Source organism: Geomicrobium sp. JSM 1781026, from assembly GCF_041949955.1.
GTDB lineage: Bacteria > Bacillota > Bacilli > Bacillales > Marinococcaceae > Geomicrobium_A.
The window spans coordinates 286767-387530 of sequence record NZ_JBHFQF010000005.1 but is presented as its reverse complement, the minus strand read 5'-3'; the positions used below and the strand labels follow the sequence as shown (position 1 = coordinate 387530).

The window sequence follows — 100764 nt, the reverse complement described above, 5'->3', positions numbered from 1 at the left end:
TCTCCATTGAAAGTGTTCCTTTTTTCGTCAGCACGGGGGTGCCAACGAGGCTCGTGCTTCTTTAATAGAAGCGCTAGCTTTTATTGCTTTAATTCGCTTATCTTTCATTCAGTTTTCAAAGGGCAATTGCTGCTCTGTCGCTGTTTTGGCGACTTTTCTATCTTATCACTTTTGCCGCCCGGCGTCAACTACTTTGTTCATTTCTTTTTTTGTTGTTTTTCACCGTTTCTTGGGGCGTTATCTAATTTATCATGTGTTCCGCTACACCGTCAACTACTTTTTAGAAGTGAAGTTTTGAGTGTTTTTTGTGTGCGCTGTTTTAGCGACGATTAATAATTTACCATGAGCTTCTACAATGAGTCAATGCTTTTTTAAAATTAATTTTCAAACGTTCATATTCCTTTCACTCCGTCGCCACACTCTTATATGATATAATCAAATGGACAAATTGTGAATACAAGCCAGGAGGTATTATTGGTGGCGAAGATTAATCGAATTCGTACATTTGCAATGGCGCTTATATTTATTGGGATCTTCATTATGTACATTGCGATTTTTGTGTTTAGAGAAAATCCAATCTTAATGTCGATCGCGATGATTATCGGCTTCTTATCTGTGATGTCGAGTGCTCTTGTTTACTTATGGATTGGCATGCAGTCGATGAAAACCATTCATGTCACATGCCCAAGCTGTGAAAAAGATACAAAAATACTCGGACGGGTAGATGCCTGTATGCATTGCAATGAACCTCTCACCGTTGACAAGTCTCTTGAAGGCAAAGAGCTCGATCCAAGATATAACCGCAAATCATTTCAACCCAAATAAAAAAGAAGGAACCCGAATCGGGCTCCTTCTTTTTTATTTGCATCTAATTATGAACAACATTTTGCTCACTTCTACATTGCGGGCATTTCCCATATATCTCCATGCGATGAGATTTCACTTCAAAATTCGTCACATGCTCTGCTAGTGTTTCTACTTCATCTAACGCAGGGTAATGGAAGTCTACAATCTTCCCACAATCATTACAGATAATGTGGTAATGATTGTTCGTAATTGAATCAAATCGGCTTGAAGAATCTCCATATGTGAGTTCCTTTACGATCCCCGCTTCTTTAAACACTCGCAAATTGTTATATACTGTGGCTACACTCATGTTCGGGAACTTGCCCTCAAGCGCCTTGTAGATCTCATCAGCTGTAGGATGCGTCATTGTCTCAAATAAGAATTCTAAAATAGCATGACGCTGCGGTGTCATACGAACTTTTGTCTTCTTTAATGACTCAACCGCGTGCTGAAGGCGTTCGTTTGTCATCGCCTGCACCCACTTTCATAGACCAGTTATTACATTGTAATTCTTATAATTTAGTGTAACGGACACTAAAAAACTTGTCAACACAAGGGTTTTATGCATTACTAAAGCGGGAAGCCCACTCTTCACTTTGAGAAGCATTCATGATAAACGACGTGTAGCGATACTTGCTATTCACATCTATTTTCTTTTTCTTCTCTAACTCTTCACATGCTTTTTGCATCGTTTTGTTCAGCTCCTGTAAGTCTTGATCTTTAAAACCAATCAGGAACGTTGTATTGCCCTTTCGAAGAAAGCCACCACTGCTGGCAAGTTCGGTCACTCGATAACCCGCTTTTTGCAATACTTTTTCTAAGTGGTCTCTATAAACATCATTAATGATGCAAACGAGCAATTTCATAACACAACCTCCATTCTACTGTCCGTACAATCGTTCTTTCTTCTATTATATCAAAAACGATCATTAATAACCTTCATTAATATTCACTTGATTCTGCCATGATCCTTCTCCGGTTTCAAAGACATGAAGGTTGTGAATGAAAATCGGCAACAGTCTTTCAACATAATGTTCAGATATGCCAGCTAAGTGCGGGGTAATACGCACTCGTTCATGTTGCCAGAAAGGGTGCTCTTTTGGTAATGGTTCTTCATGAAACACATCCAAATATGCATGCGCAATTGACTGATTGTTAACTGCACTTACCAAATCTTCCTCCACGACTGTCTTTCCCCTACCAAGATTAATAAAGACTGCTGAAGATTTCATCTGAGCAAAAAAGTCTTGATCAATTAAATACGTTGTGTTTTCCGTGAGCGGCAGCAGATTAATCACAAAGTCTGCTTTGCTTACGAGACGACCCACTTTATTAAACATCGCAACGTCTTGAAACTCAGTAACTTGTTTACCGCTCGTATTCACACCACTACATGTCATACCAAAAGCGGTTGCACGATGAACAATTGCTTTTGCAATTGCTCCCGTCCCGAGAAAAAGAACGTGTTTTCCGTAAAGTTCCATCATGTCAGGTTTTTGCCATAAACCTTCTGTTTGATATTGTACGGTTTTCTTTGCACTTCGTGCATAATCTAACATGGCATGCATCGCATATTCACCCATCTGAACCTCATGAACTCCCTTGGCATTAGTTACCTTCACTCCACGCTTTTGGAGTGCACCGAGGGGAAGTTGGTCAACGCCTGCTGAAATCGTCATTAACCACTTTAGATTGTCTGCATCTTTAATGACGTCCTCAGACGGCCCCTTGCCTAAGGCAAACAAAACGTCAGCACTCTTCAATTCATTGTCCGCATCTTCTTGACTTTCAAACATAAGAAAAGAAACTTCGGGAAACTTGTTTGTAAATCATCGTACATCTGCTTCGGCAATGTCCCAGTAAGAACAACTTTTGTTTGGCCCCTCATTTTTGCACGGACTCTATAAACGCTTGTACGTCCGCTACATGATTCTTGACACGAACGTTACGCCATTCTTTAAGAATTTCTCCTTCAGGACTAATGACGAACGTGGAGCGCACGATGCCCATGTACTCTTTGCCAAAGTTCTTTTTCAATTGCCATACCCCGTATTTTTCTGCGGCCTGTTTTTCTGGGTCCGCTATTAATAAAAAGGGCAGGTCATGCTTTTGAACAAATTTCACATGCCGATCCACTGAATCAGGTGACACGCCAAGAACGACAACCCCTGTATCATTTAATGCTGGAAGTGCATCCCTAAATTCACACGCCTGGGTTGTACATCCTGGTGTCATATCTTTTGGGTAAAAATACAAAACAATGTATTTGCCTTTATAATCACTCAGAGATACACGTGTTCCATCATGCGCTTCAAGTGAAAATTCTGGTGCCGTTTGATTTGTTAAGTCCATGTTCAATCGCTCCATTCTCTACATATAGTAATCTCTACCTCATATTATGATCTCGTTTTTCGTGTTTGTCGAATCATTGAATGGTAAACTAACAGTAGAACACATGTGGAGGTAGATCACGATGAACATTGAAACATCCAAAAAGCATTATCTAGAAGCGAATGAACATATCGTCGGTGGCGTAAACAGTCCATCACGCTCATTTAAAGGGGTTGGTGGTGGTACACCCATTACGATGGAGCGAGGAGCCGGCGCTTATTTATATGATGTAGATGGAAATCGTTACATTGATTATATTGCCGCTTACGGTCCGCTCGTTACTGGACACGCACACCCTCATATAACAAAAGCGATTCAAACTGCAGCGGAAAATGGCGTGCTATATGGGACGCCGACCGCTCTTGAGAACACCTTTGCAAAAAAGCTAAAACAAGCCATCCCTTCTCTTGAGAAAGTACGGTTTGTTAATTCAGGAACAGAAGCTGTAATGACGACGATTCGTGTCTCAAGAGCCTATACAGGAAGAAATAAAATTATTAAATTCGCAGGCTGTTATCACGGCCATTCTGATCTAGTTCTTGTAGCAGCCGGCTCTGGTCCATCAACGTTGGGCTCACCAGACTCGGCCGGTGTAACAGAAAATATCGCTAAAGAAGTCATTACAGTCCCCTTTAATGACACCGAATCGCTAAAAAAAGCTCTAGACGCTTTCGGAGATGATATTGCAGCTGTTCTCGTCGAACCGATTGTAGGAAACTTTGGCATTGTAGAACCAAAAGAAGGTTTTCTAGAAGAAGTGAATCGTCTAGCGCATGATGCAGGTGCACTCGTCATTTATGATGAAGTTATTACGGCCTTTCGCTTTCATTACGGGGCCGCTCAAGACCTTTTAGGTGTAACACCTGACTTAACCGCTTTTGGCAAAATTATAGGCGGCGGTTTACCGATCGGAGCTTATGGAGGCCGCGTCGATATTATGGAACAGATTGCTCCGAATGGCCCTGCATACCAGGCCGGGACAATGGCTGGAAACCCTGCATCAATTAGCGCAGGCATTGCATGCCTTGAAGTATTAGAACAACCAGAGACCTATTCACATTTGGATCATTTGGGTAAACTATTAGAAGAAGGGATTCGAAACGCAGCAAATGATCATGGCGTTGATATCGTTATCAATCGACTCGTCGGGGCACTGACTGTATATTTCACTACCCAAACGAGCATTGAGAATTACGACGATGCTTCCAACACCGATTCCGAAAAATTCTCAGCCTTCTTCCACGCTTTGTTAAAACGCGGTGTGCATTTAGCTCCATCAAAATATGAAGCTTGGTTCTTAACAACCGCTCATACGGAGCAGGACATTCAGGATACAATTGCGATTGTCCATGAAGCAATGGGTGAATTAAAAACAAACTGAGAAGAGTGTGATGACAATGAACCCCGATGACCAACGCCTTGAATTTGACCAATCACTTCGGATGATGCGCGATCGGCTTGTGCCAAAATTGCCTGCCAACATTAAACGAAAAGTGCTTCCAGAGATCGAAAAGCTGGAAGACCTTCTCGTCGATACACGGCCTCCAAAGTTTGCAATCGTTGGCCGCAGAGGGGCAGGCAAGTCCACACTCATTAATGCAATTTTTCAAGATCAAGTTGCGGATGTAGGCAGTGTCACTGCTGAAACTGAACGTGCTTCGTGGCATACGTATACCGATAAGACGAACGAGACGATAATGGAAGTTTTAGATACGAGAGGCTTTGGCGAAGGAGCTTCTGACCGCTTTCAAATGAGTGAAGAACGAACGTGGGAAGAAGCGTTAGCAAACAAATATCCAGATGCAATTTTATTTTTAATTAAAGCAAAAGAAGTTGACAGTCGCATTCAAGAAGACATTGGGCAACTAAAAGCACTGCAACAGCAAATTAAAGAAAAGCATGATTACGTTCCACCGATCGTGGGAATTGTAACCCAAGTTGATGAACTAGATCCGATATACGATCATACTCCTCCATTTGGAGATTCCAAGCAACGAGCGATTCAACAAGCAACAGCCCATTTAGAGAAGTTATTAGCCAAGCAGTTTAACGACATCGCTGGCGTATTGCCTGTTTGTGCTTACCTAGCGTTTGAAAATGGAAGAATTGTGTATGACCGCAGATGGAACATTCACCGGCTTATTGATTTTTTGCTCGAACAGCTGCCCAATAACACGTGGATGGAGTGGGCACGTATTACGAAAGCAAAATCCATACAAGTGAAAATCGCTGAGACGATTGGGAAAAGCGCTTCCGCTATTTCCTTAGGCGTAGGAGCACAACCGATACCCCTTGCTGACTTACCCGTCATTACGAGTATCCAACTTTCTATGGTCGCTTCTATTGCCTATATATCTGGTCGTAAGTTAAACCGAAAAACGCTCGTTGAGTTTCTTGGAGCTGTCGGGGCCAATGTTGGTACAGCCTTTGCTTTTCGACAACTGTCTAGATCCTTGAGTAAACTTGTCTTTCCTGTTGCCGGACACGCAGTGTCAGGAACTTTAGCTGCCACTGCGACTTGGGGATTATGTAAAGCTGCCATCCTCTACTTCATTGAAAGGCAACCGGCCGAAGAAGCAAAGAAAATGTATGAAAAAAACGCTGAACATCCATTGGATTAGTTACGAAAGGAGCGCCGCTGCCCATGCGATTAGGCGCCCGGATCTTTAAAACAGGTTTAGCCATCATGCTCGCCTTGTATGCGGCGGAGTGGCTAGGGTTGGAACCTGCATTCTTTGCCGGTTTAACGGCAGCTTTTGCAATTCAACCTTCCATATATAAGACGTATCAGACCATCCTTGAACAATTGCAGGCAAATGTCATTGGTGCAATTCTTGCGATTGTATTTGGTTTAGCATTCGGTCACGAACCCTTTGTCATCGGTGTCGTCGTCATGCTTGCCATCGCCATAATTATGAAGATGAATTTGGAGTCCACAACCATTCCAGTAACGTTAGTCACAATCATTATCATTATGGGAAGTGCCCCTAACGATGAATATGTATTGTATTCCCTCTCCCGTTTTGGTCTCATTATGGTTGGTGTCTTTTCTGCATTTCTCATTAATTTGTTGTTTATACCGCCGAAATACGAAGAGAAGTTGTACAAAAAAGTGTCTTCAATGGCGGAAAATACGTCGAGGTGGATTCGATTAACGACACGACATGACACGAACATTCAATCCAGAAGAAAAGACCTTGAAGCTTCAAAAGAAGAACTCGTTGAGATGGACCAGATGTACTTGCTTTACAAGGAAGAAAGAAGCTATTTCCAAAAAAACAAGTTTAATAAAGCACGAAAGCTCGTCCTATTCCGGGAAATGATTAGTGTAAACAAAGAACAAATTGGCATTCTTTCCTATTTGGATGACCGAGAGAACGCTTATCACCATTTACCAGAACAAATGCAACGACTCATTCAGCAACAATTAGATCATTTGACGAATTACCACGAACGCATATTGATGAGATATGACGGGAAAGTAAATACGCAAATGACAGAGACGATGGCCGAGGAAGTCGATGAAGGTAACATATCACTGACAGACTCCTTTATGGACTCTTACGATTATAAAGAGGTTAGTCGTGATGAATGGTTAAGCCTGCTACCGATTGTGTCTCACATCGTTGAATATAATCAGCGTTTGGAACACTTAGATCGGCTCGTTGAAAGCTTCTTCAGTTATCATAATCCTGATGACAATTAACGATGCAAAAGAAATTGTTCGTACCATTGCTCAACGAATTGAGCCTGAAATGGTCCTTTACCTTGATATATCCATGATTTTAACTCCCCTACCCCTTCGGCAACTTTCTGTTCAATGTCGAAGGGGTATTTCATCAGTTTTCGATGTTCCTCGTACTCGTCCTCATCAAGCAGCTGCATGCTATTGTCTGGATATACTTTAATATCCAGATCGTAATCGATATATTTCAAAGCTTCTGAATCATAAGCACAAGGTGTGCCGATATTGCAATAGTAATGAATTCCGTCATTGCGAATCATCGCGATGATATTGAACCACTTTTGATGATGAAAATAGAAAATCGCCGGTTCTCTCGTCCGCCACGCATGGCCACTACCTTCTTGGACAATAATTTTGTCATTGCCACCGATAATTTCTTGTGATGTACTTTTTAAGACCGTCGATTGCTCCCAAACACGATGGAGACTTCCATTATGTTTATAACTTCTAATTTCTATTGTATCTCCTTCGATTGGCAACATTACATCTCCTCATTTCCAGTACTCTTATACTTCCCGATTATACACGGTCTGTCCCCTCTCATAAACATCAAAAAACGGGAGCCATCCGTAATGGACGCTCCCGTCTTCAACCTTATTGCTGTTGGTTGTTTTGTTGATTGTTTTGTTGATTTTTTTGCTTAGATTTTTGGTTTTGTTGCTGAACTTCTTGCGCATCTGTTTCATTCGCAAATTCTTGTTGATAGTTTTGATTTTGTTGTTGCTGGTCTTGTTGTTGTTGGTTTTGTTTCTTTGGCATAGCTATCACCTCCACACGGCTTAAGATGCCCGTGTAGTAGTGTAATATACACATCTTTTAAAATTACATTAAAAGAGAAATCCCACCGTCAACAATAATCGTTTGGCCGCGAATCATTTCTGCTTCATCAGAAAGAAGGAACATCATCGTGTCCGTCAAGTCTTTTGGCTCAACAATTCGACCTGCTGGCGTTTTTTCACCAGAACTAGAAAGTAATTCTTCGCGATTTGGAAAGTGCTTTAACGCGTCTGTATCAACGACCCCACCTGACACGGCATTCACACGAATATTCATGGATGCAAATTCAGCTGCTAAGTATCTTGTGAGTGACTCCACCGCTGATTTAGATACACCGACGGCAGTATAGTTTTCTAACACTCGAATGGACCCTAATGATGACACGCTAACAATTTTCCCTCCACCGGTTTTCTGCATAAGTGGTGCCGCTCTCTGCGCACAAAACAGCATCGCTTTCGCGTTAATATTCATCGTCCAGTCCCAGTGGCTTTCAGTAAGTTCCATAGCCGGCTTCAATACCCCTGACGCTGCATTGTTCACGAGCACATCTAACCTACCAAAGTACGCTTCAATTTGGTCAAATAAATCATTAATTTTTGTTGTATCGTTTAAATTCGCTTTCACCATCAAAACATCTTGCCCAATGGACTTTATTTCTTCAGCAGTTTGTTCAGCTTCTTTTTTACTTCTTGCGTAGTGAACGACCACATCGTATCCTGCTTTGGCTAGTTGGATGGCTGTATACTTCCCAATTCCTCGACTTGATCCTGTCACGAGTGCTACTTTTTGTTCCATGTCAATCATCCTCCTTAGATTGATTATATATTGATTTTTAGATTAATCACATTCAAATATGGGTATTAGTGAACGAAACAGCCTTTATTGAGATGGGGGTTTCAAGTATGGAACGAGAAAAATTCTACGTCACGTTAGACCAAAGCATGTTGACGCTTTCTGACATCAAAGTCGACGACAATTCAATTCAATATGAAGTCTTAGTCACTCCTGAAGAACGCCACAAACTTGAATCAACACTGATTGCCATTCAAAACCACGATCTTGAAGGCGGAGATGTACTCACCTTTTTTAATGAAAGAAAGGCAGATCGCGATAAAGAAGCGACGGAAAATGAAATTGGCTCGTTGTACGCATTGCTCCAACAGTACGGGACGAAGGAAACGAAAGACGTATTAGCTGAATTGAAAAAATAACCACTCTCGACGGCACATAACCTTCCCTTTTTGTGGCATAGTAACTGCTAATAAAAGGAGTGGTTAGTGTGGAGAAAACAACGTATTATGTGAACTTAAATCCGATTAGTATGGATGATTTAGCTGTAACTCACATTGAAGACAGTGGGCTTATACAATTTGAGATCGAAGCCAGCGACACAGAAGTTCAAGAGCTTCGCACACTATTGAAAGAAGTGCAAGCTCACGATATGGAATTGCAAGACTTGTTTACTTTTCGACACTTCAACGAAAAATACACCGTTGATGATGGTGCGGAAATGCAACATGGCTTAAACGAAGTGTACAAGAAGATTTATGCTCTTGGCACCCACGAAACAAGAGAACAAATGGAGAGCATGAAGCCAACCTTAATGAGTAATGACGAATAGGATTATACACCAACGAAATGCTTTTTGATTTTTTGGTGCACGACTGGAAAGCTATACCGATGTAGTTCGTCTTTGTGTACCCACATTGTCTCTTTGGAACTGTCGGCTATATCTCTTTCATCTATATAACCAGTAAAAGGAGTAACCGTCCAGATGAGGTGTGAGAACACGTGTCGAAACGTTTCTTCCTCTTTTTGCAGTTGTGGTTTTAATCCGTAACGCTCTTCTAAAAAAGCGGATAACGATTTTTCTTCCTCAACAGACGGGAACTGCCATAAATCGGCGAGCAACCCTGTAGACGGTCGTTTTTCAATTAACACTCGATCGTTCTCGTCAACAAGAATCGCACTATGAATACCGGATTGCCGTGGCTTCGCTTTTTTCGCTTTTACTGGAAGTTCATAAACCGTTCCTGTTTGAAGAGCTCGGCACTCGGTTGCTACTGGGCACACTGTACAATCAGGGTTTCTCGGTTTGCATACGAGTGCTCCTAATTCCATTAATGCTTGATTAAAGTCTGCAGGCGGCGCTGTTTCTAACATTTGCTGAACGATTTCTTCAAATTTCTTACGTGTTTTTTGTTTACTGATGTCCTCATGTATATCAAATACACGAGCGAGCACGCGCATCACATTTCCATCAACTGCAGCCACTTTTAAATCATAAGCGATACTCATGACAGCCCCTTTCGTATAAGGGCCTACGCCTTTGAGTTGCTCAAACTCATCAGGATCGTTTGGAACAACTCCGCCGTAGTTTGCATGGACTTCACGCACTGCTGACTGTAAATTTTTCACTCGAGAATAATAACCGAGCCCTTCCCAAGCTTTGAGTACATCTTCTTCATCAGCATTAGCAAGTTCCGTCACGGTTGGGAATTTAGAGATGAAGTTCTCGTAGTAAGGAATGACAGTATCGACGCGCGTCTGCTGCAACATGATTTCCGACACCCAAATATGATACGGGTCTCTTCCTTCACGCCACGGTAACGTGCGCTTCTCTCCTTCATACCATGATAGCAATGCGTCGTTAAATGCTCCAACATTAAATTCATTCATTCTAAAGCCTCATTTCATTAAAAGCCCAACAGTTTATCGTTTCTAATGGTTTGTGTATGTGGGCGGCAAGTTGACCAAATACAGGATGATCACGGTCTCTACGTTCGCTTTTTATCCTCTCATAAGTCGCTTTGTTCCCCACTTCTAACCACTCCACGTATAAACCTGGCTGGTCAACTGCTTGAAACCAACGATGATGACTCGCGTCATATGCCGTTAGTAGTTCTTTAGATATCTCTTGCATCAGTATTTCGTATTGCTCCGGGCGGTTCACGACTTTGTATTCAATAAATACACTTACATTTTGTTTCATCGTTTGAAAACACTCCTGAATGATAGTTTACGGTTTTCAGTTTTTTTGCTAGTGTAAAATATTATAATGGCTTTCAAAAGGAGGAAATGCCGAGTATGGACTCAGCTACGCACGTGGTCATGGGAGTCGGACTTTGCGGACTTGCCACGCTTGACCCAGTCGTTGCACAAGATCAAGTGACATTTGGAGCTGCCGTTGTCGGCATTATGCTCGGCTCTCAAGCACCTGATTTAGATACCGTCTTAAAGATGAAAAACAACGCAACCTATATAAAAAACCATCGTGGGGCTACCCACTCCTTGCCTGCAGTTTTATTGTGGTCGGTTTTGATCTCGGTTGTGATATTTACTTTTGTACCCGCTGCCAATCTGCTTCATCTTTGGACTTGGACGCTCATTGCTGTAGGTGTTCACGTTTTTGTTGACATCTTTAACGCTTATGGTACGAAAGCACTCGCTCCAATTAAGAATAAGTGGATTGCATTAGGTGCCATTAATATTTTCGATCCATTTTTATTCGGCGCCCATTTGCTAGGAATTATACTGTGGATGTTTGGCGCTCACCCAGGCATAACATTCTTAATCATTTATGCGGTACTTGTCATATATTACATGTGGAGAATTCATGTCCGAAACCGCATTGTACGAACAGCACGGAAACGTCACCCACATGCGAGCCACGTGTTTATCTCCCCGACCATTCGTTGGTCCGAGTATCACTTGGTCATTCGTACGAGAAATCATCTGCATGTTGCTACGTACAAAAACCGCAATATCCGTTATTTAGAAAGTTATCCTTTTGAACCGATCCCTCAAGATCGTGTTCTCGTTGCCGCATTGAAGGACAAAAACCTCATCGCTTTTCTAAGTTTCTCCCCAGCTTATCGCTGGAATGTGAAAGAAAAGCCTTACGGGTATGAAGTCGAATTCACAGACCTTCGCTATCGTTCAGGCGGGTATTATCCATTCGTCACGGTTGTAAGATTAAATGAACAACTAAAAATACTTGGCTCATTTACTGGATGGATTTACAACCAGAATAAACTTGAGAACAAGCTGCAACAATCAACGAGAAAGAATCAAAAGAAAGCAGAATTAATTAATGTAACGTGAGTGGCCAAGTGCCACTCACGTTTCGTTTCGTATTAACAAAGAGATGGGAATCGCTGTCATTTCTGTTTCTCCATCACGGTACCCCCACGCAAAAACCCCTTTTAAATACGAAATTAATAAACGACTCTCTTCTTCTCCTTCAATCCGGTAACGTTGTCCCGGTACATATTGCTTTTTATCTAACAAATAAGATTGTGCGATTAGTTTCTTTCTCGCATGGACGGCAAATTCACTAACCATTCCTTTTTGTTCTGCTTTTTGGGCGCGTTCATTTAAATCTGCCACTTCCCTTAATAATTCTTGACGGGTCATATCTCCATATCTTTGCTCCATGACTATTCCTCCATATCGGTTTGTTTATTTAGATACGCTTGAATCTCTTGATATTGAAATCCTCGCTGCATCATCTGTTGAGTAAATCTTTGCTCCAATTCTCGTCCTTCGTACTTACGTTGTAACTTTCTTAACTGTTTCTCGGCAATCTTCTCTAATGCCACTGTTTCGTCGCTTCTGTCCCAGTCAAATTGAGCGAGTGCTTCTTGAATAACATCAAATGTGAACCCTTGCCTCGATAGCCGATCGGTATGCTTCTTCTTACGCATTTGTATACTATCACGATCAACTCGGTCATTTTTATTTACGACTGCACGAGCTGTCTCAAGCTGTTGATCGTACGTATAAATTTCCAACGCACGTTGAATCCATTGGTCTTTCACGCCTTTATCTTGGAGATACATCTTAATCCGATTCGGTCCTTTATGGGTTGTACTCATCGTATAGTTCACATATGAACGGGCATATTCTTCATCGTTAATATACCCGCGTTCCTTCATATAGGCGATCGCTTCTCCAATCATTTGCATGGGTACTTCTTGATCAACCAAAACGTTTTCAACTTCTGTTTCCGTACGCATTTTTCGGCTTACGTAAGATAAAGCATACGACTTAGCTAATGCTAGTTGATCTTCTTCTTGAATTTCTTTCATCTGTCCATCTGTAAGTGTCGTCCCTTTTTGAAGCCGATGCTTAATAAGTACAGATTCGTGAACCCCAAAAACAAACTGCTCTTGTTGTCCGTTAAGAGAGCCGAAAACATTATAGCGTTCTTTATTGTTTTTTTGGATGGAAATCTTTGTTATTTTCATTTCTTCTCCTTTTTGAGATTAGAGTAGAAGCTATGAAGGGTAAAGGGACATATAACGATTCGTAACGTTTTAACATATGGGAGGTTGAGCATTTTGCACGTAGTCATAAGCGGAGGAACCGGGCTGGCCGGATCAATCCTCACGAGAAAACTAACCGAAAAAGGACATACTGTAACCATTTTAACAAGAAACAGTAAAAACAAACAGAACGAACCATCCGTTCAATATGTGAACTGGTTAGACGGCTCTCACCCTGAAAAGTCGTTGGAGAACGTAGATGCGATTGTAAATCTTGCTGGGGCTTCAATTAGCAAAGCGTGGACAAGGGATCATAAAAAGGCTATTCTTAACAGCCGTATTGACGCTACTCGTGAGTGCGTACGAATTATGAAATCCTTGCCGAAAGCTCCTTCGGTGTTTTTTAGCACGTCAGCCATAGGTTATTATGGCATCTCGGAAACAAAGACTTTTGATGAATCAAGCAGACCCGCGGAACCTTATTTCCTCCAAGAAGTTTGTATGGAATGGGAGAAAGAAGCCCAAAAAGCAGATGACCTTACGAGGCTAGTTATTGGTCGAATGGGGCTTATCTTAGACAAATCTACCGGTGCACTGCCGAAGATGATGCTTCCTTATCGTTTAGGTTTTGGGGGGCCAATTGGGAATGGAAAGCAGTGGTATTCTTGGGTACACCATGAAGATGCTGCAGAAATGATTTTGTATGCACTTCTGAACGAACAGTGCCGGGGAGTCATGAACCTTACCGCCCCAGAGCCAATGCAAATGAAAGATTTCGGGAAAACAATGGGAACAGTGTTAAAACGCCCTCACTGGTTACCGGTTCCTGGATTTATGTTGCGATTAATGCTCGGAGAAATGAGTGACCTTGTCGTTAAAGGGCAACGTGTCGTACCGACACAAACAGAACAATTCGGCTACACATACCATTACCCAACGCTAGAGAGCGCATTAGGTGATATTTTCAAGTAGACCAAAAAGGTGCCTAAAGCTCGGACTTCTAGGCACCTTCTCATTTGATTCAGGGAAGGCACGCCCCCTAAATGAAAACGCTAATCTTAAAAGTTCATTATCGTTTTGCTTCACTATTAAGTCTTGGGTATCCGGATAGTGTACCAACATTCCATGCCGAATTCTTATGAATACAAACCGTTCCTAAACACTTGGCTTACACTACACCCTCCTTTACCTCAAACAACACTGATAAGCATTTCATAAATAGCTACATCGTAGATCGAGACTTAACAAGGATGAAATGCGGATATATACCTTCCCACACTCTTCAATCGCCTCCAAAACGGTGATCAGCACCACAACATCTGGCAAGATCCGCCTTTCACAGCAACTTGCTGATGCATTTTGTCATAATCTTATTATACATATGAGCATTCTGTTCGAATCGGTAGCAATACGTATTGAACCATGAAGCGAGAGCACGCGATTACGCTTAAACGGAATTAATCGCTTCTCAGCACATTTAAAGCCGTTTGATCTTTTATCAGAACATACTTATCATTATAACGTAGGCAATTTGATACGTATCTAACAGTACTTTTCCGTAATTCTTTTCTAAAAAGTGGTTTAAACGACGCAGATAACGGTTATGGAAGAGCAGGTAGGTAAATTAAATTAGAAGGTGATGATAGAATATGGCTGTAACTCCAATTACGGAGAAAGAAGCCCTGGTTTTTTCTAAACCAACAGTAGAAGATGGCGCACGCATGTGGGAATTGGCTAAGAAGTTAGGGTTGGATTTGAATTCTTCTTATAAGTATCTGATGATGGCTGAATACTTCTCTGAAACATGTGTGGTCGTTAAAGAAAATGATGAACTTGTAGGATTTGTTACAGGCTTTATATTGCCTGAACGTCAAGATACAGTATTTGTTTGGCAAGTCGGCGTTGATGGTTCTCAACGTGGTCGTGGCCTCGCATCTAGAATGCTTAATGAAATGCTTGAACGTACAGCATGCTCAGAAGTTCAATATCTTGAAGCAACTGTAACCCCATCGAACGACGCTTCGCAAAAGCTGTTCCGGCGATTAGCGAGAAAGAACGACACAGCTTGTCACGTGTCGGAATGCTTCTCCGAAGACTTGTTCCCGGGAGACCAACATGAAGCAGAGCTTTCCTTCAAAATTGGTCCGATTTTGCGCGATAAATAATATTTGTATAACTGAAAGGGGATCACACCTGTAATGACAACAAACACCATGAATGTATTTGAAGAACTAGAATCTGAGGTTAGAAGTTACAGCAGAAGTTTTCCAACTGTATTTCACAAAGCAAAAGGCTACAAACTATACAACGAAGATAACAAAGAATATATTGATTTCTTCTCAGGTGCAGGTGCATTGAACTACGGTCATAACGATGACTATATGAAAGAGAAATTGATTCAATATATTCAAGAAGATGGAATTAGTCATTCCCTCGATATGGCTTCTAAAGCAAAGCGTGAATTTTTACAGACTTTCCAATCTTCGATTCTAGCGCCTAGAGACCTCTCTTATAAAGTGATGTTTCCTGGACCTACGGGCACGAACGCCGTCGAGAGTGCCCTTAAGCTCGCAAGAAAGATTACGGGACGAACAAACGTCGTCAGTTTTACAAATGGCTTCCACGGCATGACACTCGGCTCTCTTGCCGTAACGTCAAATGACTTCAAGCGTAAAGGCGCAGGCGTTCCATTATCTAACGCAACCGTCATGCCATATGACCGTTATGTGGATGAGCCAGTTGAAACGCAAATAAAATACATTCGTCGTTTCCTCGATACGAATGGGAGTGGCGTAGACGCGCCAGCTGCACTTATCTTAGAGACCGTTCAAGGTGAAGGTGGACTTAATGCGGCCAGCATCGAATGGCTCCAAGAAATTGAGAAAGTCGCAAAAGACATCGGTGCGCTTCTCATTGTCGACGACATTCAAGCGGGTGTCGGTCGAGCGGGCTCATTCTTTAGCTTCGAGCCGGCAGGCATTAAACCTGACATTGTTTGTCTTTCCAAATCAATTGGAGGGTACGGTCTACCTCTAGCACTCACCCTCTTCCGCCCTGAACTAGACAAATGGGCACCAGGTGAGCACAACGGTACATTTAGAGGGAACAACTTAGCCTTCGTTACCGCAACAGCAGCGCTAGACTACTGGAAAGATCCAGCGTTTGAACAAGGAATAAAAGAGAAATCTGCGATGATTACAGACTTCTTAAGCACGATGATAGAGAAATACCCTGCACTTGAAGGTAAGCTAAAAGGTCGAGGGTTTATCCAAGGAATTCGAACGGACATTCCAGACCTCGCTTCCAAAGTTGCCGAAAAGGCTTTTGAAGAGGGCTTAATTATGGAGACGGCTGGACCTAATGATGAAGTATTTAAGCTGTTCCCACCGTTAACCATTGATAAAGAGGGGCTTCAAAAAGGGCTCGACAAACTAGATGTCGCCATTGAGAAAGCTTTGGCGTAACTCCATCTACTCAAGAAAGAGGAGATGACCTCCTCTTTCTTTTTCATTTCTTAAATCGTTATTTAACCAAGTCAAGGAGGACTCAACATGAAAGTTGTTAAGTTAGAAGATATTCTAGGTACAGATAAAGAAGTTGAAGGTGGGAACTGGGTAAGTCGTCGTCTCATCTCGAAAAAAGATGGCATGGGCTACTCTGTAAATGACACGATTATTCGCGCAGGTACAGAAACACACATTTGGTACCAAAACCATTTAGAAGCCGTTTATTGCATTGAAGGTCACGCAGAAGTTGTCACGTTAAGCGACAACAAAGTGCATACGATCAAAGCGGGCACACTTTATGCTTTGGACGAGCATGATGAGCATTTACTACGCGGTATTGAAGACGCAAGAATGGTATGTGTATTTAATCCCCCACTTAGTGGTCGTGAGATTCATGATGAAAATGGAGTCTACCCAGCTGATTTAGACGAATAAGTATTGCTATAAAAAAGGGGGTTGTCCCAAGGTCTTAGCACAGACCTTGAGACAGCCTTTTTTTATGAATGAATTTCGCAACTTTGATCAGTTACAGCTTTCTGGATAGCTAAAACCAGTGTGTTTTATTGATTTCCACTGCAGGTGGATGCTTGTACTCCAGAGCATAAGTGCAACATCGGTGGTCAAAAAACGCCCACCGTGTTTACTATGCACTCCAGAGCATAAGTGCGTCATCACCTCTCACAACCTCCACTTGTGCTCGCTGTGTCTATTTTACAGTCCAGACTACAAGGGCAACATCGGTGGCGAAGCATCTGCCACCGTGTTTTCTTTACACTCCATAGTACAAGTACGACATCTGAGGTAAAAAGGCGGCCAATCAACGGTTTTATGCTGGGGTTTTCCACATTCGCATCGCGCAAGTTGATTGAATCCCCGTGCGGAATGGGCCACCTAGTTCCAAAGATTATCGATTGGAATCAGATTCACTCATATGTGACCGTTTTGCTTCTTTCTGATTCCAATCGATCGGCATCTAGTTCCAAACATCCGTTAATGGAAGTAGATTCAGCACTTTAAAGAAAATGAACAGCAATCTATATAAGTTGAACAAAAGAATTTCTTTAAGAACCAATGGTAAGCTTGGTGAAATGGAAACTGTGCTCGAGTTGGGACCCAACTGTTCTCAAGTTGGGGCAGATCGCAGGAAAAGCGGTCTATTCTCATAAACTAGGGAACAGAATGCGCAAACTCGGTAACAGATCATAAGGTCATGTGTACATCCCCACGCCGAACCGAGTCCGATTTGGCTTCGGCCCCGGCGGGATCGACGTGTCGTTGGCACTCCAGCCTGGAATCTGCGCCCAAGTTGGAACAAACTGCGCGCAAGTTTAGCGAAATCGGTGCTAAAATCGCTCAAAAGCGCAAACTTGAGCGCAGATGGGAGAAACTTGCGCGCAGAACGGGTGTTCGTCGTGCCCGCATGTGCCGCCATCCCCTGCGGCAGCGGCTTCAGAGAACCATTTTTTGCATTTCCAAGCCAAAAACCTAACAAGACGTCGGCGCGAGCCGCGCTGAACCGAGTTCGGTTTCGTTTCGACCCCGGCGGGGCCGACGTGTCGTTGGCATTTAGCCTAGAATCTGCGCCCAAGTTGGAACAAACTGTGCAAAAGAGCACCACGCTCCCCCTCCAACCCAATACCAAACAGTGCTTGTCAAGAAAGTGTTTAGTTCATTCTATATAGTTCCAAAACGATACTCACATTCGTCCCCATAACACCATGAAGATTGAGTCGCACTACCTGCCCCGAACCTTGATTTGAAAACCTAAAATTGTGTCGGCGCGAGTCGCGCCGAATCGAGACCGATTTCGGTTCGGCCCCGCTGGGGCCGATCGGTCGTAAGGTGTTGAGTTTAGTCCAATCTGCGCGCAAGTTTTGCTAAATGAGCGCTAAAATTGCTAAAAAGAGCAAACTAGAGCGCACATTACTAACCATGCCCTGCCCCATCCAATGTAAACACCATTGGAGTGATTCCGCTTTTGTCATAACGATCCATTCGTATGAGATCACGATGGAATCTCTACATTCTTGCATACAATGAATTTCCTTTGTTCATTGGATATAGATTTTATGACTTGCGAGGTCTTATCCTGGCACTCCTCCTACAGAAGGCACTTCCTTTCGTTCCCATCAGTCGAAATGCCCTACAATGCCTTGTTCGTTAAAACGATATACCGAAAGAACATACATACAAAAATCGGAGTACAGATCATAAACGATCTGTACTCCGATTTTACTTTAGAGGCTTTTGAGACAGCCATGTTTTTCTATACTCTTAAACTAATCATTCGTTGAAGTCTCGCTCAGCTCTGGTTTCTCCCAGTAGTCAGATGCGATCTCTTCAACATCAAGGTCGCCGACATCTTCCCATTCTAGACTTTGTAAATGCTCATTAAAAACGGTCATCTTCACAATCGTATCAAAGTCTCCAGGCCCGAATTCTGGTTCATAATAAAAATCCCATTGTAAGTGAATGAGATCAACATCTTCAATTTGAGAAAGCCTTTGAAGTACTCGTGCGGATCGATTGAGTGTTGATGAGCGAATTAGATCTGTCGTTACATTATCTTCGGTCGTTAACGTTGCATATAATTGCGTGAAATCTTCTTCTGAGTTCGTTACATAATCAAGGTCTCGAATCACTTCATTGTTATCGACGGTCACTTGCCCCAGCTCAGAAACGATATGCCATGTTGCTTTTTCTTCAACGGTTGAAAGCGAATCCGGTGTAGCATAAATGGTTTCAGTTGGCATAAATTCAGAACTGTCGGATGTAAAGAAGAACAAAAAGAAAAAAGCGACTGCAGAAACGAAACTCGCAGAGAAGAACTTCACGTGTTTATAGCGATTTTCTTTACGCTTTGGCCAAGTAACAAACATTAAAAACGTCGTATATGCGGTAAACACCCCTGCAATAAAAAAAGCGGTCAACAAAACAGTTGCCATTGGAAAATCCCCCAATTACAAAATTCCTAAACCCTGTCTGTTCTCTAGTGTACACGATGTGCAGAGCGAACTATATGGAAATATATGAACGTTTTTTGAATATGAGTGTTTTTTTTGAACATCATTTCCTAAACTTACTAGCCAAGCACGCGTCCATCCTTTGATAGAATAGAGATCAGCATAATTATTGGAGGGATTCACTTGTCAATTGCTACAGACTTGGCAGCGATTAAAATTGTCGCTGATCTTGAAAAAACAAATGACCAACCTAAAATACTAAAAAACACGGTGGATACACTTGTAGAAAGTGTGCAATATATTCATTACGCTGCTCTTCATGTATCAAACCAGCAACCCGTAATTGCGTCTGATACGGATGGTGATGAATACATAGGGTCTTTAAGTTTCACACTTGGAAAAGAAGAAGACGACGGTAAGCTCGTCGTCAGGACAAAAGAAAATATTGCATTTGATGTCACGGATTTATCGACGCTACAAACGATTGCTGATCGTTTAAATACGCGCTTGTTCTCGCATTAATTAACGGGGATGATGAACGTTTGCCCGTTAGATCGTCTAAACTTTTAAAGGTATACCCTTGTGCTTTTAGATCATCAATGACTCGACCAAGTGCAAGGGCATTATCTTCTGATACAGAATGAAGCAATACGATCGCACCAGGGTGTATGCGGTCCATTATTTTATCGTACGCATATTGCTCCCCTTTTTGATCATCTGTATTCCAATCTACGTACGCAAACGACCAAAAAACGTGTGTGTACCCTAACTTTAAGGCAGCATCAAGTGTACGCTCATTAAATGTTCCTCTCGGTGGTCTTACATAGTGCATGGCATTTCCAGTAAGCTCCGTATACGCATCTTCGACACGCTCGAGCTCAACTTTAATTTGTTCATCCGACAAGTCGGGAAAATGAGGATGACTCCACGAATGATTAGCAACGATATGTCCTTCTTTAGCCATACGTTTAATAAGACCAGGTTCAGATTGTACATAATGACCGGTAACAAAAAACGCTGCTGGAACGTTGCGCTCTTTCAACACATCCAAAATGGGTGCAGTAAACCCGTTTTCATACCCATTATCAAACGTTAAATATAACTCTTTTTCGTCTGTATTGCCGATGTAGTAACCTTTATATTGATCCAGCCACTTTTCATACATTGGCTCAGTCGATGGTGGCTCATTGTTTTTTGCAGGGTTAAAATTCCAACCAAAAGATTCTTCTGCGTGAACAGAAGAAGCGAGCATCACAAACCCAAACGCACCTAGAATCACTTGTCTCCATTTATCCCGCATGACAAACACCCTCTCTACCGAAGTCACAATCCGCACAAATCTATGCTAAAATAGAACTGCTTTTTCTTTGTTTGAAGTTCAGATCGTATAAAGGAGTCTTTTATGGTATTACAGAAAAATATCGCCATTACCCCGGACAACGATCCGTGGGAAGCGTATCAAGACCGCATTGAATTTGGTAGGCCAACATTAACGAACATTGAGTTTACAACAACAACGTTATGCAATATGCGTTGTGAGCATTGCGCAGTTGGATATATGTTAAGCAAACGTGACCCTAAAGCATTGCCTCTTGACTTGTTGCTTCGTCGACTTGAAGAAGTACCCGATTTACGTGCATTAAGCATTACAGGCGGGGAACCGATGTTATCTAAGAAGTCGGTAGACGAGTACGTTGTTCCTCTGCTTCGTTACGCAAGTGAGCGTGGGGTGCGCACTCAAATCAATTCGAATTTAACGTTGCCGTTAGCCCAATATGAACCGATTCTCCCCTACTTAGATGTTTTACATATCTCCCATAACTACGGCAGTGTGGATGATTTCATTTCTATAGGTTTTCAAGAAATGGAGAAACCACCTAGCATCGCTACGCGTAAGCTGTTCTTCAACCGGATGGTGGAGAACGCAAAGGCATTGACAGACCGAGGCGTACTTGTATCCGCTGAAACAATGCTGAATGCTCGCACCCTGCCTCATTTAGAAGCCATTCACGATCAGATTGTAAGCATGGGTTGTCAGCGACACGAGGTTCATCCAATGTATCCGAGTGATTTTGCTTCAAAATTACCGATTGCTTCACTCTCTGAAATACGAAGTGGCATTCATCGCTTACTCGATCATCGTAACGAAAACACATGGATGCTTTTTGGTACATTGCCTTTTTATGCTTGCAATGATGATAAAGATGACGTTGCACTTATTGAGCGATTGAATAAGAGCCACAATGTATCCGTCCGAAATGACCCTGACGGTAGAAATCGTTTGAACGTGAATATCTTTGACGGCGATATTATCGTCACAGACTTTGGAGATGAACCGAAATTAGGGAATGTCCAACATACTAAGCTCGAAGATGCGTTTGCTGATTGGCAACAAACCGCCTTGTCTAATTCCGTGTCCTGCCATTGCCCTTCTGTCAAATGTCTCGGCCCAAATGTACTCGTTAAAAATGCGTACTATCCCGATGTTGACTTCACAAAACGCACCAGTCACCTTTAGTTTTATCCGTTATGGTACTTTAACGTCACATAGTCTTTCACTGGAATCCAGCCATCAACTTGTTGTTCTTGAATGTTTTTAATGACAATTGCCGGCTTTGATCCTTTAATGGTCACGTATACTTCTCCGTAAGTGACCGTGCCCTGATCATGAACTGCGGGAACATAACTTGTGACAACACCTTTTTGATCTGGTTGTACTTGATACATTGGTCCTGCCGTTGTTTGGTTCCCAATGTTAGCATGGAATGAAAGCGGTAGTGATGTTTTTTCAGTAGCCTTTATTCTCATCATATTTTGCACATCTTCTTGCTGTGGCACGGGACTAGACAGCTCCCCTTCCACGAGTTTATTTTCTGTCTGAGTATATGAAAGCTTGCCGACTGTATCTCCACCGCGATTATCCAACTCGTTCGTGTTGATTAAGTCATACTCCCAGTTCATTGTTGTTTCATCAGACTCGTAAGTGAGCGCCCATGGACCTAAATAGATTGAAGCATTCACACCAAACGCAAGTTTAGAGTCTTTAATCGACGATTCATTCAATAACGAAATCAGAGAAGGGTTATCGATGATCACATCACTCGTCTCTTGAAGCCGGGTCGTAAGCTCTGCCGGCTGCAAATATGGCAACTCTCTCGTCATATTTTCGTGAGTATTCTCTCTTGAAATACTGTATACGTACTCCGGTTTATCAAACGACTCGTCCTTTACATCTTCTGCAGCACTTGCAAGAGGTGTCATCACTAATGAACTTAAGATGACCCCAACTGCCGCACATAGAAAAGGTTTCATAATACCCCTCCAAAAAGCTATATTTCTCTATATTGTTTTCGAAGTGGTTTTGTTTTATCCATGAACATGTTTTATTTCTTTCCATGTTAAAAGCCCCCAGATGCGTATCGCAATCTGGGGGCAAAACTCACATTATTTACTTCTTTGTACCGTTATCGTTTCTTTTACCTCAATGGCTGGAGTAACGGATTGTACAATCGGACAATTTTTTGCGGCAACATGCATCAGCTTTTCTAACTGTTCCTCAGACGAATCATCGGTTATGACCGTGAAATGCAAGTGAACTTGTTGAACGTCATTCGGAGGCTCTTCATTCCTCGTTACGTCTGCTTCCACAATAAGATCAGCGAACTCAATTCTTCTTTTACGTAAGATCTTACGGTAAACACTAATGCTACAACCTGCAATTGCTGAGACGAGCAGCTGGTACGGACGATACCCATACTCATCGTCACCCGATATGACAAGAGGTCCGTAGGGAACGTCTGTTTCAAATGCTTCTTCGTTTTTAATTGTGAATTTCATTAGAAAATGCCTCCTCTTTCATCATGACTCTATTGTAACCAGTGAGTCCACCTTCGGACAACGAATTCACCTCTTCCTTTTCTAATTACAATCCGTTACGATAACGAAGTAACGTTCGTTCAAACCGAGGTGCAACTTATGGAAAATCATCAGAATAATCAACCTGCTTTTCGATTTACGATGCTTATTATTATGGTATTTGTTGCAGGCTTTATCCAAGGCATGCTCTTACCTCTTTTAGCCATTCTTTTAGAAGATGCAGGGTACTCTTCAGCGATGAATGGGTTAAATGCGATTGCACTATACATCGGTGTCCTGATTGCCTCACCATTCATTGAACATCCGGTTCGAAAGTTTGGGTATAAACCGGTCATATCGATTGGTTTGATCTGTGTGATCATCACCCTTTTACTCTTTCCCCTTTGGCAAAGCTTTTGGCTTTGGTTTATTCTACGGCTAATCATAGGCATTGCCGATAACATGGTGCATTTTTCAACCCAAGTATGGATTACATCGACGAGCAGTAAAGCGGTACGGGGACGAAATGTTGCGATCTATGGCTTGGCGTTTAGTGCAGGGTTTGCAGGTGGGCCTCTCATGACTCACGTTCTTGCCATTGATGAGCGTCTACCTTTTATTAGTGCTGCACTTTTTTGCGCGATCGTTTGGCTAATCATGTTAAAACTTAAAAACGAATGGCCGGATAATGTAATTGAAACTGCTCAACAATCTGGAACTTTGGGCCGGTATTGGCTCGTCATCAAGTGGGCATGGTTTGCGTTTTTAACACCGTTAACATTTGGATTTATGGAAGCTGCGATCCATGGAAGTTATCCTATCTATGCAATGCGGATGAACATCGATATTGAGTGGATATCACTCATGCTGCCCGCCTTCGTCATCGGTGGGGTTGTCACACAAATTCCACTTGGTTTGGTGAGTGATCGCCTCGGAAGGAAACGGGTATTACTTACACTCGCTTTTTTAGGCGCGGTGATATTCCTGTCCATACCTTTTTATGAGCAGCACTTAGGAGCAGTCACATTGGCTTTCCTAATTGCCGGTGGTTTGTTAGGTTCCTTTTATTCGCTAGGTCTCATGTATATGGCTGACCTTGTTCCTAAACAACTTCTGCCGACTGGAAATGTGCTAATAGCCATCTCATTTAGTCTAGGCAGTATGCTAGGTCCTGTTACTGGGGGTATACTGATTGACTACGCAGGTCGTGGCAGCATTTATTATGCAATTGGATTTCTTCTCCTAGTGGTCGTTATCGCTGGGTCATTATTCAAAGGCGTAAACGACGAATCTTCAGCTGACTAGAATTCGGTTTGCGATGTGGTTAAAACTTTCGGAAATCGTAGGAGAGAAAAATTCCTCTCCTACCCTCCTCTAGGTAAATTCGATAGCATTGTCACGCGCGTGGGCGGGCCGAAAATCTAACCATAGAAGCTAGAAATCTTACCATAGGATCACCAATGGTAAGATTCAGCCTAATCCGTATTTAAATTAGAGGAAATCTACCCATTGTAAGTAACCATCCAAATAAAATCTCTTTATGAATCGAGACGCTACTTTTCGGCGCGCCTCAAGAGCTAGCAACCATCGGCACCTCTTGTGCCGAAGATAAATTGAACGCACGTCGGCATGACTCATGCCGACGTGCGTTTTTCTTTGTGACAGAAAGGGGTTATAGAATTTCTTGCGCCGTTCTAAGAAAACGGAGATTTGATGCAGTTTCAACATCAAAAGCGAATGAATTTTTTTAGTTCACCATATAGTAGCCACGCATTTCTAAAAACTCCAATAGCTCGTTTTCTCTTGTTTTGGTATAATTGTGCGTAATACTTCGATTAACGAATTAAAGCATCGGAGGAGAAAACAATGAGTGAAAACAACGATAACCAACCACTCCAATCAAATCGTAATAAGTGGGGTGTATTAATTGCTGCTTTGTTTGCAGGATTTACTGTCGTCTTAAATAATAGCCTGATGAACGTAGCCCTCCCCCACTTTATGCAGCTTTACACATTAACTGCCGTAGAGGGTCAATGGATCATTACGGCTTTTGCACTAGGCATGACACTTGTGATGCCGCTAACAGGTTACTTATCAAAACGAGTCGGGTCCAAGAAAATATTCTTACTCGGCACACTCGTATTTCTCGTCGGGTCTATTGCTGGACCCTTTTCATGGGATTTCACAAGTATGATTGGCTTTCGACTCGTTCAAGGCATAGGTGGCGGAATGATTATGCCGATTGGAATGATGCTCATATTTAAGCATTTTTCCAAAAATGAACGTGGGTTTGCAATGGGGATTTGGGGAGTCGCCATTATGATTGCACCTACAATCGGTCCAACGGTAGGTGGAATTATCCTTGAGTACTCTTCTTGGGAAATGCTGTACATAATGAATGTTCCGACGAGCCTCTTGTCACTCGTTCTTGCTATCTATTTTCTTACGAAAGACGGGGATTCCGAACGTGTAAGCTTCGATTGGCTAGGGTTTCTGCTCGTGAGCGGCGGAATCATTGGACTGCTCGTCGGCGTAGACGCATTGCAAAGTACTCAAAATGGGTTTGTGTACTTTATGATTGGATTAGGTTTTGCACTCCTGATTGGGTTTGTGTTACATGAACTCCGTACCGATGAACCGCTTCTCGACATTCGTGTTTTAAAGAACTTTATTTTTACTGCCAGTTTATTGCTGCTCGCAAACAGTACGATCGCCATGTTTTCTGTACTTTTGCTCATTCCAATTCTTATTCAAGACATTTACGGTTTGTCTGCATTATACGCCGGGTTGCTTCTCTTTCCACAAGCGCTATCCATGGGCATCTCAATGACGATTGGTGGCAGAATTCTCGACAAAAAAGGGCCGTACCCTGTCATCATGACGGGAGTCGTTTTAATTTGTATTGCCACCTTCGGCATCGCTTACTCGTTGGCAGACTTGCAACCAGCTTTTCTCATTGCCTTACTGATTTTGCATGGCTTTGCGAATGGGTTCGTAAACACTCCCGTGACTACCGCAGGACTTAATGCTTTGCCGGCAAGTCATCTTCCTGCCGGAACCGCACTCAACAATGTAAGCCGTCAAATGATGAAAGTCATCAGTGTCGTGCTCTTATCCATGCTCTTTGAAGCTCGAAGGGCACATCATGTTGCCAACGGGAACGATCATCTCCCCTCTGGGTTACTTGCTGTTCAAGATGCCTACATCGTTGTAGGGGTATGTTTGTTATTGTCCATTCCGCTCGTCTATTTACTTAGAAACAAATGGGGTAAAGGTTCATAAGGGTTTGTCGTTGCCAGAATATGCCTAAACTACATATAATGAAAACACTTAAGGAGGCATGGCATGAATGGGAATTGTTAAAACGATGATCCGCACGACTTGGGAGCAACGGTTATTCGATGTTGCCGCGCAGATGGCGTACTATTTTCTTCTCGCCTTCTTTCCATTGTTGCTCGTCATCCTTAGTTTGATTAGTTTTTTTCCGGTGAGTACAGAAGATGTGTTTCAATTTATCGCTCCTTACATTCCTGAGAATCTGTATTCTTTTATCGCAGTTACTCTTAGTGATGTATTGGACCAACAGCGGACGAACACACTTTCTATTAGTACACTAGCAACAATCTGGTTGACGATGCTCGGCTCCTTCGCTGTAATACGGGCTGTGAATAAAGCGTATCAACTTCCCCACCCCTCTCTAAAAAGAATGGTTGCTGTTGGTATTATCGTCGTTCTATCCTTGCTCATTGCATTAATTGTCTCGTTGCTTTTCCCTATATTCGGTGAACCCATTGGGGAATTTATCTTTTCGACATTAGGATTTGAAAGTTGGATTGCACCTGTTTGGTCCTTTGCTCGTTGGTCAATTGGTATTCTCATTGTCGGTATTGTTCTCATCATTTTGTATACGATCGTGCCGAGCAGACGCATAAGTTGGCGAGACACTTGGCCAGGTGCGCTATTTGCAACGGTCGGCTGGCAAGCTGCTTCATTAGGATTTTCTTATTATAACCAGTGGAATGACTACAGCATTATTTACGGAAGCTTAGGTACCATTATTGGCCTTATGATTTGGTTTTATTTAACCGGTCTTATGATATTACTCGGTGCACAGTTAAACGCCATCCGTATGAATTTTCACGAAGGTGGGCCTGGAGGTGTGCAAGCTGAAAGAAAAACAACAGATTAGAGAAGACGTGTGGGAGGAGCTGACGCGCACGAAGTCTGGTCGGTTTCCTTTCCCCCTTCAAGGGAGAATCCCAAACTTTAAAGGGGCAGAAAGAGCGGCAGAGCAGCTATTTCAACTGGATATTTACAAAAAAGCCACCGTCGTGAAGGTGAACCCTGATTCGCCACAACTTCCGATTCGAGCGAGGGTCATCGCTGATCAAAAAACGCTACTCGTCCCCACACCTCGCCTAAAAGACGGCTTTATCATCGTCAGACCAGGCAGTGTTCCAGCGGGCGATGAGCGAAAAGCGGCTAGTTTGAAACATATTAATGCATATGGTGAAGTCATTCCTTTGCACCAACTGCCTGACATCGACCTTATGCTTATGGGTTCTGTTGCTGTTGATCATAACGGGCACCGTATTGGTAAAGGGGCTGGTTTTGCTGATCGAGAGTACGGAATCATTCGCGAGCTAGGCAACAAACCGGTGCCAGTTGTGACGACGATTCATCACTTACAACTCATTGATGACACTTTGCCGAGTGAAACGTTCGATGTGCCCGTTGATTGGATCATCACGGAAGAGAAAGCGTTGCATCTGCCCGAACAAGTCAAGCCGTCAGGCATTGAGTGGAGATCGATCTCAGATGATGACTATGTAAACATGCCCGTGCTACAGGAACTAAAACAATTACTCAAAAACAAAAACGAGCAGCCGGATCATACGTGACCCGACTGCTCGCTCTTTATTATCGTAAAGATTCTCCGTACACGGTGTTAAGAATTTCATGAGTCGGCTTCGACCCTAAGTTCTTCTGCACTTTGCCACGGATTTTGCTGTTATCGATATGCTGTGTAAGCTCATCTGTCATTTCCTTCGATCCAACAAAATAAGCATCTTCCAAATTTCTGGATTTTAGCTCCTTCGTTAAAATCGGGGCTAACTTCTTGTACCAGCGTTGCATATTCTCTTCAAAGCGACGATCAAATTCATCCGCTGCAGTATCCGCTCCGCCAGGCGCACTCGTATGCCCTGTATCGCGCTGTACCCAATCATCAGTCTCAAAGCTCCAATGAAACTTCAGTTCATCACGCACTTCTCCTAACGCAGTATCAATGAGTAACACGTCCCGCTTTTGCGTTACGATGACTCCAGTTTTTGGATACTGTTTGTAAAGTTCGTGCAGTTGGGTTAGCTCTGGCGTACGTTCCCAATGAAAGGCGCTCTCTACTGGAACTTGAAGCATGTGGGCAGACCAGAGAGACCCGTCCGCCGATGCGATGATGACTAAGCTTCGTTGCATTTCTGCTTGCTTATCTTGAATGTACGTCTCGACTTCATCTAATAGGCGCTTTAGTTGCTTTACTTGCTCTTTGTCCTCACTCTTCTCCGCATATTCTACCAACCTTTTGCTACCGTTTTTCAGGCGAATCTTCCACTCACCACGGTGTTGGTTTTGATTGGCAAAATCTGTATTTAGATAAATCGTTAGGACACCTTCATCATTCGTTACCTGTTGTAGGTGTTTCATCTCTTCTGCTAGTGCCAAAAGAAACTCCTCCTTAGCTGCAATTATAGTATGTATTACCGCAGCTAGAGGACATTAAACATTCTTTTTCTCACCGGTTTCTGTAGGCAGATCAAGTGGCGTTTCTTCTACTTGCTTTTGATGTTTTAATTCATTTGCAGCCGTTTTTGCTGTATCAATAAAGTCTGTCGCAGTCGTTTTTAAATGGGAGGTGTGCTTGGCTATTTCTTCTACGTCTCTGCTTGCAACGTTTACAAGTGCATTCACTTTATCGGTCGTTTCTCGAATAAGGGTACGAATTTCTTCTTGGTTATCTTTTACAAATCGACTCGTTTCGTCAACGAACTGCGCACCTTCCTTCACATAGGTGACGGTCTTTTCTCTCGTATTCTTATTCAACAGCACATAGCTCAATGCTGCTGAAATCCCTCCGATGATAACCCAAAATGTCCATTGCTTTTTGCTTTTTGTCAAGATGATCCCTCCGATTTAAAATGAATTACTTCTATTATACATTACAAACATTTGATTTAAACCGTTCAAGTCTGAAGATTATTTCGTCAAACTTCTGTCATCATATCGCATTTTCTTCAAATTGTAACAATTTATCAATGTTTAAAGTAGGGAGAATAGGGTAAAATAATCTTACAAGAAGGAAAAACCTTCTTCTTTGAATATACTAATTAAAAGGACGGAGAACCATGCGCAGACCATTCCGAACCTCATTTTCAGAGCTTGTAGACCAGAATAAACAAGACCTTGAGAGAGATAGAGATATGTTAAATGCAATTGAACAACGTGTTGAAGATCGTCAATTGCGCCGCTTAAAGAAAAGAAGCTTCTCAAAGAAAGAAGCTTAATTATGCAAGAAAAGAAGAGGCCCATTATTTGTGCCTCTTTTTATTTTTTATTTCTCGAACGATTAATGAATAAACCATCTGTTTAATCGCTTCTGTTTCATTAAGCAATTGATGCTCCCCACCGTCAATGAGGATGATCTTCTTATTGGCAAACCTTCGGTCATAGAACTTCAAGTTATACTCCCAGCTCACGGTCCCATCTTCTGTGCCTTGAAAAATGACAATTGGCGTTGACTCTTTCCGAGAGCTATCTTTTCGAAAAGATTTCTCCCAATCAACCATCGCTTTGACCCAATCGAGAGGAATTCGGTCTTCTTGTAAAGGGTCCGTCCGTTGCTTATCAACAAACCCTTCATCCCCTGAGTTTGCTCGAAACTTCCGCGGAACATCGTCGCTAAAAAGATCGATAAACACACTCCCCAACTTCGTTGTAAACCAACCCTTAGTTCTCGCAAGTGGCGCAACTAAAACTAACTTCTTAATACGAAAGAGTCTTTCATCATTCCATAAATAATTCGAAGCGATGCCTCCACCCGTACTATGGCCAATAACGAAAGGATCACCGTATCCTCTTTGAATGAGTTGTGCCAACCCTTCTTCTAACACTTCTTCATACCGATCAAAATCATCAATATGATATCGATCTCCTTCTGAAAGCCCGTGTCCTGGGAAGTCGATCGCGAGCACTCCTATATTTTCGTTAACTAAGCGACGAATAAATGGACCTTGAGGGCCGACATGGTCCATAAACCCGTGCAAAAATAAAACGAACTGCTCACACTTATCTGGGACGAAATATTGAAAAGCAATCTGTTTACCGTTAAGCAAAACCCGCTGAAGTTCATGATCTACATCAGCGGGCAACTCATAATACTCGCGATACGCATCGGGATGCTCCAAGAAGTATTCTCGCGATAGTAATCTGGAATGTTCATTCATTCTACTTATCTTTGATCCTGTTCTTATATTCTCCGTACCCAAACTCATCCAACTGATCATAAGGGATAAAGCGAATCGATGCTGAGTTGATGCAATAACGGAGTCCCTCTGGTCCCGGACCATCAGGGAATACATGACCTAGGTGTGAATCTGCATCGTGGCTTCTCACTTCTGTTCTTCTCATCCCGTGAGATGTATCTACCTTCTCAGCCACAACCTTTTCATCTACCGGCTTCGTAAAGCTCGGCCAGCCACAGCTCGACTCGAATTTCTCTTTAGACGTAAACAAAGGCTTGCCAGATATGATATCCACATACAACCCTTCTTCAAAATGATTCCAATACTCATTTTGAAACGGAGGTTCAGTTGCATCATTTTGAGTCACTTCATACTGCATTTTCGTAAGTTTTTCTTTAAGGTTTTGATCTTGACGTTCCGTCATCATTCATTCCCCCAATGCTTTTGGATAAATCCTTGCCTACCAGATCCTCTTTTGTACAATTGATAATGGAAAGGGTTTTTTAAGTGATAATCTTGATGCTCTTCTTCGGCATCATAAAACGGTGCTGCCGGACGAATCGGTGTGACAATCTCTCCTGTAAACGGACCGTTTTCTTGCAAATCTTTTCTTGATTGTTCCGCTAGTGTTTGCTGTTCCTCATTATGGTAGAAAACCGCTGTTTCATACGATTCACCACGATCGTTAAATTGTCCACCACCGTCTGTAGGATCAATGTTCTGCCAAAAAATAGTCAACAGACGCTTGTAACTGACCACGTCTTCATTAAATACAATTTCAATCGCTTCTACATGACCAGTTGTATCCGAACAAACTTCCTTGTACGTCGGATTTTTCGTATGGCCTCCAGTATAACCCGAGCGGACACTCATCACGCCATCTTCCGCTTGAAATGGACCTACCATACACCAAAAACACCCACCAGCAAAGGTCGCCGTTTGCTTTTTCATGCTGTTTAACCTCCTCGTTCAATGACTTATCATTATATTCCCTATCAAAACGTTTCCTCAAACATACGGCTATTTTCTGCCATAGTCCGCTTTAATTTCACCCCAGGCTTTTGTATCCCATTTGAGTAACGTAAACGATGGATTATGGTCACGCAACCATTGTTCCGCCTCCTGCACGTCGTCCCAAATCGCAACACTCTTCTCATTTCGAACGAGCGTTGCTTTCGCTTTCTTCGCTTTCACCCAACCCATCGCCGTTTGTGAATCCGTATAAACCGGAACATTCATTTTGTTGTTATGCAAAAATTTAAATGCATGCACAATCGCAAGAAATTCAGCCATATTGTTTGTGCCAAGCGGATACGCTTCTTTCTTAAACAGAAGCTTTCCATCTTTTGTGTATACGCCTTGGTATTCTACAGGCCCAGGATTCCCATGGGTGCCTGCGTCTACACTGACACTTTCTTCTATAGGTGATATGGTCGTCGTTGAGCGTTTGACCAGTCCACTAGAATTTGGACTTTGATACCCTTGTTTGTATTCTGCTTTTGCTTCTTGAAGTGACGGATACGATTTATACCTTGCCCCTTGATACCCTTTTACTTGCTTCTCACATTCCGCCCAGGTTTCATAGATGCCCGGTGAACGCCCTTTCCATACAACATACCATTTCTTTTTTTTCACGAGGTCATCCCCTTCCTATCCGGACATATCATATCATGCCGCCACTCTCTTTAAAAAGAGAAAGAGCTGACCTAAAATCGGTCAGCTCTTACAGATGATTACATATCGTCGTCATCTTCCATATCTTCATCCATATCTTCATCCATATCTTCATCTAAATCAAGATCGTCTTCTGTATCATCCATATCGTCCATATCATCGTCGCCCATGTCATCATCCATGCCGCCGTCCATATCGTCGTCGCCTGGTTCTTCAGGTGCGCCGCCGTCTCCGTTCATGTCATCGCCTGCTGGATCTTCTGCATCATCACCACATGCTGCTAGCATTCCGACTGCAAAAACACCTGATAGTGCACCGTATAATAACTTTTTATTCATGATTCATTTCCTCCTAAATAAAATACGTAGATTTTTTTTTACTTTGTTGTGCTCTAGTTATCATTTTTCCATTTTCAAACCGAACTAAACAAAAAAAACTGCTTTCACAAACTTTCACATCTTCCACCCATAGTCTATACAATTTGTGCGAACTTCTAATACATTTAGCTGATATCACACAAAAATGCCCCAGACTGTATATCCGGGACACTTGCCTATCCTATAACTTCTCGCGTACAGAAAGATCTTGTTGTTTTTGCACGTCTGATGCTTGTTCTTCATCTTTATAGTATTCGTCTTGGTCTACAAGCCCCTCAATTTCACTATCAGTAAAGTCAACTTGCTCTCCTTCTAAGAGATCCTTCACATGTTCATACACTTCATCTAACTGATCTTCTTTTAAACGATCGACGAGTTGGTGAATATCTTCTTTCGTAACTGCCATCTTTATCATTCCTTTCTTACAGTACACCCTTCCCTTTTTGAAGCACGTGTAACCTACCTTCTCTTAATAAGGTGAATTAGAGTCATGATGCTCATCACGACTACGAGAATCCAACACGTCATTGAAATGATTTCAAACCCTTCGGCGCGTTCAATCCCAATGCCGATATATGCCCATATAAAAACGAGCGGGTAAATTGCATCTTTGCATCTGTTCATGAATGTTACAGCGAGTACAACCCCGATAATTAATACGATGATGGTCCATACTTGGCCTGAAACAATGATCCCTTCAATCGGGTCTACGCCCATCGCTACAAGCACAATACCTACATTTAAGATTGTTGCAATTGATATCCAACCGATATAGACAGAAATTGGAAACAAGTCAAAAGGACCACGGTCTCTTGCGTTTGAAATTAACCAATGTAAGCGAATGAGTGAAAATAGCAGCAACAACATAAACAACATCGTCACGTAGAACCATTCATAATGAAAGCTAATTAGCCACCCAACATTTCCGAGTGCACTTCCTAAAAACGGGTACAACAGCGCCGGAGCAAATGACTTTCTTCGTCCATTTGACGTCATGAATTTAGCTAGCCAGATCAGTAGAAGCACATATATAAGTCCCCATATTGAAAATACATAACCTGGCGGAATGAACAGCAAGCCGATCTGGTCGGCAATTTCACCTGTCGTTTGTCCATTGATTGGCAATCCATTTGCCATCGCATTTACAACAACGACGACGACTAGCGCGAATAACATGATAAAAACTGCTGATTTAGATAACGTTCGATTCAATTTTCTCACACCCTTTAATGAGGTTGTTATTTAAATAATTTCCGTTCATCTCACAGAATACATTGCACATAACAAAATCCCAGCATAGACACCTATGAGGGATTTTGACAGATATAAAGTAAAAGTGCAAAAAAAGCCTGTCATTTACGCTTTCTTTAATGACAACAACTGATCAATGTACAAATAAATCATAAACATTACGAAAAATGAAAACGTTCCACCGATATAAAAGCGAATAATGCCATTTCGGCCCGAGTCAATAATCCCCGTTGTTAACCAACCGATGACAGCAGCTATAGCCAATAGGACCGCTGCGACAATGCATTCTACTTTACGCGCGGATACGTGCTGGACAATTTCCTGGACATTATCCATCGCAATTTGCTTAAGTACAGTCACGACTCATCACTCCTTATTTTCAAATTAGTATATCATAAATATACGCCGATACGTGCAAACATTCGCGAGCTTCTATACAATAGATGATAGATGAAGGAGGATGTTTTTATGATTTTTGTTGATAATGCAAACACGACAGACCCACGAATAAACTTAGCAATCGAAGAGTACATCCTTACACATTTTGACGAGCATGATGTGTATTTGCTTTTTTACATTAATGAACCTTCTATTATAATCGGTAAAAACCAGAATACGATTGAAGAAATAAATCGTGACTACGTAAACGACCATAACTTGCACGTCGTTCGCCGTTTATCTGGTGGTGGTGCTGTTTATCATGATCTTGGCAACTTAAACTTTAGTTTCATTACAAATGATGATGGGAATAGTTTTAGTAACTTTAAGAAATTCACCGAGCCCGTTGTGGAAGCACTCCAGCAAATGGGCGTACCTGCTGAGTTAAGCGGTCGGAATGATTTACATGCAGATGGGCGGAAGATTTCTGGTAATGCCCAGTTTGCGACAAAAGGGCGAATGTTTAGTCACGGCACATTGATGCTGGACTCTGAAATTGAAAATGTCGTGTCTGCTCTAAATGTAAGCGACGAGAAGATTCGTTCAAAAGGGATTAAATCCATACGTAGCCGCGTCGCGAACATTAACGAATTTATTGAAGCGCCTTTAAGTATGGAAGAATTTAAGGAACGTCTTCTCCAATCGATTTTTGCTGGGGACGCTAATTTCTCGCGTTACACGTTAACGGATGAAGACTGGGAAAAGATCAAGCAAATTTCCGAAGAACGGTATCAAAAATGGGAATGGAACTACGGGAAATCCCCTTCTTACGATATTAAGCGTTCGAAAAAGTTCCAAGCTGGGCTCGTGGATTTTCGTTTTAAAGTGAAAAAAGGGGTCATCTCGGAGATGAATATTTTTGGTGATTTCTTCGGCACTGGAGAAATAGAAGAAGCTGAGGCACATTTTGTTGGCACCCGCTACAAAGAAGAAGACATTCGAGTTGCTGTTGAGCAGTTAGACACCAAAAAATATTTTGGTGCCATTGACCGAGAAGATCTCATTACGTTAATTACTAGCTAATCATGTTGGGAGAGAGTATCGAATGAGTGCTTATGTATATGGGAATACGCCATGTTTTTTAGGAGCTAAATGGGCAATTGACAAAAATATCAAAGATACCGATGTCGTCGTATACGGCGTTCCTTGGGAAGGGGGAGTGACGTGGGGAGACTACACTGGGGTTGAGCTCGGTCCAAAATCAATGCGCCTTGCTTCTGCGAGGTATAGTGGATATTTACCTGAGCTTGACGATATTGATGTGTTTGAACACCTCAAGCTATCAGATATGGGTGATGTTGATGTCATTCCAGCTGAAGTGGAAAATACGATGCAACGGATTACGTCATTTTCTAAACATACTTGGGAGCAAGACGTCTTCCCAGTCGCTTTAGGCGGGGATCATAGCATTACCTATCCAATTCTAAAAGGCTGGGCTGAGACAAACCCCGGCAAAAAACTCGGTATCATTCATCTAGATGCTCACTATGACAACATGCCAGATTTCAATGGTGATTTGTATGCACGAAATACCCCATTTGCTCGACTATATGAGCTTGATGCGGTAGAGAATACTGCACTCGTTCACGCGGGAATTCACGGACCACGAAATAAGCCAGAAAGTGGAAAGTTCGCCAAGAAAGCTGGGGCAATTACTCGCACTGTGAATGAATTTAAAGAAACAAAGGATTTACGGCAACTAGCTAGAGATATGTATGAACAAGCTTCAAAAGGTACAGATGCTGTATATCTTTCCATATGTAGTGATGTGTTAGACCATGCGTACAATCCAGGTGGACCGGTTGATACTAACGGTCTTACCTCCTATGAGTTGCTCACTGTGATTCATGAGCTTGGTAAACAAGGGCTATGCGGAATGGACTTCGTGGAAGTTTATCCACAACAAGACCAAACAGACTTCTCTTCCCATCTCGCTTCCACCGTTGTATTGTATGTACTAGCTGGGCACGCACAATCGTAACAACTGATGAGAGGGGTTTGAACTTGGCATTCAAAACCCCTCTCATCTATTTGTCTCAATTGTAAGGATTAACCTAACGTCTGCTTACATATAATGAAAGATGTACAAGCCAGATGTTGCATCCGTTACCTTGATATGTAATGTTTTGATATACTAGGTGTCCATCCCTTGTTTAGAAAGGGCGAACAGACAATGACTAAAGAACAAGCATGGATTTCATTGCGAGCAGTAAGTGTAATTTTAATTGCCATTCTCATCATCTTAGTGAGTGCTTACCTTTTCACAATTACCTACCCTTTTGTAATTGCTGCACTGATCGCTTGGATGTTTGCACCGCTTTTACGACTATTGAAGATTAGGCTTAAGTTTCCATCAACGCTCGCATCACTAACGACTGTATTAATCGGTATCTCTGTACTTGGTGGTGTGATCACTGGAATTACGTTCCTTATCATTTATATTTTCCAGCAGATTTCACATGAGCTACCGGGGTGGATTGAACAAGGCGCAGCCCAGCTACAAGAAATGTTTAACAGTTTCGTACTACCGATTTGGACAGAAATGAATTGGTTCATTGATAACTTAAATGTTGAACAGCAACAAACCCTTCAACAAGGAATAACAGAACTAGGGAACCAACTAGGGAACATTATTGGTAACGTTGCACAATCGTTAGCAAACGGACTCACAAATGTTGTTTCCGGTATCCCTGCATTTTTATTTGCATTTATTTTCGTCATCCTTGCTGTTTACTTCATTGGTAAAGATGTAGGAACGATGAAAGCAAGTTTGCAAAGTAGAGTGCCTGTTGGCATCCAAACGAAATTTACGCTGTTCGTTCAAGAAGTTAAGACTCGTGTATGGGGATTTATCCGAGCTCAATTAATCTTAATGATCATAACGACAGTCGTCGTGCTCATCGGGCTATTAATCCTCGGCGTTGAGAATGCGATAACGATGGCTTTGATTACCGGTGTTGCAGAAATTCTCCCCTATTTAGGAACAGGAACGATTCTCATTCCTTGGGGAATCTATCTGGTAATTTCTGGAGAAATCTTCTTAGGCATTTCGATACTCGTCTTATACGTCGTCGTTGTCATCGTTCGACAATCATTAGAGCCTAAAGTCCTGTCCGTAAGTATGAATTTGAACACGCTAGCGGTTCTGTTCTCTCTCTTTGTTGGGTTTCAAATTCTCGGTGTGATCGGGTTATTCCTTGGCCCTGCGCTACTTGTTGTGCTTACGATCTTAAAAGATATTGGCGTCATTCAGGATATCGAACAGTTTATTAAACACGGGTTTATCGATGACGAACCTCCTCGAAACAACACGTCGTAATGAACGGTCGTTCGACTTCGCTCCCCTTCGTTCCTCAAAACCTTGTAAAAAGCGGGTATGTTACGCATATCCGCTTTTTTTGAAAGATAGATTTCCCTTATTACAAGGCCGTTTCAATCCGGTTAAAAAGTAGCAAACCCTCTTGTGTCCAGAAGTGAAAGCTTGCTAGGATGCTAGTTGTAGGTACACAAACCTAAAACTAACGAACGCAATGAGGAGGAGTTTGCTTCATGAAGAAAATGCAAACACCAAATGTGGTGAAACATTTTAGTATGACTGCCTTAGCCGCCGGATTTGTTTTCGCTTTCCTACCTATTACTGCAGACGCCAGTGAATTCGGAAGTGAAAAGTTAAGTGATGGGACTGAGCACGAAGAACATGTAGAACTTCTGCAAGAGTTACTCGTTGAAGAAGAGTACTTAGAAGATGGGTCCATAAATGGAGTTTTTGATGAGACGACAGAAGAAGCCGTTACAGTTTTCCAAGAAGACGCGAGTCTGCTCATTGACGGCATTGCTGGACCGCAAACACTAGGGGCCCTTTCAGTATTAGAAAAAGATGATGAAAATGTACTCGTTGAATATTTACAAGAAGACTTGCAATCATTTGGTTATTACGGCGGATCCATTGACGGAATTTTCGGACCACTAACAGAAGACGCTGTTAAAGGCTTCCAATCAGATGCTGGCATTCATATTGACGGTTTGGCAGGACCTGCCACGTATTCCGCGATGATGAACTTTACAGCACCACAACCAGAGCCAGCTGTTGAAAGCGAACCAGCAAATGAAGAAGCAACCGAAGAAGCAACTGAAACGACTGAAGAAGCGACGGCTTCTGCAGAAACGACAAGTGAATCAACAAGTTCAGCTCCAGAAGGCACCACAATTTCAATGGAAGCTACCGCGTATACTGCTTATTGCAACGGTTGCTCCGGTATTACTGCAACAGGCATTGACCTTAGAAATGACCCTCATGCCAATGTAGTTGCTGTTGATCCAAACATCATCCCTCTCGGTAGCCGCGTATATGTTGAAGGCTACGGTGAAGCAATTGCCGGCGATACTGGTGGCGCGATTAATGGTCATAAAATCGACCTGCATATGGCGACCAAAGACGAAGCATTAAATTTCGGAAGACAACAAGTGAACGTCACGATCCTTAACTAAATCCATCCACCCCGATCTTCTATGCTAGAAGATCGGGTTTTTTTATGTTTTTGCTTAATACTAGTCCCCTCACACAGGCATGAAAATCCGCTCAGTGAAGTGATTGTTACCAATTGAATCGACTCGTTTAACTCCCACCCTAACCCATGCGATCGCAGCACACTTCCGCCTATTTTTGTCAGAACAATTATTTTTTTCTAAAAAAACTGTTGCAACACAACAGTTGTTGTTATATATTAATTAACATAATATAAAAACTGTTATAATACAAAAAGGGAGAGGATTTTCATGAGTTTCGAAACTGAAGTGAAAACATTAAACGATCAATGGAAAGATGACAGCCGCTGGGACGGGATCAATCGCCCTTATTCTGCTGAGGAAGTCATCCGTTTGCGCGGTTCTTTGCAAATTGAACACACGCTAGCCAAAACGGGTGCCAACAAGTTGTGGGCTCAGCTTCATGATATGGATAAAGTTCATGCTCTTGGTGCATTGACCGGCAACCAAGCTGTCCAACAAGTAAAAGCCGGATTAAAAGCCATCTATTTAAGTGGATGGCAAGTAGCAGCCGATGCAAACCTGTCAGGTGAAATGTATCCTGACCAAAGCCTATATCCTGCGAACTCCGTCCCCCAAGTCGTAAAGCGGATTAATAATGCACTGCAACGAGCAGATCAAATTCAGCATATGGAAGGCAATGACGAGACCGATTATTTTGTCCCGATCGTCGCTGATGCAGAAGCAGGGTTCGGCGGTCAGCTTAACGTATTTGAATTGATAAAAGGAATGATTGAGGCAGGTGCGTCAGGCGTTCACCTTGAAGACCAGCTCGCCTCAGAGAAGAAATGTGGACATTTAGGGGGCAAAGTATTGTTACCAACTCAAAACGCGATCAAAAACTTAGTCGCGGCCCGTCTTGCCGCTGATGTTTCCGGTGTCCCTACCGTAATTATTGCTAGAACAGATGCCGATGCGGCCGACTTGATTACGAGTGACATTGACCCAGAAGATCATCAGTTTATCACAGGTGAACGCACTCCAGAAGGTTTCTACCGTACTCACGCAGGCCTTGATCAAGCAATTGCTAGAGGGCTAGCTTACGCCCCGTACGCTGATTTGATCTGGTGTGAGACCTCAAAGCCTAGCCTTGAGGAAGCTCAACAGTTTGCCGATGCCATTCATGAAAAATTCCCTGGCAAGATGCTTGCGTACAACTGCTCACCTTCCTTTAATTGGAAAGCGAATCTTGATGAGCAAACGATTGAACAATTTCAAGATCGGTTAGCAGAAATGGGCTACCGTTTCCAATTTGTTACTCTCGCTGGTTTTCATTCTTTGAACTACAGCATGTTTGATCTTGCTTCCAAGTACAGAGACCATGGGATGGCTGCCTATTCTACATTGCAACAAGATGAATTCGATGCGGAATCTCGTGGTTACACAGCGACAAAGCACCAACGAGAAGTAGGAACCGGATATTTTGATGAAGTTGCACAAACGATATCATCTGGTACTTCCTCCACAACTGCACTTGCAGGTTCAACAGAAACCGAACAGTTTTAAATGAACCACCGAGGATGAGAGCTCTTCTTCTCATCCTTGTTTTTTATGGACAAAAAAAGCCGCCAACATTGGCAGCTAAAGTCGTTTTATTCATGTTCAACATTTCTAAGACAGCGTTCACATTGGGTGAAAAATGAATCGTTTGCTGCAGGAAGTACCTCACCACAATCTTGACAACGCGTTGGCATTGCAGATAATTCAGTCATTTTCACAAATTCCATAAGAACCCTCCTCTTTGTATCGTATTCACATTGTACTATAACAAAAATAAAAAGTAAACAACTGTTATATAAAAAATAAACATTAATTGATACCGAACCGCTCTGCCCGTTATACGAGAAACACGTAATCTTATTGGAATGATTTGCTACGAGCTGCAGCCGTAGAAAAATCATCACGCCAAGCTGTGCAAATAAAGATTTCTCCATTAAAAGACTGGAGGTAGTCGTTCACATTTCGTCAACCTTTTATCGCTTGTTATCTCATTTACTCACGGTACGCGACTAGGGCTATTCGCTACAACACCTTCGTTCGTCGTTCGGAAATTCATGTACATACCGCACATAAAAAAAGACCGACACCGGGTCGTGTCGATCTACATTTCAATCGCTTTTTCAGATCGTTTCGCATCTACCATTAAAAGGGTTGCCGATATGGCGTGCATCATCATACCAATGACCGGGATAAATGCAACAAATGCCGTAACAATACCGAGGATGCTTCCGTGTTTCTTCTTCCCGTCATTCACACTCATTACAAGCGTTAAAATGTGTAAACCGAGCATGATGATCATTGGCGTCGGACCCATTGTCCAATAAATAAAAAAACCTAAAACTGGTATCGCAAGCACCGCTTCCAAACCACCGGATATCCACTTCAAAATTGATGATCCATTCATGACATCATCTCCTTGTACAATTCGACCAAATTCGTTAGTACTATCCTACACTATTTTTACGTATCATTGCATCAATGGTTTCATTTATTCTACAAATGATGGATCAAGACATTTTAGCGTACATAAACATTCGCAGTCCACGATCGTGCATTGCCCTGTGCGGACGAGCAACAAATCATTATTTCGAACAACTTGATTTAAAGGGACGTCAGCCATACCAGCTGGTATCTCCAATTCAGGAAAAGGCCTAAGCAACTCTAAAACCGCACAATTCCCATCTACTCTGTCTACCCTAAAAAATACAGTAATAAACGATTCACCCTCACGTGTATCACCTAATGCGTATAATAACCGATTCATATTTGTCGTTAAAATTAACGGAACGGTATCATAAACAGGCTCTGGGTTTAACAATTTTTCATAACAGCCGTTGCCACATGACTTCTGTACACGATCTTGTTCCTTGGCGATCCCTTTTAATGTTTCGCATACGCAACTACACGTATTTTTGCTACAAGACGAACATGAATGACAATGAAAACTTTTCATATTTCCCCTCCTCTCCATACTTATTTTATTCAGTAACACAACGCTTGTATGGTCAGTTCTCATAGAACATTCGTCAAAATTGATTGAAAAATCACCGGATTCCTTTATAATTAAAATTAAGAAAAGATTGAATACGATGCATAGAAAGGTTGATTTAGCATGAATCCAGGTGCACTAGTTGCCATTCTCTCAATTTCACTCGTTATGGTTGCGGTCAGTGCCGCAATGGCGCTCGTCTTTTTAATTCAATCCTCCAAGCGTGACGTATAAACATCAACAAAGTGCAGAGAGCTCTACTCGCTCTCTGCACTTTGTTATGTGCGAATCATATTGATTATTGAACTTGTCATCGTTCTGCTTCAGTAGCTATATACGAAAAGATTTTGCGAGCACTTGAGGTTTATTTGAATAAACACCGTTGACGTTCGATGAAGCACGGAACGTTTATCGATCGCGGTGGTGTTCTAAAGCGGTCTAGATCGCCAACCCCCTAAAATTTACCAAATGCGAGCAACCGCCGCCACCATCGATGTAGAAAACAGTGAAAAATGATCTAGATTATCAGGAAAATGATCTAGTTCGCCCAGTATCTGGAAAAATCTATCGTTTTAACGTGATTTAGATCGTTTCGGGGGTGATCTAGATCGCAGATCTCCTAATCATTCCCAAATATAATACAACTAGAAGTTTATGTGAGCAAAAATCTCCTCAACTTCTGCCGAGAATAATATCAAACTTCTTCGTATACTTGGATGCCGGGAGTTCCCGCTAGTATGACCCGCTCAGCTCAATGCCGAAGCGAACGTGACGGGTCGTGTAACCTTTTCACTTTAAAATGTTACGTTCAATACACATCATTACTTGCAATAACAAGAGTACAACCCTTGCGTGCACTACAATTTCAGTTTCTCGTATTTCTTTTACCTCGACTGTAGTTCACATTCACCGTTGCTTCGATCGTAGTGTTTGCCTAGTTGGTTCCTCTTTCACTCTTACATAGATTGATCCTACCGTACGTTAGCGTATAACGAGCTGTTTGATTCTCCCGACAATAGAACGTACTTCACTCGTGCGAAATTTCAGCGCCAACTAAACACGCATCCGACACTTCTGTATTATTACGACTACGTCTGTTTGCTTAGCTCGTCGAGGAAGTGGGCTTGAAAGGTCCCAATCCCAGCGTACTGACTCGTCTCATATGCCCGCTCGGCAGCTATTGTATAGTCTCGTACTGCTTCTGTAGTTAACACCGTAGCATCATCTTTTTTCACACTCACATAACTTGCAATAACGGCCCCGAGCAGGCAGCCAGTCCCGACTACTTTAGTTAGCCAAGCGTGACCTTGGGTCAGTACCGAAGTTGTTGCGCCATCACTGATGGCGTCTGTTTCTCCAGTTACGCAAACGATTGTTTGCAACTTACATGCCGTTTGCTCTGCTAGTGTTGCAGGGTCTAAATTGCTCATTCCCTCAACGCCTTTAATCTCTGAATGGGCACCAAGAAGCGAGGCGATTTCACCAGCGTTCCCGCGGACAACCGTCATGTCCACTTCCTTTAGTAGTCTTTCAACGCTCTCTGTGCGATACGTCGTTGCCCCAACAGCGACTGGGTCTAAGACGATTGGTACTCCATGTTTGTTCGCTGATTTTCCAGCGATAATCATCGCTTCTAATTGTGCATCTGTAAGCGTACCTGTATTGAGTAACAGGCCATTGGCTGCGGCTGCAAGTTGTCCTGATTCTTGCGCGTTTTTGCTCATGACCGGTGACGCCCCGATCGCTAATAAGCCATTTGCTGTAAAATTTGTTACGACATCGTTTGTCATACAATAAATTAACGGTTGAAGTTCGCGTAATTGCGTATTCATCATCATCCACTCCTAAAAACATCATAACGAAAAAAAAGACTTGGTGAAACACCAAATCTTTCTTCTCTTATTACGCGTGTGACGAATTAAATCTTCCTAAGAACGACTTCAACCGGTCACTCGTTGGATTCTCAATGACGTCATGAGGGGTTCCATGCTCTGCAATTAAGCCATTATCTAGGAACAATACACGATCAGCCACATCTCGAGCAAAGTCCATCTCGTGAGTGATGAGCATCATCGTCGTTTCTCCCTCTGCAGCAATATCTTTAATAACTTCCAATACCTCCCCAACTAGCTCAGGGTCAAGCGCTGCAGTTACCTCATCAAATAACAACACTTTCGGCTGCATAACTAGCGACCTGGCAATCGCTACTCGCTGCTGTTGGCCACCTGATAACTGCGAAGGATACATGTCGACCTTATCGCTAAGCCCTACCTTCTCAAGCATTTGTTTCGCTCGTTCGGTCGCTTCTTCTTTTGACAAGCCGAGCACATGAATCGGCGCTTCAGTGCAGTTGCGAATAATGCTCATGTGAGGAAATAAATTGTATTGTTGGAACACCATCCCGATCTTCCCTCGCACTTTTCGCAAGTGTTTTTCATCTGCTGGCTGTAATTTTCCGTTCACTTCTTTATGCCAAAGCATTTCTCCATCTACTTCAATCGTTCCCTCTGTCGGTTCTTCCAACGTCATGAGCATACGAATAATCGTCGTTTTTCCAGACCCTGAAGGGCCGATCAGTGCCACCTTCTCACCTTCGTGTACATTTAAGTTCAAATCATTCAAGACGACATTGTCCCCAAACGCTTTCTTTACATCTTTATAACTAACGATAACTTTACGATCGTTTTGTGCATGATCAACTTCAGTCATTATGCCTTCACTCCTTTTTCAGCGCTTCCAGGTAACTGTCCTGACTTTCTTTCCAAGTATCGTATGAACAGTGCACACGGGTAACTAAGTACAAGGAAAATAAAACCAACAATCGTAATCGGTTCTAGGAAGCGATAACTTTCTGCTCCAATGGAACGAGCAATCATCATCATTTCCATTACATAGATACCCATTAGAAGAGGCGTTTCTTTAAACAAGACAATCAAGTAGTTTCCAAGCATCGGAATGACCGGAGGGATCGCTTGAGGTAAAACAATCTTCTTCCATGTTTGTGCTCGTGAGAAATTCAATGCTTTACTTGCTTCCCATTGACTCTTCGGTACCGAATTAATCCCTGAGCGGTACACTTCGGATACATACGTACTATAGTGAACACCGAGCACAATCGCCCCTGTTAAAAAGGGCCCCATATCAAAAGCAAAATACACGAAAAATAGTTGCACGAGCGGCGGGGTGACACGGATAAATTCAATGATCCCCGCAACGAGTAGAGATAACGGCTTAAAACTCGAGCGTCTTAAAAGCGTCAGCACAAGCCCGAGCGTTAACGAAATCGCGTAGGCAGCAACGGTCGCACCAATCGTTATCCAAACACCTTCGAGGATTCGCGGAAAGATTTCAAATGCAAATGCCCAATCCCATGTCATGCTGTACTCACCCCTTTAGAAGCACGCTTTTCAAGCCACCTCGTTAAGAATACGAGCGGTAAGGCCAAGACGAAATACGTTAACAATAAGTACGTATAGATTTCAACTTGAGCAGAAAGTGATGTGTTAGAACTTCTTAAGATATTCGCATTGAACGTCATATCTGCAAGTGATATGAAATAGACGAGCGACGTTCCTTTCAACAGTTCAATCGCATTATTGCCAAGTCCAGGCAACATAAGCCGTACCGCTTGCGGCAAGATGACTCTTCTCATCGTTTGGAATTTCGACATGTTTAAGGAAATGGCCGCTTCCGTTTGCCCTTTTGGTACGGCGAGTACAGCCCCTCGAACGACTTCAGAGGCATACGCACCGTAATTCAGACCTAATGCTAGCCCCCCTGCAACAAATGCAGAGACGGTAAAAGGCATAAGCGAGGGAAAAGCGTACGCGAAAAAGAACATTTGCACGAGCAAAGACGTTCCTCTAAACAATTCCACAAATACCGTTGCAAAACCTCGAACAATGGCTAATCGACTCGTTCTCGCTAAACCCATGACGAGGGCAATGGAATACGCAAGCACTGCGCCAAATAAAAATGCTTGTACGGTCGTTGAGAGACCGCCTAAAATGTAAGGCAAAAACGTATCGATGTTCGTGAACATCTTCATTCTCCTCTACAACTGACATGTGTGCTACTAATGAAAAAAACACGGCGGCATTTAACGTCCACCGTGCTTTATCAAAACGTCATCGATGCTTTACTTACTCTTCATCGTCTTCTTCGTCTTCAGCGCCAGCACCACAACGTTCTTCCGTCGTCACACCTTCAACGACATTGTCTTCACTAAAGCCGAATTCTTCAAGAATGGCAACAAACTCATCGGTACCTTGTAATTCTGCAAGTGCTTCGTTATACGCCTCGCGTAGATCGTCATCATCATCTCTAAATAAAGCAGCACCGTAAGCAATTTGTTCTTCCCCACCAATAACAGGGTTTGTGAAATTCTCCGGTTGTTCAATCAAATCTGCGTTCGCTGTCTCCATCGCCGAGTTCATCGTTGCATCTGTCATAACCGTCACGTCGGCATCACCAGACTCAACGGCAGCAATGTTTCCAGGAATATCATTTGCGGGCAGAATATCGAGATCAGCATCCGGGTCTAGACCTTGTTCTTCAGCGATGTCTTCAAGAAATCCAACTTGGTTCGCACCAGACATGACTGAGATGGTTGCTCCCGCTTCCACTGCATCTTCATAACTGTGTAAGTCCATAGGATTTCCCGCTGCTACGGCCATGCCTTCACCGTAGCTGTATTCTAGCTCACCGAAAGAGGCGTTATCACAACGCTCAGGTTGCACATCCATCCCCGCTGTAACAACATCATAGTTTCCTGCATTCAAACTTGGAATTAAGTTGTCCCAGTCTGAAACTTCAGCATCTACAACTTCAACATCCATTCGTTCAAAGACCGCTCTTGCAATCTCAGCACTAGCTCCTGTAGCTTCATCCGTACTAGTATCTATGTATCCGTACGGCTCCTCATTCGCTACACCAAGCGTAACACCATTGTCTTGATAGTCTTCAAGAGAAGAGCCACCACATGCGGCAAGGATCAACGCTGAAAATGCAGTGACGCTCACAACTCCGAATTTTCTCATTCGTCAATTTCCCCCTAAGATTCTTATTATTTCTATTATACGTTATCACTACGCGGTCATTCGCCTGAATATGCAAATGACCGTAGCTTTTACTTATCTTATCACATATAAAAAATGGTTCAAACTTCCTTATTCTTTGATATTATCGCAACATTATTCGACATTAACGAAAAAAAGCCGTATTAAGAAATAATATCAGAGTATCTTACGATTGATCCTTATATCTCTTATATACGACCTTTTGTCAGAATTTATTACAAGCTACGTTCTTTCATCATCCGCTTATACCTGGAATGCACGTTAAAATTGACGATAATTAACGCGAGCGGATAAATGACAGGTAGCGCAAGAGCTTGTTCATCGACATTGATTACATCAAACTCTTCTAAAAGTCCGATGACAATAAGCGCAATTCCAACGAACCACAAACTTACCCGAAAGCTCACTCGGTAGTCATGGTAAGACTCGGGCGCGATCGTTTGTTCAAAGGCTAGCACTTGGCGGTACTTCGGGATAACCATCGCAATAATTGGCCGCTTGCTCGCCCCTTCAATGATTGCCCAACCAATAAAGATAACCCCTAATAGTGGGACAGCGACAGAAAATGCCATCACATCAAACGCGATTAAATACAAAAAATAAGCCACTGTGAATAGCACACTCACAATAGCGTGATCCCACTTCTTCCATTTTAAATAGTCATTTGTTTCCATCATACTAAAGCGTCCCCTTTAATTGTTCCTGCTGCTCAATCCACGATGATTTAAGAAGACTGTATTGATAAAGGTCATGGTAATGGTCATACAGCCATTCGCCGTCTCTTACAATCCCTTCTAGTTCAAACCCTAGGCGTTTTGGGATGCCTTGACTCTCATAATTCTCTACACCACAGTTAATTTGAATTCGATTTAATTGATATTCTGTAAACAAAATGTCGGTACATTTCGCCACTGTCTTCGTCATAATGCCATTGCCTATCGCATCTTTTTCTAGCCAGTAACCTAGGGTCGTCTTTTTGCTTCCCCAATCGATGTCATGCAAACCGACCATCCCGACAAACTTACCGTGATGACGAATAGCGGCATTAAACCCCCGACCTTCTGCGAACTGCTGGAGCCAGGCAGTTATAATGGGCTCATAATCATATGCACTCTTTACTTGATCAACCCACGGAAGCCAGCGTCTCAAGTGACCACGGGCGCGCTGTACACACGCATACAAATCATTGGCATGGTGCATCTCAATGAGATGCAGATGGAGGTTCTTCTCTACTTCAACTTGAAACAATCTCATTCACCGCTGCCTCTCCATTAGATAATATGTACATTCAACATAAAAGAAAAGAAGCAGCTACAATCTTGCAACCGCTTCCATCCAAGTTCGTATTCTATTGACGCACAACGTTAGCCGCTTGTGGGCCTCTGTCGCCTTCAACGATTTCAAATTCTACGGTTTCTCCGTCATCTAGTGTCTTAAAACCTTCCGTTTGAATGGCAGAAAAATGTACGAATACATCGTCTCCATCTTCACGTTCAATAAATCCAAATCCTTTTTCTGCGTTAAACCACTTTACTGTGCCTTTCATTTTAAAGGCCTCCTTACTATTAAATCTCAAGTGAAACGGTGTGAAACAACTATCCAGGATCTACTGCATATCCAATACATCTAAGCAGAGGCCTTTCAAATTCCAACACTGCCATCACTCAATCACCTACAAATTACCATGTTTCTTCCTAAATTGCAACTATATTTTTCTAAAAATTTCATTGATTCGGTGAAATTCACTTTCTTTTTTAATGAATTATAAAAATTCTCTATATATTTTAACAGATTGCCTTTATACTAATGGCAAGCGCTTACACATTATTAATAAAGGAAGTGATTGCTTTGCCGGGTATCGTACTTGCGCTCATCGGTATGGTCGTTTTTGCATTAGGTTATCGGTATTATTCTAAATTTATTGCAGAGCGTATTTACCGCCTCGATCCGAATTTCCGAACACCTGCGCATGAATTTAATGACGGTGTTGACTTTGTGCCGACGAAGAAGTCAATTGTTTGGGCTCACCACTTTACATCCGTAGCCGGTGCTGCCCCAATCTTAGGACCAGCGATTGCAGTGTATTGGGGATGGCTGCCTGCTTTTCTATGGGTCGTGCTTGGCACTGTATTTGCAGCAGGTGTGCACGACTTCGGTTCCTTAGTGTTATCAGTGCGTAATAAAGGGCAATCGATTGGAACGATTGCTGAGAAGTTAATTGGTAGACGTGCAAAGTTATTGTTCCTTTTCATTATTCTTATACTCGTCCTCATGGTTAACGCTGTATTTGCTTGGGTTATCGCCAACCTATTTGTCACTTTCCCAGCAAGCGTATTGTCGATTTTCATTCAAATTCCGCTCGCACTCATTATCGGGGTTTACATTCATCGCAAAACGAAAAGCATGTTGCTTCCGTCCATTGTTGCGCTCGTCGTCATGTATGGCTCAGCCGTGCTCGCGAGTGAAATTCCGGCGTTGCAGATTGATCTTGTCCAATATTTTGGTGGAGAAGGTGCAACGTTTATGTTTGGAATGGACGCTGTATCTCTCGCGTTTCTCGTCTGGATTGCCATATTAATGGTTTACGTCTACATAGCCTCAACACTACCGGTGTGGAAATTACTTCAGCCAAGAGATTACATTAATGCGCAACAGCTCGTCATTGGACTGATTATTTTGTACGCAGGACTTTTTATCACCAACCCAACAGTCACTGCTCCTGCGACACGTACAGTCGACGATGTTTCTTGGTTGCCGCTCCTCTTTATTACGATAGCTTGTGGCGCGATTTCAGGTTTCCACTCACTCGTTTCTTCTGGTACGTCATCAAAGCAATTGAACAACGAAAAAGATGCGAGAGTTGTAGGTTACCTAGGAGCCGTAGGTGAAGGGGTACTCGCACTCATTTCCATCATTGCGGTTGTTACACTCTTCTCATCTGCCAATGAATTTACAGCTGCATATAGTAGTTTCAATGTAGCAAATGCCGATGGATTAACGAACTTCATTATGGGTGCAGGGGTGTTAGCCTCAGGTCTTGGTATTCCTGAGGGAATGGCGCAAACCATTGTTGCGGTGATCGTCATTAGCTTTGCAGCAACAACGCTAGACACAGCCGTTCGGCTCATGCGTTACATCATCTCTGAAATTGCAGCAGAGTATAAAGCCTATGCACTAACGAAGAAGCATGTAGCCACTTCAATCGCTGTAGGTTCCAGTGCTTTACTCGTCCTTATCCCAGGAGATGATCGCGGATTCGGCGCAGGAGGTTATCTACTATGGCCATTGTTTGGTACGTCTAACCAATTGCTAGCGGGTATTGCCTTACTATTAATTACCATTTGGTTACGAAGACTTGGTCGAAATTATCTCGTCACGCTCATTCCGATGATCTTCTTGCTCGTTATGACAATGTATGCAATGATTCTACAAATTACAACAGAATGGCTGTTTACAAGACCCGATGGTGATCTACTCTTATTTGTTCTCGGTTCAATTATCTTCGTGTTTGCTGCCTGGATTTGTATTGAAGCAATCACACTATTTAAAAACGAAAAACCTCGTCGAGACCTCGACGTATAGTAGGTGATTTTATGACTTTTGTTTCAAAGATGAAGCAAGCATTCGCTTGGTATGATGAAGTTTTAAGACTTCCCCATCGTGCTGAGGTCAAACGTGAGTTGCGCGAAGAAGATGACCTATTTCATCTTCTTTGCTTCTCAGAGTTGCTTGGCTTGCCGAATCCCGTCTCGTATTACACACTGGAATTATATCCTGAGATGATTGAGAATTTTCATGAATGGCATTTGCGTATGGGAATGGAAAAGTCTCCATTGGATAACATTCGGTGCTGCTAAACAGAGATAGAGGTGAAAGTGATGTCAAACGATCAGATCATTTTCTTTGGAGGGAAAGGTGGCGTTGGGAAATCAACGTCATCTTCTGCGTATGCATTGGCGCGAGCTTCAGCTGGCGAACGCGTGCTTCTTGTTTCTACAGATCCAGCCCACAATTTGCAAGATTTATTTAACAAACCGATCGGGAATACGATTACACCCCTTGAAGGCAATTTGTTCGGTTTGGAAGTTCATGCCCCAACCGAAGCAAAACGATATATCGCAGGTGTAAAAGAAAATTTAAAAAACCTCGTTCATTCTCATCGAATCCCTGAGGTTCATCGACAAATTGATTTGGCTGCACAGTCGCCAGGCGCTGACGAAAGCGCACTGTTTGACCGGTTAGTGTCGATCATTTTAGATGAAACAAAGAATTTCAGCCGCATTGTTTTTGATACGGCTCCGACTGGCCACACCCTGCGGTTGCTCACGTTGCCAGACCTGATGAGTGCCTGGATTAATGGGATGCTTAAACGCCGGAAAACGGTGACTGATAACTATAGCACTTTGCTCAATGACGGAGAACCGGTGGAGGATCCGATATATCAAACTCTTATGGAAAGAAAACAGAAGTTTTCTTCAGCACGGACGATTCTTCTTGATCGGACAAAAACCCAATTCGTCTATGTGCTTACACCAGAGAAATTACCCATTGAAGAGACGACGCGGGCTGTTGAACAACTCGCACAACATCAAATGAATGTACATACCATCGTCGTCAATAAATGTATGCCTGAAGGTGTCGACTTGCCCGCCTTTTTTCTCAATCGAAAACAACAAGAGGATTATTATCGTACGCTAATCGACGATCGCTTTAAAAGCCAAAGACGCATTTACGTTCCCTTACAAGATTCAGACATTTCATCAGTCGAAAACCTAAAACAAATCGCTAACTATTTCCCTTAAAACAAACGCCCCAAATGCTTGTGTAAAACACAACATTTGGGGCGTTTGTTTTTCATGTTAATGAGGGGGATTGGTACCCGTTTGCATTTTAGTGTTACTCGTCGTAAAGCTATTAAGCATCTGATTCATATCTTGACCATTCAGTTTAGGTACTTGGTAATATCCGTGTTTATTTTGATATAAGAAGATATCATACGCCATTTCAATAAGGTCTGGCACGCTATCTGCGATGACTCTTCGAAATACCGGGTTCGTCACTTCTGGAGCTGCCATAGCAAAAAGCGAGCTCGTTGACTTGATCAGTCCGAGCATGTGGGCAGAAACCCCCGTTTCTTTCACTTCACTCAAGTTAGCATTCGGTTTCTTCGGCGCAGACGGCGTGATGCCGTACGTGACCGTATGAGATTGTGTCATCGCATAAGGCTTGATGTCTGTTGTTGGTTTTTGACCCGTAGAAAAAGCTTCTACCATCCGATTATACTGCGCTGTTAAATAGTCGTACTGCCGCTCAAGAATATCAAGCAATTGTTGATCTTTTACGTATGGTTTAAAGATCATATACTGATCCAACACGTTAATCATGCCTGCCAGCATCTCATGGCCATCAAAAAGTTCATGACCACCGTGGTTGGTCATTGCCGATGTATCGTTTGGCTGTTGTTCACCTTGCATAGAAACGCCTCCTTCTCATTTCCTCATAGTATGAAGAGAGGCGAGCTAATTCATGCACAATTATTACGATTTAAGCACAGCGATGACATACGTGCAACCATTCGGGCCAGCTTTTGAAGAGTGAGGCGTATTTCTTTTTAACGAGAGGCGGTCTCCTTTAAAGCAAGTAAATGGCTCACCATCAATATAAAACGTGATTGAACCACGAATCACATGGAGCAATTCATCAGACGGATGCGTATGAGGCTCGTGTTCGTGATGAGGTAAGTCTCGCTGAACTTCTACCGACCCTGTCTGACAAGATGGCAAAAGATCAGAAATTACATGGTCAAGCTTAACGACTTCCGTAGCTGTTTTCATTCACGCTTCCCCCTTTATAATGGAACGGACATTTGCTTTTTTGTTCACGATTGTCTTCGCCAAGAAAATACTGCTTCCATTCTCTTCCTCCAGGTTCTCCGTACCATTTTAAGTCTGGATGAGGTAGCGTCTCATCATAGTTTTCAAGGTGATGCCGCACAAGGCTTTGAATATGACGCCCTCGCTTCGTCGTACCATCAATGTCATCAAATACCCACCTCGGCTGAAAGGTAAGCATAAACGTTTTTGCTGATCTGCTTTTTCTTTTCACATGGGCAGGGGTATTGCAAACGACAAACAGTGGCTCACCTGCGTAGCTAAACTCCCATAAAGGTTCACTCGGATGAACATCAACCTCTTTTGGCCATTCGCTTTCGTCAATGGTATGCAGGCGTTGCAACACATTCCAAAACTCTTCTTCGTATTCCGCGAGGTTCTTCGTTTGTTCATCTGGCTGAAAAAACGCAACAAATGATGTGTTTCTACCATACGTGCGACTCGATTGAACGTAATGAGTCAAACGAGAGGCTAAATGCGTCAAGTTGTGACGATCATGATGAGGAACAAAGCAAAATTCCAATTCGCCCATTTTCAACCCGTGCACACCGAGTACACACGGAAACACCAACTCATCGTCGAGAAGATCCCCACAAAAGCCACGAAATACCTCGCGCTCCCACCCCGATGCTGATTTGTCCAGGTAATAATCTTCTGCTTGCTGTACGGTAGACAGCTGAATAAGACCTACCTCCATTCTTTCTGTAATCCATACATATGTACGGCAATATTTATAACTTATGTATTGACAAGCCTCTTATTTCATACAGTGATACATAGGGACAAGGATGTAGGGAGGAAAGGCAATGGAATTGTTTCTCGTATTCAAAATGATGATGCTCGGGGTAAGTTTAGCGGCACCGGTCGGCCCAGTGAATATTGAAATGATTAAACGAGGCATTCATGGAGGGTTTTTCCCTTCTTGGTTAACAGGGTTAGGTGCAATGACCGCTGATGTATTGTTCCTCGTATGCATCTACTTCGGCATGACTGCATTTATTTCGCAACCAGCGGTAGAAGTTACGATTACGCTCATCGGCGTTGTGTTACTGTCCTACTTGGCGTGGTCAGCATTTGCGACAGGTATGAAAGGTAACATTCTCCAAAGTATGCAACAACGTCACATCGGCGGGTCTTCCTCGTTTTTCACTGGGTTTGGAATGGCGCTGTTTAACCCGATCAATTTCGTGTTTTGGTTTGGAATCTTCGGTTCGACATTATCTGGCATCGCCCATTTTTCATTATCAGAAGTATTGCTGTATAGTTTTTTTATTATATTTGGTGTGATCCTCTGGAATTTAAACATTGCACTAACTGTACATTTCTCCCGACATTTAATCAATGATGGAACCCTTCGCGGCCTTATGTTTGTGTGTAGTATTGTTCTCGTTTACTTTGCTGTTGACATGACGCTTCGCCTCATTTAACTGCCCAAAAATCAACAACCTCTCAGGAAGTGCGACAAAATACTAATATTCGACAAAAAAACACTAAAATTTCCTATTATTTATTACAAATTCTAATTTTTTTCTACGGTTATATTATTTAGAATTAAGAAAAGAACTTGAAAGGAGTACAAGCCATGGAAGACAAACTCTCAAAATTCGAACGAATTGCCAAAAGAAGAACGGAGGAAACCGTAAAAAAGATTCGCTTAATCGGTAACCTCTCCAACCGCAATAATTATGAATATACTGAGGAGCACCTGGATCGAATTTTTGCCGCACTTGAGAATGAACTAAAAGCAGCAAGACGTAAATTCCAAGGCCATACAAGTTCACCAGACTTTCAAATGTCTTTCGATCGGCAAGCTCGCAAGAAAACAAGCTAGTTATGAATGATTAAACCCTTGATTCTCTACATTTGGAGATCAAGGGTTTTTATCTGTTATCAAAAGTTAATGTTGAACGCCAGGCGAAAACCTAATGCGAAACCGCGAATAAGAAAATAATAAAAGCCCTACCCAGATCATTGCAAAAGAAATGAGTTGAATCGTACTAAATGGCTCTTGAAAGATAAATACACCGATGATGAGCATAAACGTTGGCGCAACATACTGCAAGATACCAATTAAAGAGAAGGTAATCCGTTTCGCCCCGACAGCAAATAATAGTAAAGGAAGTGCTGTTGCTAACCCACCACCTATTAATACAATCGACAACATCGGATCCGTTGTCACAGAAAAACTACTCGTTCCTTGAAATGAAAGCCAAGCCAAAAAACCTAATGCGAACGGTGTCACGAGTAATGTTTCAATCGTTAATCCACTGAGTGCACCAATTGGTACAAGCTTTTTGATGAGTCCGTAACCACAAAAACTTAAGGCAAGAACAAATGCTGCCCAAGGAAAGTAGCCATAATAGACGGTCATAATTAAGACGCCTACGACTGCAAAAAGAACGGCGATGATTTCTTTCTTTGCTAATTTTTCATTTAGGAAAATTGTAGCGAGCAATACATTCATCAATGGATTTATGTAATAGCCAAGACTTGCCTCAATAACACGGTCTGTGTTGACAGCAAAGATAAATACAAACCAATTTATTGAAATGAGTATTGCTGCTGCACTAATCGCCATCGCTGTTTTCTTTTTACGAAACACACTGGCAATTTCTTTCAACGTGGTCGTTCCTTTACCTATTGCCAAAAGTAAGATCACCATAAAAAGTAGCGCCCATACGACTCGATGAGCAAGGGTTTCCATCGGGGCAGCTGCTTCTGTCATCTTCCAGTATAACGGCAAAAGTCCCCACAATACGTAGGCGACCAATGCAGATCCTGCACCTAATGCTGCTTCTTTGTTGTTATGCATCTCATCCTCCCCATTTCCCTACCCATTTTACGCTTATTTCAAAAATTTGCACACAATCACCCTCCCCTTTTCTTCTATTTCAAACGATCTCTAACATGAAGGAGGTGATACGAATGCAACCTGCAAATACAATGGTGGAACTACGGTTTCTAGAAGACTTTACAGAAGAAGGTGAAGAGATTCACTTCGTCCGTCGCATGAACAATGTCAAAGCTTCTGCAACAGATGGTGCTGTTCGCACGGTCATGTTATCTTTTTCAGAGCTTACCGAACTGCCTCTCGTCGCAGCTATTCGACGAAATGATTACGATTTATTGCAACAACAAAATGATTAATTAATGCTCACTTGAAAGGAGAGTACGTGATGACTGAAAATCTTGAATTGCGATTTCGCAACAGCGAGAACCGCATGAGCACGTTGTCCATTCCTGAACCCGCGCACACATTAACTGCCGAGCAGTTAGAAATGACTATGAATACGATCATTGAAGAAAACGTATTTACGTCTAGTGGCGGGGATTTGGCTACAATTGTTGATGCACGCATTGTGACAAGAACAGTGGAACCGTTGTTCGAAGCGACCAACGAGCAATAGAAAGGAAATAGAATGATGGATGAATGGCTCCCACTTCTTTTAAACCATGGATTTGCGGCAGTTGTCGCATTTTACTTGCTGCATCGAATGGAAAAGAAACTAGACCTATTAATCTCCGCAGTATGTAACTCCTCGTAAAAAGTGGCTGCCCACTATTTAAGGGCCCGATCACTGAAAAACGGATGACCCGTAACTGGGCATCCGTTTTTCAGTGTGGTCACAGACTTCTCAGAACACCATTAGAAATAGTGATTTCCTTATTAAGAAGGTGACACCCTCTCATCCACTCCTAGTTAACCAACGCCTTGTTTAAACGCCTACGAGACGTCGGCATGATGCATGCCGACGGAAGTTGTTTATCTTCGGCACCTACGGTGCCGATGGTTTCTTGCCCTCTAGGTTTATGTGAATAAACAGAGTTGAAGTTCGGTATTGGTCGCTGTTAGTCACAGATAAGCGGTAATGTTTTTGAGGTGGTCCAGATCGTTTCGGAGGGTGATCTAGATCGTGCGTCTCCTATTCATCCCCAAAAATAAGCGATCAGCGCCACCGCCGGTGCTGAAATTAGTGAAAAACGATCTATATAGAATGAACTTAACATTTTCCTGATTGCGTAGTTGGGTTGGAGGGGAGCGCGGTGCTATTTTGCGCGCAAGTTTGTCTAGTTTAACGATTTTGGCGCTCATTCCGCTTAACTCCTGCGCAGTTTGTTCCAACTAAAGCGCAGATTCCAGGCTTAAGTGCCAACGACACGTCGGCCCCGGCGGGGCCGACACGAAACCGCACTCGGTTCGGCGCGAACCGCGCCGACGTCTTGTAGGTACTTCGAGGCGGGGATGTATACATGACCCGGTGATCTGTTACCGAGTTTGCTCATTCTGTTACCGAGTTTAGGAAAATATATCGCTTTTCCTGCGATTTTCCTAAACTTGAGAACAGTTCGGTCGCAACTCGAGCACAGTTTCCACTTTACCGAGCTACTCATTGGTTCTTAAAGAAATCCTCTCGCTCAACATATAAGAATCGAGTGTCTCCTAAAATTCCCCAAATGTTTTTTTCTAGTCGTTAAAGGTAGCGTTGTATTCTTTCATGTCAGCGGCTCAAGCCAGTATTGCTCCATTGATTCAATGAGGCAGTGAACGTGACTGTTTGTATTATTTTTTCCTTAAATATTTAAAGATCCTCATGTATAGAGCGACTCCTCTCTACCTAACTTTCACCCGCTTTTAAACCGTATTTAGCTTTTTACAGTGATAAGATTCAACTCCAATGAAAAAAGCCTAACAGAGCTCATGGCTCTGTTAGGCTTTTTCTCTATTCTTTACATGTGTTTAGCTTAGAGCGACACTCCTGCAGGTGCATCTTTGACGACGACGATTACTGCGCCTTTGTCTAGTTCACCTTCTAGGTTGTTAGCTTCGGTTTCTGAAAAACCTAGCTCTTGGAATTGTGCACGTAATTCGTCACCTTTTTTGCGGAACACATTCTTTACAGAAGTAGTTAGTCCGGTTTCGCTCATGCCTACAGTTTCGGCATCGGCACGATTAGCGACACGCTTTGTATGATCGTCGTCGTGGGTGAGTACATATATTTGGTCTTCTTCTACTTTTTCTTTGAGTTGATCAATTGCTTTTACTGCTTCATCATCATTCATAAATTCTTTATATACAGGTGCTGTCATTGTTATCATCTCCTTAGTATAACTCTTCCCACTCAAACTCCTTCTAAAACATATAAAAAAGCAGGATTTTCTTCAGCGATCAAGAAATTTACAGGTGGTAAAAAAAACGACAAGAGGTGACAATATGTTTTCTTTTCCAAAGCCGAGTTATGAACAGTTTTTCCATACGTATCCGATCCAAACGTTCGCGGTATCTCGCGATGAAAAAAAGTTAATGTACTCAACAAATATGAGCGGTTCATATGAAGTTTGGCGTATGAATTTGTCGACTGGCTTCTCTCAACCGATTACTTCGATTGGTCAAAGCAATTTTGGCATGACGTTTTCTAAAGACGGACAGTCGTTAATTACGTCATTTGATAACGACGGAGATGAAAATGCACAAATTTATGCCCTTCCCGAAAGTGGTGGAGAACTCCTTCCTCTTCTTACTGGTGAAGGCGACCGGTTTATGATTGGGGAATTAACAGACGACGGCAACACCTTATACTATACAACGACGAAAGACAATTCAACGTTTCTAAACATTTGTTCATATGATCTCGTTACGGGGAATCATTACGTCATGATTGAAGGTAAAGATGCGGCTCACATGTTTATTACCGCCTCGAAATCTGGAAAAGTCGCGTACATGAAATTATTTGCAAACAGTCACTCCCCGGCCTTTATTCTCGCTAATGGCAAAACCATTCCGCTTGCAAATGACAGTGAACAATCGCATAACGTAGCGGGTGGACAATTCATCGGAGAAGATACATTTTATTACTTAACGAATGAAGGGTCTGAAACGAGTGATCTAGTGAAGATCGACGTTACGACCGAAAAGATCGAGAAGTTAACCGATGAGCCTCACGAAGATTTTACTTCTATGAGCTATGACAAACAAAAACAACTGCTTTATCTCGTATCTAGCTCTGGCGTTGAAGATACGCTTTACGTGTACGATATTCAAGCAAGCACGCTCGTTCAAACCGAACTGCCTGTAAGCATCGTCGAAAAACTGCACATCGGTGAGTCGGGGGCTCTCTACTTGCTCGGACGCGGAGCAACGTCGCCATTTAATTTGTATAGAAGACGTGAGAATGAAAAGTGGGCACCTTTGACGGAGTTCAGCATTCCAGGTATAGACGAGAAAGAATTGAGCGAGCCTGATGTCATTACCTATCGTTCATTCGACGATACAGAAATTGAAGCACTGTATTTTAAAGCTCACCGTGAGAACAACAACGGCAAGCTTGTCTTATGGCCACACGGCGGTCCACAAGCTTCGGAACGAAAATCATTTCGTGCGATGTTTCAAGCGATGACGTATGCTGGTTTTTCCATTATCGCTCCGAACTTTCGCGGGTCGTCTAATTATGGGAAAACGTTCATGAAGCTTGTGGAAGGTGATTGGGGTTACGGTCCACGTTTAGATAACGTCCACTGTCTAGATTATATGATTGAGGAATACGGCTACAAAAAAGGAGAGACCTTGCTCGTAGGCGGAAGTTATGGTGGGTATATGGCTCTCCTTCTTCACGGTAGACACCCCGAATACTTTAAAGCTGTCGTTGATATCTTTGGTGTTTCGAATTTGTTTAGTTTCTATCATTCTGTTCCAGAATTTTGGAAACCGATTATGAAAACGTGGATCGGCGATCCTGAAACCGACAAGGAACGGTTTACGAGAGACTCACCGATTACTTATTTATCTTCTATGACGAAGCCGATGTTAGTCGTACAAGGGGCAAACGACCCTCGCGTCGTACAAGAAGAATCAGACCAGATTGTGGAAGCGTTGCGCGCGCAAGGGTCTGAGTTAGATTATCTCGTTCTTGACGATGAAGGACATGGCTTCTCGAAGAAAAAGAACGAAATTAATGTCACAAAAAAGATCAACGAATTTCTACTAAAATTCGTCTAACTACTTTAACTCCATGAAAATATGGTGAACAATTCGTTTACGACTTCTCCACACCTCCGAGATAAGGTAAGATAATGCTGAGGTGATGGTGTGTTAAAAAGAACAATACTCATTTTGACTATTGGACTGCTTACAGCTTGTAGTCAAGATACAGAAGAGCAACCTGAGCTTTCTACCGAACCGATCGAAGTTGACGTATTAAATGAAGCATCTGCAAGCGTCGGCGATGACGTAACTTTTGAAATTGAAGTAACACAAGCAGGTGACGGTGTGGAAGATGCCAACGAAGTCATCATTGAAGTGTGGACGGATGGCGAAAAAGAAAACAGCGCTATGGTGCCTGCAGAACATACAGAGAATGGCGTCTACACAGCTGATTTCACTTATGCAGAGCCTGCCCTCTACTATGTTCAGCCACATGTAACTGCTCGGGGTATGCATTCGATGCCTGTTCATGAAGTGGATGTATCTGACAATTAAGCGATACCGTGGACAACCTATGGCTTTGAGCGATATGATGGAATGAGTAGGAACGTGGAGCAAGTGAGGATGATGGAACGATGCCGAAGTCAAAACGCAAATCTAAACGTCTGTTACTATTTGGAATTCCTGCTGTCTTCACGATTTTAGCAGTAGGAGTCGTAAGTCTATTTTATTTCATCTCCAATGAGCAACAATTGGACCGTATTCTGAATGGATCAATATCGGGGTTTGCGCCGAATGAAATTCCTGCAGAATACATTCCGATCTACCAAGAAGCTGCCGATGAATTTGACATTCCTTGGGAGTTACTTGCAGCTGTTCACCGGGTAGAGACGCGTTTCTCAACGATGGATCCGATGGTTTCCCCGGCGGGTGCTGAAGGGCCAATGCAATTCATGCCTTGTACTTGGTTTGGTTGGAGTCACCCGACATGTGAAGGAAATGGCGCTGGAGAGATCCCAGCAAATGTACTCACTGACCCAGATCAAATTGATCTACATGGTGGGTATGGCATGGATGTTCAAGATAAAGGTGTTGCTGACCCTTGGGATCATGAAGACGCCATTTACGCCGCCGCAAGATACCTCGCGTCCAACGGCGCTGCGAACGGTGAGATTGAGGAAGCCCTCTTCGCTTACAATCGCGCTGACTGGTACGTCGAGGAAGTGATTACGTACGTGGAGGCATATGATAATGATGGCTATGAGGTCATCGATTAGTTATAAAAAACTGCAAAAAAATCCCGAGTTACGATAAGTTACTCGGGATTTTTGCTTTGTTAATTTGGTTTCACTTGTTTGAGCATATCGGCAGTCATTCGGTCCAAGTCATATTGAGGATTAAACCCGAACTCCTCTTTTGCAGCTGTCGGGTCGATATGATCTGGCCAACTTTCTGCAATCGCTTGACGAATCGGATCTACATCGTAGCTCAGTTCGAACTCAGGAATATGCTTACGAATGGACGACGCAACTGATTCCGGGTCTACACTCATCGCCGTGACATTGTAGGCATTTCGGTGAATCAAATCACCAGACTCAGCTTCCAGTAGACGCATTGTTGCACCAATAGCATCTGGCATATACATCATATCCAAATACGTGCCTCGATCAAGGAATGACGTGTAGCTCTTTTTCTTCACAGCTTGATAATAAATATCTACTGCATAGTCTGTCGTTCCACCACCAGGTGGGGTCAAATACGAAATAAGACCAGGAAAACGAAGACCACGTGTATCGACACCAAACTTCGTAAAATAATAATCACATAGAAGTTCACTTGCGACTTTACTCACACCATAAATTGACGTTGGTCGTTGAACGGTCACTTGTGGTGTATTGTTTTTAATCGTCGAAGGACCAAAAGCCCCTATACTGCTCGGAGTGAAAAATTTGCAGTTTTCTTCACGTGCTACTTCTAGACTGTTCATGAGGCCATTCATGTTGATGTCCCAAGCACGTTGTGGGTGCTTTTCAGCGTTAGCAGAGAGCATCGCAGCAAGATGAATAATCGTATCAACCTTGTGCTTCTTTACGATATCTAGTAGTTTTTGACCGTCCATAATGTCTAACGTTTCAAAGACCGCACCCTCTCCAAATGCGCCCTCGCTGTACCGAATATCTGTTGCAACGACATTGTCTGTACCATACTTCTGCTGCAGTGCTGCTGTTAACTCTGATCCAATTTGACCAAGCGCACCCGTGAGTAGAATCTTTTTCATTTATGATGCTGGGCAATCAACGTCCGACTGCCCTTCCCCCTTTACACGTTTAATTCTTTTCCTAGCTTTTCGTACACTTGGAGTGCTTCGTCCAACTGCGCTTTCGTATGAGCGGCGGTTGGCATATTTCTAACCCTTCCTGTTCCTCTAGGAACGGTTGGGAACACGATTGATTTCGCGTAGATGCCTTCTTCCATCAACCGCTTGCTAAAGGTTTGCGTCTTGTTCTCATCACCAATAATCACAGGTGTAATTGGTGTTTTAGTCTCGCCAATTTCAAATCCGAGCTTTTTCAACCCATCCTGCAAGTATTTGGCATTCTCCCAAAGCTTCTCTTGCAGTTCTTTTGATTCCGATAAAATGTCGATGGCTTTAATGCATGCCGAAACATCAGCAGGACTTAGTGACGTCGAGAATAGGAACGGTCTTGATTGAACCTTGAGCCAATCAATGAGTGCTTGACTACCGGCTACGTAACCACCAACAACTCCGATTGCTTTTGATAACGTGCCCATTTGCATATCCACACGATCAGACAACCCGAAATGCTTAACTGTCCCTTTTCCATCGCCAAGCACACCAGAGCCGTGTGCATCATCGACGTAAGAGATCAAGCCGAATTCTTCAGCAATCTCAACGATTTCAGGCAGCTTTGCTACATCCCCATCCATCGAGAATACGCCGTCAGTAATGACCATAACTTTTTCGTATTCTTTTACGGCTTCACTTGCTTTTTGACGAAGATCTTCCATGTCACTATGATTGTAACGAATGATTTTCGCTTTCGATAAGCGGCAACCGTCAATAATGGATGCATGGTTCAACTCATCCGAAAGAATCGCATCGTTTTTATTCATTACTGCAGAAATGGCTGCCATGTTACAGTTGAAACCTGATTGATAGGCAATCGCCGCTTCTGTATGTTTGAACTGAGCCAACTTCTCTTCAAGCTCTTCATGGATCTTTAGTGTACCGTTAATCGTTCGTACAGCACCAGAACCGACGCCAAACTGTTCTACCGCGTTAACAGCTTCTTTCTTTAATCGCTCGTCTGTTGCCAACCCTAAATAGTTGTTTGAAGACAAGTTAATCATCTTTTTGCCATTCAATGTAATCTCTGCGCCGTTTGCACCGTCCAACGGGTCAATGACATTATATAAACCTTTTTCTTTCAATTCATTTAATCCTTCATTCAAAAACGTGTGTAGCTTTTCGCTAGGCATGACTTCGCCTTCCTTTCTTAGCATATCCTACCCCTATCATACATGACTTCTTCGCAGGAATACACCGATTGACTTCAATATTGTTCTTCCCTAAAATAATCATTCAATTCTTACACTGAAGAGCTGATTACTCGCCTTTCGCACGCTCACTTGTTAGAATAACAGATGCGTACTTTTTATTTGAATCATCATACGTTAATAGTATAGATCTAATTTAGGTAGCAAATGAAGGAGTGTCTGACATGGACGATCATCTATTCCGTCGTGCGATGGCGAACTTTACAACAGGAATAACCGTTGTCACGACTGAAAATAACAGAGAGATTCACGGCATGACAGCGAATGCGTTTATGAGCATCTCATTAGAACCTAAACTCATTGCCATTTCTGTTGACCATCGAACGAACATGTACAAAAAAATAACCCAGTCGAAACGATTTGCTGTCAACATTCTCGACACGTCGCAAGAAGACATTTCGAAGTTGTTTGCAAATCAAGTTCCAGGTAAAGAGCAGTTTGCTTTTGCCGACTTTAACGGCTATCCCGTCATTCCAGAAGCGATGGTCCAGCTCTTGTGCACCACATACGATGAGGTAGAAGCTGGCGACCACACGATCTTTATTGGCGAAGTTCAAAACATGCAGTTAAACGACAAAGACGTTGAAGATCCACTCGTCTACTACCGAGGCGCATATCGTTCTTTGAATGAAAAACCACAGCAATAGCGCTGTGGTTTTTCTATTGATCTTTGTTCTTGAATTGAAAGGTGAGCACAAAACCGATTGCAGCCAACACCGACGCGATAATAAACGTCATGTTTACACCGTAAATGAGTGACTCGACTTCGCTCGCGTACGCGCTAACCGTGGCGGTTGTCATAATGGTGACAAACAGTGCCGTTCCAATTGATGAGCCGACTTGCCTTAACGTATTATTCATCGCCGTACCATGGGGGATAAGTACTCGTGGCAAGTCGTTAATCCCTGCGGTTGTAATCGGCATCATGGCCATTGCGGTTCCGACCATGCGAATGGCATAACCTACACTCAAATATGTGGCTGACGTGTCTGCCTGCAAATTCGTGAACATGACAGACGAGATAAAAATGAGAAACAACCCGGGTATCGCTAAGTACCTGACGCCGATTTTGTCAAACACTCGACCTGCAATCGGCGAAAGGATCCCCATCATGATGGCCCCAGGAAGTAGAATAAGCCCTGACTCAAACGCTGAAAAAGAATTCATATTCTGCATATAGATCGGCAAAATGGTTGCCGAACTAATCATGGATAGAAAGATAATGATTCCGATGAGCACCGAGAACGTGAAGGTGCGTGATTGGAATACGCGAAACTCAAGAATCGGTTGGTCCAAACGGAATTGTCTTCTGATGAACACGAATAGTGTTACAGCTCCGACGATAATTGGGACTAACACATTTAAACTTGTCCAATCGCCATCACCGGCAGAGCTGAACCCGAGCAGCAATCCACCAAAACCGAAAGTCGAATAGATGATGGAGCGAATGTCCAACTTTGGCTCGCGAATGGTCGCAATATTTTTCAAGAAAAAATACGCAAGAATTGTATTCACAATTCCGATAGGCAAAATGATCCAAAATAAGATTGACCAATGATGGTCTTCAACGAGCCATCCAGATAAGGTGGGCCCAATTGCCGGAGCAAATGAAATGACGAGCCCTGCCATCCCCATCGCACTTCCTCGCTTTTCAATAGGAAACAATAAAAGAAACGATGTTTGCATTAACGGCAACATGATTCCGGCTCCCGATGCTTGAATGACTCTTCCAACCATAAGCGTGGAGAATACCGGAGAAAGCGCACAGACGAACGTTCCGAACACAAATAAACCCATTGCTGTCAAAAATAATCGACGAGTGGAAAATTTCTCAATAAGAAATGCTGTAATCGGAATCATAATGCCGTTTACAAGCATAAACACTGTCGTCACCCATTGCGCTTCATTCTCTGTAATATTTAAGTCACTCATTAGGTGAGGCAACGCCGTTGTCAGTAAAGTCTGATTTAATATCGCGACAAAAGCACCGATAAGGAGAACCGTAACGATCGGTGCTTTTTTGATATGTTGCATTTGTTGATCTCCCATATGTAACTCCCCTCAACCGATACCATGAAGGCGCACCCTTTTGGGCTACGCATTCATCGAGTCGCTCGGTTCAGTTGGTTTTCTTTTGAGCAAAAAGGCAAGCAGTAATCCAACAACGGAGAAGGACCCTGCAAGTAAGAAGGCTAAATTCACGCCGCGGACGGCCCCTTCCATTGAACCGTCTGAAACGGCCCCTTGGGTCATTACTGTAACGAGGAGTGCGGTCCCAATGGCTCCCGCCACTTGTCTCATCGTATTGTTCATAGCCGTCCCGTGGGGGATTAATGAATTCGGCAAGTTGTTAATGCCCGCTGTTGTGACAGGCATCATACAAAGGGCAATCCCTAACATGCGCACAGTTGATACGAGCGTCAAGTATAGAAACGATGTGTCTGTCGAAAGTTGCGTGAGCATAAAGGTTGTCACTGTTATCATACCAAGACCAAGTAAAGATAGCGTTCTCGCCCCAATCCGATCAAAAATTCGTCCAGTGATCGGGGACATAATTCCCATTAAGATTGCTCCTGGTAAGAGCATAAGACCTGTTTCAAAAGCGGTAAACTCGTGCATATCCTGCATGTAAACAGGCAAGATGGTTTGAGATCCAATCATTGACATAAACACAATCATACCGATGATGGTCGTGAGTAAAAATACGGGATAGCGAAATACCCTGAATTCTAACACCGGTTGCGGGAGTTTTAATTGGCGAAGGATAAACAACGTCAATGTTACAACACCTATCACAACAGGGATGAGGAAGGTCGCACTCGCCCACCCTGCAGTACCTGCAGAACTAAACCCGTATAAAATTCCACCAAAACCAAATGAAGACAGAATAATGGATGTGATATCTAACTTCGGGTTTTTAAGAATCGATACATTTTCTAAACGCATGGCTGCCGCTGCAATCGTAATCAATGCTAATGGAAGAATGATCCAAAATAAAATTGACCAATGGTAAATGCCGACGAGCCAACCAGATAATGTCGGACCAATCGCTGGTGCAAAGGCAATGACGAGGCCGACCATTCCCATTGCTGACCCTCTTTTCTCAACGGGAAAAATGAGCAGCAATACCGTTTGCATAAGCGGCATCATGATTCCAGCTCCACCTGCTTGAATGACTCGGCCAGCGATTAATACTTCAAACGTAGGTGCAATTGCACAGACGAGTGTTCCGACTGCGAACAACCCCATCGCGACAAAAAACAACCTTCTTGTTGTATATTTCTCGATGAGAAAGGCGGTGATCGGGATCATTACACCGTTGACTAACATGAAGGCCGAGTTTACCCATTGTCCCATATCTGCTGTAATTCCGTAATCACGCATGATGTGGGGCAAGGCGGTCGTTAACAACGTCTGATTTAAGATCGCCATAAACGCAGCTGCCAAAAGGATGGCAACCATAGAACGAGTGTTCATTATTGATGACTGTGTACTCATGTTATTCCTTCTTTTCTTAAGTTAATACGGTCTATTCTTGAAAATGAGCGTGTTGCGCGGCAATGAGTTGTTGAAGGGTGTGGAGCTCTGACGATATCGAGACGGAGTCCGCGAGGTAGCGACCTAAAGACTCAATCATAAACTGTCTTGGATTGTCGTGAGTCGCTTCCTCAGTAAGCTTCGCCGCGGCATCGATAAGTTTGGAACGATCCTTTGCCGACGCTTCTCTTTCGACCGTGTCTTGGATGTGCCAACATAACGTACGTTTATGTGCTTCAATGCCTTCAAAGTCTTCATCGAATCGATACGTTGCGTAATCATTCATCATCTCTTCAGAGAGCAATGCTTGATTGGTAAACTGCACAGGTGCAGCCGCCTCAACAAACTCGACGACTTTATGTGCAACGTCATGTGAGTTTAAGGATTTATGTTCATCAACCATTAGACTTGTGTACTCTCGTAATGTCCCTTGAAACATGACAACAAGGTCCCATAAGTTTCCACGATAACTTCCTTTATACATCTGTTCTAAACTGTCATAATGCCAATTCATCAGAAGCGCACGGGTCCGTTTGAACATCGACATAAGCTCAGCATTTTTCTTCGGCGGTGCCGTCCGCAAAACGAGGTGCATGAACGGGCGATGCTCTTTCGTCGACTCTAATTCAGAAACAATTTTTTCGATAAGCTGTTCTCGCGGTGATTTTTGTGGATCAACTTGTAGCGTTGTTGCTCTTAGTAACATTTGCTCCAAGTTGTATTCAAACGCCTGAAGGAGCAGATCTTCTTTCGATGCAAAGTACTTGTACAGTGATGCCTTTGATATTCCACAATTCTCAGCAATGGATTGCATCGAGGTGTTGTAGTATCCGTCTATTGAAAACCGATGAAGTGATTCTTTAATGATTTTATCTTTCATCTTATCTCACTCATTCATGTGCTGACTTATCGGTTTTATGAAAACCGCTCAGTTTTAATGCTATCCTACACGGTGAACGGCTGTCAATTTATTTATTTCTACATACGAAGTAGTTTATCTTCGACAAAAAACGGGAAGTGCGGATCAATGTTGATCCGCACTTCCACGCCTTTCGTTAAGCTTACCTATATTACGATTCAATACGCTCGATTTCTTCATGAATATACGTCGTTTTCGCTTCATGAGGGACACGCTTGCCTGACTTTTCTTTGTCGGACTTCGGAAACCCTAGATAGATAAATCCAACGATATTGCCGCCTTCAGAGAGGTTGTAGAAATCACGTACTTTCTTATGATACATTGGTTTGCCTGAGCGCCAAATCGCTCCTAGCCCGAGTGCGTGAGCGGCAAGCAACATGTTTTGGGCGGCTGCATGCGCAGCTGCGTACTCTTCAATCTCAATCACTTTTTCTTTCGTGCTCGGCTCCACGGCAACCGTAACGACAATCGGTGCACGGAACGGTTTGTTCTCTGTGCTCTCAAGCTTCTCCAAATCTTTATCAGAAAGCTCGTCGTCCATTTTTTCTCGGGCAATGCTGCGAAGTACTTTGCCGAGAGAACGCCTTCCTTCGCCTGTATGCACGAAGAATTTCCACGGTTCGGTTTTATAGTGGGAAGGTGCCCAAGTGCCTGCTTCAAGAATTCGCTTTAACGTTTCCTTATCGACAAGTTCATGTGGGTCAACTTTCCCTACGCTTCTTCTCGATTGAATCGCTTCAAAAACATCCACACCGATTCCTCCTAGTAAGCTTCTTTCGCTGCATACGTGTCTTTAATTTGCGGCCAGCGGTTGCGCGGATGTTCTTTACATTCGCTCGAACAAGCCGCTTGTTCTTTTTCTTCACACGCTGTGCAACATACATATTGCCGGTTACATTCAGGGTTGGAACAATTGATATAGCGATCTTCTGTTGTCCCACAATGGTGACAGCTCGCAATCACGACATCTTCATCGGTATGATTGGCTTGGACAGAAATTCTCTCATCAAACACGTACAGCTTTCCGTCAAACAAACGACCCTGAACCTCTTCATCTTGACTATAGTTCACGACGCCACCGTGCAGCTGTGACACGTCTTCAAACCCTTTTTCCATGAGAATGCCAGTCAGTTTCTCACAACGAATCCCGCCAGTACAATAAGTGACGACACGTTTATCTTTAAGATCGGCCAAGTTTTCATCAATCCACTCCGGAAATTCTCTCGAAGAATTCACTTCCGGTTTAATGGCGTTACGAAAGTGACCAATTTCATATTCATAGTCATTACGCCCATCAATGACAATCGTATCTTCGTCAAGAAGCGCATCATGAAATTCTTTCGGACTTAAATACTTGCCCGTTTTATCATTAGGACTTACCTCAATTTCTTCATCTAAACGCCACGTAACAAGCTCTTGCTTTGGACGCACGAACATCTTCTTAAATGCATGTTCCTCGACGTCGTCTATTTTAAACCACATATCATGAAAACGTTCATCGGACTTTACGCGTTCCATATATTCATCCGTTTGCTCAACCGTACCCGATACGGTCCCGTTTATACCTTCAGGTGCGACGATTATTCTACCTCGCAACCCTAACTCTTTACAAAACTGTAAATGTTCCTCTGCATACGTTTCATAATCTGGCAGATCAACATATTTGTAATACAACAATACACGATAGTCTTTACTCATCGTTTTTCCCTCCGAATGTACATCTTGCAGTGATGTCATTGTACCCCTGGGTGGGGTCAAACCTGTATTATTATATCAGAAAAACCATAACAATTCATGGTAGCCACCTCAAAAAGTGCATCAGTCACTTCACGGGCTAAGAGGTTCCGTAACTCGGACCGTGTTTCACACGTGTTCGCTTCATGTTCAGCCGATTTGTCACAATCCAGTGACATGTTAAACTAGGTGTACACAACAAAAAAATCCCTGAACGGTTTGTAAAGGAATTTTTTCATCCATATTCCACACATCCGTTATACTGGAGGAAACGCATTCGATAAATCTCCACCTCATTCCTGATCGCATAACCTAACGGGTGTCGCCATGGACGATTCATACGAAAAATCTAACTACTATAGATTACCGGGGGTAGCGCTATGAATAAAAAAGCAGTCCTATCGATCGTGCTCGTCGTCTGCTTTGCTGGATTATTATTTGGGTACAATGTAACGAGTGAACCGTTACCTGATCATATTACAGAACCTTACTTGTTTATTGAGTATAGCGATCAACCCGGTATGAGACACCCAGTGGATACTGTGCAAAATGAACATCTCCACGAAAAACACCCTATGGGAGTCGTATCTACATACGGTCGGATAAATCCAGATTCTGGTGAAGGAACGTTCTACATCTCTTATCAAACGTTCAATGCGCTAGAAGAAGATTTAGATGATGTTCTCACCATATTGGACGAGGAGTTTGAAGACAGCGAATCTTGGTCGTATGAAATTGTCGGTGAGAGTGGAGACTAACGGAATTTAACTTACTCGTCGAACCGCTATTCCCAATGAAAATCAGCATTTTCAATTTGCTGGATTAAATTATCATCGGCATCGGTCGCTGCATAATTATTATGCGCGATGAAATATACGCCATTTTCATAGATCGTCCACAGAGTAGTTATATTATCTTCGTCGTTTCGAAACACAAATTCATATAAATAATCCCCTCTAGGTTCATCGGTGAGAATGATGTCTACATCACCAATCTGCTGTAGAAAATTGACCAGTTCCTCTTGATTACGTACACGCTTCTCTGAATCCATATCAATTAGTTGTATGTCGTCAAACGGGCCGAATGACTCTTCTGTCTCCTGAAGTTCATCTGCGATCGTGCTTTGTCGATTCATGTCCCAAAACCAAATATATATCGCTGACGCAATTAACAACACTATGAAACTTGGCGTTGCACGTTTGATAAATCGAATCATTTTACGACCTCCTCAGTGTAAAGATCGATGCATGTGCATAGTGCCAGCCCACTCCTGCAATATTCTCCAATATAAACCGCTTTTCCTTTAATAATCATACGATGTAACGGAACTTCTGAAAAAACAAAAAGGGGCTATCCGCTCAAGTATTAGAATAAACCTAGGGCACAGCCCCTTTTTCTATGAATGAATATCACAACTTGAATCAAGTAAAGGATTCCGGATAGCTAAAACCAGTGTGGGTTATTCATTTCCATTGCAGGCGGATGCTTTCTCTCTGGAGTATAAGGGCGACACCGGTGGCCAAAAGACGCACACCGTGTTTTCGTTAATGAGAAGAAACCGATGAGCCTCCTCAGTCTTACGACCATGTCGATGATAATTTGAAATTTGGATAACCGAAATAGGTCGGTGGTGTGTATGAGAGGTGTAGAAATTGCTACGCTTTTTAGTGCCTTGGCACTTTTACATAGGAAACCTCGGAGTGGCTCCTAGCTATGGTAGGATTTCTTCCATTTCGAAAGCCGATTTAACTAAAATCTTACCATTGTATGTTCTATGGTGAGATTTTCAGTTTCTATGGCAAGGTTCGCAACACCCAGGTGCGGAAAAGAAGAGAAATCTTACCATAGGAGTTTCTATGGTAAGATATTAGCCCAACATCTTGCACGGTACATAGCATAGGGAAATTGGAAGCCGTATACTCGTACTTTTGCTTGTTGAACATTTAAAATTCCAATCAACGGTTTTATGATGGGTTTTCTACATTTGCAGCGCCTAAGTTGACTCGAATCCCTGTGCGGAATGGACAGTCTAGTTCCAAAGATCTCCGATTGGAATCAGATTCGCTCAAATGAGACCGTTTTGCCACTTTCTGATTCCAATCGACCAGCATCTACTTCCAAACATCCGTTAATGGAACCAGATTGAGCCCTTTAAAGAAAATGAACGGCAATCTAGTTCCAAAGCCGCACCTCGCATTCGTCCACACCACACCGCCATGAAGATTGAGTCGCACGCCCTGCCCCGAACCCCGATTTGAAAACCCAAAATGCTGTCGGCGCGATTCGCGCCGAACCGAAATCGGTCGTAAGGGGTTCGATGTAGTCCAAACTGCGTGCAAGTTTTACGAAATGATCACTTATAAAGAGCAAACTAGCGCGCACATTGCGAACCATGCCCTGCCCCAACCCGGTATAAACACGATTGGAGTTATCCCACTTTTGTCATAACGGTCCATTCGTATGAAATCACGATGGAACCTCTACATTCTTGTATCCAATAAATGTCTTCCGTTCATGCTATAACCTGTGAGGACTCGTCCCGCAGAAGGCACTTCCTTTCGTTCCGATCAGTCGGAATGGTCCACAATGACTTGCTCGCCAAAACGGTATACAGAAAGAACGTACATACAAAAATCGGAGTACAGATCATAAGCGATCTGTACTCCGATTTTACTTTAGAGGCTTTTGAGGCAGCCCCTTTTTCTCACATTATCGCTGTTCCTTCCCGACGACAGGAAGGACGGTTTTTGCGATTTGATCGTCAAGACTTTCATAGTCGTAGTATTGAATGGTCTCGTACAGATCTGCTCTCGTTTGCATCTCGTCTAAGTGGTCCTTTTGTGTGCCTTTTGCATAAATCTCAGCAAATACTCGTTCGTATGCTTTCGCGGCGACACGCATCGATGTGACCGGATAGATGACCATTGAAAAGCCGAGGTTTTCGAACTGGTCCGCTGTGAAATAGGGCGTCTTCCCGAATTCTGTCATATTGGCGAGCAACGGTACCGAAATATGATCCGCGTAATATTTGAAGTCCTCTTCGTTTACGAGGGCTTCAGGGAAGATGGCATCTGCGCCTGCATCGACGTATGCACGAATGCGTTCGAGTGCCTCTTCTTTTCCTTCAACAGCTTTTGCGTCCGTTCTAGCGACGACGATTAAGCTCGGTGCAATTTCTTTTAGTGTTTTGATTTTGGCTGCCATGTCTTCTACACTAACGAGTTGCTTGCCGTTTAAATGTCCACATTTCTTCGGCAACGCTTGGTCTTCGATTTGTACAGCAGCAACCCGAGCTTCGACCATTTCTTTAGCCGCTCTTGCTACGTTAATCACACCACCGTAGCCCGTATCAATATCAACCAATACTGGCAAATCGGTTGCGCGAACGAGCTCTTGTGCACGGTCGGCAATTTCATTTGAGTAGATGAAGCCCACGTCTGGGAGCCCTTGGCTCGCCGTGAAAGCTGCACCTGAAAGATAAAGTGCCTCGAACCCCGTCTTCTTCGCCATGAGCGCACTCATCCCGTCATGAGCGCCTGGCATTTGCAAAATCTTTTCCTGTTGGATGAGTGTCTGGAACCGTTCAGACAATTCTTGTTGACTACTATGATTGTTCACAACCCAACTCATGAAAATTCACTCCTATATCGTAAATTTCTCCATAAACTCATGCACGCCGAGCTTCTCAAACGAAGGATCTTGGAACAGTTGGAAAAGTTCATCCGCTTGCTTTTGTGGGAAGCGGGTGTGAAGTGTTTCTTTATATTTGCTCTCAAGGAACGGAATGCTCTCTTCCCGGCGACGACGATGACCGAGCGGATACTCAATCGCGATGTCTTCTGTTTTCGATCCGTCTTTGAAAATGACTTGAACGGCGTTTGCGATCGAACGTTTCTCTGGATCAAGATAGTCTTTGCTGTATTGTTCGTTTTCGACAGTATACATCTTCTCACGAAGTGCATCAATTTGTGGGTTCGCTGCCACATCATCTTCGTAGTGATCAGCGGTTAGCTCACCGTAAATGAGGCCGATCGCTGTAATGTACTGCAAAGAGTGGTCACGGTCAGCTGGGTTATGAAGTGGACCGGTTTTATCAATAATCCGGATCGCTGATTCGTGTGTTGTGATTTTCACTTCTTGAATGTCATCAATGCGATCTTTGATCTGAGGGTGAAGCTGTACTGCGGCTTCAGCAGACGTTTGCGCGTGAAACTCTGCTGGGAACGATACTTTAAACAAAATGTTCTCCATCACATAGCTCCCAAATGGACGAGCGATCGTTAATGAATTGCCGCTAAACAATACGTCTTGGAAGCCCCATTTTGGTGCGGTTAGCGCACTCGCATAACCCATTTCACCTTTCATCGTCATCAGTCCTAAACGAACGGCACGACTCGTCGCATCACCTGCTGCCCATGATTTTCTAGAGCCGGCATTTGGTGCATGACGGTACGTACGTAAGCTGGAATTATCGACCCATGCTTGAGAAACCGCATCAGCAACTTGTGCTTCTGTACCACCGAGCATTGCCGTAGCGACAGCGGTAGACGCTACTTTTACGAGGAGCACGTGGTCCAACCCTTCACGGTTAAAGCTGTTCTCAAGTGCCAATACACCTTGAATTTCATGCGCTTTCACTGTCGCTTTTAGCACATCCTCCATCGTAAGTGGCTCTTCGCCTTTTGCCACTCGCGCGCGGCTAATGTAATCCGCAACAGAAAGAATCGCACCTAAGTTATCCGATGGGTGTCCCCACTCCGCTGCTAGCCACGTATCGTTGTAATCAAGCCAACGAACCATCGTTCCAATGTTGAACGCGCCTTGAACTGGGTCTAACTCAAATTGCGTTCCTGGCACGCGAACCCCATTGGGTACTTGCGTTCCTTGAACGATCGGTCCAAGGTGCTTCGTCGCTTCTGGGTAGCGAAGGGAAAGAAACGCACATCCGAGAGAGTCCATGAGCACGAGCTTCGCCGTGTCCATCGCCTCTTCACTTGAAATCTCTCCGTTAACGGCATAATCTGCAATTTGTAACAATACTTCATCTACTAATGGCTTTTCGTTTAGTTTAATATCCATTGATTACTCATCCTTTCAACGATTATGGGTGTAAGTTTCTCGGACCTGTATATTTCACGCGCGGTCGGTATAAACGATTGTTGTCATGTTGCTCAATGACGTGCGCCCCTAAACCGACGGCACGTGCTGCAAAAAACACGGGTGTGTAGAGAGGAATTGGAATGTTAAGCAAATAATAGACAGGTGCTGCGTAATAATCCAAATTCGGGTATAACCCTTTTTCCTCACGCAAAATATCTTCCCCACGCTGACACATCTCAACGAGATCTTCGCGTCCTCGCTCTTTTGCAAGTCGTTTTAACGCTTTTTTCATGAGCGTCGCTCTCGGGTCCATCTTCTTCATATACACGCGATGCCCAAATCCCATGATCCGTTCTTTATTCTTTAATTTGTCATAGAGCAGTTTCTCAAAACCTTCCGTCGTATTGCCTTCAAGCAACATGTGCATGACCGCTTCGTTTGCTCCGCCGTGAAGACTTCCTTTAAGTGAAGCGACAGCGCCAGTAAACGCCCCATACATATCGGCTTGTGTTGAAGCAATCACCCGAGCTGTAAACGTGGAGTTCGGCATTTCATGCTCACTGTACACCATAAGAGACTGGTCAAACACTTCTGCCTCAAGCTTTGTCGGCTCTTTTCCGGTAATCATATACAAGAAGTTGCTGCTAAATGGCAAATTCTCTAACGGTTCCACCGGCTCATTTCCTTCTAGCTTGCGGTAACTATTCGCGACAATATTAGGAATCTTCGCGAGAAGACGAAGTGACTTCTCCTGGTTCGCATTTGTGGAGCGGTCTTCAAGCTTCTCTTCAAAACCGGCTAAAGCAGAAATTCCTGTACGAAGTGCATCCATTGCATTCGTTTCTTTCGGCAAGTACTCATACAATTTCAAGAAATTGTCAGGAAGTGCATACGACTCTTTTAAAGCGCTTTCAAACTCCAGCCGCTCTTGGTCTGTTGGCAACTTCCCGTTAAACAATAGGTACGCCAGTTCAACATACGTAAGCTTTTCTGATAGCTCAATAAGGTCATAGCCTTTAATGACAATCTCTTCTTGTTCTACATCAAGATAAGATACATCGGTTTCTGTTGCGATGACACCGTCTAAACCGGGAATCACTGTTTGTTCCTTCATCGTACTGCACCTCTTTCATCAGAATGAATGTGAAGATGAATTTGTTGCAATCGTCTCTTCAATCGTCTTCAAACTTCTTCGAATATGCGCACGCATGAGATCTTCGACTTCCTTACTGCTTTTCTCTTTAAGAAATTGCAGTATCTCGATGTGTTCTTCCAATGGAGTGTTCAATGCATATGCGGGGTTTTTGTACCCGCTGATGCGCCGATACCGGTCCACTTTATTCTCCAACTGTAGAAGAAAGCGTTTGGCCGTATCGTTATGACTACACTCTTGGATAATTCCATGAAACTCTTCGCTGTGTTTTAAGAAATCTTGCGAACGCGCTCTCTCTACCGCTCGTTTCATGAGTTCGATCGTATCTTCCAACCGATACAGATCATCTTGGCTCATCCGCTCCGATGCTTCCTTTGCGACGAGACCTTCCATCATCTCACGAACGACAAACACTTCTCTCGCCTCTTCAAGCGTAACAGGGGTCACAATCATCCGTCCATTTGCTTGTTTATTCACCAAACCTTCAAGCTCTAGTCGGTACAATGCCTGCCTTAACGGCGTTCTACTAATCTCTAGATCTTTCGCCAGTTGGTCTTCCAATAGATGCTCTGCTGGTTGATACTGGAGTTCAATAATTCGTTCTTTCAACACTTCATAAGCATAATCAGCAGCAGATAAACGCTTAGATGTTTTTTTCACAGCCGATGCTCCTTTGTGTACAACCACCTCAGTTCACTTGCTGAAGTATTATAATATAATTGTATACAAATTTAATTTTCTGTCAACATCTCTTTTCTTCTGTAAAGCACTACAAAAATTCGAGCTTTTCAGCTAAAATTGTACTAACCTTGTTTGTCGATGCTTCGTTACATGTTCAGAAAACTTCAACAACGAAAAGGCGTACATAACAAGAAATCCAATGAACAGACGTAGAAAGGATGTATCCTCATGAGTAAAGACAAAGATTTACGCATCCGCTCCCGCATTATTAGCGAAAGTCCGAATCGTGCGCCAAATCGCGCCATGCTAAGAGCGGTAGGATTCAAAGATGAAGACTTCAAAAAGCCGATGATTGGCGTAGCAAGCGCATGGAGTGAAGTCACTCCTTGTAATGTACATTTGGACAAACTCGCCATTTCTGCGAAGAGTGGTGCCGAGAATGGCGGTGCTCCGCTCATTTTCAATACGATTACAACATCTGATGGAATTGGCATGGGACACGAGGGCATGTTCTTCTCCCTGCCAAGTCGTGAGGTAATTGCCGACTCCATTGAAACGGTCATGAATGCAGAGCGTCTAGACGGCCTCGTTGCCATTGGCAGCTGTGACAAAAACACCCCCGCTTGTTTAATGGCGATGGGTCGCATTAATGTCCCTTCCGTATACGTGTACGGTGGAACGATTCAACCTGGGAAGCTGCACGGTAAAGACGTGGATATTGTGTCTGCATTTGAAGCGGTCGGCCAACATCAAGTCGGCAAGATTACCGATGAAGAGTTGCATGAAGTCGAGTGCAGTGCGTGCCCAGGTGCAGGTGCATGTGGTGGGATGTACACGGCGAACACGATGGCCTCAGCCGTTGAAGCGATGGGCATGTCCCTGCCTGGTTCTTCATCTACACCTGCGATAGCAGGAGCGAAAGAAGACGAAGCAAAACGCGCCGGCGAAGCGGTAAACTTGTTATTAGAAAAAGGCATTTACCCACGGGACATTATGACGAAAGAAGCGTTCGAAAATGCGATCACAGTCGTCATGGCACTCGGTGGTTCTACAAACGCCTTCCTTCATCTCATCGCGATGGCCCACGCGGTCGATGTGGACCTTGATTATGACGACTTTGAGCGTGTCCGTCAAAATGTCCCTCACATTGCCGATTTGAAACCGAGCGGTCGCTACGTGATGCAAGATTTGAATAACGTCGGCGGGGTTCCTGCGGTTATGAAGCTTTTGCTTGAAGCAGGTCTCTTGCACGGAGACTGCATGACCGTCACTGGAAAGACGTTGGCAGAAAACTTAGCCGAAGTCGAGGCACTGCATGACGGGCAAGACGTCATTATGCCACTCTCTAATCCGAAGAAGAAAACCGGTCCCCTCGTCGTATTAAAAGGAAACCTCGCACCCGAAGGTGCCGTTGCGAAAATGTCGGGGCAATCCATTACACGCTTCCAAGGTCCTGCCAAAGTCTTTAATAACGAAGACAAAGCGACAGAAGCGGTCATGAACAATGAAATCGAAGCTGGAGATGTACTCGTCATTCGTTACGTCGGTCCAAAAGGTGGTCCAGGAATGCCTGAAATGCTTTCCCTTACCGCTATGCTTGTTGGGAAAGGACTTGGTGGGAAAGTCGCTCTCCTTACCGATGGCCGTTTCTCCGGTGGTTCCCACGGCTTTGTGATTGGTCATGTGGCACCTGAAGCGCAAGTCGGTGGCCCGATCGGGCTACTAGAAAACGGTGACACAATCACGATTGATAGTGATGAATACCTTTTGCAAATGGAAGTGGATGAAAAAGAACTAGAAACGAGAAGAAGGAATTGGAAAGCACCAGAACTTCGCTACAAAACAGGTGTACTCGCCAAATACGCTGCGCTCGTTTCCTCTGCTTCCAAAGGGGCAATTACTGACGACTTTTCAAAATAACCGATAGAGTAAAATGGCCAACTGGTCATTTTACTCTTTTTCTCTACACGATTTATTCATATTGATTATTGTTTGAATATATTATATTGTGAATATTATACTAGGAGGAGGGGTTCATATGTTTAAGAAATATGCATCAACTTTTGTACTTGCTAGTGCGGCGCTAATTGTAAGCGCTTGCGGGAATGGCGATGATTCTGCTGGCGGAGAAGTGGACGACCTATTCGTAACCATAGCAGCCGGCGGGACATCTGGTGTTTACTATCCAATTGCTGGAGCAATGGCAAGTGTTTATGAAAACGCGGGGCACGATGTTTCCGTTCAAGCAACTGGAGCTTCTGTTGAAAATGTTAACTTATTGCAAAGTGATCAAGCGGAATTAGCAATCGTAATGGCCGACACCGTAGAACAGGCTTATGAGGGATTTGGGGCCTACGATGGTGAAGATCCACAAGACAACCTCGTCGCCATCGCTGGTTTGTACCCGAATGTTGTACAAGTCATCACGACGACAGATTCTGGCATTGATACGTTTGCTGACCTTGAAGGTCAACGAGTCGCTGTTGGCGATGCAAACTCCGGTGTGGAATTAAATGCGCGAATGATGTTTGAAGCACATGACATGACGTATGATGACATTTCTGCGGATTACTTGCCTTACGGTGAAGCCATTGATCAAATGCGTAATGGAATGCTTGACGCTGCTTTCGTCACAAGCGGTGTGCCAAACTCTGCAGCGATGGATCTTGCAAGTACCCATGACGTTACCGTCGTTCCAATTGAAGATGACGCCATGACTTACCTTCAAGACAACTACCCATTCTTTATTGAAGATACTGTGCCAGCAGGTACGTATGATAACGAAGAAGACATCCAAACACCTTCAATTACGAACTTACTTATTCCTAACCCTGAACTTTCAGAAGATGAAGTTTATGAATTGACACAACTTTTTTACGAAAATTTAGAACAAATTCAAAGTTCTCATGATGCAGCTCAAGATATTGAGATTGAAAACTTCCAAGAAGGGGTTAATATCCCATTACATCCAGGTGCAGAACGATACTTCCAAGAAGAAGGTTTGCTCGATTAACGTCAAACGTCCTCTTATCATCGTCTCGTTGGTCGTTGTACTTTTTAGTGGGGTCGGTATGTTTCTTTTCACAAATAATAGTACCCTCACTTTATATCACCCGCGTACCGATGAGGTGTTTATGGAAATTCCCGTTCAACCTGGAGACGAATTCACGTTACGTTGGATTCATTCCGTAGAGAAAACCCCATGGGAAGAAACATTGCTCATAAAAACGGATGGCTCCTTCTCATTAATCGAATCACGTTTTCAATCGTACGGTGCAGGCACGGCTGCATACGGTCGTGGTGATACGCGTGTTGAAGACGGATATATCGTGACAACCCATAATGAGGAGGATACGTACGAAACATACAATTGGTACCATTCTCACGATGCGCAATTTGCTTTGCACAAAAACGGTTCGTCCATTGTTCACTGGGCGGACCTTCCTCATCATGAACCGATTGAAATGGCAATCGAAGCTAAAGGAACGAGGTGACGTACGATTGACAAGCACTTTTAAAGAACAACCACTTGACGATCAGCAACAAGAAATTCTCGAAAAGTACGATAGTGAATCAAGATTTCGAAGTTTTAAGAATAAATGGCTCGTCTTAATCGTAACCATTATTGCTGTATCTTTCTCTCTCTATCACCTTATTACAGCTTTTACAGGCCCACCTGTATACGTACTTGTCCACCGTGCCCTACACGTTTCAGCGGTGCTCGTACTCATCTTTTTGTTATTTCCAGCAACAAAAAAAGCAAGTCGGCAAAGCTTACCTTGGTATGATTTGTTGCTCGCACTCTTGTCATTTCCATCGACCATTTATTTATTTGTGAACTACACCGAAATTGTAACAAGGGGCGGGCTTCCAACAACTCCAGATGTGATCTTTGGGACACTGTTAATCGTACTCGTCTTTGAAGCTGGCCGACGCGTTACCGGCTGGGCATTGCCTATTCTTGCCTTTCTATTTGTCCTGTACGCATTGTTCGGTAGAGATTTACCAGGGATATTCAGACATAGAGGGTATGATTGGGACGCGATTTCCAATCAGCTGTTTACGACGACCGAGGGCATACTCGGAACAGCAATTGGGGTTTCTGCTACTTATATTGTGCTGTTCATCTTGTTCGGCGCATTTCTAGCCAAGACAGGCATGGGACAGCTATTTAACGACTTGGCACTCGCACTTACTGGGCACGCAAAAGGAGGCCCGGCAAAAGTTTCTGTCGTTGCGAGTGGGTTTTTAGGTAGCATTAACGGCTCGGCGATTGCAAACGTCGTTACAACCGGGGCATTCACCATTCCCCTTATGAAGAAGATCGGCTATAACAAGAACTTTGCAGGTGCAGTCGAGTCTTCCGCATCGGTCGGCGGGCAAATTCTTCCTCCGGTTATGGGGGCTGCTGCCTTTATTATGGCCGAAACCCTTGGTGTACCGTACACCGATATCGTATTGATTGCCATATTACCAGCACTACTTTTTTATATCGGCATTCTCACACAAGTTCACATTCGGGCAACGAAGCTGAATTTATCAGGAATTCCTCGAAGTGAACTGCCGCGCGTCATCGACGTGCTAAAAGAGCGCGGTCATCTCTTACTGCCGATTGTCTTTTTAATCTACATGCTCTTCTTTAGCGGAACAACGGTTATCTTCTCAGCGGCGTGGACGATTATCGTCACAATTATTGTGAGCTTCTTTAGAAAATCGACGCGCATGAGTGTAAAAGACTTTATTGATGCGCTCGAAAACGGGGCACGCACCACAGTATCCGTTGCGATCGCTTGTGCTACGGTAGGAATTATTGTAGGAATTGCTACAATTACTGGGTTCGGTTTAAACCTTGCCAATGCCATTGTATCTATAGGCGGGGAAAGCCTATTCTTAACACTCCTTTTCACAATGGTCGCATGTATTGTGTTAGGGATGGGGATGCCAAGTATACCTGCGTATATTATTACCGCAACGATGGCAGCTCCAGCACTCGTACAACTAGGGATTCCTCCAATTGTTGCTCACATGTTCGTGTTCTACTTTGGAATTTTTGCAAACATTACACCACCAGTTGCCCTTGCCGCATTTGCAGCCGCCGGACTTTCTGGAGGCAGTCCGATGCGGACCGGATTTATGGCAATGAAACTCGCAATTGCAGGGTTTATCGTTCCGTTCATGTTTGTGTATAACAATGAAATCCTCATGATCGGTACGACATTTATGGAATCATTCGGGGTCATTATTACATCCATTATCGGAGTGGTTATGCTTGGAATTGCAGCAGAAGGTTATATCTTTGGGCGTCTAAATATTGTGTTTCAAATTCTCATGGCAGGTGGATCGTTACTATTTTTACATCCAGCGCTTATAACAGACGCAATTGCTGTCACGATTCTCTTAGCCATCTTGCTTTTTCAATGGTTTATCAGATCAAAAAAGAAGCCACCGCACTCAGCAGAAGCATAAAAAATAAGCCCGCTGTCAAATTGACAGCGGGCTTATAATATCCGTCTTAGGATTCCGTATAATACGTAAAACCAATCGCACCTTCTCCAGTGTGTGTACTGATGACTGGAGTTGTCGTCTGAATCGAAACGGAATGCTCTTTTAATTTATCGCGTAGTTTATGGGCGAGTTCCAGACCGTTTGCATGTGAGATGCTAACGCCTTTTACCTTTTTGCCTTCGGTATCTTTGTTGAAATGAGAGAGTAACGTTTGTACAACTTGCGCTTGCGTTCTAGCCTTCGTCACTGGCGTATACACCCCGTCTTCTAATGCAGCGATAGGTTTTAATTTCAAGAGAGAGCCAATCCACGCTTTCCCTCTTCCAATTCTTCCGCCTTTTAAAAGATTCTCAAGAGTGCTTACAACAACGAATAATTTTGAGTTGTTTCTAATCTCTTCAATTCTAGCAACAATTTGTTGCATTGGTTTACCTTCTTTAGCAAGCTTCGCTGCCTCAACAACTTGAAACCCGAGTGCACTTGCAATATACGTCGAATCCACGACCTTCACATCAGCATTTGCCTGTTCGGCAGCCATGCTCGCTGCCCGGTACGTCCCACTCATGCCTGATGTCATATGAATCGACAAGATTTGACTGCCGTCTGCGGCTAGTTCTTCGTATTTGTTTATAAATTCACCGATGGACGGCTGTGAGGTTTTTGGTAACTGATCTGCTTTTGCCATCATCGGCAAAAAATCCTCTGGACTTAAATCTACCCCGTCAACAAAGGTTTGGTCATCAATATGAATGGTTAAAGGCACAACCGTAATCTCAAGCTCATCAATGATCTCTTTAGGAAGATCCGTTGTTGAGTCTGTCACAATTTTAATGTTTGTCATTCCTTCCACTCCTACCCTTTAGGACTACTTTCCTTAGTGTAACAGTAACAGGAGGATAGCGGAATATAAATGAGAAAAAAAGACTTGAGAACATGCAGATGTTCTCAAGTCTTTTCCATTATTTAGTCTTCACAACGACCCTATCATCTTCCATCATGACGACAAGTTGGCTGTAATCTTCTGTGTTTAACATCAAGTCGGCAATACCGTCTTCGACATATTCCTCAATCACTCTTCGAAGAGGTCTTGCACCAAACGCCGGATCGTAGCCGATATTAACGATTTTTTCTTTTGCCTCTTCCATAACCTCTATACGAATCCCTTGTTCGCTTGCGGACTCAATAACATCTTCAAGCATCAAATCTACAATTGAAACGAGATCTTTCTTCTGAAGATCGTTAAATTGAACAATCGCATCAAAGCGGTTTAAGAACTCCGGTTTAAAATAATCTTTTAGGCCGTTGATTAACTGTTCATCGCCTTTCACATCATCTGCACCAAAGCCTACCGTCGTTGTTTTTACGCCGGTACCTGCATTTGTCGTCATAATAATGACCGTATCTTTAAAACTAACGGTTCTTCCCTTGGAATCGGTAAGACGACCATCTTCCATGATTTGAAGGAACATGTGCTGAATGTCTGGATGGGCCTTCTCAATCTCGTCTAAGAGGATAATGCTGTATGGCTTTCTCCGCACGCGCTCTGTCAGCTGTCCAGCTTCCTCATAACCGACATAGCCAGGTGGCGAACCGATGAGTTTAGATGCGGCATGCTTCTCCATGTATTCACTCATATCAAAGCGAATCATCGCATCTTTTTCTCCAAACAACTCGACAGCAATTTGTTTCGTCAGCTCGGTTTTACCGACACCTGTCGGTCCCGCAAATAAGAATGAACCAATTGGACGTGTGCCTCGTCGTAAACCGGCTCGGTTTCGACGAATCGCTTTAGATACTTTGCTAACTGCTTGATCTTGCCCGATAACATTTGCGTTTAGCCTGTCCGGCAAATCTCTCATCTTCTGCTGTTCATCCGCTTGCAAGCGACGTACAGGGATGCCAGTTTTTGCTTCAATAAGCTGTTGAATGTCTTCGATATCAACAACTGCTTGTTGCCTAATATCCTCAGCTTTTGATTGTTGCTTATCAATCAGCTGCAATTCTTCAGTGCGAAGCTCTGCTGCACGCTCATAATTCTCATCCGCAGTTGCTTGCTCTTTTTCTTTACGAATTTCTTCGAGACGCTCGGTAATATCGTCTGTGCTTAACTCAGATGTTTTTAGGTTCATCTTCGCACCAGACTCATCCATCAAGTCAATCGCTTTGTCTGGCAGAAAACGATCTTGAATGTAGCGATCAGACAACATGACAGTGGCTTCAATTGCCTCCGGCGAATACGTGACTTCATGGTATTTTTCATAATAAGGCTTTAACCCGTTTAGAATTTTCAAGCTGTCTTCTCTTGTTGGCTCATCAACCATCACCGGCTGAAAACGTCGTTCAAGTGCAGCATCCTTTTCAATTTTGCGGTATTCATTAAGTGTCGTAGCGCCAATTAACTGCATTTCACCGCGAGCGAGCGCTGGCTTAAGGATGTTCCCTGCATCTGAAGAACCTTCTGCAGAACCTGCTCCAACGATTTGATGGATCTCGTCAATGAACAAAATGACGTCATCTCGATTTTTCATTTCTTGAATAAGCTGTTTCATCCGTTCTTCAAATTGTCCACGGACGCCTGTTCCAGCCACAAGCGATGTTACATCCAATAGATAGATCTGTTTGTTTTTTAGCTTTTTCGGAACATCTTCGTTAACGATTCGAAGGGCTAGACCTTCCGCAATCGCTGTTTTCCCTACGCCAGGTTCACCAATGAGTACTGGGTTGTTTTTATTTCTCCGATTTAATATTTCAATGACTCGCTCGACCTCATAATCTCGGCCAATTACAGGATCAATCTGCCCATTTGAAGCGTCCGTGGTGAGATTTTTCCCTAATTCATCTAATAAACCGCCACCTTGTTTCTCGTCTGTTGTTTCAGAACGAACGTGGTGGTTAGTCGTATCACCATTCATGAAATTCATTGGAGAGGCACCTTGCCCTGAAGGTTGATGCATCTGGTTTCGCAAATCTTGATAACAAGATTGGCAAAGACTCATTTTTCGTTGATTTCCATTAATGTTCATGCGCAATTGTACACGCGCTTGATTCGTTTGACAGTGATCACATTTCATCATTATCCTTCACTCTCCTTTGTATATATCGGTAAGCAAATATTGACTTTGACTATATTTAACCTTTCCATACTTCTATTATAGTTTGACTATCTTTGACTTTCAAGTGTTTTTTTATTTTATTTTGGGAGATGAGCAATAATGAACTATACAGACGATTTATACAGCGGCAATTCTGCTTCAATAATGGATATAAAGCGCGGGAATAAGGAAGTTTCAATAGTACATAAAAAAAGTTGTTCCACGGGGATTAATCCCTCGTGGAACAACTTTTAGTAATTATTCAGCGTCTTCTTCGTCTTCTTCAGAATCTTCATCTGCATCTTCTTCAGAATCTTCATCGTGCAACTCTTCTTCGTGCTCAGCACCTGATTCTACATCTTCATCGTTCTTCAAATCAGCATCTTCGTTTTGGAAGTTTCCTGCAAGAACATCGTCAAGATTAAGTTGTACGAGACGGTCATCGTTATCATGTCCGCTTGCGCGACCATCCGTGTTGTGAGTAAGGAGGTACATTGAATCATCTGTAATCATTACGTCACGTACACGATCAAAGCCTGATACGATTTGCGTGATCTCACCTGTTTCAATGTTGTATTCGTTAACACCTAAACCTGCAAGTGCAGTAAAGTACAAGTTCCCATCAAGATAATCTACACCAGATGGTGCCCAAGTGTTTTTACCAGCGTGAGCGAGTGGTGATTCCATGCCTTCTTCTTCACCGTCACCCCAGATTACTGGCCAACCGTAGTTGTTTCCACCTTCAATGATGTTTAACTCATCGTGACCTGTTGGTCCATGTTCAGTCGCATACATCGTGCCATCTTCGCCCCAAGTTAGACCTTGTGGGTTACGGTGACCGTACGTATACACGTGAGAATCTTCTTCAAGGTTGCCTTCTGGTACTGAACCATCAAGGTTCATACGAAGAATTGAACCAGCATAGCTGTCTTCGTCTTGAGCAATCATCGCGCCTTCAGTATCGCCTTCTTGACCGTGAATCTCATCGACGTCTCCAACACCTACGTAAAGAAGATCGTCTGGGCCAATAGCGATACGGCCACCACTGTGGATCCTGAATCCAGGGATCTCGTCAAGTAGTACGTCTTCTTCAGTCCATACGCCTTCTTCTTCATCAAAAGCGACGCGAGCAACTTTGTTGAAAGCCTCATCTTCATCACCATACGTGTAATAGATGAATGCTTCATTTGTTTCGTCAAAGTCTGGTGCTAGTGCCATACCCATGAGACCAGCTTCAATCTCTGTATATAGCTCATCGCTGAATTCAACAGGGTAGCTTTCCTGAGAATCTTCAGTGACGTGAACGATTTCACCAGTGCTTCTTTCAGTGATGTAGAAAGTACCGTCATTTTCTTCGATGTTCCAAGGTGTTTCTAGATCTTCAGCAAGAACCGTTACACCCTCGTCATTCTCATCTAAGACTGTGCTGCCTTCGTCATCATCGCCTTCGTCATCGTCCATGTCTTCTGTTTCTTCTACAGTGTCTTGATCACTGTCATCTTGTGGCTCATCAGCTGTACCTTCATCATCGGTACCACAAGCTGTGAGTAACAAAAGAAAGCTGCTTGCTACTAACCATTTCTTCATCGTGCTTTACCCCTTTTCTGTACGTCTATGTTGGATTAGCTCGACAATTAATGTACACAGATAGTACTCTATTTATGCGTGAAATTGTATGGTAAACGTCTGTTTAACTTAAAACTAAATACGCGAATTTTCGTCATCTGTTATGCACATTAAAACGTCGACCCAAGCATATATTGCCCGAACTTGAGTCGAAAGTCAATCATTTGTACCTGCCACTTTAATATAGCGAATTCAACTAATTATCTAATCATTTTTGCATATTCTCACTTTGTAAATTATCTTGACTTTAATTGTATTATAAACTCACTTTTATTCATTATATTAACGATTCTAATTTTAAAACTCATTCATTATTCGTTATTTTATGAGAAAACGTTTTTGCTCAGCTACTACGATAAACACCTTAACGATGCCACTTCCTGTCAAAACGAGACTCAAATAAATGGCTTGATAATCTACAGGAACGAACAATATTGGCAATAAAAAGAGTGCCGCTCCAACGAAAACAATCCCTACCTTGCGACTGATCACGCGAACATCTCGTTCTTTGATTATCGAGGCTCTCTTTGGCCAAGAATAATCACGATCGAGAATCGGAAGTAGGTTTCCGATCATCATATACAGCCAAGCAACAAGAACCCCTATGATCGCAACTGGACTTGTGATGATGGCATAGGCAAATAACGTGATGACGACTTGAACACCTACTATAAAAAATGCGATTTGGTTGAGAATATGCGTAAACATTTTCTCATGCTTCCCTTTTATTTGCTTTCTTATAATAATATTTAGAACACTTAAAACCGCAATGATTGTTGGAAAAATGACTGCAATACCGAACTGATGAATCCAAACAGGCTCACCAGTAAACATAATACCGACATGCTGTACACTTTCCCCAAATAGAACGACGACCGTCATGATTATGACTGAACTTGCTAGCCATAAAAAGCTCCACGTTGTATTCATTGTTCATCCCCTTTACTCATTTTTTGTAACCAAAGCATTGCTTCTTGCAACAACGTCATATTCAAGGAATAGATGACATACTGCCCCTTTTTCTCCCGATAGACGAGATTGGCTCCATGAAGAATGTTTAAGTGGTTTGTAATGCTTGGTTTGGACATGTTAAATACGGCTGCGAATTCTCCAGCAGAATGATTACGTTCTCTTAACATTTCGATCATTTGCCGTCTCGTATCGTCTGCCAAAGCTTTAAAAATTGCTGTTGGATTCACTTTGCAACTCCGCCTTATTTAATTAGTTAATTATCTAATTATATATATCATAATCGTACATAATCAAAAAAGCAACAAAAAGACGCAGATTTCATTTAAAAGCGGATCTGCGCCTAGCCTTGTACATGTTTATTTATAATTCTTTAGCAAGTGCTCTAAACTATTCATCCAGTTTTCTTGAATTTGCTTAACAGCTACCGATTCATTCTTTTGTCGCATCGCTTCAATCATTCGTTCGTGCTCTTGATACGACTTTTCTTTTGGTGAATGATCATTAAAATAATGGTACTCAACCCGTACAATTTTATCTCTTAGCGGAGTTAAAATCTTAATTAATGTGTCGTTTTTTGCAAGGTGCACAATCTCGTTGTGAAATGCCAAGTCAGCTTCCAGCGCTTCGATGGATTGTTTACGCTGAAGTGCTCGCTCATACTCAGCATTTAAATCAACAAGCATTTTGATGTCTGTTTGGTTGCAATGCTTCACTGTTTCTCGAACAGCTAACGCTTCTAATGATGCAACGATCGTATAGGCTTCCCTCACTTCTTCAAGGTCAATCGGTGCAACCATTGTGTAACTATTTGGCTTGCTTACAATAAAAGCTTCATCTTCTAAGCGCAATATCGCTTCCCTCACAGGGGTGCGACTTATGCCGAGTAATTCTGAGAGCTCTGCGTCACGAACACGCCTTTCAGGTGCCAATTCTCCAGTGATAATTGCCTTTTTAATCATTTCATACGCATGCAAACGCATCGAGCTTCGTTCGATTTTTTTCATATGACCACCTTTACAGCACATATATTAATATGTAATATATCAATTATACTCTAAAAATTCAAGATTCCAGGTGATACGATGAGTGCAAAAACGATTAATGTGTTGCTGTTGTTCACAATTATTTGTATTTCATTGTCAGCTATTTTTGTACGGCTTTCTGATGCGCCTTCTACCGTGATGGTAATGTATCGGATGCTTCTCGGTAGCATGCTCATTATCCCGTTCGTCTTCAAAGAGCGGCACAGTTTCACAAAAATATCGGGCATGGACTGGTTGAGATTATCATTTGCCGGCCTGTTCCTTGCAGGTCACTTTGGTTTATGGTTTGAATCATTGAATCATACGACCGTAGCTAGTTCAACACTCATCTTATGTTTACAGCCTGCAATTGCCCTTATTGGGGGCCTCTTATTCTTTAAAGAACGGATCCATAAATCGACGATTGTTACATTAAGTATCGCCTTTATCGGCGTCATCATTGTCGCAGGTGGCAATGTAAACCTCGGACCTGGTGTGATGTACGGAAACTTGTTATCTTTCTTAAGTGTGTTTTCGGTCGTTTTGTATTTACTTATCGGACAACGAACGGTAAAATCCGTAAATCACTGGGTTTACAGCTTTATCGTCTTCATGTTTGCCGCACTGTTTATGGTTGGTTTTAACCTTGTACAAAATATTTCGTTTACCGGATATACGAGTCATGATTGGCTCATCTTTTTATTGCTCGCCATCTTTCCTACAGGTGCCCATTTAATCTACAATTTGTTACTAAACTACGTAAACACAACGACTGTGTCCATTAGCACACTCGGTGAGCCCATTGGTGCATCGACACTTGCCGCCATTTTCCTCGGCGAAATGTTCACTACCGTTGAGCTGATCGGGGGGATTCTAATCATCACCGGCATTTATCTCTTTCTACGAAGTCAGAGTAGCATGTACAAAATCAAAGAACCAAGCTAGCCTTATGCTTATGAAGGTCAACGCACATCACGTCGATCTTCATAAGCTCGTGTCACCTATTTAACGGTTGCATATCCCATGATAATGAGATCTGAATACGACCCATCAGGCATTTTAATTGCATTAACTTTGCGACCTTCTTGATTAAATCCGTGTTTAATATACAGGTGGATCGCTCCTATATTTCGAGAGAATACTTCTAGACTAATTTTCTCGATGGTCAAGTGCTTTGCTGCCCATTGTTTTAACATTTTGAGCAACTCATCACCGACACCTTGATTGCGCCAATCTTTATGCACACTCATTCCGAGTGTACCGTCGTGCTGATTGCGCTTATTGTTCCCACCATGAAAGTCCAAAAAACCAATTACTCGATCATTATGAATTGCGACGAGCGCTAAGGCATTTTTCTGATTGTAAAGTCGATCTAAGAAACGTTCTTGATCGGTGTATGAATTTGTAAACTCATCTTCAGCTGTGAGCAAATACGGAGCTTCTTTAAATATTCCTCGCAGAAAGTCGGTAATTTGTTCAGCATATTCAACAGTCGCTGTTTGGATGAGAATGGGTTTTTGATTTTTCGCTTTCGATTGATGTTCTAGAATAGCTGCCACACGAGTTCCTCCCTTGATGTTTCTAACGATGTAATTCGAGGAGCCAATTGCAAAATCCTTCCCCTTTCTTTAATCTTCAGACAAACAACGGTTCAATGTGACAAAACAAACCATTGAGCAGAGTAACGAAAAATAGCCCTACCGTCGTCTTTGACGACAGTAGGGCTATGAGTATAAGTGGTTAACGATGTCTTCCGCTTCCACGTTTAAATTGGCTGCTATTGCCACGACTGCTTCTTCGCTGGCCGCCGCCACCGCCGCCTCGATTCTTTTGTCCACTACCGCGAGGGCCGTTAAATCTGCCTCCGCCTTTACCTTTTGAAGGTGCTGGCTTCCCACGTTTTTTCTGAACAACTGGACGCTCACCTGTCAGCGTCTTCATCGGTTCCTTTGTCTCATTTTGTAATGAGGCAAGTGCTGCAGCAACAACCGTTACTGGATCATGCTGCTCTAGGAGTTCCGAAGCCGTAGACTCAAGGCCTTCGTATTCTTTCTTCTCGATGATTGAAACAAGCTCTTCAGCAAGTCTTTGCTGGCGAATATGAGACGCCTGCTCTTTGGAAGGAACGTCCATAAGACGAATCTTGCCTTTCGTTTCTCGCTGAATCATTTCAAGATGACTCATTTCAACTGGCGCAGCAAACGTGAAGGCTTTTCCAGATTGACCAGCTCTACCCGTTCTACCGATACGGTGTACGTAACTTTCCGCTTCTTGTGGAATATCAAAGTTAAATACGTGAGTAACGCCGCTCACATCAATACCTCTTGCAGCAACATCAGTCGCAACGAGGAACTTGACCGCTCCTTGTTTAAATCTTCTAAGCACATTCGTACGTTGTGCTTGTTTTAAGTCACCGTGAATTCCCGCAGCAGCAAACCCTTGTTGCTCAAGCGCTTCTGACAATTCATCAACTCTACGCTTCGTGCGTCCAAAGATGATCGCAAGCTCTGGGTCTTCTAATTCAATCAGTCGGCTAAGCGCCAACAGCTTATGCTTCTCTGGTACTTTAATCGCATACTGCTCAATGTTTGAAACCGTCATCGTTTTCGCTTTAACCGATACAGTTTGCGGATCACGCATGAAACGATCGGCTACCTTGCGAAGTCTTGTCGGCATTGTTGCAGAGAACAATAATGTTTGACGCTCATCTGGAACTTCTTCTAGGATCGTTTCAATATCCTCTACAAAACCCATGCTAAGCATTTCATCCGCTTCATCAAGAACAATCGTTTCAATCGATGCCGGGCGAATTGTTTTTCTTCGTGTATGGTCCATATAACGACCCGGTGTCGCCACGACAATTTGCGGTCGTGACTTCAATTCACGAATTTGTTTCCCTATATCTGCACCGCCATAAACCGCAACGGTTTTTACTTTCTTATTACGTCCCAAACGGGTCAGCTCGTCTGCTACTTGAACAGCAAGTTCACGAGTTGGTGCAAGTACGAGTGCTTGTACGTTTGGATTATCTGTATCAATTTTTTCAAGCATCGGAAGACCGAATGCTGTCGTTTTACCTGTTCCTGTTTGAGCTTGACCGATTACGTCGTGACCTTCTCTTGCTACAGGTAGTACTTTTTCCTGAATTGGTGTGGCTTCTTCGAAACCCATTTTTTCAATGCTCTCGAGTAACTCCAGAGGCAAATCTAGTTCATTAAACTTCATTCAAAAAATGCTCCTTTACATCTCTTTTCTCTATTTACTTCATTAGGAATGTATGATGCAAAAGCGCTCGAAGACTTCCAATTCCAAAACGGAACGAACCTAATCACGATCATTTCACTAAACCTAAGTCTAGCTCACTTTTGCACAATAGAAAGGAGTATATTCCATATGGAATATACCCCTCTATTCCTGAGTATTCAGTTCTTCTTAAAGACCTACTACGTTAGCAGCTTGTGGTCCGCGGTCGCCTTCAACGATTTCAAATTCAACGTCTTGACCTTCTTCAAGAGTCTTGAAACCTTCAGCTTGGATCGCAGAGAAGTGTACGAATACGTCGTCTCCGTCTTCACGCTCGATGAAACCGAAACCTTTTTCAGCGTTAAACCATTTTACTTTACCAGTCATGCTTGTGGCCTCCTTTGATTAGGCGGTTCAAAAAGGTCTTCCTTCTTGAACAAAAAAATGAGTAAAAATAATTGAAAAGATGGTGGTACCTTTTTGCGTCCTAAACTGTATAGCAGAGGCCGAAAAAATAAATACACCGTACATTCAATCACTTTCGACATTCTGAGTATAGCACGTGGCTTTCCCAAGATCAAGTAGCTGTAAAAGAAAATTTCAGTTCAGTCGTTCGTAACAAGCGCCCGTGTTGTTTCTATTGTAAGCGTATCGGCATTCATTGTCACTTTGGCACCAATCGGAATTGTCGTTTTATACGTGCCATGTCCTGACATGATGTTAGTTATTGTCGGTTTTCCGATTGGAGTGAAGAATGATTCAATTAATTGATTAAAAGACACCTCATAGGACGGATAGCAGCGACTACACCTTCCGATTAAAAACCCTTCACATTCATCTAGCTTCCCAGCTTCTTCTAACTGTTGAAGCCCCCGGTAAACACGCCCAGTTGAATCGTTTATTTCTTCAATGAAGAGAATCTTCCCCCGCGCATCCCACTCATAAGGCGTACCTAACCCGCCAAGAAGCGAGGTTAAATTGCCTCCGATGATGTCTCCTGACGCGATGCCTGGCACGAGAGACCTCATTGAAGACGCAGGTGGATTCTCAACTCGAAACGGTTCATTTACTTCAGACACGGCTGTGAAAAACCGGTCAAAATTAAACGCCGGTGTGGACAGTTTAAAGTCAATGAGCATCAGCGAGTGTAGGGATTCTACATTTGCGAACTCGTATAAAGCATTAAGTAGAATCGTAACATCACTATATCCAGTTACAATTTTTGGATTCCCTTGAATCAAATTGTAGTCCAAATACTTGAGCATTCCGATGACACCCACCCCACCTCGAACCGGGAGGATCATCTTCACGTCATTATTTACGACCATATTCATGAAATCTTCAGCACGAGACTCATCGTCCCCTGCAAGAAACCCATTCTCTTCATAAGTATGTTCTCCTATAATGACTCGAAGCCCTAAACTCTCCAAGTATGCGATGCGCTCATCAATAACTTCTCTACTTAAAGGGCTTCCTACAGAAACAACCCCTACCGTGTCTCCAGCCTCTAATCGTTCAGGTCGAATTGCCAATCAAACCACCTACTATCTATTCGTCGTGGATACACTATATGTTAAGGGTGTAGCACTCATGCACTTTCATTTTCAATTCCGATGAAAACCGCTACACTATTAGTAAGAAATAGAAAGGGTGACACGATGATTGACATTGATATCGAGCGCGTCCAAGCTAAAATTTCATCTTTTTATAATAAACCGTGCTATATCCATTTTGAAATGACGAGTGGTGCTTATGCGGCCTACAGACACGGGCATAGTGCATCCGGTTATATACGAAACTCCCGTGTACAACTATTGGAAGGAAAAATTACTGGTGAAGGTCCATTTCGAGTTGGACTTAAAACCGAAGACGGCTGGATTTATGCTGACGGATTGACAAAAAAGGATGAAGACGGCGAAGGTACATTATTATTGTATGGGTTTGACCCTGAAGGAAAAATGCAGATTGCTTTACAACTTAGTGACACACCCTTCCAATAAAGGAGAACGATTGCTGTGAAAAAGTTTACGCACCTCTTACTTATCTTTCCCCATCCAGACGATGAGACATTTTCGGCTGCAGGAACGGTTCAGCTTTATAAAAACACGTATCAAGCAACCATTACTTGTGCTTCTCTCACCGCTGGCGAGATGGGCAGAAACTTCGGAACACCACCAATGGCAAACCGCGAGACGTTGCCAAGAATACGCAAGGAAGAGCTTGAAGATGCCTGCCGTATTATGGGTGTCGATCGCTTGCATCATCTCGGATTTCGCGATAAAACGTTAGAATTTGAACAAACCGAATTTCTCGCTAATACATTACGGGATCTCATTGAGAAGGAACAGCCAGACCTTGTCATTACATTTGACCCAGAATTAAGCATCCATCCTGATCATAATGCAACCGGGCGAGCAGTCATCCAGGCCGTTGGCAGCATGCCAAAGTCAGCCCGGCCACAATTGTATACGAAAGCCATTACTGCTGATGCTGTAGATATTATCGGTGAACCTCATATTATTTATGATATTTCTGATTATATGCCACTGAAAAAACAAGCCATCGCAGCCCACCGCTCACAAGCGTTAGAAGTCAATGCCATTACGAAGCAGAAACTAAAAGAAGGCGCAGATGATCCAGAGGCTTGGATACGTTACGAACAGTTTTGGGTGCATACATTCGAAGACGAGTGAGCAGCAAAATGACAAAACCCCATCACGTTCGCTTGCGCACCGAGTTGAGCGAACCAAACTTGCGGGAAACCCCAACAACAAAATCTACAAAGAAGTTTGAGTGCATAGCTACTCTCTCCCGTGGTTGAGGTGGGATTTTCTTTGGACGCCAGAATGTAGGGATTACATCGTCATTTAATTCGACTTGACTGTTATGACAAAAGACGTCTACACTTCAGCGGGGCAGGAAGCATGGTTCGCAATGTGCGCGCAAGTTCCCCCCATCTGCGCTCTAGTTTGCGCTTTTCACTGATTTTAGCGCCGAGTTCGCCAAATGCCTGCGCAGTTTGTTCCAACTGGAGCGCAGAATAGACTAAACCTAACACCTTACGACCTGTCGGCCCCCAGCGTGGCCGAACCGAAATCTAACTCGATTCGGCGCGACTCGCGCCGACAGAATATTGGGTTTTCAACTCAAGGTTTGTGGCAGGGAGTGAGGCTCAATGAACATCGCTTTGGAACTAGATTGTCGTTCAATTTCTTTAAAGTGCTGAATCTGATTCCATAAACGGACGTTTGGAACTAGATGTCGATCGATTGGAATCAGAAAGAGTCAAAATGGTTACATAAGAGTGAATCTGATTCCAATCGGTGATTTTTTGGAACCAGTTCTTCCGCTCCGCGATCAAAACCCCAACTTTGTCGGTTCCTCGTTAACCGAAACGAACGGTCCGTTCTCTGCGAGGATACGGGCAACATGGCACGTTGCGTATTTGCATGATTCCATCGTAGAATCGGTGATAGGAAATTTTTTACAATCAACAATCAAAAGTACTCGTATACGTCTTCCACTTTTCCTTTCTAACGCCCTCTCCATTAACTATGCTAGCTACCGTGCAAGGCGCAGGGCGGAAATCTTACCATTTTGTAGTGTCTACAGCGTGGTTACACTCCCACCTATATCGAACACCGTCAAAACCGGATGCTCCTTTGTGGAACATCCGGTTTTAAACTAGCTCATTTAGATTTGTTTAATTTAAGCTTTTTTTAACGTCTCCATAATACTGGAAAATACTTCATCCCAAACTTGCTCGTTCTCTCTGTACATCGCCGTGAGTTGTTGGATGGCTTTTTTTCTCTCATCATTAAATGTCGGTGACTCTTTATCTGGCAACTGAGCCATCAATTCATCTACTCTCCGCTGAACGGGTTCCGCTCTTGGTCCCCACTTGCAAAACTCATTGCCTTGTTCATCAAGAAAGATAAAGATAGGGATGGACCTTGATTTGCCATTGGTTAGGTACTGATCCATCAGCTCGAGGTTTTGGTCTCTTTGAAGAATAGAAAGTTTCATGTTGGTGCTCTCACCAATTTTCATGAGAATCGGCATGTTCACCATTGCATCTCCGCACCAATCTTCTGTAATGACAATCGTGCGTAACCCTCGGTCAGCCATCATTTCAAGATCGGCACTCTCATTGATTGCAAACCGCTCGTAAATGTGTTGTAAATTCTCTTTATGAGATTGCATCGATTGTATATACGTTTCTATAGACATACCTTGTTCGTACCACTCGTTTAGATTCAACACGAATCATTCCTTTCTTTGTTGTATAACTGTAGCATGGTTTGAGCGTTGCTTCCACGTATTGATATTGCTAGAGTGTTGATAGAGAGGAGAGAATTGGTGTGGAATATGTATGGTATGCCAGTTATGGTTCAAATTTACATCATGATCGTTTTCTATGTTATATCGAAGGAGGCACACCTGAAGGTTCAGAAAAAACGGAAATAGGATGCACAGACCCGACGCATCCAGTGAAGAGCGAAAAAGAGATGTTGCCTTATCCTTTATACTTCGCAAAACAATCACCGCGTTGGCAAAACGAAGGCGTTGCCTTTATAGGAACAAAACCTGTTGCAAACACCGAAACGTATAGTCGCAAGTACTTAATTACAAAAGAACAATTTCTCGAAGTCGTACAACAAGAAAATAACGGCATTGATGTAACGATTGATTTAAATCAAGTGATGGAAAACGGGTCACACACATTCGACCCTTCTGCATGGTACGGGGTTGTTGTGTATACAGGTATGTTTGCTGGCTATCCGGTGTTTACCTTTACATCACCAGAAGTTGCTCAGTCTGAACATCGCCCACCGTCTGTACCCTATCTCACGATGATTATCCGTGGTCTTCTTGCGATGATGCCAGCAGAACAAGTATTGGACTATCTTTCCACAAACCAAGAAGTAGCGTTACGTTACTCAAAAGATGACTTATGGCAAATCATCGAACAGTCGAACAGGCACTTCACCTAAATAATCATACCCATCGATGCTCGGCTTAACTTTGATGCCGAGCATCATGACTCCACTTGTTTTTGCATAGTTGAGCGCCTCGGCAAATTCTGGATCAATATGTTCGGCTGGTCGAATTTCATGAATGTCTTCTCGCTGAGCGACAAAAAGCAAAATGGCTCGTCCATCTTCACTGCGAGCAATATCGGATAAACCTTCCACATGTTTTCTACCTCTTTTTGTAACCGCGTCAGGAAAATAACCGATCCCCTCTTTAGCAAGCGTGACACTCTTCACCTCTAAAAGTGCCGAGCCACGATGACTGTGTAGTAAGAAATCCCACCTTGAGTGACCATACGTATATTCCTTTTTTTGAATCGTCCACGCGCTCAAACTTGATGCAATTCCCTTTTCAATCACACGTGCGGCGATATCATTTGCACGAGCAGCTTCCAATGAAACAAACCCTTTGTCTCGTCGCTCGACAAGCACAGCCGTCCAACGCGTTTTGCGGTTTGGGTTTTGACTAAATCGTAAGAACACCGTTGCGTCTTGGACGAGAAGGCCTTCAAGACGACCAGGATCTGGCACATGAGCCCGGACGGTTTCCCCGTCCGCTAACGTAGCAAAAAGAATAAACCGATTTGGGCGTTCTACAAATGTCGCCTCATATAACGTTTCTTCAAATGGGATTAACACGTGCACCCCTCACTCTCTAAACTCTTTTCGCAATGCTTCTCTCGTCTCATTTAAGTAATCTACCGATTCATCATAATTGATCGCAGCTACTCCTGTAAAAAGAATATCAATAACGTTTAGTTGAGCAATCCTGGAAGATGAAGCTGATGAGCGAATTTCCGCTTCTGAAGAAGAGGTATATAACGGAATATCAACGAGATCACTTAGAGAATTTGAGCCATATCGAGTGAGAGCAATCGTCGTTGCTCCCCGTTTTTTGGCGTTTTGAATCGCATGTAAAATGTGTCGCGTTTCGCCGGAATAAGAAATTGCAAAAGCAACATCCTCACTCGTTAACGTCACAGATGATGTGATTTGCATATGCATATCTTGGTACGCTGTGCACGGTTTGTTAATTCGGATAAATTTCTGCTGGGCATCTTGAGCGATAAGCTGCGACGCTGCTGCTCCATAAAACTCAATACGTTCTGCACGATGCAACGCCTGAATCGCTTTTGATATCGCTTGTTCGTCCAGAATGTGCAACGTCTCTTTAATAGAGAATATGTTGTTTTCGGAGATGTTTCGCATCAGTACTTCTGCTCCATCATCCGCTCGAATCTCTTGATACGTTATCGTATTGGATTGATCTCTCATCTGTAAATCGCCAGCAATCCGGACTTTCAATTCTTGGAACCCTTCTAAACCAATTCCTTTACACATCCGAATAATCGCCGCTTGACTTGAACCACTCGCATCAGCCAATTGTTTTACAGACATCGTAATCACTTTTTCAGGATGTTCTAAAATGTACCTCGCTGCATTTCGCTCTGCACGCTTTATTGACGGCATTGCTTCACGAATTCGGACGAGACCTCCGTTATGCGCCATTTTTCTACCACCTTCTTCTCGTTTGTCTTAAGAAACGATTGTTATTTGCTCAAAAATCTTTTCGTATTGTTCGTCTGTTCTCGTTTGTCCGATGTTCATGTCAGCAGCAGCAACAGCGCCAGCTAAAACTGGGTACACAGGTCGTGTTAATGTTGTATCGGGTAACTTTTCCTTAAACAAGTCCCCTAAAAGCTCGCGCCATAACCGCTCACTTTTGTACACACTGCCGGCAATGACGATTTGGTCGGGGGGATGTTGAAACAAACGTTCTGCCATGACGACCATAGCTTCTGCGTTTTTGTGTGCGGCCTCGCGAACAATCCGCTCGGCTTCAGGTTGGCCATCTACCGCTAGGTTGCACACTTGTTCACTTAAAGGCGCAATTCGCTCTCTCGTTTTTCCTGGCTCGTAAATAAGCGAGATGAGCTCGTTTGCTCGCTCTACTTGAAAATGTGCCAATACAGCTTCTGATAAGGGAGACGGCACTCGTTTCAGATCAAATTCATTCATGCAGTGCAGCACCGCTTGACGACCGAGCTCAAAGCCACTGCCCGCATCTTCAAGCAAGTACCCCCAACCGCCCAAACGATCACGATCGCCGTATTCATTCACACCGAAAACGATGGATCCCGTGCCGGCAATCGATGCGATGCCTGGTTGTCCATACGTTCCACTATACAATGCCGTAACCGCATCGTGGTCTACATAAATGGTAGGCTCGACAGAAAAGTGGTGACGAATGGCTTCTTTAAACACCGTTTTCGCTGGTTCACGGTCTCCTCCTGCCATTCCTGCGAACACGAACCGCACCTCTTCATACGCATGTTCTGCTTGCACTTTTAACTTCGTGAGCAAAGCTTCAATTCGAGACTGTACGACTTCCTCGCTTAGGCTGTTCGGGTTTGTTGCCGATACTAACGCCTCAGCCTGTACATTACCATTCCCATCGACTAATAAAGCTGCCGTCTTTGTACCACCACCGTCAATTGCAATCAATGAGTGCAACATATAGAAATTCCTCCAATCATGTTCTAGAACGTATGAATGCGGGTAAACTAAAACTAAAAAGGTTGTGAAAATATGAAGGCATTAGGTGTTCAACGTTTCGGAAGTAAAGATGAACTGACGGAGTTGGAAGTTACACATCCGACAGTTAACGAAGATGCTGTCATCGTGGAACAGTATGCGACATCGGTAAACCCTTTAGACTTTAAGCTTCGCGAAGGTAAAAAACCAGACCTTGATTTCCCTGTTGTGCTTGGCTCAGACATCTCAGGAATTATTGTAGAAAAAGGAGAAAATGTCACGAATTTTTCCATTGGTGATCGCGTCTTTGGCGTGACTGCAAAAAGTCCCGGTAGCACTTACGCAGCATACGTTTCAGTGCCTCAAGATCAAATTTTCAGATCTCCAGTTAATGCGGGCTTTCTCGAAGCGGCTGCGTTGCCACTTGCTGGTGTGACTGCACTGCAAAACTTGCAAGATCGAATGCAACTAACAGATAAAGATCGGCTGCTTGTTATTGGAGGTGCTGGAGGTGTAGGTTTATTCGCGATCCAAATTGCGAAGCACCTAGGTGCAACAGTAACCGCCGTTGGCAGCAGTGATTCTCAACAACTCATGAAAGACGCCGGAGCAGATGAAGTTATCGATTATGAACAGCAACCCGTCCATACGCTAAGTAAAACCTTTACCGCCATTTTCGATTGCGTCGGCGGTTCAAGCCAAGACGAGCTCTTTCCTTTACTAGAACGAGACGGCTGTTTACTTTCGATTGCCCGTGACCCTAGCGAACAATTGGCGAAGAAACACACGGTCACTGCAGCCTTTACAGCAATCTCACCGAGCCAAAGTCTTCTATCTAAACTGTGTGCACTGTATGAAAGTGAAACGCTAACTGTACACATCTCTGAGACGTTCCCGTTTACAGAACGAGGCGTCCAAGATGCGCACGAAAAAATCGAGAAAGGTCATACGAAAGGAAAACTCGTCATGAAGATTCAAGAAGACGAGGAACGCTGATCGGCATG

Annotated in this window: 112 protein-coding genes and 1 pseudogene (1 of these 113 cut by a window edge); 45 read left to right on the top strand and 68 right to left on the bottom strand. The window is 43.1% G+C overall.

The window, feature by feature from the left end; all coding sequences use genetic code 11:
• The first annotated feature begins 477 nt into the window (after positions 1 to 477).
• Positions 478 to 825: a DUF2614 family zinc ribbon-containing protein gene (locus ACE1TF_RS11695; RefSeq protein ID WP_304412697.1), complete on the top strand. Its 348-nt coding sequence runs from the start codon at positions 478 to 480 to the stop codon at positions 823 to 825.
• A gap of 43 nt (positions 826 to 868) precedes the next feature.
• Here ACE1TF_RS11695 and perR read toward each other — a convergent pair whose 3' ends face one another.
• The 4 genes and pseudogenes from perR to bcp form a co-directional block, all read right to left on the bottom strand.
• A complete protein-coding gene (gene perR / locus ACE1TF_RS11690) occupies positions 869 to 1315 on the bottom strand; it encodes a peroxide-responsive transcriptional repressor PerR (protein ID WP_375016885.1) in 447 nt (148 codons plus the stop codon).
• Between the two features lie 91 nt (positions 1316 to 1406).
• Entirely contained in the window at positions 1407 to 1712 is a 306-nt protein-coding gene (locus ACE1TF_RS11685; RefSeq protein WP_042404110.1) for a cyclic-di-AMP receptor, read from the bottom strand.
• Positions 1713 to 1775: 63 nt separating this feature from the next.
• Positions 1776 to 2651: pseudogene (locus ACE1TF_RS11680) on the bottom strand (NAD(P)-dependent oxidoreductase); the annotation flags it as partial.
• Positions 2652 to 2730: 79 nt separating this feature from the next.
• Positions 2731 to 3198, bottom strand: a complete 468-nt coding sequence (gene bcp, locus ACE1TF_RS11675) for a thioredoxin-dependent thiol peroxidase (protein ID WP_042404105.1) — start codon at positions 3196 to 3198, stop codon at positions 2731 to 2733.
• 121 nt (positions 3199 to 3319) lie between these two features.
• Between bcp and ACE1TF_RS11670 the strand changes: the two genes are divergently transcribed.
• Genes ACE1TF_RS11670 through ACE1TF_RS11660 form a run of 3 tightly spaced genes read left to right on the top strand, consistent with a single transcriptional unit; the run spans position 3320 to position 6943 of the window.
• Positions 3320 to 4618: a glutamate-1-semialdehyde 2,1-aminomutase gene (locus ACE1TF_RS11670; RefSeq protein WP_042404104.1), complete on the top strand. Its 1299-nt coding sequence runs from the start codon at positions 3320 to 3322 to the stop codon at positions 4616 to 4618.
• Between the two features lie 16 nt (positions 4619 to 4634).
• Positions 4635 to 5858, top strand: a complete 1224-nt coding sequence (locus ACE1TF_RS11665) for a GTPase family protein (protein ID WP_375016882.1) — start codon at positions 4635 to 4637, stop codon at positions 5856 to 5858.
• Between the two features lie 23 nt (positions 5859 to 5881).
• Complete coding sequence (locus ACE1TF_RS11660; protein WP_375016880.1) at positions 5882 to 6943, top strand: FUSC family protein; 1062 nt, start codon at positions 5882 to 5884, stop codon at positions 6941 to 6943.
• On the opposite strand, the gene ACE1TF_RS11655 is transcribed toward ACE1TF_RS11660, so the two are convergent.
• The 3 genes from ACE1TF_RS11655 to fabL form a co-directional block, all read right to left on the bottom strand.
• Positions 6940 to 7464, bottom strand: a complete 525-nt coding sequence (locus ACE1TF_RS11655; protein ID WP_042404100.1) for a DUF402 domain-containing protein — start codon at positions 7462 to 7464, stop codon at positions 6940 to 6942. The genes ACE1TF_RS11660 and ACE1TF_RS11655 overlap by 4 nt on opposite strands.
• 112 nt (positions 7465 to 7576) lie before the next feature.
• A complete protein-coding gene (locus tag ACE1TF_RS11650) occupies positions 7577 to 7741 on the bottom strand; it encodes a hypothetical protein (protein ID WP_193744824.1) in 165 nt (54 codons plus the stop codon).
• Positions 7742 to 7804: 63 nt separating this feature from the next.
• Complete coding sequence (fabL, locus tag ACE1TF_RS11645) at positions 7805 to 8554, bottom strand: enoyl-[acyl-carrier-protein] reductase FabL (protein ID WP_375016878.1); 750 nt, start codon at positions 8552 to 8554, stop codon at positions 7805 to 7807.
• Positions 8555 to 8661: 107 nt separating this feature from the next.
• On the opposite strand from fabL, the gene ACE1TF_RS11640 reads away from it, so the two are divergent.
• Positions 8662 to 8970, top strand: coding sequence for a hypothetical protein (locus ACE1TF_RS11640; protein WP_042404096.1), 309 nt, complete (start codon positions 8662 to 8664; stop codon positions 8968 to 8970).
• 68 nt (positions 8971 to 9038) lie between these two features.
• Entirely contained in the window at positions 9039 to 9380 is a 342-nt protein-coding gene (locus tag ACE1TF_RS11635) for a hypothetical protein (protein WP_042428607.1), read from the top strand.
• 2 nt (positions 9381 to 9382) lie between these two features.
• Here ACE1TF_RS11635 and mutY read toward each other — a convergent pair whose 3' ends face one another.
• Together mutY and ACE1TF_RS11625 are read right to left on the bottom strand one after the other, a co-directional pair.
• The gene (mutY, locus tag ACE1TF_RS11630; RefSeq protein WP_238544832.1) at positions 9383 to 10438 is read right to left on the bottom strand and encodes an A/G-specific adenine glycosylase; all 1056 of its coding nucleotides are present in this window, start codon (positions 10436 to 10438) and stop codon (positions 9383 to 9385) included.
• 1 nt (position 10439) lies between these two features.
• Entirely contained in the window at positions 10440 to 10751 is a 312-nt protein-coding gene (locus tag ACE1TF_RS11625) for a hypothetical protein (RefSeq protein WP_375016875.1), read from the bottom strand.
• A gap of 95 nt (positions 10752 to 10846) precedes the next feature.
• On the opposite strand from ACE1TF_RS11625, the gene ACE1TF_RS11620 reads away from it, so the two are divergent.
• Positions 10847 to 11863 carry a metal-dependent hydrolase gene (locus ACE1TF_RS11620; protein WP_375016873.1) on the top strand — a complete coding sequence of 339 codons (1017 nt, stop codon included), beginning with the start codon at positions 10847 to 10849 and terminating at the stop codon, positions 11861 to 11863.
• Between the two features lie 15 nt (positions 11864 to 11878).
• On the opposite strand, the gene ACE1TF_RS11615 is transcribed toward ACE1TF_RS11620, so the two are convergent.
• Together ACE1TF_RS11615 and ACE1TF_RS11610 are read right to left on the bottom strand one after the other, a co-directional pair.
• Positions 11879 to 12196 carry a YfhH family protein gene (locus ACE1TF_RS11615; RefSeq protein ID WP_042404092.1) on the bottom strand — a complete coding sequence of 106 codons (318 nt, stop codon included), beginning with the start codon at positions 12194 to 12196 and terminating at the stop codon, positions 11879 to 11881.
• 2 nt (positions 12197 to 12198) lie between these two features.
• Positions 12199 to 13008 (bottom strand): RecX family transcriptional regulator, encoded by an 810-nt coding sequence (locus tag ACE1TF_RS11610; protein WP_375016871.1) that lies wholly within the window; start codon positions 13006 to 13008, stop codon positions 12199 to 12201.
• Positions 13009 to 13101: 93 nt separating this feature from the next.
• On the opposite strand from ACE1TF_RS11610, the gene ACE1TF_RS11605 reads away from it, so the two are divergent.
• From ACE1TF_RS11605 to ACE1TF_RS11590, 4 genes are all read left to right on the top strand, one after another.
• Positions 13102 to 13998: a TIGR01777 family oxidoreductase gene (locus tag ACE1TF_RS11605; protein ID WP_375016869.1), complete on the top strand. Its 897-nt coding sequence runs from the start codon at positions 13102 to 13104 to the stop codon at positions 13996 to 13998.
• A 677-nt stretch (positions 13999 to 14675) separates the two neighbouring features.
• A complete protein-coding gene (gene ectA, locus ACE1TF_RS11600; protein ID WP_375016867.1) occupies positions 14676 to 15191 on the top strand; it encodes a diaminobutyrate acetyltransferase in 516 nt (171 codons plus the stop codon).
• 33 nt (positions 15192 to 15224) lie between these two features.
• Positions 15225 to 16490: a diaminobutyrate--2-oxoglutarate transaminase gene (ectB, locus tag ACE1TF_RS11595; protein ID WP_042404078.1), complete on the top strand. Its 1266-nt coding sequence runs from the start codon at positions 15225 to 15227 to the stop codon at positions 16488 to 16490.
• An 87-nt stretch (positions 16491 to 16577) separates the two neighbouring features.
• Positions 16578 to 16967, top strand: coding sequence for an ectoine synthase (locus ACE1TF_RS11590; RefSeq protein WP_042404076.1), 390 nt, complete (start codon positions 16578 to 16580; stop codon positions 16965 to 16967).
• Between the two features lie 1844 nt (positions 16968 to 18811).
• Here the strand turns inward: ACE1TF_RS11590 and ACE1TF_RS11585 are convergent.
• On the bottom strand, positions 18812 to 19477 hold the full coding sequence (locus tag ACE1TF_RS11585; protein WP_375016864.1) for a hypothetical protein: 666 nt from the start codon (positions 19475 to 19477) through the stop codon (positions 18812 to 18814).
• Between the two features lie 201 nt (positions 19478 to 19678).
• Between ACE1TF_RS11585 and ACE1TF_RS11580 the strand changes: the two genes are divergently transcribed.
• Complete coding sequence (locus tag ACE1TF_RS11580) at positions 19679 to 20017, top strand: GAF domain-containing protein (RefSeq protein WP_375016862.1); 339 nt, start codon at positions 19679 to 19681, stop codon at positions 20015 to 20017.
• On the opposite strand, the gene pdaA is transcribed toward ACE1TF_RS11580, so the two are convergent.
• On the bottom strand, positions 19953 to 20795 hold the full coding sequence (gene pdaA / locus ACE1TF_RS11575) for a delta-lactam-biosynthetic de-N-acetylase (RefSeq protein ID WP_375016860.1): 843 nt from the start codon (positions 20793 to 20795) through the stop codon (positions 19953 to 19955). The two genes, ACE1TF_RS11580 and pdaA, sit on opposite strands and share 65 nt — an antisense overlap.
• A 102-nt stretch (positions 20796 to 20897) precedes the next feature.
• Here pdaA and yfkAB point away from each other — a divergent pair, with 102 nt between their 5' ends.
• Positions 20898 to 22013, top strand: coding sequence for a radical SAM/CxCxxxxC motif protein YfkAB (gene yfkAB / locus ACE1TF_RS11570; RefSeq protein ID WP_375016858.1), 1116 nt, complete (start codon positions 20898 to 20900; stop codon positions 22011 to 22013).
• 2 nt (positions 22014 to 22015) lie between these two features.
• Here the strand turns inward: yfkAB and ACE1TF_RS11565 are convergent, their stop codons facing one another.
• A complete protein-coding gene (locus tag ACE1TF_RS11565) occupies positions 22016 to 22807 on the bottom strand; it encodes a YfkD family protein (protein ID WP_375016856.1) in 792 nt (263 codons plus the stop codon).
• Positions 22808 to 22939: 132 nt separating this feature from the next.
• Entirely contained in the window at positions 22940 to 23332 is a 393-nt protein-coding gene (locus ACE1TF_RS11560) for an OsmC family protein (RefSeq protein ID WP_375016854.1), read from the bottom strand.
• Between the two features lie 138 nt (positions 23333 to 23470).
• Here ACE1TF_RS11560 and ACE1TF_RS11555 point away from each other — a divergent pair, with 138 nt between their 5' ends.
• The 4 genes from ACE1TF_RS11555 (at position 23471) to ACE1TF_RS11540 (ending at position 28251) form a co-directional block, all read left to right on the top strand.
• Positions 23471 to 24655 carry an MFS transporter gene (locus tag ACE1TF_RS11555; RefSeq protein ID WP_375016852.1) on the top strand — a complete coding sequence of 395 codons (1185 nt, stop codon included), beginning with the start codon at positions 23471 to 23473 and terminating at the stop codon, positions 24653 to 24655.
• A 561-nt stretch (positions 24656 to 25216) separates the two neighbouring features.
• Positions 25217 to 26632, top strand: a complete 1416-nt coding sequence (locus tag ACE1TF_RS11550) for an MDR family MFS transporter (RefSeq protein ID WP_375016850.1) — start codon at positions 25217 to 25219, stop codon at positions 26630 to 26632.
• A gap of 67 nt (positions 26633 to 26699) precedes the next feature.
• Positions 26700 to 27539: a YihY/virulence factor BrkB family protein gene (locus tag ACE1TF_RS11545; RefSeq protein ID WP_042428573.1), complete on the top strand. Its 840-nt coding sequence runs from the start codon at positions 26700 to 26702 to the stop codon at positions 27537 to 27539.
• Positions 27508 to 28251, top strand: a complete 744-nt coding sequence (locus tag ACE1TF_RS11540; RefSeq protein ID WP_375016847.1) for a 5-formyltetrahydrofolate cyclo-ligase — start codon at positions 27508 to 27510, stop codon at positions 28249 to 28251. Before ACE1TF_RS11545 ends, ACE1TF_RS11540 begins: the two co-directional genes overlap by 32 nt.
• Before the next feature lie 19 nt (positions 28252 to 28270).
• Here the strand turns inward: ACE1TF_RS11540 and ACE1TF_RS11535 are convergent, their stop codons facing one another.
• Entirely contained in the window at positions 28271 to 29071 is an 801-nt protein-coding gene (locus ACE1TF_RS11535; RefSeq protein WP_375016845.1) for a VLRF1 family aeRF1-type release factor, read from the bottom strand.
• A gap of 54 nt (positions 29072 to 29125) precedes the next feature.
• Complete coding sequence (locus ACE1TF_RS11530; protein WP_375016843.1) at positions 29126 to 29524, bottom strand: hypothetical protein; 399 nt, start codon at positions 29522 to 29524, stop codon at positions 29126 to 29128.
• A 227-nt stretch (positions 29525 to 29751) separates the two neighbouring features.
• Here ACE1TF_RS11530 and ACE1TF_RS11525 point away from each other — a divergent pair, with 227 nt between their 5' ends.
• Positions 29752 to 29910: an FbpB family small basic protein gene (locus tag ACE1TF_RS11525; protein ID WP_152549014.1), complete on the top strand. Its 159-nt coding sequence runs from the start codon at positions 29752 to 29754 to the stop codon at positions 29908 to 29910.
• 24 nt (positions 29911 to 29934) lie between these two features.
• On the opposite strand, the gene ACE1TF_RS11520 is transcribed toward ACE1TF_RS11525, so the two are convergent.
• The 8 genes from ACE1TF_RS11520 to ACE1TF_RS11485 form a co-directional block, all read right to left on the bottom strand.
• The gene (locus tag ACE1TF_RS11520) at positions 29935 to 30849 is read right to left on the bottom strand and encodes an alpha/beta fold hydrolase (protein ID WP_375016841.1); all 915 of its coding nucleotides are present in this window, start codon (positions 30847 to 30849) and stop codon (positions 29935 to 29937) included.
• 1 nt (position 30850) lies between these two features.
• Complete coding sequence (gene msrB / locus ACE1TF_RS11515; protein ID WP_375016839.1) at positions 30851 to 31291, bottom strand: peptide-methionine (R)-S-oxide reductase MsrB; 441 nt, start codon at positions 31289 to 31291, stop codon at positions 30851 to 30853.
• Positions 31291 to 31818: a peptide-methionine (S)-S-oxide reductase MsrA gene (gene msrA / locus ACE1TF_RS11510; protein WP_042400338.1), complete on the bottom strand. Its 528-nt coding sequence runs from the start codon at positions 31816 to 31818 to the stop codon at positions 31291 to 31293. The genes msrB and msrA overlap by 1 nt, the downstream gene beginning before the upstream one ends.
• Positions 31819 to 31887: 69 nt before the next feature.
• A complete protein-coding gene (locus tag ACE1TF_RS11505) occupies positions 31888 to 32502 on the bottom strand; it encodes a ribonuclease H1 domain-containing protein (RefSeq protein WP_375016836.1) in 615 nt (204 codons plus the stop codon).
• 98 nt (positions 32503 to 32600) lie between these two features.
• A complete protein-coding gene (locus ACE1TF_RS11500; protein WP_375016834.1) occupies positions 32601 to 32879 on the bottom strand; it encodes a DNA primase in 279 nt (92 codons plus the stop codon).
• A gap of 220 nt (positions 32880 to 33099) precedes the next feature.
• A complete protein-coding gene (locus ACE1TF_RS11495) occupies positions 33100 to 33324 on the bottom strand; it encodes a hypothetical protein (protein WP_375016832.1) in 225 nt (74 codons plus the stop codon).
• Between the two features lie 53 nt (positions 33325 to 33377).
• Positions 33378 to 34130, bottom strand: a complete 753-nt coding sequence (locus tag ACE1TF_RS11490) for a tryptophan-rich sensory protein (protein WP_375016830.1) — start codon at positions 34128 to 34130, stop codon at positions 33378 to 33380.
• A gap of 144 nt (positions 34131 to 34274) precedes the next feature.
• Positions 34275 to 34529, bottom strand: coding sequence for a hypothetical protein (locus ACE1TF_RS11485; RefSeq protein ID WP_042400327.1), 255 nt, complete (start codon positions 34527 to 34529; stop codon positions 34275 to 34277).
• A 108-nt stretch (positions 34530 to 34637) separates the two neighbouring features.
• On the opposite strand from ACE1TF_RS11485, the gene lplA reads away from it, so the two are divergent.
• The 5 genes from lplA to aceA all read left to right on the top strand — a co-directional run bounded on the left by lplA (position 34638) and on the right by aceA (position 40658).
• On the top strand, positions 34638 to 35630 hold the full coding sequence (gene lplA, locus ACE1TF_RS11480; protein ID WP_375016828.1) for a lipoate--protein ligase: 993 nt from the start codon (positions 34638 to 34640) through the stop codon (positions 35628 to 35630).
• A 22-nt stretch (positions 35631 to 35652) separates the two neighbouring features.
• Positions 35653 to 36588: an agmatinase family protein gene (locus tag ACE1TF_RS11475; protein WP_375016826.1), complete on the top strand. Its 936-nt coding sequence runs from the start codon at positions 35653 to 35655 to the stop codon at positions 36586 to 36588.
• 192 nt (positions 36589 to 36780) lie between these two features.
• Positions 36781 to 37926 carry a sporulation integral membrane protein YtvI gene (gene ytvI / locus ACE1TF_RS11470; RefSeq protein WP_042400323.1) on the top strand — a complete coding sequence of 382 codons (1146 nt, stop codon included), beginning with the start codon at positions 36781 to 36783 and terminating at the stop codon, positions 37924 to 37926.
• 230 nt (positions 37927 to 38156) lie between these two features.
• A complete protein-coding gene (locus tag ACE1TF_RS11465) occupies positions 38157 to 39095 on the top strand; it encodes a peptidoglycan-binding protein (protein ID WP_375016824.1) in 939 nt (312 codons plus the stop codon).
• 288 nt (positions 39096 to 39383) lie between these two features.
• Entirely contained in the window at positions 39384 to 40658 is a 1275-nt protein-coding gene (gene aceA / locus ACE1TF_RS11460) for an isocitrate lyase (RefSeq protein WP_375016822.1), read from the top strand.
• Between the two features lie 86 nt (positions 40659 to 40744).
• Here the strand turns inward: aceA and ACE1TF_RS11455 are convergent, their stop codons facing one another.
• The 11 genes from ACE1TF_RS11455 to ACE1TF_RS11405 all read right to left on the bottom strand — a co-directional run bounded on the left by ACE1TF_RS11455 (position 40745) and on the right by ACE1TF_RS11405 (position 48765).
• Positions 40745 to 40879: a hypothetical protein gene (locus ACE1TF_RS11455; protein WP_255357884.1), complete on the bottom strand. Its 135-nt coding sequence runs from the start codon at positions 40877 to 40879 to the stop codon at positions 40745 to 40747.
• A 374-nt stretch (positions 40880 to 41253) separates the two neighbouring features.
• A complete protein-coding gene (locus tag ACE1TF_RS11450; RefSeq protein ID WP_375016820.1) occupies positions 41254 to 41556 on the bottom strand; it encodes a hypothetical protein in 303 nt (100 codons plus the stop codon).
• 84 nt (positions 41557 to 41640) lie between these two features.
• The gene (locus ACE1TF_RS11445) at positions 41641 to 42105 is read right to left on the bottom strand and encodes a CotY/CotZ family spore coat protein (protein ID WP_042400315.1); all 465 of its coding nucleotides are present in this window, start codon (positions 42103 to 42105) and stop codon (positions 41641 to 41643) included.
• 1124 nt (positions 42106 to 43229) lie between these two features.
• The gene (thiM, locus tag ACE1TF_RS11440; RefSeq protein WP_375016818.1) at positions 43230 to 43973 is read right to left on the bottom strand and encodes a hydroxyethylthiazole kinase; all 744 of its coding nucleotides are present in this window, start codon (positions 43971 to 43973) and stop codon (positions 43230 to 43232) included.
• A 70-nt stretch (positions 43974 to 44043) separates the two neighbouring features.
• On the bottom strand, positions 44044 to 44850 hold the full coding sequence (ehuA, locus tag ACE1TF_RS11435; protein WP_375016816.1) for an ectoine/hydroxyectoine ABC transporter ATP-binding protein EhuA: 807 nt from the start codon (positions 44848 to 44850) through the stop codon (positions 44044 to 44046).
• Positions 44850 to 45518 (bottom strand): ectoine/hydroxyectoine ABC transporter permease subunit EhuD, encoded by a 669-nt coding sequence (gene ehuD / locus ACE1TF_RS11430; protein ID WP_375016814.1) that lies wholly within the window; start codon positions 45516 to 45518, stop codon positions 44850 to 44852. Before ehuD ends, ehuA begins: the two co-directional genes overlap by 1 nt.
• Positions 45515 to 46183 (bottom strand): ectoine/hydroxyectoine ABC transporter permease subunit EhuC, encoded by a 669-nt coding sequence (gene ehuC / locus ACE1TF_RS11425; protein WP_042400309.1) that lies wholly within the window; start codon positions 46181 to 46183, stop codon positions 45515 to 45517. The genes ehuD and ehuC overlap by 4 nt, the downstream gene beginning before the upstream one ends.
• Positions 46184 to 46283: 100 nt before the next feature.
• A complete protein-coding gene (locus ACE1TF_RS11420) occupies positions 46284 to 47180 on the bottom strand; it encodes a transporter substrate-binding domain-containing protein (RefSeq protein ID WP_375016812.1) in 897 nt (298 codons plus the stop codon).
• Between the two features lie 254 nt (positions 47181 to 47434).
• Complete coding sequence (locus tag ACE1TF_RS11415; protein WP_375016810.1) at positions 47435 to 47896, bottom strand: hypothetical protein; 462 nt, start codon at positions 47894 to 47896, stop codon at positions 47435 to 47437.
• A 1-nt stretch (position 47897) separates the two neighbouring features.
• Entirely contained in the window at positions 47898 to 48467 is a 570-nt protein-coding gene (locus ACE1TF_RS11410; protein WP_042400377.1) for a GNAT family N-acetyltransferase, read from the bottom strand.
• Positions 48468 to 48567: 100 nt separating this feature from the next.
• The gene (locus ACE1TF_RS11405; protein ID WP_042400300.1) at positions 48568 to 48765 is read right to left on the bottom strand and encodes a cold shock domain-containing protein; all 198 of its coding nucleotides are present in this window, start codon (positions 48763 to 48765) and stop codon (positions 48568 to 48570) included.
• Between the two features lie 302 nt (positions 48766 to 49067).
• Here ACE1TF_RS11405 and ACE1TF_RS11400 point away from each other — a divergent pair, with 302 nt between their 5' ends.
• From ACE1TF_RS11400 to ACE1TF_RS11390, 3 genes are read left to right on the top strand one after another with little or no spacing between them, the layout of a single operon-like run.
• On the top strand, positions 49068 to 50801 hold the full coding sequence (locus tag ACE1TF_RS11400; protein ID WP_042400297.1) for a carbon starvation CstA family protein: 1734 nt from the start codon (positions 49068 to 49070) through the stop codon (positions 50799 to 50801).
• 11 nt (positions 50802 to 50812) lie between these two features.
• Complete coding sequence (locus tag ACE1TF_RS11395) at positions 50813 to 51076, top strand: cory-CC-star protein (protein WP_042400294.1); 264 nt, start codon at positions 50813 to 50815, stop codon at positions 51074 to 51076.
• Positions 51077 to 51097: 21 nt separating this feature from the next.
• Positions 51098 to 52021 (top strand): ArsA family ATPase, encoded by a 924-nt coding sequence (locus ACE1TF_RS11390; protein WP_375016807.1) that lies wholly within the window; start codon positions 51098 to 51100, stop codon positions 52019 to 52021.
• 57 nt (positions 52022 to 52078) lie between these two features.
• On the opposite strand, the gene ACE1TF_RS11385 is transcribed toward ACE1TF_RS11390, so the two are convergent.
• The 3 genes from ACE1TF_RS11385 to ACE1TF_RS11375 form a co-directional block, all read right to left on the bottom strand.
• Positions 52079 to 52693 (bottom strand): spore coat protein, encoded by a 615-nt coding sequence (locus tag ACE1TF_RS11385; RefSeq protein WP_375016805.1) that lies wholly within the window; start codon positions 52691 to 52693, stop codon positions 52079 to 52081.
• Positions 52694 to 52756: 63 nt separating this feature from the next.
• The gene (locus tag ACE1TF_RS11380) at positions 52757 to 53053 is read right to left on the bottom strand and encodes a cupin domain-containing protein (RefSeq protein WP_375016803.1); all 297 of its coding nucleotides are present in this window, start codon (positions 53051 to 53053) and stop codon (positions 52757 to 52759) included.
• Complete coding sequence (locus tag ACE1TF_RS11375) at positions 53028 to 53807, bottom strand: YqcI/YcgG family protein (protein WP_375016801.1); 780 nt, start codon at positions 53805 to 53807, stop codon at positions 53028 to 53030. Before ACE1TF_RS11375 ends, ACE1TF_RS11380 begins: the two co-directional genes overlap by 26 nt.
• 109 nt (positions 53808 to 53916) lie before the next feature.
• Here ACE1TF_RS11375 and ACE1TF_RS11370 point away from each other — a divergent pair, with 109 nt between their 5' ends.
• Both ACE1TF_RS11370 and ACE1TF_RS11365 read left to right on the top strand, forming a co-directional pair.
• Positions 53917 to 54537, top strand: coding sequence for a LysE family translocator (locus tag ACE1TF_RS11370; protein WP_375016798.1), 621 nt, complete (start codon positions 53917 to 53919; stop codon positions 54535 to 54537).
• A 155-nt stretch (positions 54538 to 54692) separates the two neighbouring features.
• A complete protein-coding gene (locus ACE1TF_RS11365; RefSeq protein WP_042400292.1) occupies positions 54693 to 54941 on the top strand; it encodes a hypothetical protein in 249 nt (82 codons plus the stop codon).
• 66 nt (positions 54942 to 55007) lie between these two features.
• Here the strand turns inward: ACE1TF_RS11365 and rarD are convergent, their stop codons facing one another.
• Positions 55008 to 55922, bottom strand: coding sequence for an EamA family transporter RarD (rarD, locus tag ACE1TF_RS11360; protein WP_042400290.1), 915 nt, complete (start codon positions 55920 to 55922; stop codon positions 55008 to 55010).
• Positions 55923 to 56035: 113 nt separating this feature from the next.
• Between rarD and ACE1TF_RS11355 the strand changes: the two genes are divergently transcribed.
• The 3 genes from ACE1TF_RS11355 to ACE1TF_RS11345 are packed head-to-tail and all read left to right on the top strand — an operon-like array spanning position 56036 to position 56655.
• A complete protein-coding gene (locus ACE1TF_RS11355; RefSeq protein WP_042400289.1) occupies positions 56036 to 56257 on the top strand; it encodes a DUF1659 domain-containing protein in 222 nt (73 codons plus the stop codon).
• A gap of 29 nt (positions 56258 to 56286) precedes the next feature.
• Entirely contained in the window at positions 56287 to 56517 is a 231-nt protein-coding gene (locus tag ACE1TF_RS11350; RefSeq protein WP_042400287.1) for a DUF2922 domain-containing protein, read from the top strand.
• Between the two features lie 12 nt (positions 56518 to 56529).
• A complete protein-coding gene (locus tag ACE1TF_RS11345; protein ID WP_081829189.1) occupies positions 56530 to 56655 on the top strand; it encodes a YvrJ family protein in 126 nt (41 codons plus the stop codon).
• A 1198-nt stretch (positions 56656 to 57853) separates the two neighbouring features.
• Here ACE1TF_RS11345 and ACE1TF_RS11340 read toward each other — a convergent pair.
• Positions 57854 to 58198, bottom strand: coding sequence for a YflT domain-containing protein (locus ACE1TF_RS11340; RefSeq protein WP_042400280.1), 345 nt, complete (start codon positions 58196 to 58198; stop codon positions 57854 to 57856).
• A 124-nt stretch (positions 58199 to 58322) separates the two neighbouring features.
• Between ACE1TF_RS11340 and ACE1TF_RS11335 the strand changes: the two genes are divergently transcribed.
• From ACE1TF_RS11335 to ACE1TF_RS11325, 3 genes are all read left to right on the top strand, one after another.
• On the top strand, positions 58323 to 60104 hold the full coding sequence (locus tag ACE1TF_RS11335) for a S9 family peptidase (RefSeq protein ID WP_375016794.1): 1782 nt from the start codon (positions 58323 to 58325) through the stop codon (positions 60102 to 60104).
• A 90-nt stretch (positions 60105 to 60194) separates the two neighbouring features.
• Positions 60195 to 60584, top strand: a complete 390-nt coding sequence (locus ACE1TF_RS11330; protein WP_052363745.1) for a FixH family protein — start codon at positions 60195 to 60197, stop codon at positions 60582 to 60584.
• A gap of 80 nt (positions 60585 to 60664) precedes the next feature.
• A complete protein-coding gene (locus ACE1TF_RS11325) occupies positions 60665 to 61306 on the top strand; it encodes a lytic transglycosylase domain-containing protein (protein WP_375016792.1) in 642 nt (213 codons plus the stop codon).
• Between the two features lie 59 nt (positions 61307 to 61365).
• Here the strand turns inward: ACE1TF_RS11325 and ACE1TF_RS11320 are convergent, their stop codons facing one another.
• Entirely contained in the window at positions 61366 to 62307 is a 942-nt protein-coding gene (locus ACE1TF_RS11320) for an NAD-dependent epimerase/dehydratase family protein (RefSeq protein WP_375016790.1), read from the bottom strand.
• 41 nt (positions 62308 to 62348) lie between these two features.
• Positions 62349 to 63530 carry a glycine C-acetyltransferase gene (locus ACE1TF_RS11315; RefSeq protein WP_375016905.1) on the bottom strand — a complete coding sequence of 394 codons (1182 nt, stop codon included), beginning with the start codon at positions 63528 to 63530 and terminating at the stop codon, positions 62349 to 62351.
• A gap of 242 nt (positions 63531 to 63772) precedes the next feature.
• On the opposite strand from ACE1TF_RS11315, the gene ACE1TF_RS11310 reads away from it, so the two are divergent.
• On the top strand, positions 63773 to 64255 hold the full coding sequence (locus ACE1TF_RS11310) for a flavin reductase family protein (RefSeq protein ID WP_042400274.1): 483 nt from the start codon (positions 63773 to 63775) through the stop codon (positions 64253 to 64255).
• Between the two features lie 13 nt (positions 64256 to 64268).
• Here the strand turns inward: ACE1TF_RS11310 and ACE1TF_RS11305 are convergent, their stop codons facing one another.
• The 5 genes from ACE1TF_RS11305 to trhO form a co-directional block, all read right to left on the bottom strand.
• A complete protein-coding gene (locus tag ACE1TF_RS11305; RefSeq protein ID WP_375016787.1) occupies positions 64269 to 65657 on the bottom strand; it encodes an MDR family MFS transporter in 1389 nt (462 codons plus the stop codon).
• 45 nt (positions 65658 to 65702) lie between these two features.
• Positions 65703 to 67106 carry a DHA2 family efflux MFS transporter permease subunit gene (locus ACE1TF_RS11300; RefSeq protein ID WP_375016785.1) on the bottom strand — a complete coding sequence of 468 codons (1404 nt, stop codon included), beginning with the start codon at positions 67104 to 67106 and terminating at the stop codon, positions 65703 to 65705.
• A 31-nt stretch (positions 67107 to 67137) separates the two neighbouring features.
• Entirely contained in the window at positions 67138 to 68025 is an 888-nt protein-coding gene (locus ACE1TF_RS11295; RefSeq protein ID WP_042400271.1) for a TetR/AcrR family transcriptional regulator, read from the bottom strand.
• A gap of 190 nt (positions 68026 to 68215) precedes the next feature.
• The gene (locus ACE1TF_RS11290; RefSeq protein WP_375016783.1) at positions 68216 to 68815 is read right to left on the bottom strand and encodes a nitroreductase family protein; all 600 of its coding nucleotides are present in this window, start codon (positions 68813 to 68815) and stop codon (positions 68216 to 68218) included.
• 11 nt (positions 68816 to 68826) lie between these two features.
• Positions 68827 to 69762, bottom strand: a complete 936-nt coding sequence (trhO, locus tag ACE1TF_RS11285; protein WP_042400364.1) for an oxygen-dependent tRNA uridine(34) hydroxylase TrhO — start codon at positions 69760 to 69762, stop codon at positions 68827 to 68829.
• Between the two features lie 416 nt (positions 69763 to 70178).
• Between trhO and ACE1TF_RS11280 the strand changes: the two genes are divergently transcribed.
• Positions 70179 to 70556 (top strand): hypothetical protein, encoded by a 378-nt coding sequence (locus ACE1TF_RS11280; protein ID WP_042400268.1) that lies wholly within the window; start codon positions 70179 to 70181, stop codon positions 70554 to 70556.
• A 26-nt stretch (positions 70557 to 70582) separates the two neighbouring features.
• Here the strand turns inward: ACE1TF_RS11280 and ACE1TF_RS11275 are convergent, their stop codons facing one another.
• The 5 genes from ACE1TF_RS11275 to ACE1TF_RS11255 form a co-directional block, all read right to left on the bottom strand.
• Positions 70583 to 71014 (bottom strand): hypothetical protein, encoded by a 432-nt coding sequence (locus ACE1TF_RS11275; RefSeq protein ID WP_042400264.1) that lies wholly within the window; start codon positions 71012 to 71014, stop codon positions 70583 to 70585.
• A gap of 1493 nt (positions 71015 to 72507) precedes the next feature.
• Positions 72508 to 73428: a methylisocitrate lyase gene (gene prpB / locus ACE1TF_RS11270; protein WP_042400261.1), complete on the bottom strand. Its 921-nt coding sequence runs from the start codon at positions 73426 to 73428 to the stop codon at positions 72508 to 72510.
• Between the two features lie 12 nt (positions 73429 to 73440).
• Positions 73441 to 74877 carry a bifunctional 2-methylcitrate dehydratase/aconitate hydratase gene (locus tag ACE1TF_RS11265; protein ID WP_375016780.1) on the bottom strand — a complete coding sequence of 479 codons (1437 nt, stop codon included), beginning with the start codon at positions 74875 to 74877 and terminating at the stop codon, positions 73441 to 73443.
• A gap of 22 nt (positions 74878 to 74899) precedes the next feature.
• The gene (mmgD, locus tag ACE1TF_RS11260) at positions 74900 to 76012 is read right to left on the bottom strand and encodes a citrate synthase (protein ID WP_042400258.1); all 1113 of its coding nucleotides are present in this window, start codon (positions 76010 to 76012) and stop codon (positions 74900 to 74902) included.
• Positions 76013 to 76030: 18 nt separating this feature from the next.
• Positions 76031 to 76711, bottom strand: coding sequence for a GntR family transcriptional regulator (locus ACE1TF_RS11255; RefSeq protein ID WP_042400257.1), 681 nt, complete (start codon positions 76709 to 76711; stop codon positions 76031 to 76033).
• A 249-nt stretch (positions 76712 to 76960) separates the two neighbouring features.
• Between ACE1TF_RS11255 and ilvD the strand changes: the two genes are divergently transcribed.
• From ilvD to ACE1TF_RS11235, 4 genes are all read left to right on the top strand, one after another.
• Positions 76961 to 78652: a dihydroxy-acid dehydratase gene (ilvD, locus tag ACE1TF_RS11250; protein ID WP_375016778.1), complete on the top strand. Its 1692-nt coding sequence runs from the start codon at positions 76961 to 76963 to the stop codon at positions 78650 to 78652.
• A gap of 118 nt (positions 78653 to 78770) precedes the next feature.
• The gene (locus ACE1TF_RS11245) at positions 78771 to 79745 is read left to right on the top strand and encodes a TAXI family TRAP transporter solute-binding subunit (protein WP_375016776.1); all 975 of its coding nucleotides are present in this window, start codon (positions 78771 to 78773) and stop codon (positions 79743 to 79745) included.
• Between the two features lie 58 nt (positions 79746 to 79803).
• Positions 79804 to 80226, top strand: coding sequence for a DUF1850 domain-containing protein (locus ACE1TF_RS11240; RefSeq protein WP_193744716.1), 423 nt, complete (start codon positions 79804 to 79806; stop codon positions 80224 to 80226).
• The gene (locus tag ACE1TF_RS11235; protein ID WP_375016773.1) at positions 80183 to 82198 is read left to right on the top strand and encodes a TRAP transporter permease; all 2016 of its coding nucleotides are present in this window, start codon (positions 80183 to 80185) and stop codon (positions 82196 to 82198) included. Before ACE1TF_RS11240 ends, ACE1TF_RS11235 begins: the two co-directional genes overlap by 44 nt.
• 46 nt (positions 82199 to 82244) lie before the next feature.
• Here ACE1TF_RS11235 and ACE1TF_RS11230 read toward each other — a convergent pair whose 3' ends face one another.
• The 6 genes from ACE1TF_RS11230 to ACE1TF_RS11205 form a co-directional block, all read right to left on the bottom strand.
• Positions 82245 to 83078, bottom strand: coding sequence for a DegV family protein (locus ACE1TF_RS11230; protein WP_042400253.1), 834 nt, complete (start codon positions 83076 to 83078; stop codon positions 82245 to 82247).
• Between the two features lie 118 nt (positions 83079 to 83196).
• The gene (locus tag ACE1TF_RS11225; RefSeq protein ID WP_375016903.1) at positions 83197 to 85308 is read right to left on the bottom strand and encodes an ATP-dependent Clp protease ATP-binding subunit; all 2112 of its coding nucleotides are present in this window, start codon (positions 85306 to 85308) and stop codon (positions 83197 to 83199) included.
• A 279-nt stretch (positions 85309 to 85587) separates the two neighbouring features.
• The gene (locus ACE1TF_RS11220; RefSeq protein WP_375016771.1) at positions 85588 to 86916 is read right to left on the bottom strand and encodes a PQQ-dependent sugar dehydrogenase; all 1329 of its coding nucleotides are present in this window, start codon (positions 86914 to 86916) and stop codon (positions 85588 to 85590) included.
• A 357-nt stretch (positions 86917 to 87273) separates the two neighbouring features.
• Positions 87274 to 87885, bottom strand: coding sequence for a hypothetical protein (locus tag ACE1TF_RS11215; protein WP_042400249.1), 612 nt, complete (start codon positions 87883 to 87885; stop codon positions 87274 to 87276).
• Positions 87882 to 88154, bottom strand: a complete 273-nt coding sequence (locus ACE1TF_RS11210) for an autorepressor SdpR family transcription factor (RefSeq protein ID WP_375016769.1) — start codon at positions 88152 to 88154, stop codon at positions 87882 to 87884. Before ACE1TF_RS11210 ends, ACE1TF_RS11215 begins: the two co-directional genes overlap by 4 nt.
• 129 nt (positions 88155 to 88283) lie before the next feature.
• Positions 88284 to 88931 carry a GntR family transcriptional regulator gene (locus ACE1TF_RS11205; RefSeq protein WP_042400246.1) on the bottom strand — a complete coding sequence of 216 codons (648 nt, stop codon included), beginning with the start codon at positions 88929 to 88931 and terminating at the stop codon, positions 88284 to 88286.
• Positions 88932 to 89009: 78 nt separating this feature from the next.
• Between ACE1TF_RS11205 and ACE1TF_RS11200 the strand changes: the two genes are divergently transcribed.
• A complete protein-coding gene (locus ACE1TF_RS11200) occupies positions 89010 to 89894 on the top strand; it encodes a DMT family transporter (RefSeq protein WP_042400243.1) in 885 nt (294 codons plus the stop codon).
• Positions 89895 to 89950: 56 nt separating this feature from the next.
• On the opposite strand, the gene ACE1TF_RS11195 is transcribed toward ACE1TF_RS11200, so the two are convergent.
• The 4 genes from ACE1TF_RS11195 to ACE1TF_RS11180 form a co-directional block, all read right to left on the bottom strand.
• Positions 89951 to 90508: a GNAT family N-acetyltransferase gene (locus tag ACE1TF_RS11195; protein ID WP_042400241.1), complete on the bottom strand. Its 558-nt coding sequence runs from the start codon at positions 90506 to 90508 to the stop codon at positions 89951 to 89953.
• A gap of 181 nt (positions 90509 to 90689) precedes the next feature.
• The gene (cshA, locus tag ACE1TF_RS11190) at positions 90690 to 92174 is read right to left on the bottom strand and encodes a degradosome RNA helicase CshA (protein WP_375016765.1); all 1485 of its coding nucleotides are present in this window, start codon (positions 92172 to 92174) and stop codon (positions 90690 to 90692) included.
• 207 nt (positions 92175 to 92381) lie between these two features.
• The gene (locus tag ACE1TF_RS11185) at positions 92382 to 92579 is read right to left on the bottom strand and encodes a cold shock domain-containing protein (RefSeq protein ID WP_042360841.1); all 198 of its coding nucleotides are present in this window, start codon (positions 92577 to 92579) and stop codon (positions 92382 to 92384) included.
• Between the two features lie 218 nt (positions 92580 to 92797).
• Complete coding sequence (locus ACE1TF_RS11180) at positions 92798 to 93724, bottom strand: S66 peptidase family protein (protein ID WP_375016762.1); 927 nt, start codon at positions 93722 to 93724, stop codon at positions 92798 to 92800.
• Positions 93725 to 93850: 126 nt separating this feature from the next.
• On the opposite strand from ACE1TF_RS11180, the gene ACE1TF_RS11175 reads away from it, so the two are divergent.
• Positions 93851 to 94192, top strand: a complete 342-nt coding sequence (locus ACE1TF_RS11175) for a DUF1806 family protein (protein WP_042400238.1) — start codon at positions 93851 to 93853, stop codon at positions 94190 to 94192.
• A gap of 15 nt (positions 94193 to 94207) precedes the next feature.
• Positions 94208 to 94885 (top strand): bacillithiol biosynthesis deacetylase BshB2, encoded by a 678-nt coding sequence (gene bshB2 / locus ACE1TF_RS11170; protein ID WP_375016760.1) that lies wholly within the window; start codon positions 94208 to 94210, stop codon positions 94883 to 94885.
• A gap of 1015 nt (positions 94886 to 95900) precedes the next feature.
• Here bshB2 and ACE1TF_RS11165 read toward each other — a convergent pair.
• Positions 95901 to 96455 carry a thioredoxin family protein gene (locus tag ACE1TF_RS11165; protein WP_375016758.1) on the bottom strand — a complete coding sequence of 185 codons (555 nt, stop codon included), beginning with the start codon at positions 96453 to 96455 and terminating at the stop codon, positions 95901 to 95903.
• Positions 96456 to 96553: 98 nt separating this feature from the next.
• Here ACE1TF_RS11165 and ACE1TF_RS11160 point away from each other — a divergent pair, with 98 nt between their 5' ends.
• Entirely contained in the window at positions 96554 to 97186 is a 633-nt protein-coding gene (locus tag ACE1TF_RS11160; RefSeq protein WP_238544633.1) for a hypothetical protein, read from the top strand.
• Here ACE1TF_RS11160 and sfsA read toward each other — a convergent pair.
• The 3 genes from sfsA to ACE1TF_RS11145 are packed head-to-tail and all read right to left on the bottom strand — an operon-like array spanning position 97145 to position 99742.
• A complete protein-coding gene (sfsA, locus tag ACE1TF_RS11155; RefSeq protein ID WP_042400233.1) occupies positions 97145 to 97864 on the bottom strand; it encodes a DNA/RNA nuclease SfsA in 720 nt (239 codons plus the stop codon). The genes ACE1TF_RS11160 and sfsA overlap by 42 nt on opposite strands.
• A gap of 9 nt (positions 97865 to 97873) precedes the next feature.
• On the bottom strand, positions 97874 to 98734 hold the full coding sequence (locus ACE1TF_RS11150) for a MurR/RpiR family transcriptional regulator (RefSeq protein WP_042400230.1): 861 nt from the start codon (positions 98732 to 98734) through the stop codon (positions 97874 to 97876).
• A 27-nt stretch (positions 98735 to 98761) separates the two neighbouring features.
• Positions 98762 to 99742 (bottom strand): BadF/BadG/BcrA/BcrD ATPase family protein, encoded by a 981-nt coding sequence (locus ACE1TF_RS11145; RefSeq protein WP_375016755.1) that lies wholly within the window; start codon positions 99740 to 99742, stop codon positions 98762 to 98764.
• Between the two features lie 72 nt (positions 99743 to 99814).
• Here ACE1TF_RS11145 and ACE1TF_RS11140 point away from each other — a divergent pair, with 72 nt between their 5' ends.
• Entirely contained in the window at positions 99815 to 100756 is a 942-nt protein-coding gene (locus ACE1TF_RS11140) for an NADP-dependent oxidoreductase (protein WP_042400228.1), read from the top strand.
• Here the strand turns inward: ACE1TF_RS11140 and ACE1TF_RS11135 are convergent.
• Positions 100735 to 100764: the final stretch of an ABC transporter ATP-binding protein gene (locus ACE1TF_RS11135; protein WP_042400225.1), read on the bottom strand. Its footprint extends 1800 nt past the window's final position; the window shows 30 of its 1830 coding nt (coding positions 1801–1830); the start codon falls outside the window, past its right edge; the stop codon is at positions 100735 to 100737. The two genes, ACE1TF_RS11140 and ACE1TF_RS11135, sit on opposite strands and share 22 nt — an antisense overlap.

Bases quoted from the DNA above. Each gene is read 5' to 3' on its own strand.
- perR (WP_375016885.1), bottom strand. From the start codon at position 1,315: ATGACAAACGAACGCCTTCAGCACGCGGTTGAGTCATTAAAGAAGACA.
- ACE1TF_RS11685 (WP_042404110.1), bottom strand. From the start codon at position 1,712: ATGAAATTGCTCGTTTGCATCATTAATGATGTTTATAGAGACCACTTA.
- bcp (WP_042404105.1), bottom strand. From the start codon at position 3,198: ATGGACTTAACAAATCAAACGGCACCAGAATTTTCACTTGAAGCGCAT.
- ACE1TF_RS11670 (WP_042404104.1), top strand. From the start codon at position 3,320: ATGAACATTGAAACATCCAAAAAGCATTATCTAGAAGCGAATGAACAT.
- ACE1TF_RS11665 (WP_375016882.1), top strand. From the start codon at position 4,635: ATGAACCCCGATGACCAACGCCTTGAATTTGACCAATCACTTCGGATG.
- ACE1TF_RS11660 (WP_375016880.1), top strand. From the start codon at position 5,882: ATGCGATTAGGCGCCCGGATCTTTAAAACAGGTTTAGCCATCATGCTC.
- ACE1TF_RS11655 (WP_042404100.1), bottom strand. From the start codon at position 7,464: ATGTTGCCAATCGAAGGAGATACAATAGAAATTAGAAGTTATAAACAT.
- ACE1TF_RS11650 (WP_193744824.1), bottom strand. From the start codon at position 7,741: ATGCCAAAGAAACAAAACCAACAACAACAAGACCAGCAACAACAAAAT.
- fabL (WP_375016878.1), bottom strand. From the start codon at position 8,554: ATGGAACAAAAAGTAGCACTCGTGACAGGATCAAGTCGAGGAATTGGG.
- ACE1TF_RS11640 (WP_042404096.1), top strand. From the start codon at position 8,662: ATGGAACGAGAAAAATTCTACGTCACGTTAGACCAAAGCATGTTGACG.
- mutY (WP_238544832.1), bottom strand. From the start codon at position 10,438: ATGAATGAATTTAATGTTGGAGCATTTAACGACGCATTGCTATCATGG.
- ACE1TF_RS11625 (WP_375016875.1), bottom strand. From the start codon at position 10,751: ATGAAACAAAATGTAAGTGTATTTATTGAATACAAAGTCGTGAACCGC.
- ACE1TF_RS11620 (WP_375016873.1), top strand. From the start codon at position 10,847: ATGGACTCAGCTACGCACGTGGTCATGGGAGTCGGACTTTGCGGACTT.
- ACE1TF_RS11615 (WP_042404092.1), bottom strand. From the start codon at position 12,196: ATGGAGCAAAGATATGGAGATATGACCCGTCAAGAATTATTAAGGGAA.
- ACE1TF_RS11610 (WP_375016871.1), bottom strand. From the start codon at position 13,008: ATGAAAATAACAAAGATTTCCATCCAAAAAAACAATAAAGAACGCTAT.
- ectA (WP_375016867.1), top strand. From the start codon at position 14,676: ATGGCTGTAACTCCAATTACGGAGAAAGAAGCCCTGGTTTTTTCTAAA.
- ectB (WP_042404078.1), top strand. From the start codon at position 15,225: ATGACAACAAACACCATGAATGTATTTGAAGAACTAGAATCTGAGGTT.
- ACE1TF_RS11590 (WP_042404076.1), top strand. From the start codon at position 16,578: ATGAAAGTTGTTAAGTTAGAAGATATTCTAGGTACAGATAAAGAAGTT.
- ACE1TF_RS11585 (WP_375016864.1), bottom strand. From the start codon at position 19,477: ATGGCAACTGTTTTGTTGACCGCTTTTTTTATTGCAGGGGTGTTTACC.
- pdaA (WP_375016860.1), bottom strand. From the start codon at position 20,795: ATGCGGGATAAATGGAGACAAGTGATTCTAGGTGCGTTTGGGTTTGTG.
- yfkAB (WP_375016858.1), top strand. From the start codon at position 20,898: ATGGTATTACAGAAAAATATCGCCATTACCCCGGACAACGATCCGTGG.
- ACE1TF_RS11565 (WP_375016856.1), bottom strand. From the start codon at position 22,807: ATGAAACCTTTTCTATGTGCGGCAGTTGGGGTCATCTTAAGTTCATTA.
- ACE1TF_RS11560 (WP_375016854.1), bottom strand. From the start codon at position 23,332: ATGAAATTCACAATTAAAAACGAAGAAGCATTTGAAACAGACGTTCCC.
- ACE1TF_RS11555 (WP_375016852.1), top strand. From the start codon at position 23,471: ATGGAAAATCATCAGAATAATCAACCTGCTTTTCGATTTACGATGCTT.
- ACE1TF_RS11550 (WP_375016850.1), top strand. From the start codon at position 25,217: ATGAGTGAAAACAACGATAACCAACCACTCCAATCAAATCGTAATAAG.
- ACE1TF_RS11545 (WP_042428573.1), top strand. From the start codon at position 26,700: ATGGGAATTGTTAAAACGATGATCCGCACGACTTGGGAGCAACGGTTA.
- ACE1TF_RS11525 (WP_152549014.1), top strand. From the start codon at position 29,752: ATGCGCAGACCATTCCGAACCTCATTTTCAGAGCTTGTAGACCAGAAT.
- ACE1TF_RS11520 (WP_375016841.1), bottom strand. From the start codon at position 30,849: ATGAATGAACATTCCAGATTACTATCGCGAGAATACTTCTTGGAGCAT.
- msrB (WP_375016839.1), bottom strand. From the start codon at position 31,291: ATGACGGAACGTCAAGATCAAAACCTTAAAGAAAAACTTACGAAAATG.
- msrA (WP_042400338.1), bottom strand. From the start codon at position 31,818: ATGAAAAAGCAAACGGCGACCTTTGCTGGTGGGTGTTTTTGGTGTATG.
- ACE1TF_RS11500 (WP_375016834.1), bottom strand. From the start codon at position 32,879: ATGAATAAAAAGTTATTATACGGTGCACTATCAGGTGTTTTTGCAGTC.
- ACE1TF_RS11495 (WP_375016832.1), bottom strand. From the start codon at position 33,324: ATGGCAGTTACGAAAGAAGATATTCACCAACTCGTCGATCGTTTAAAA.
- lplA (WP_375016828.1), top strand. From the start codon at position 34,638: ATGATTTTTGTTGATAATGCAAACACGACAGACCCACGAATAAACTTA.
- ACE1TF_RS11475 (WP_375016826.1), top strand. From the start codon at position 35,653: ATGAGTGCTTATGTATATGGGAATACGCCATGTTTTTTAGGAGCTAAA.
- ytvI (WP_042400323.1), top strand. From the start codon at position 36,781: ATGACTAAAGAACAAGCATGGATTTCATTGCGAGCAGTAAGTGTAATT.
- ACE1TF_RS11465 (WP_375016824.1), top strand. From the start codon at position 38,157: ATGAAGAAAATGCAAACACCAAATGTGGTGAAACATTTTAGTATGACT.
- aceA (WP_375016822.1), top strand. From the start codon at position 39,384: ATGAGTTTCGAAACTGAAGTGAAAACATTAAACGATCAATGGAAAGAT.
- ACE1TF_RS11455 (WP_255357884.1), bottom strand. From the start codon at position 40,879: ATGGAATTTGTGAAAATGACTGAATTATCTGCAATGCCAACGCGTTGT.
- ACE1TF_RS11450 (WP_375016820.1), bottom strand. From the start codon at position 41,556: ATGAATGGATCATCAATTTTGAAGTGGATATCCGGTGGTTTGGAAGCG.
- ACE1TF_RS11445 (WP_042400315.1), bottom strand. From the start codon at position 42,105: ATGAAAAGTTTTCATTGTCATTCATGTTCGTCTTGTAGCAAAAATACG.
- thiM (WP_375016818.1), bottom strand. From the start codon at position 43,973: ATGAATACGCAATTACGCGAACTTCAACCGTTAATTTATTGTATGACA.
- ehuA (WP_375016816.1), bottom strand. From the start codon at position 44,850: ATGACTGAAGTTGATCATGCACAAAACGATCGTAAAGTTATCGTTAGT.
- ehuD (WP_375016814.1), bottom strand. From the start codon at position 45,518: ATGACATGGGATTGGGCATTTGCATTTGAAATCTTTCCGCGAATCCTC.
- ehuC (WP_042400309.1), bottom strand. From the start codon at position 46,183: ATGTTCACGAACATCGATACGTTTTTGCCTTACATTTTAGGCGGTCTC.
- ACE1TF_RS11420 (WP_375016812.1), bottom strand. From the start codon at position 47,180: ATGAGAAAATTCGGAGTTGTGAGCGTCACTGCATTTTCAGCGTTGATC.
- ACE1TF_RS11415 (WP_375016810.1), bottom strand. From the start codon at position 47,896: ATGATGGAAACAAATGACTATTTAAAATGGAAGAAGTGGGATCACGCT.
- ACE1TF_RS11405 (WP_042400300.1), bottom strand. From the start codon at position 48,765: ATGAAAGGCACAGTAAAGTGGTTTAACGCAGAAAAAGGATTTGGATTT.
- ACE1TF_RS11395 (WP_042400294.1), top strand. From the start codon at position 50,813: ATGACTTTTGTTTCAAAGATGAAGCAAGCATTCGCTTGGTATGATGAA.
- ACE1TF_RS11390 (WP_375016807.1), top strand. From the start codon at position 51,098: ATGTCAAACGATCAGATCATTTTCTTTGGAGGGAAAGGTGGCGTTGGG.
- ACE1TF_RS11385 (WP_375016805.1), bottom strand. From the start codon at position 52,693: ATGCAAGGTGAACAACAGCCAAACGATACATCGGCAATGACCAACCAC.
- ACE1TF_RS11380 (WP_375016803.1), bottom strand. From the start codon at position 53,053: ATGAAAACAGCTACGGAAGTCGTTAAGCTTGACCATGTAATTTCTGAT.
- ACE1TF_RS11375 (WP_375016801.1), bottom strand. From the start codon at position 53,807: ATGGAGGTAGGTCTTATTCAGCTGTCTACCGTACAGCAAGCAGAAGAT.
- ACE1TF_RS11370 (WP_375016798.1), top strand. From the start codon at position 53,917: ATGGAATTGTTTCTCGTATTCAAAATGATGATGCTCGGGGTAAGTTTA.
- ACE1TF_RS11365 (WP_042400292.1), top strand. From the start codon at position 54,693: ATGGAAGACAAACTCTCAAAATTCGAACGAATTGCCAAAAGAAGAACG.
- rarD (WP_042400290.1), bottom strand. From the start codon at position 55,922: ATGCATAACAACAAAGAAGCAGCATTAGGTGCAGGATCTGCATTGGTC.
- ACE1TF_RS11355 (WP_042400289.1), top strand. From the start codon at position 56,036: ATGCAACCTGCAAATACAATGGTGGAACTACGGTTTCTAGAAGACTTT.
- ACE1TF_RS11350 (WP_042400287.1), top strand. From the start codon at position 56,287: ATGACTGAAAATCTTGAATTGCGATTTCGCAACAGCGAGAACCGCATG.
- ACE1TF_RS11345 (WP_081829189.1), top strand. From the start codon at position 56,530: ATGATGGATGAATGGCTCCCACTTCTTTTAAACCATGGATTTGCGGCA.
- ACE1TF_RS11340 (WP_042400280.1), bottom strand. From the start codon at position 58,198: ATGACAGCACCTGTATATAAAGAATTTATGAATGATGATGAAGCAGTA.
- ACE1TF_RS11335 (WP_375016794.1), top strand. From the start codon at position 58,323: ATGTTTTCTTTTCCAAAGCCGAGTTATGAACAGTTTTTCCATACGTAT.
- ACE1TF_RS11325 (WP_375016792.1), top strand. From the start codon at position 60,665: ATGCCGAAGTCAAAACGCAAATCTAAACGTCTGTTACTATTTGGAATT.
- ACE1TF_RS11320 (WP_375016790.1), bottom strand. From the start codon at position 62,307: ATGAAAAAGATTCTACTCACGGGTGCGCTTGGTCAAATTGGATCAGAG.
- ACE1TF_RS11315 (WP_375016905.1), bottom strand. From the start codon at position 63,530: ATGCCTAGCGAAAAGCTACACACGTTTTTGAATGAAGGATTAAATGAA.
- ACE1TF_RS11310 (WP_042400274.1), top strand. From the start codon at position 63,773: ATGGACGATCATCTATTCCGTCGTGCGATGGCGAACTTTACAACAGGA.
- ACE1TF_RS11305 (WP_375016787.1), bottom strand. From the start codon at position 65,657: ATGGGAGATCAACAAATGCAACATATCAAAAAAGCACCGATCGTTACG.
- ACE1TF_RS11300 (WP_375016785.1), bottom strand. From the start codon at position 67,106: ATGAGTACACAGTCATCAATAATGAACACTCGTTCTATGGTTGCCATC.
- ACE1TF_RS11295 (WP_042400271.1), bottom strand. From the start codon at position 68,025: ATGAAAGATAAAATCATTAAAGAATCACTTCATCGGTTTTCAATAGAC.
- trhO (WP_042400364.1), bottom strand. From the start codon at position 69,762: ATGAGTAAAGACTATCGTGTATTGTTGTATTACAAATATGTTGATCTG.
- ACE1TF_RS11280 (WP_042400268.1), top strand. From the start codon at position 70,179: ATGAATAAAAAAGCAGTCCTATCGATCGTGCTCGTCGTCTGCTTTGCT.
- ACE1TF_RS11275 (WP_042400264.1), bottom strand. From the start codon at position 71,014: ATGATTCGATTTATCAAACGTGCAACGCCAAGTTTCATAGTGTTGTTA.
- prpB (WP_042400261.1), bottom strand. From the start codon at position 73,428: ATGAGTTGGGTTGTGAACAATCATAGTAGTCAACAAGAATTGTCTGAA.
- ACE1TF_RS11265 (WP_375016780.1), bottom strand. From the start codon at position 74,877: ATGGATATTAAACTAAACGAAAAGCCATTAGTAGATGAAGTATTGTTA.
- mmgD (WP_042400258.1), bottom strand. From the start codon at position 76,012: ATGAAGGAACAAACAGTGATTCCCGGTTTAGACGGTGTCATCGCAACA.
- ilvD (WP_375016778.1), top strand. From the start codon at position 76,961: ATGAGTAAAGACAAAGATTTACGCATCCGCTCCCGCATTATTAGCGAA.
- ACE1TF_RS11245 (WP_375016776.1), top strand. From the start codon at position 78,771: ATGTTTAAGAAATATGCATCAACTTTTGTACTTGCTAGTGCGGCGCTA.
- ACE1TF_RS11240 (WP_193744716.1), top strand. From the start codon at position 79,804: ATGTTTCTTTTCACAAATAATAGTACCCTCACTTTATATCACCCGCGT.
- ACE1TF_RS11235 (WP_375016773.1), top strand. From the start codon at position 80,183: ATGAACCGATTGAAATGGCAATCGAAGCTAAAGGAACGAGGTGACGTA.
- ACE1TF_RS11230 (WP_042400253.1), bottom strand. From the start codon at position 83,078: ATGACAAACATTAAAATTGTGACAGACTCAACAACGGATCTTCCTAAA.
- ACE1TF_RS11225 (WP_375016903.1), bottom strand. From the start codon at position 85,308: ATGAAATGTGATCACTGTCAAACGAATCAAGCGCGTGTACAATTGCGC.
- ACE1TF_RS11220 (WP_375016771.1), bottom strand. From the start codon at position 86,916: ATGAAGAAATGGTTAGTAGCAAGCAGCTTTCTTTTGTTACTCACAGCT.
- ACE1TF_RS11215 (WP_042400249.1), bottom strand. From the start codon at position 87,885: ATGAATACAACGTGGAGCTTTTTATGGCTAGCAAGTTCAGTCATAATC.
- ACE1TF_RS11205 (WP_042400246.1), bottom strand. From the start codon at position 88,931: ATGAAAAAAATCGAACGAAGCTCGATGCGTTTGCATGCGTATGAAATG.
- ACE1TF_RS11200 (WP_042400243.1), top strand. From the start codon at position 89,010: ATGAGTGCAAAAACGATTAATGTGTTGCTGTTGTTCACAATTATTTGT.
- cshA (WP_375016765.1), bottom strand. From the start codon at position 92,174: ATGAAGTTTAATGAACTAGATTTGCCTCTGGAGTTACTCGAGAGCATT.
- ACE1TF_RS11185 (WP_042360841.1), bottom strand. From the start codon at position 92,579: ATGACTGGTAAAGTAAAATGGTTTAACGCTGAAAAAGGTTTCGGTTTC.
- ACE1TF_RS11175 (WP_042400238.1), top strand. From the start codon at position 93,851: ATGATTGACATTGATATCGAGCGCGTCCAAGCTAAAATTTCATCTTTT.
- ACE1TF_RS11150 (WP_042400230.1), bottom strand. From the start codon at position 98,734: ATGGCGCATAACGGAGGTCTCGTCCGAATTCGTGAAGCAATGCCGTCA.
- ACE1TF_RS11145 (WP_375016755.1), bottom strand. From the start codon at position 99,742: ATGTTGCACTCATTGATTGCAATTGACGGTGGTGGTACAAAGACGGCA.
- ACE1TF_RS11140 (WP_042400228.1), top strand. From the start codon at position 99,815: ATGAAGGCATTAGGTGTTCAACGTTTCGGAAGTAAAGATGAACTGACG.